The sequence below is a fragment of the Duganella qianjiadongensis genome, from assembly GCF_009857915.1.
GTDB lineage: Bacteria > Pseudomonadota > Gammaproteobacteria > Burkholderiales > Burkholderiaceae_D > Rugamonas > Rugamonas qianjiadongensis.
Genome location: NZ_WWCM01000002.1, coordinates 1 through 115,343 on the forward strand (window position 1 = coordinate 1; position 115,343 = coordinate 115,343).

The following is a 115,343-nucleotide window of genomic DNA, read 5'->3' on the forward strand; positions in this document are numbered from 1 at the left end:
GTCCGCGTTCAATGGCTGGTTGAAAATTTGTGTCCATAATTAAATTTGTGGGCACAACTGCTGTGCCAAAATTCGATCATGGCTGGGGGCGGTTTCTACGTCCAGACGGTGCTGGCTTTACGCTTACCCCGAAAAAGTCTAAATTGGTCTAGAAATTTGTCCTGCGAGCCATTTTTAGACTCGTATAGACTCATTTAGACCGAATTAGACCGAAGCCCATTTTTTGCATCCCTCTATCAAGCCGCTCTCCAGTTGGTAAATTTATTTCGCTCAAAGCAACAAATCCCCTTGCATTTACCGCCACACTGTACAAAAATACAGACTGTCTATATACACAGGCCAAATGCACTCTCTATGATCAAGCTCACCGCACGGCAGGAACAGATCCTTAATCTGATCAAGGATGCCATCGAGAACACGGGTTTCCCGCCGACCCGCGCCGAAATCGCCCAGGAACTAGGCTTCAAATCGGCCAACGCAGCGGAAGAACATTTGCAGGCACTGGCGCGCAAGGGCGCCATCGAAATCGCCGCCGGCACTTCGCGCGGCATCCGCCTGCTGGGCAGCCATGCCGAAGCGGCCCTGCCGAAAGTACCGGCCGCGCTGATGATGTCGCTGCCCCTGATCGGCCGCGTGGCCGCCGGTTCGCCCATCCTCGCACAGGAAAATCTGGAAACCAGCTACAGCGTCGATCCTGCCATGTTTGCGTCCAAGCCCGACTACCTGCTCAAGGTACGGGGCGAATCGATGCGCGATGCCGGCATCATGGATGGCGACCTGCTGGCCGTGAAAAAAGTCGATAGCGCCAAGAATGGCCAGATCGTCGTGGCCCGCATCGGCAACGAAGTCACCGTCAAGCGCTACCGCAAGACAGGCAGCAGTATCGAACTGCTGCCGGAAAATCCCGACTTCAAGATCATCAAGGTCGATCCCGAGGCAGACGAATTCGCCCTCGAAGGTCTGGCAGTAGGCCTGATGCGCACCTGGCACTAAGCCCCCCGGCACAAACAAATCGGGGAGGTGGCACCAGCCTGCTGGTGCCACCTCCCCTTTTTTATGTGCGGATGGTCTGCTTAGCTGGCGTTGAGCGCGCTGGCAAAATCCGCCAGCAAATCGTCCGTATCCTCGATGCCGACGGAAACCCGGATCAGCGATTCGGCAATGCCCATCGTGGCACGGCGCTCGGCGCCCATCTCGTAGAAAATGGTATGCGCCACCGGAATAATCAGGGTGCGGGTATCGCCCAGATTCGACGCCGGTATCGCCAGCTGCAAGCGATTCAGGAAGTCGAAACAATCGATACCGTCTTTCAGCTCGAAGCTCAGCAGCGAGCCATAGCTGCGGAACAGTTCACCGGCCAGCGCGTGCTGCGGGTGCGAGGCCAGCCCCGGATAGTAGACGGCCGCCACGCGCTGGTCCGCCTCCAGCAGCCGCGCCAGCGCCAGCGCGTTGGCGCAGGTGCGTTCCATGCGCAGCGCCAGCGTTTCCGCCCCCACGGCGATGTGGTGCGCCGCTTCCGGCGCCAGCGATGCGCCGAAGTCGCGCAAGCCCTTGGCACGGATCTGCGCCAGCCCCCACTGCCTGGCTGCCGCCTTCTTGTAGTTCTCGTAGATATTCGGGAAGCGGGTCCAGTCGTATGCGCCCGTATCGGTCAGGCTGCCGCCCAGCGCGATGCCGTGGCCGCCGATGGATTTGGTCAGTGCATTGACCACCAGACCGGCGCCCACGTCTTTCGGACGGAACAGATATGGCGTGGTCATGGTGTTATCGACGACGTAAAGAATGCCGCGCGCGCGGCACAGCTCACCGATGCGGGCCAGATCGGCGATCTGGGTACGCGGGTTGGCAATGGTTTCGACAAACACCAGGCGGGTGTTGTCATTGATCGCCGCCGCTACCGCCTCCACGCTGGTGGCATCGACGAACGACACGCCCACGCCTTGCGCCATGGTGGTCTGCCACAGGCTGTTGGTATTGCCGAACAGGAAGGAGGACGACACCACATGGTCGCCCGCCCGCAGCAGCGCCTGGAACACGGCGCCGATGGCGCCCATGCCGGTAGCGAAGCACAGCGTACCGACGCCCTGCTCCATCTGGTTGATCTTGTCTTCCAGCGCAGAGACGGTAGGGTTGCCCTGACGGCCGTAGCGGAAGCCCGGCTCCTTCCCCTGAAACACGGAAGCCAGCTGGCGTGCATCGGCATAGCCGAAAGCCACCGAGGTATGCACCGGCTTGTGCAGGGAACCATGCTCTATGCCCTTGCGGCGGTCGTTATGCAGGATGGTGGTGGTAAAGCCGTAATTCTTTTTGTCGTTCATGAGTACAGATTCAAAAAAAAAAGCCCGGTGCAACACTGCACCGGGCGATCATCAGCCTTCCGTGGCTGCGAGATTCAAATTGAGCTGGGTACGGGCCGCATCCTCAGGCTTGCCCGCCTTGGGGTTGTGACGCGCATATTCCAGCTTGTCCAGATAGTCCTTGGAAATGTCACCGGTGACATACACGCCGTCGAAGCACGAAGCTTCGAAGTTCTGCAGGGCGGGATTCACATCCGAAATCGCCCGTTTCAGCGCATCGATGTCCTGATACACCAGCGCATCGGCAGTGATCTCGCGGCATACTTCCTCGTTGGTGCGGCCAAAGGCGATCAGCTCGTCGCGGGTAGGCATGTCGATGCCGTACACGTTAGGGTAGATCACCGGTGGCGCGGCCGACGCGAAAATCACCTTCTTGGCGCCGGCTTCACGCGCCATCTGCACGATCTCGCGGCTGGTGGTGCCGCGCACGATGGAGTCATCCACCAGCAGTACCACTTTGTCCTTGAATTCGCTGGCAATCGCGTTCAGCTTCTGGCGCACGGATTTTTTGCGTGCCGCCTGGCCCGGCATGATGAAAGTACGGCCGATGTAGCGGTTCTTGATGAAGCCTTCGCGGTATTCCACGTTCAGCGCCAGCGCCAGCTGGATCGCCGCAGGACGCGAGGAATCGGGAATCGGCATGACGACATCGATCTCGCCATCCTTGAATTCGCGCTTGATTTTCTCGGCCAGATACTCGCCCATTTTCAGACGGGTGGCGTACACGGAAGCGCCGTCGATCACGGAATCGGGACGGGCCAGGTACACGAACTCGAACACGCAAGGGTTCAGGGTAGGATGATCGGCGCACTGGCGGGTGTGCACATTCATTTCCAGATCGATGAACACGGCTTCGCCCGGCGCGATGTCGCGCACGAAGCGGAAGCCCATGCCTTCCAGCGCCACCGATTCGGAAGCGACCATGTATTCGGTGCCTTGCGGCGTCTCGTTCTTGCCCAGGCACAGAGGACGGATGCCGAACGGATCACGGAAGGCCAGCAGGCCCACGTCGGCGATCTGCGCCACGGCAGCGTAGCCGCCACGCACACGGCGGTGCAGCACGGCGACGGCCTGGAAGATGGTGTCCGCATCGATCGAAATGCCGGTGGTGGCTTTCTGGATCTCGTGCGCCAGCACGTTGAGCAGCACTTCCGAATCGGAATCCGTGTTGATGTGGCGGCGGTCGATCTTGAACATATCCTGTTTCAGCTGTTCCCAGTTGGTCAGGTTGCCGTTGTGCGCCAGCGTGATGCCGTACGGGGCATTGACGTAGAACGGTTGCGCTTCTTCTTCGCTCGACGAGCCGGCCGTTGGGTAGCGGCAGTGGCCGATACCCGAGTTACCTTGCAGCGTACGCATATTACGGGTACGGAAGACGTCACGCACCAGACCATTGGCCTTGTGCATGGCGAACATGCTGCTGTGATTGGTCGCAATACCCGCCGCATCCTGACCGCGGTGCTGCAGCAGCAGCAAGGCGTCATACAGCAATTGATTGACAGGTTGATGGGAAACGACGCCGACGATGCCACACATGATGTTGCTCCTGGACAGGTACTACAGATTTAAAGACTTCAAAAATTCACATGCTGCGCGAGCGCAGCGGGTAACAGGGGTTTGACGTGGTGCGCGAGAGCTTCCGCATACGGGCTCAATCGCGCCTCACGCCAGAAAGGCTGCTGCGGCATAGCCGTCATGCCGCACAAAATCACCACCGTCAGCACGATCAGCAGACCGCGCAGCAGGCCAAACGCCACGCCCAGCAGGCGGTCAGCCCAGCTCAGGCCACCTGCTTCCAGCAAGGCGCCAAGCGCCATGGCCAGCAGCCCCGTCAGAATACGGGCGCCGATGAACAGAGCGATGAACGCCAGAATCAGCCGCAGTATTTCGCCCGGCACTGCCGGCGGCAGCATCTGCGCCAGCGCTGCCGCATAGGCATTCGCCACCACAAACGCCAGCACCCAGCCGGCCAGCGACAGCACTTCCTTGACCAGGCCGCGCATCAGGCTGATCACCACCGAGGCGCCCAGCACAAACAGCAGCAGATAGTCGAACACCGTCACGCCCGGCGCTACCTTATTGCGCTTCCACGCGGCCGCTCAGGCCCATGGACGCCAGCTTGGTGCGGACTTTTTCTGCTTCATCCTTGTTGCTGAACGGGCCTACGCGCACGCGCGTCCGGTCGCCGGACGGGGTCTTTTCAGTGAAAGAACTGATGCCCGCTTTTTTCAGTTTATCGCGCAGTTCTTCCACTTTGTCGTGATCGGCCAGCGCCGCCACTTGCAGCACAAATTTCTGATTGCCGTCGACGGCCGCGGCAGCCGGTTTGGCCGCCGGTTTGCCTTCCAGAATGGCCAGCGCGCGGGCATCTTCCGTAGCCTTGGCTTCGCCACCGGGTTTGGCGCTTTCACCGGCCTGCTTGGCCGCTGCGGCGCGCGCCTTGGCATCGGCGGCCGCTTTCACCTCGGCCGTCTTGCGCTCCACTTCCAGCTTGTAATCGGCATCCTGACGGGCCTGTGCTTCGGCCCGCGCCTCGCGCTCCTGCCGGGCACGGATGATGGCTTCGGAACGGGCCTTCGAATCGGAGCGCAGTTCCGGTTCGGCTTGCGTGCTTTCCACCCGTGCCGGCGCCGCTTTGGCCGGCGCAGCCGCCGCTGTGGTGTCCGTTGCGGCAGCGCCAGCAGCCGGTGCAGAGATGGTCGCATCCGCCTTAAGCGACAGCGCACCACGCCCGCCCTTGCCCGGATCAATGATTTCTTCCTTGGCATCGAGCGCAGCGCTTTGCGCCACCACCGGCGTCATGCCGGATACATCGCCACGGTCTTTGGGAGGTATCTTGATTTCGATATCGGAGGCCAGCGGTTTGGGCTCGGAATCGAGCACCATGGGCAGGCCGATGGCGACGCCCAGCGCCAGCGCTACGGCGCCCACCAGACGGCGGCGCGCACGCTTTTTTTCCGGCAGCATAGGATCGTCGGCGTCGCGTTCGCGGCCGCCGCGTCCCTTGCTATTGGCCGACGAGGCGCGCTTGGAGCGGGCGCGTTCCGTCATCGTCTGCTCGTCGGCGCTGCTGTAATAGCCGCTATCCTGACCAGCAGTATCTTGCTTGTTTTTACCGAGTTTCGAGAACAAGCCCATGCGTGATTTCAGTCCTGTGCGTTCAGTGTAGAGCGGATTTTCGCGCCGCCATGACACCGGCGACGGTAAGGAAAGATCCAAAGACCACAATTCTATCATTCTCCCCGGCCCGGCTGATGGCATTTGCATAGGCCGCGCCCGGATCGTCGAAGCTCTGGATGGTGCGTTCGTCCCGTTCCGGCTGCACTGCCTGTACTTTGGCCGCCAGTTCGGCCGCCGTGGCCGAGCGTGGCGACGGCAGCGTGGCCAGACACCAGTGATCGACATGTTCGGACATGGCAGCGATCACGCCGTCGATATCCTTGTCGTGCATGGAACCGAACACGGCATAGGTGTAAGGGTGGTAGCCCATGTTGCCGAGGTTCTGGTTCAGGGCCGCCGCCGCGTGCGGATTATGCGCCACATCGAGAATCACGCTAGGACGGCCCGGCAGCACCTGGAAGCGGCCCGGCAGCTCCACCGTCACCAGCCCCGTACGCACTTCCTGCGCGCCCACGGGCAGCTCCAGCTTGAGCGCCTCCAGCGCAGCCAGCGCAGCGCAGGCATTCAGTATCTGATTGGCGCCGCGCAGGCTAGGATAGGCCAGTGCATTGCGGCGCTGGCCACGGCCACCGTAGTTCCACTGCTGCTTGTCGCCCGAGTAATTGAAATCGCGCCCCATCAGCCACAGATCGGCGCCGATCGCTTCGGCATGGTCGATCAGGGACTGCGGCGGCACCGGATCGGAGCAGATCGCCGTTTTACCGGCGCGGAAAATACCGGCTTTTTCGAAACCGATGGCTACACGCGTATCGCCAAGGTAGTCGGTATGGTCGATATCCACGCTGGTGACGATGGCCACATCGGCATCGACGATATTGACCGCGTCCAGACGCCCCCCCAAGCCCACTTCCAGTATCACCACATCCATGCCGGCAGCAGACAGCAGGTGCATGATGGCCAGCGTGGTGAATTCGAAATACGTCAGCGGGGTATCGCCGCGCACCGCTTCGACGGCATTGAAGGCCGCTACCAGCGCGGCGTCGCTGGCCAGATCGCCATTCACGCGGGCGCGCTCGTTAAAGTCGAGGAAGTGCGGCTTGATGTACAGGCCCACCTTGTAACCGGCGCGCAGCAGCACCGATTCCAGCATGGCGCAGGTCGAGCCTTTGCCGTTGGTGCCGGCCACCATGATGACGGGGCAGCTAAATTGCAGCTGCAAACGTTGTTTGACAGCGAGAACGCGGTCCAGCCCCATGTTGATGACGGTTTCGGCGTGGCGCGACTCCAGCAGCGCTAGCCAGTCAGACAGCTTATCGGGGGTGGATGCAGGGGGCGAAACAGGGGTAGTTGGGGAGCTAGACATGATGTTGACTCGGAATGTAAAACGGCGCGCAGGCCGGATGATACCGGATTGCGCGCCGTTGCGTGGCAAAGCCAGCGAATTTTAGGCGAGGACTTCGGCGGCCTGATTCTGCAGCAGAGCCAGCAGGCGGGCGATTTCTTCGCGCATCTTGCGGCGGTCTACGATCATGTCCACGGCACCCTTGGTGACGAGGAACTCGGCACGCTGGAAGCCTTCCGGCAGTTTTTCCCGCACCGTGTTTTCGATCACGCGCGGACCGGCGAAGCCGATCAGGGCTTTCGGCTCGGCGATCACCACGTCGCCCATGAAGGCAAACGAGGCCGACACGCCACCCATGGTCGGGTCGGTCAGCACGCTGATGAATGGCAGTTTCTTGTCCGACAACTTGGTCAGCATGGCCGTGGTTTTGGCCATCTGCATCAGCGACATCAGGCCTTCCTGCATACGCGCACCTCCGGTGGCCGTGATGCAGACGAAAGGCACTTTCTGTTCCAGCGCTACCTGCGCGCCACGGACGAAACGCTCGCCCACCACGGAACCCATGGAACCGCCCATGAATTCGAACTCGAAGCAGGCCACCACCACTGGCAGGCTCATGATGGAGCCGCCCATGACGATCAGCGCATCGGTCTCGCCGGTGGCTTCCATGGCCTGTTTCAGGCGGTCAGGGTATTTTTTGCTGTCTTTGAATTTCAGGCTATCGACTGGCAGGGTGTCCATGCCGATTTCATAGCGGCCACCGGCGTCGAACAGGCTGTCCAGACGTTCGCGCGCACGGATACGCATGTGATGGTCGCATTTAGGGCAAACATGCAGGTTCGATTCCAGATCGGTGCGGTACAGCACGGCTTCGCAGGATGGGCATTTGACCCACAGACCTTCGGGCATGGTCTTGCGCGCGCCAGCATCGGAACGCTGGATTCGTGGGGGCAGCAGTTTTTCCAACCAACTCATAAATTCTCCTTACAGCAAACTTGTGGCCGAAGTGTAGCCGTTTCTTGCCCCCCTGTCGAACATTGCGATACATTAATTTTTCGATTTCGTCATGTTCCCGCCCCCGTTTTAGAGTAAATCCCCTACTGTTTTGCTGACAAAAACTCCTTGATACTGGTCAGTTCCAGTGGAATCCGGTAACCGGATCGAGCAATGTTTCTTAAATACAATTCCATAATTCTTTCCGCTGGCCAGCCAGCATCGGCACCGATACTTGCGAAATAGGCAATTACATCTTTGTGCAACCGCAGTCTCAGTTCGCCCCCGCCGGCTGCAAACGGATTGGCGATCGGCACCCAGCATCCAGCCTCGCGCGGCCCTTCTTCCATCGGCTCCTGCCCCTCGTGATTAATATTATTCATATACGCCTCCAGTAATGGCGTTTTTCCCACCCAAAGGCAAGACGCGCCGAAATAATTCTGACAATGTCACCAAGCTGACAACTATAAGTCACAATCAACAACCGACCGCGTTGACTCAGGCCCAATATCTGATAGCGCTGCTCAGTGCCTGAATGGTCGACATCGGCCCAGTGACAAGCAAGAACATCGTCGAACACCGTAGACGCCTCGTCAAAGCTGACGCGGTGCTTGAGTAAATTCAGGCGGGCTTTATTGGGATCGGAGAGAAAACGCACCACGGCTCCCTTTCACCATAGTCAGTGTCCGACTATGGAGCAAGGTGAGCCGCGGAATTTGATGTGCGCCAAACGGGCGCACAAAGGGGAACTAAACTGGGGAATTAAGCGTCGAGCACGCTGCGTATGCCGGCCACGAAACTTTCAACGGCGGCCACGGCTTTCTCCGCGCCCACGTTTTCGATTTCCTGAATGATGCGGCTGCCGATCACGACGGCATCCGCCACTTCGGCCACAGCGCGCGCCGTCGCACCATCACGGATGCCGAAGCCGACGCCTATCGGCAGCGGCACGTGCTGGCGGATCGCCTTCAGACGCTCGGCCACTTCCACCGTATCGATATTGCCCGCCCCCGTGACGCCCTTGAGCGAGACGTAGTAGCTGAAGCCGCCGCCCACCTTGGCCACCTGGGCAATGCGCTGCTCGGTGGAAGTGGGCGCCAGCAGGAAGATCAGATCGAGCCCGCCAGCACGCATGGCTGCCGAAAATTCCTCGCACTCTTCCGGCGGATAATCGACCACGATGGCGCCATCGGCACCGGCTTGCTGCGATTCGGCAATGAAACGTGCCGCGCCGATACGCTCGATAGGATTGGCATAGCCCATCAGCACGACGGGCGTGTGCTGATTGGTCTGGCGGAACTCTGCCACCATGGCGAAGACATCCATGATGCCCACGCCCTGCGCCAGCGCCCGCTCGCAGGCGCGCTGGATCACGGGGCCTTCCGCCATCGGGTCGGAAAACGGCACACCGAGTTCGAGAATGTTGGCGCCACCGGCCACCATGGCATGCATCAGCGCCACGGTCAGGCCGGGCGCCGGATCACCGGCCGTGATGAAAGTAATCAGGGCCGTCCTGTTCTGAGCCTTCAGTTCGGCAAAAGTTTGTGCGATGAGGGACATGCCGGCTCCTTAATTGAAATTCAAACCCATACGTTCAGCCACCGTATGCATGTCCTTGTCGCCCCGGCCCGACAGGTTAGCCAGAATAATCTGGTCGGCTGGCAGCGTGGCCGCCAGCTTGAAGGCATAGGCCAGCGCGTGCGACGACTCCAGCGCCGGAATGATGCCTTCGATATGGCAGCAGTCATGGAAAGCTGCCAGTGCCTCTTCATCCGTGATGGAAACGTACTGGGCCCGGCCGCTATCCTTCAGATAAGCGTGCTCCGGCCCTACCCCCGGATAATCGAGCCCCGCCGAAACGGAATGGGTTTCGATGATCTGGCCGTTTTCATCCTGCAGCAGATAGGTGCGATTGCCGTGCAACACGCCCGGATAGCCCTTGCTCAGCGAAGCGGCGTGCTTGTCGCCATTCAGCCCTTCACCGGCCGCTTCCACCCCCACCAGACGGACCTGCTTCTCGTCGATATAAGGGTAGAAAATCCCCATGGCATTCGAGCCGCCACCGATGCAGGCCACCACGTAGTCGGGCTGACGGCCCGTCATTTCCGGCATCTGCACCAGGCACTCCTCGCCGATCACGGACTGGAAGTCGCGCACCAGCATAGGATAAGGATGGGGACCGGCCACCGTGCCGATGATGTAGAAGGTATTTTCGATATTCGTTACCCAGTCGCGCATGGCTTCGTTGAGCGCATCCTTGAGGGTTTTCGAACCCGATTCCACCGGCACCACGGTAGCGCCCAGCAGCTTCATGCGGTACACATTCTGGGCCTGACGCTTGACGTCTTCGCTGCCCATATAGACCACGCATTCGAGGCCGAAGCGGGCGCAGATGGTGGCCGTGGCCACGCCGTGCTGGCCGGCGCCCGTCTCGGCGATGATGCGGCGCTTGCCCATGCGTCTAGCCAGCAGGGCCTGACCGATCACATTGTTGATCTTGTGCGCGCCCGTATGGTTGAGGTCTTCGCGCTTGAAGAACACTTGCGCGCCGCCCATCTGCTGCGACCAGCGCTTGGCGTGGTAGACGGGCGAAGGACGGCCGACAAAGTGCTTGAGTTCGTAACGGAATTCTTCGAGGAATTCGGCGTCTTTGCTGAATTTCTCGTAAGCCTGATTCAGCTCGGCCAGAGCGTAGGTCAGGGTTTCGGCGACGAAGGAGCCGCCGTAAGGGCCGAAGTGGCCGCGGTTATCGGGTAAATCGTAATCTTTAGCGTGGAACAGGGGCTGCGCTGGCGCATTCATGATGGGTGGCTCTCTCGATTAAGTCATCTCCGGCACGCACGGCTGCAACAAATGCAGCGATCTTGCGGCCATCCTTGATCCCCTTGGACGCTTCGACACCACTGCTGATATCGACCGCGTAGGGGCGTACCTCGCGCACTGCGTCAGTGGCGTTGTGTACGCTCAAGCCACCACTCAAAACGACCCGAGGCGCGAGCTCTTTTGGAATGAGAGACCAATCAAAACCCTTCCCAGCGCCACCGTAGGCGTCCACATAAGTATCCAGCAACAGACTGGTGAACCAGGGACCGGCAGCGCGGCATTGTTGCTCATATTCTAGCAAATCAGCGGGCGCTGTGTCAGGTTTGACGCGAAACACGCGCACATAGGGGCGTGCGGCCGCAGCGGCAATGGCCGCCGACTCGGCCACCGTCTCGTCGCCGTGCAGCTGGATCAGGGCGATAGGCGCGATGGCCACGGTGGCCGCCACTTCTGCCGGGCTGGCATTGACGAACAGCCCCGTACAGGTGACGAAGGGCGGCACGCAAGCAATCAGGGCCGCTGCCTGCTCGGGCGTGACATAGCGCGGACTTTTAGGATAGAACACAAAACCGATGGCATCGGCCCCGGCCGCCACAGCCGCCTGTACATCTTCTACGCGGGTCAGACCGCAAATCTTGATACGGGTGCGTGCCATGCTTATCCTTTAAAAGCCTTTAAAACCAGACCAGGGGGCTATCCGCTTCCTGCGGCAGCTGCCATTTCAGGTCATAGCCCACACGGGCCAGATACAGGCCATCGGGCATGAAAGTGGGCGCGGCCAGCGTGCGGTCTTTACTTTCCAACAACTGCCCCAGCCATTCGGGCTTTTCCCGCCCGCTGCCGATATACACCAGCGAGCCAACCAGATTGCGCACCATGTGGTGCAGGAAGGCGCTGGCGGTAATGGTAAACACGATCAGTTCGCCCTGCTGGCGGATCTTGATCTCGTGCATCAGTTTCATCGGCGATTTGGCCTGACACTGGGCCGCGCGGAAGGCGCTGAAATCGTGCCAGCCCACTAAAGGCTGCACGGCCTGCTGCATCAGTTCCACGTCCAGCGGGCGGAAGAAGAAACCGGCCCGGCCGGCCAGCAGCGCACTGCGCACCGGATGGTTGTGCAGCACGTAGTGATAAGTGCGGGAATGGGCGCTAAAACGGGCGTGGAAGAAATCCTGCGCCGCCGGATCGCCTTCGAGCTGTCTGGCCCAGCGTACGCTGATCGAGGGCGGCAGAAAGGCGTTGGCGGCGCGTACCCAGGCGTGCTCGTCGCGCTCCAGTTCGGTATCGAAGTGCACCACCTGCTCCAGCGCGTGCACACCGGCGTCGGTGCGTCCCGCGCAGGTGGTGGCCAGTTTTACCGTGGCAAATTTTTCCAGTGCCTCTTCCAGCTTGTCCTGCACGGTCAGGCCACTGGGCTGCTTCTGGTAGCCCTGCCATGCATTGCCGTCGTACTGGACGCCGATTACTATCCGTTTCAATTGCTGCCCGATCTGTTCTCTGAGTCAGCCATTATATACGGGCACATGCAAGGACACCGGCTGGCGCCGTGCCCAGGCAGCGGCGCCGGATGCAACATACTTAGCCCAGCTGGGCCAGCATGGTGTTGGCCTTGGCGATCTGGCTGCCGTTACCGCCGCGCAGTACTTCTTCCAGCAGTTCGCGCGCACCTTCCTTGTCACCGATCTCCTGATAGGCCACGGCCAGATCGAGCTTGGTGTCCATTTCCATGTGCTGGGCCGACATCGGCTCGTCGGCGCTGGCATCGGCCGGCGCCGCTGCGGCACTAGCCACTTCCGGCAGGTCGAGATCGATGCTCGACAGATCGAATTCCTGCGCGGCCGGAGCCGGTGCCGGCGTGACTTCTTCGGCACTCCTGAGCAGATCGGCCAGATCGTCTTCCGCAGTGGCGGCAGCGGCAGCCGCTTCGGCCGCTGGTGCAAGCGTCGCCTGCAGATCGAAGCCGGCCAGATCGAGGTCGAGTGCATCGCTGGCGCTTTCTGCGGCAGGCGCAGTGTCGCCCGGCAGATCGAGCGTGAAGTCCAGATCGGCAACCGCCGCGGGAGAAGCAGCAGCATCCGTCGCAGCTGAGGCTGCGCTGGCAGGCAGCTCGATCGCGGCAGGCGCATCGTCTACCGGCTCGAAACTGAGGCCGCCCAGATCGAAGTCCATCAGATTGCTATTCTCGGCGGCTACCGACGCCGGCGAAATGGCTGCATCGGCCGCTTGCGGCAGCGCGGTTTCCATGCCGGCGTCAAAGTTACTCATGTCGGCTGCGGGCGCAAAGGGATCAGCCGCATCAGCGACGCTTTCCGCAGCCGCTGGCGCCGAGGTATCAGGGCCACGTGTGTAGAGCGGATTGGCCGGATCCAGCGCCTGCCCCATGGCAGCGGCCTGGGTCCAGTCCTCGCCCTGACCGCGGGTCAGGCCATACAGTTCCTCGGCCTGCTCCTCGAAGGCGCGCAGATCTTTACGGGCCGTGTAAATTTCCAGCAGCTTCAGGCGGGCCGGATGACGCTCCGGATGCACGCGCAATGCTTCCTTGAGGATCTCTTCGGCCTGGGCGTCGCGGCCATAGGCTATGTACACATCGGCTTCCGCCACCGGATCGACTTCATTGGTATCGAGCTGGCTGGCCGACGGCGCAAAGTTGGAATTGAAAACACTGTTGCTGGTATCGACACTCTGGCCGCCCGTTTCTTCGATCAGGGACTGCGCCGTCAATGCCGGATCTTCCACGGCGATGGTTTCTTCCTTCGGCACTTCGAACTTGCGACGGCGCCGTGCCGCAAACAGCGCACCGCCGCCGGCCAGCAAGGTGGCAGCGGCAATGCCGACATATTGCAGGTTGTCCATCAGGATTTCGAAGATGCTAGGCTCTGCTGCTTTCTTCGGCGGCAGCACCAGCGTACGCTTGGGCTTGGCCGGAGCCGATGCTTCCGCCGAAGCGGAAGCCGAGGCGGAAGCGGAAGCAGCAGCGGAAGCGGAAGCTGAAGCGGAGGCCGAGGCCTTGGCCGCAGCCTTGCTCTTCATCGCCATCAGGTTTTCCAGATCGCGTACATTCTTTTCCAGTTCCTTGGTACGGGCGTCGGCCTCTTCCAGTTCCTTCTGTTTGGCGATCTTGTCTTCCACCGCCAGCCCGGTCTTGCCCTGCTCGGGCGTGCCGCTGGTGGCTTTCGACAGGGTCAGCTTGTCCTTGGCCGCATTCACGGCATTCGGCTTTTCTTCCACTTTGGCGGTGATTTTGCCCGTCACATTCTGGGCCGGATCGGCTTCCTTGGCCGGCGTGCTGTTGGCGACCTGCCCGGCCAGTTTGGCGCGATAGGCTGCAAAGTCGGCAGCATGGGCTACGACCACGCCGCGTGCCTCGCCTTCCGGCGCACTGGCGCGGATATCGTCGCTGCCCGGCACGGCCAGAATCTGGCCCGACTTCAGGCGGTTCATATTGTTACCGGCAAAAGCTTCCGGATTGGCGCGGTAGAGTGCCACCAGCATCATGTCGAGCGAGACATCCTGCGGCTTGACCTGGCTGGCAATGCGGCTCAGATTGTCGCCGTTCTTGACCGTGTATTCGCTGGCTGCCTGTGACGATGGCGGCGCAGTGGGCGCAGCAGCAGGTGCAGCTGGCGCTTGTGCCGCCGTTGCGGGCGCTGGCGCAGGCGTTGGCGTCGGCGCGGCAGCACTGGCTGGTGCCGCTGCGGGGGCCGGTGTGCCGGGCGCTGCCGGCAGCGGACGGCCCAGATCTACCGGCGCAGCCACTTGCGGCGCCTGCGTGGCGCGCATTTCGGCCGGATCGAGCAGGAAGGTGTATTCGCGCACGATGCGGCCACCATTCCAGTTCAGCTCCATCAGCATATCGACAAAGGGCTCGTTAATCGGCTGGCTGGAACTGACCTTGATCACCTGACGGCCGGCGCGCTGCTCGACGTCGAAGCGCAGCGACAGCAAGGCGGGATTGAAATCGATATTGGCCACGCGGTAGGCATCGGCCGGGGCCAGTTTGGCCACCAGCGCCGCCGCTTCGTCCGCCGACACGGCAGTCAGCTCGATTTCGGCGCGCAGCGGCTGGCCCAGCGAGGACAGCACCGTCAGCTTGCCCAGTCCGGCCGCATGGGCCGAGGCCATCAGCACCGCACTGGCCACCGCACCAGTGAGAGTTTTCAACGCAAACGAGGCAAAGCGGGAACGATTCGGTACGGGCATAGTGGGCAGCATTAGGTTGTCAGAGGGAAAATGTTACTTTCCCAGATATCCCAACATATCATCATGCTTTCAGGCACGCAAGCTTTGCACGACGTATGACGGGCCAGTTGTCACGTCTACGCCCACTTTAGACGAAAAAAAGGGGTTTTCCCTATGAGAACACAGAGAGAAAACCCCTTCAACTCGGGCGATCAAACGCCCGCCTGAAACGCAGATAAAGTAAGCGCTAGCTTAGTTGTCCAGCACAATACGCAGCATACGGCGCAGCGGTTCGGCCGCGCCCCACAGCAGCTGGTCGCCCACGGTGAAGGCCGACAGGTAGTCCGGCCCCATTTCCAGTTTGCGCAGACGGCCCACAGGGATGGTCAGGCCGCCGGTCACGGCGGCTGGCGACAGGTCTTTCATCGACGCTTCGCGGGTGTTAGGCACCACTTTGGCCCACTGGTTGGCGGAAGCGATGATGTCGGTGATCTCGTCCAGCGGCACATCTTTTTTCAGCTTGATGGTCAGTGCCTGCGAGTGGCAGCGCATGGCGCCGATCCGTACGCACAGGCCGTCGACGGGGATAGGCTTGGAACCGAAATCGGCGCCCAGACCCAGAATCTTGTTGGTTTCCGCGCCGGCTTTCCACTCTTCTTTCGACTGGCCGTTGCCCAGATCCTTGTCGATCCATGGAATCAGGTTGCCTGCCAGCGGCACGCCGAACTGCTTGGTTTCGTCCGCCGTCAGGCCGTGCTGGGTAGCCAGCACCTGACGGTCGATTTCCAGAATCGCCGAAGCAGGATTGTCCAGCAGCGGCTTGATGGCGCTGTTGATGGTGCCGAACTGGGTCAGCAGTTCGCGCATGTGCTGGGCACCGCCGCCCGAAGCGGCCTGATAGGTCATGGAAGTCATCCACTCCACCAGATTGTGCTGGAACAGGCCACCCAGACCGATCAGCATGCACGATACCGTGCAGTTACCGCCGATGAAGTTCTTCACGCCCTTGCCCAGCGCGTCCTTGATCACGTGCATATTTACCGGATCGAGTACGATCACGGCATCTTTTTCGATCCGCAGCGTGGACGCTGCGTCGATCCAGTAGCCGTTCCAGCCTGCTGCGCGCAGCTTCGGGAACACTTCGGTGGTGTAATCGCCGCCCTGGCACGAAATGATGATTTCGCACTTTTTCAGTTCGTCGATATCGGTGGCGCTTTTCAGTTTGGTTTCATTCTTCGCCATCTTCGGGGCATCGCCGCCGGGATTCGAAGTAGTGAAGAACACTGGCTCGATGTGGGCGAAATCGCCCTCTTCCTGCATACGCTGCATCAGCACCGAACCGACCATACCACGCCAACCTACCAAGCCTACCAGTTTCATAATTATTCCTTGAGTTTCAGTTTCTTCCCGAGCGGGACTGCTGTAGCTTGGCTTTCCCCAGCTGTTGCGGCAGTCAGTCCCTGTGCGTACTTCTTTACACCAGCGCTTTCACCACGGCGTTACCCATTTCTTCCGTGCCCACCTTGGTGGTGCCGGCTTCGTAGATATCGGCAGTGCGCAGACCTTGCGCCAGCACGGCCTTGACGGCGTTCTCGATACGGTCCGCCTGTTCCGGCTTGTTCAGCGAGAAGCGCAGCATCATGGCGGCCGACAGTATGGTCGCCAGCGGATTGGCGATGCCTTTGCCGGCGATGTCCGGCGCCGAGCCGTGCGAGGGTTCGTACAGGCCCTTGTTGCTGGCGTCGAGCGAGGCCGATGGCAGCATGCCGATCGAACCGGTCAGCATGGCCGCTGCATCGCTGAGGATGTCGCCGAACATATTGCCGGTCACGATCACATCGAACTTTTTCGGTGCGCGCACCAGCTGCATGGCAGCGTTATCGACATACATGTGTTCGAGCGCGACGTCCGGATATTCCTTGTGCACGTCGATCACGATGTCTTTCCAGAACTGGAAGGTTTCCAGCACATTGGCCTTGTCCACGCTGGTCAGGCGCTTGTCGCGCTTCTGCGCAGCCTGGAAGGCCACGTGGGCGATGCGGCGGATTTCGCCTTCCGCATAGCGCATGGTGTCGTAACCTTCGCGCTGGCCTTTGAACGGGCCGTCCGGGCACTCGCGCACGCCGCGCGGCTGGCCGAAGTAGATGTCACCGGTCAGTTCGCGGATGATCAGGATGTCCAGCCCGGACACCACTTCCGGCTTCAGCGTCGACGCGCCGGCCAGTTCCGGATACAGGATGGCCGGACGCAGGTTGGCGAACAGACCCAGTTGCTTGCGCAGGCCCAGAATAGCCTGCTCGGGACGCAGCGAGCGTTCCAGATTGTCGTACTGGTAGTCGCCGACGGCGCCGAACAGCACGGCGTCAGCCGCTTTGGCCAGTGCCAGCGTGCCTTCCGGCAGCGGATGGCCATGGGCCGCGTAGCCGGCGCCGCCGACCGGTGCCGTTTCCAGTTCGAACGGTTCACCGAGGACGTTCAGCACCTTGACGGCCTGGGCCACGATTTCCGGGCCGATACCGTCGCCCGGGAGAATTGCGATTTTCATGTTGTGATCTTGGTTAGCGTTTAGATGACATTGGCCAGCCAGGGCTGGCTAGCCAGATGGCGCTCTTCGAAAGCACGGATAGTGTCGGCATGACGCAGGGTCAGGCCGATATCGTCGAGCCCGTTCATCAGGCAGTATTTGCGGAAGGCGTCGATCTCGAATGGGTAGGAGACGCTGCCATTGCTGGTGGAAATGCGCTGCTGTTCAAGGTCCACCACCAGACGGTAACCGGGGAAGGCCTTGACTTCATTGAACAGATGATCGATCTGCGTTTCGGATAAAACGATGGGCAGCAAGCCGCTCTTGTAGCAGTTGTTGAAGAAGATGTCGGCAAACGAGGGCGCGATGATGGCGCGGAAGCCATACTGGTCGAGCGCCCATGGGGCGTGCTCGCGCGAGGAGCCGCAGCCGAAGTTCTTGCGCGCCAGCAGGATCGAAGCGCCCTGATAGCGCGGCTGGTTCAGCACGAAATCGGGATTGAGCGGACGCTTGCTGTTGTCCATGCCCGGTTCGCCGTGGTCCAGATAGCGCCATTCGTCGAACAGGTTGGGACCGAAGCCGGTGCGGTGGATGGACTTGAGGAATTGCTTGGGAATGATGGCGTCCGTATCGACGTTGGCGCGATCGAGCGGTGCTACCAGCCCTTCATAAATCGTAAATTTATCCATGATGCTCTATAAGTGGACGGCAGCGCAGAACGTACTGCGCGCCGTCATGGGGGTCCGTTTTAATGGCCCGCGGCGCCCTGCACCGCCTGGCCGGCTTTCTGCACATCCTTGCCGATACCGGCGACGGTGTTGCAGCCGGTCAGGAACAGGGTAGTCATGGCAAGAATAGTCAGTGCGATCAGTTTTTTCATAATGGGGCCTCGTGGGTCGTAAGAGTTCAATTAACGCAGACTGCGTACGTCAACGAAGTGGCCGGCGATACCGGCTGCCGCAGCCATCGCGGGCGACACCAGATGGGTGCGACCGCCCTGACCCTGGCGTCCTTCGAAATTGCGGTTGGAAGTGGAAGCGCAGCGCTCGCCCGGGTCCAGACGGTCGGCATTCATGGCCAGACACATCGAGCAGCCCGGATCGCGCCATTCGAAACCGGCATCGCGGAAGATGCGGTCCAGACCTTCGCGTTCGGCCTGCTCTTTTACCAGACCGGAGCCCGGCACCACCATCGCCAGCTTGACGTTGGAGGCGCGCTGCTTGCCGCGCACCACTTCGGCGGCGGCGCGCAGGTCTTCGATGCGCGAGTTGGTGCAGGAACCGATGAACACCTTGTCGATGCGGATATCGCTGATGGCGGTATTCGGCTTCAGGTCCATGTAGACCAGCGCTTTTTCGATGGCGCTGCGTTTGACCTCGTCTTTTTCATGGTCCGGATCAGGGATGCGGCCATCGATGGCCAGCACCATTTCCGGCGACGTGCCCCAGGTGACCTGCGGCTTGATCTCGGCCGCATTCAGCGTCACCACCAGATCGAAGCGCGCGCCCGCATCCGAGTGCAGGGTGCGCCAGTATTCGACCGCGCGGTCCCAGTGCGGACCGACCGGCGAGAACGGGCGGCCTTTGACGTAGTTGATGGTGGTGTCGTCCACGCCGATGATGCCGGCGCGCGCGCCCGCTTCGATCGCCATATTGCACACCGTCATACGGCCTTCCATCGACAGCGCGCGGATGGTGGAACCGCCGAATTCGATGCAGTAGCCGGTACCGCCGGCCGTGCCGATCTTGCCGATGATGGCCAGCACAATGTCCTTGGCCGTCACGCCGGCCGGCAGCGCACCATCCACCTGCACCAGCATGGCTTTGGATTTTTTCTGCAGCAGGGTCTGGGTCGCCAGCACGTGCTCCACTTCCGAAGTGCCGATGCCGTGCGCCAGAGCGCCGAACGCGCCGTGGGTAGACGTGTGCGAGTCGCCGCACACCACCGTCATGCCCGGCAGGGTCGCGCCCTGTTCAGGCCCGATCACGTGGACGATGCCCTGACGCTTGTCGTTCATATTGAAATAGGTCAGGCCGTAGGACTTGGCGTTGCTGTCCAGCGTCTCGACCTGCAGCCGCGAGACGGGATCGGCGATGCCCTGATCGCGCCCGGTGGTCGGCACATTGTGGTCGGCCACGGCCAGATTGGCCGATACCCGCCATGGCGCGCGCTGGGCGGCGCGCAGGCCGTCAAAGGCCTGCGGACTGGTGACTTCGTGCACCAGATGGCGGTCGATATACAAGATCGTGGTGCCGTCGTCTTCGGCCTTGACCACGTGGGATTCCCAGAGTTTGTCGTAAAGCGTCTTCATCATATTTGTTGAGTACTGCTACTGCCTGTGTGAGTGATCCACATCGATTATGCCATATTGTGCAACGCAATAGCGGTCGCTGCGGTCGGCCTCGTGAGCTGATGCAGTTCCGCTGATTTGATACACTTTTTATGACTCCTTTTAAAAAATTCTGTGCTGCAATGAAAAAAAAGCCTGCGAGGTCGCAGGCTTAGTGTCTTACTGGCCCGGCGAATTGCTAGGCTGCCATGCGCACATTGCCTCGACATCCATCCATCAGGAAGGATAGGCCTACCACTAGCACTAGTTCGCCTTCGGCCGAACGTGCTGTACCGGTAATGCCCTCGACCGCAATCGCCGTCATCGGTTTGATCACGAGGTCGGCAGTGCCGTCCACCGCGGCCACGGCCAGAATATACGGCTGTGGCGCTGCAACAACAATACCCACTTTCTCGCGGCAGCCTTCATAACCGAGCGCACCGGCCAGCGAACGCACCGGCAGCGGCCGGCCCTGATCTTTCAGCACGGGCGCACCGCCCACTTCCATGAACTCTTCCGGCAGTTCCACCACGCGCTGCACCACGGCCATCGGCAGCGCCAGCGCGGCGCCCGAGGTCGAGACCAGCATGGTCGGCACGATCGACAGCTCGATCGGCAGACGGATGGCGAACTTGGTCCCTTTGCCCAGTTCCGATTCGATGTGGATGGCGCCGCGGTTTTTCTCCACGGCGGTTTTCACCACGTCCATGCCGACGCCGCGGCCGGACACGCTGGAAGCCACTTCCTTGGTCGAGAAACCGGGCAGGAACACCAGCTGGAAGCAATCGTCGGCGCTCAGCTGGGCCGATTCGGAAATCAGGCCCTTCTGCAGCGCCTTGGCACGCAGCTTGACCGGGTCCATACCCTTGCCGTCATCCTGCAGCACGATCATCACGCTATTGGCTTCCTGCCATGCCTTGAGCGAGATATACGACTTGATCGATTTGCCGGCCACAGCGCGTTCTTCCGGCGTTTCCACCCCGTGATCGAGCGCGTTGCGCAGCATGTGCACGAGCGGATCGTACAGGCTGTCCACCACCACGCGGTCAACTTCCGTTTCCGCACCCTCGATGGTCAGTTCCACGTCCTTGCCCAGATCCTTGGCCAGTTCGCGTACCAGCCGGGGGAATTTCTGGAACAGACGGCCTACCGGCTGCATCCGGGTGGCCAGCGTGGCGCGCTGCAGTTCGGTCGAATAGCGCGAAGCGCGTTCCAGCGTTTCCGCCAGCGTGGCCATCAGCGTCTGGGCCTGGCCTTCGAACTTGAATTGCAGCAGACGTTCCAGCAGCACGGCAGCCTGATTGGCAGCCTGCACGGATTCACCGGCCACTTCCAGCAGTGCATCGAGCTTGACGGCATCGACGCGGATCGATTCTTCCTTGGCCGGTGCCGCATGCGGACGCTCCTCGCGCTTCTCGGCGGCTTCGCGTTTGACGGCGGTTGCGGCCGGATTTGCGCCGCTGGCGGCTGGCGCAGCAAGCGCTGCAGCGACAACCGGTGCGGCAGCAGGCGCGGCAACGGGCGTTGCCACGGCGGCGGGAGCAGCGGCCGCAGCAGGTGCCGGCGCAGCAGCCGCGGCCGGGCGCGTGTAGCTACCGGGCGGCATCACCGCCTCGTACATGGCATCCCAGTCCAGACCGTTTGCCGTCATGGTCGAGGCATTGCCGTCAACCGGCGCGGCAGCCACGGGGGCCGCTGCGGCAACTAAGGGAGCAACTGCTGGAGCAACTGCGGGGGCAGCGGCCGGTGCAGGGGCCGGTGCAGCGGGCGCCGAGTCGGTCTTGCCGTCGATGGCGTCCTTCAGAATGATTTCCAGATCATGCGGCATGGCCGGCAGCGTATCCGGCTCGACCCCGTTATTCAGTTCGGCCAGCTGGTCGGCCACGAAGCCGGAGGCCTGCAGCGCCGCTTCGATCGCCAGCGGCGTCACCGGCGCGGCGCCGGTACGCAGCGCATCGAACAGATTTTCGGTCAGGTGGCAGGCTGCCACCAGCGCAGGCAGGCCCATGAAACCGGCGCCACCTTTGATGGTGTGGAAGGAGCGAAACACTGCATTCAGTGTTTCCTTGTTGTCGGGGTCGCGTTCAAGCTTGAGCAGATGCTCTTCTACGTTGACCGCAAGATCCATCGCCTCGACGACGAAATCCTTGAGCATATCGTCCATTAGAATCCCAGATCAGCAAGCAAGTCGTCAACACTATCCTGGCTCAGCGCAACGGTCGGGGTCGACGGGCCTTGCATCAGGGTCACTTCTTTTGCCGCAATTTTCTCGCGCAGGGCTGGCGGTGCGTTATCACGCAGCAGCATGGCCAGTTCCTGTTCCACGGTCTTGGTGATGATCACGACTTTCTTGATCAGCTGGCCGGTAATATCCTGGAAGTCCTGCGCCATCATGATTTCCAGCAGACGGGCTTTTTCCGCTTCCGTCGCGGCCGAGACAGCGGCGGCGAAGGCCTGCGAATCGCCGGCCAGCTGCTTGAACTGTTCCTGACTGAGCTTGCCTGCAAACAGGTCGGCCCAGCGGTCTTCCATGTTCTTGGATTTCTTCGACAGGGCATCCTGTTCCGGCATGCCTTCGTCCAGCGTGTTGAGTACCTTGTTGGCCGCCTGCTCGGTCAGCGTGGCCACGTATTCGAGACGGTCCTGCGCATCATTGATCTGCGAGGACGCTTCCGTCAGTGCTTTGTCGTAGCCCAGTTCGCGCAGCGAATCGTGCAGCAGGCGCACGATGCCGCCCAGGCGTTCGAACATCGGCTTTTCTTCATCCGCGCCAGCAGCCGGCGCGGCATCGGCCGCAGGAGCCGGCGCCGGTGCCGGCGCAGCCACCGCAGTAGCGGGACGCGCAGCAGCGACTTCTTCGAACAGGCTCTCTAGATCGTCCTCGGCAGCGGCCGGTGCAGGAGCAGGCGCTGGAGCTGAAGTCTTGCTCTGCGCAGACACTTCATCAAATAATGCGTCGAAATCGTCAGCGGCGTTGGTCATAATCCCTGCTTCTCCATAATTTGTAAAAATGCTGCCCTAACTTGCTTTACGGGTGATGACTTTCGGCAATATAGCGCACCTGCCTGAGTGTAGCAGGGCACAGCCAGATTATTCAATCCCGTCACAGGGTGGCCTACCCTGCGCCACGGGTCCAGCTTAAGTTTCGTTGTATTTGGTGATACTAACATCGCTTACGGCGACAAAACATGGTTCATGACACAAAAGTAGTGCCCGGATGCAAAAAAAGCCGCGTCTCGCTAGCAAAACCACATCGCGCCACAAGGAAATCCAGCATTCACTTGATAATCATCAACTCTTTACATAGTAGCAATAATGTAAATCGGGACTAGAATGAAATATCCTGTAGCTAGTCACTGATGGGAGGCTGATCATGTACCGCAAAATCCTGATTACCACGGACGGCTCGGCCGTCTCCAGCAAAACTGCCTGCGCCGGCGTGGCATTCGCCGCCCAGATGCAGGCCGAAGTACTGGTGCTGTTCGTCGCCCAGGAGTACCAGTATCCGATCTACGTGGAAATCGTCCCGCCCAGCTACCCCAGCGAGGACGACTACCGTGCCGCCATGCTGCAGGCCGGCGAGGAGCACACCCGCACCGTGGTACAGGCCTGCCAGCAGCACAGCCTGCCCTGCCGCGCCATGACAGCCTTTGCCGAACATACGGCGCTGAAAATCGTCGAGGTGGCGGAACAACAACAGTGCGATCTGATCTTCATGGGCTCGCACGGCCGTAGCGGCTGGGGACAATTACTGCTAGGCAGCGTTACCAACAAGGTGTTGTCCCACACGCGCATTCCGGTTCTCGTACACAGGCTCATCAAGGAACCCGATAGCAAATAAAAAACCACTAGTCGATTTTTATAGTAAGATGATAAGATTGACTCAAACACAATAAATCTTATTAAATATTTCCTTCATGATTAGAATTGTCATCGCGGACGACCACACCATCATGCGCGAGGGTCTCAAGCGCATCCTCGACGGCGCACCGGATATCGACATCGTGGGGGAAGCCATCGACGGCTTCGAGGTGCTCGGCCATGTACGCCAGGGCGGCTTCGATCTGTTGCTGCTGGATCTCTCCATGCCCGGCCGCAGCGGCGTGGACCTGATCCGCCAGATCCGCTCGGAGGCCCCCAAGCTGGCCATCCTGATACTCACCATGCACGAGGAGGAACAGTATGCGGTGCGCGCCATCCGCGCCGGCGCACAGGGCTACCTGACCAAGGAGAGTGCCGGCACCCAGCTGGTCGGCGCCATCCGCAAGGTAGCCTCGGGCCGCCCCTACATCAGCACCGGCGTGGCTGAACAGCTGGCCCTGAATATCATGGCGCCCAACGAAAGCCTGCTGCACAAGCAGCTGTCGGACCGCGAATTCGAAGTGTTCTCGCTGCTGGTGGCGGGCAAGTCCATCACGGAAATCGCCAACAGTCTGCATCTGAGCGTGAAAACTGTCAGCACGCACAAGACCCGCATCATGCAGAAGATGGGCATGAGCTCGCTCTCGGAAATGGTGCAGTATGCCGTTGCCCACCGTTTGCTATCCCCGTTCAAGACCTGAACTCTCTTTTTGCATTAGGAAAACTCCTACAAGACGGCGCGTTCTCCTACGGCCAGATTCAGCCGTTGCCGATATATCCAGATTGCTTCTGTTGGCATACTGAAATCACTAAGGGCTATGCCTTACCACAGGAGATGATTATGCAGTCCACACCTTTCCCCGAACTACGCCCCGCCGGCAGCACCAGCCCCCAATCGGGCGCGATGGAAGCCGGCCGCCAGCGTCAGGGGCGCCTCTGGTCGAATCTGAAAGAAGTGTGCGACCTGCTGCACATACCGGCTGCCTGCAGCGTGAATTCGGAAGAACTGCTGTTCCAGCATGTGCAGTTCAAAACAGGCCAGCGCATCCACACCATAGGCCAGATCTTCGATACGCTGTACATCGTCAATTCCGGCTTCCTGAAAACCGTGCTGATCGACGAGTTCGGCAACGAGCAGGTACTGAGCTTCCCCATGAAAGGCGACATGCTGGGTGTCGACGGCATCCATACGCGCCACTATTCGTCGGAAGCAGTCGCCCTGTCCGATTGCGATGTGATCCTGCTGCCGTTCAAGAAGCTGACAGCGCTGGGCCGCGTCCATCCGGAACTGGAGCACCTGATGTACGGCGTGATGAGCCGCGAACTGGTGCGCGAACAGGCCATGATAGGCATGCTGGGCGCGCTCAGTGCCGAAGCGCGGGTAGCACGCTTCCTGATGTCACTGGCCGAACGCTTTGCCCAGATGGGCTATTCCTCCAAGCTGTTCAACCTGCGCATGACGCGCCACGAAATCGGCAGCTATCTGGGCCTGACGCTGGAAACCGTCAGCCGCACCCTGTCGGCCTTCAATGAAATCGGCCTCATCAGCGTAGACCAGCGCACCATCGGCATCAAGGATCCCGAAGCGCTGAAAAACCTGCGCCGCCTGCCGCCTTCGCGCACGCGCGCCAAGCAGCAGGCAGCGGCCAAAGTGCGCAACAGCGAAACCGCTCTGGCCACGCTGTAAGGAGCACCCCCGCGGGCGTATTGCATCAATTTCCCCCAGCCTTGAGCCCGGACTACCCGGGCTCTTTTTTTGTCCCGCCCGGCAAGCCGTTTGTCATTCGGCGCCCGCATTATCCGCCGCGACCCTGCGCCCTACGATTACGCTTGCATTCCGTCGCGCTATCCTCAATAATGAACGCAAATGCGAATCATTCTTATTTAAGGACTCCCCAACCATGAGCCATACTCTGCCAGCATGCACTCTTCAGCAAGCTGTTTCCGCCGCGCCCCAGCCCCGCGCCTGCCCCACTACAACGGCCAGCAACGCACCACGTCGCGTCAGCAGCGCCACGCTGATGGGCGACGGCCGCTCGATCGAAATCGAACACGGTGGCCGCATCTACCAGTTGCGCATTACCCAGCTCAACAAGCTGATACTGACGGCCTAGTGCCGCCAGCCAGTACTTTTATGCCTCGCCGCCAGCCTATCTTGCCAGCCAGAGTACCCAACTTTCCACTGGAGCGATACATGGCCTACGATCGTCACAATCCTATCTTCATGGCGCCGCCTGCCGGCCCCAATCCGGAACTGATGCTGTCAGCGGTACTGCATCTGATGTCGCACTACACAGCCCAGCACAGTGCCGAGGGCGGCTGCCTGAAACTGGCCTCGGTGATCGAGCGCCACCTCAAGGCGCTGGCCAGCCTGCCGGAACTGGCGCCAGTGCTCAGCGCCACCTGCCAGCAGCTGTCGGAACAGTGGGCCGGCGTGGTGGAGCGCCAGCTGCCCGTACCTGAACGCAGCAGCTTTCTCTCCCGCATCATGACGCGCACCCGCCACGCGGGCAGCGCGGCCTAGGGGCAGCCATGTGCGAACCTCGCGAGCACGCGGCGCCTACGCCCGCCCCCCCCGTTTCATCGCGCCGGCGCCGCCTGTGGCAGCTGGACCAGAGCAGCCATTGTCCGCTGATCGGAGTGGGACTGCCCCTGCCCGTACTGCGCAAACTGGTGGAAAAACTCAGCGGCGGAAAAACCATCGCCGACGACTACGAAATCCACGTCGGTGCGGTGAGCGAATGCAGCAGCCGCAACCGTTTATCCGAAGCACTGCAGAAAGAACTCGACCAGCGCTACGCCACCGTGCTGCTGCGCTACCGCGCCGTGCGCGACCCCGGACAACTATTTGCCCTGTGGCGCGCCGCCATCGCTGCGGGCGATGTGGCCGGCGCCTTCTGGGCGGCGCTGACCCATCCGCGTTGCACCGGCGCGCTGGAACAGCAGCTATGCCGCGACCTGCACATGGTGCAGCATCAGGCTGGCGCCTGTGTGCGCGCCGATCTGGGCAAGTTCAATGCGCTGGTCGGCGCCCATGCCCGTCTGACGCTGGACCTGGGCAAGGCCCAGCAGCGCGTGCTGGCGCTGCTGGCCGAGAAAAGTGCGCTGGCCATCCAGCAGGAGAACCGCATGATGCAGATGCAGGCTAGCCTGATCGGCAAAGATAGTCTGATTGCGTCGCTGCAGCAGCAGGTGGAACAGCTAAGCCACAGCCAGCCGGGCCTCGATAGCCGCCTGCGCCTGACGGCACGGCTGGAGCAGATGGAACAGCACAAGCGCGCCTTGCGCCAGCAGGTGGCCGACCTGCAACTGCAACTGGCACAGAGCGCGCAGCCGGCCGCTCAGGACCACCTGCCCACGGCAGGCCAGCGCGACGCAACTGCCAGCAGCAGCGCTACGCCAGCGACAGCAGCGGCACCCGTATGTCTGCAGCAGCGTGCCGTGCTGTGCGTCGGTGGCCGCAGCGGCAACGTCGCCACCTACCGCAGCCTGATCGAACGCGAAGGCGCCCGCTTCAGCCATCACGACGGCGGGCTGGAAGATAACGCCAGCCGGCTCGATGCCAGTCTCGCCGCGGCCGATCTGGTGATCTGCCAGACCGGCTGCATCAGCCACAGCGCTTACTGGCGCGTCAAAGATCATTGCAAACGCCACGGCAAACGCTGCGTCTTCATCGACAACCCCAGCATCTCCAGTCTGGCGCGCGGCTTGCAGCTAGGCGAGAGCGAAGCAAACAACTAGGCCGCACAAGGCACCGGCGTCGCGCACTGACCGTGACGCCGGCGCCAGTACTAGTACACGTCGCGCCGGTAGCGTCCGGCAGCCTGCAACTGTTCCAGAATTTCCGCTCCGAGCGCCGCCAGCAGCGCCGCATGCACTCCGGCCGCCATGCCTTCCAGACTGCCGCAGACATAAATCGCCGCACCATCGTGCACCCAGTCGCGCAGCCGCTGCGCCTGTTCGGCCAGCACGTGCTGCACATAGCGGCGCTCGGCCTGATCGCGCGAATACACCAGATCGAGCTGCTGCAGCACACCCTGTGCCTGCCAGTGCGCCAGCTCGGCGCCATACTGCCCATCGAAGGCAGCATTGCGTTCGCCGAACAGCAGCCAGTTGCGCGTCTGTCCGGCCAGTGCGCGCGCCTTCAGGTGCGCGCGCAGACCGGCGATGCCGCTGCCGTTACCGATCAAAATCAGCGGCAGCGCATGATTGTCTTCCAGCCGGAAGCGCCGGTGCGCGCGCACGCGCAGGGCAATGGCCTGCCCCGCCTGCGCTTGCTGCGTCAGCCAGCCGGACGCCACGCCATGGCTGCCGTCGGCATGACTGTGCAGACGCACCAGCAGATGCAGGCTGCCATCCGCCGGAATCGAAGCAATCGAATATTCGCGCGGCTGCTCCGGCGCGGCCGGTGCCGCGATCTGCACCAGATCGCCGGATTCCCATAGCGGCAAAGCGCCCTGCTGCGGTACCAGTTCGAGATGATAAAGCGGCGCACCGGCGCTGCCGGGATTGACGCAGACGCGACGCGCCAGCTGCCACGCTTCGAACGCGGGCGCACTCCAGTCTGGCGCGTCGCTGGTGCCGGCCAGATGGCTGAGCTGCTGGCGCCATGCCGCCAGCGCAGCCGGCGCCATGCGGTCCACTTCGATACGGGCGAACAGCGGCTGGGCGGCGCGCTGCTGCAGCCATACATCGATGGCGCGGCCAAAGCCGCAATACTGGCGGTAGCTGGTGTCGCCCAGCGCCAGCACGGCGTAATGCAGACGCTCCAGCGCCGCTGCAACACCAGCGCTACTGGCCGGTGCCGGATCAGCCGTGGCAGCAGGCAGCGCGCTCATCACCCGTGCCACAAAGCCGGCCGCCGCATCGGGCGCGTCGCCTTCGCCATAGGTGCTGACGATGAACAGCGCGCGCTCGGCCTGCTGCAAAGTGGCGGCATCGAGTTCCGCCAGCTCCAGCACCTGCGTCGCGATACCGGCCAGCTGCAGCGTGGCGGCAGTCTGCTGCGCCAGCAGTTCGGCATTCCCCGTCTGGCTGGCATGCGCCACGATCCAGCCGCTAGCGCCGGCCGCCTGCGCTGCGGCACGGGCCAGCCGTGCCTGCTGGCGCTTGCGCCTTCCCGGTAAATAGGCGCGCCAGCACAGCAGCGCGTACAGCAGGCCCAGCGTGGCCACCATCAGCCAGCGGACCGGTTCCAGAGTCCAGATCATCGGTCTAACATACTGCGGAAAGCAGAGCTCAGAGTTTCAGTGTAAGTACCATCGCCGTTGCGGCACAGCAGGCGCGCGGCCAGCCCCTGCCGCTCGGCCAGATGCAGGCCGGCCTCAGGTCCCAGCACGGTCAGTGCCGTGGACCATGCGTCGGCCGCCATGCATTGCGGATGGATGACGGTAACCGAGGCCAGCGCATTGCTGATCGGCCAGCCGGTACGGGGATCAATGGTGTGCGAATAGCGCTGACCATCATGTTCGAAATAGCGCCGGTAGTCGCCCGAGGTGGCCACCGCCAAGCCATGCAGCGCCAGCACGATGGACTCCGGCACGCCGGACGCATTGCGCTCGGGCGGCTGCTCCAGCACCACCCACCATGGCTGGCCATCGGGCTTGGTGCCGGCGCCGCGCAATTCGCCGCCCACTTCCACCAGATAGTGCTGATAACCTTGCGCCTGCAGATAAAAAGCCAGCCGGTCCACGCCATAGCCCTTGGCCACAGCCGACAGATCGAGCTGCACGGCGCCGGGCTGGCACACGCTGCGTGTGGCGGCATCGGGCGCCAGCGTCTGCGGCGCGATGCCCGCGCAGGCCTGCACCAGCTGGGCCGGCGTGGGCGCCGTGTAGCCTGGCTGATCGTAGCGCTCCGATGGGCCGAAGCCCCATAGATTGACCAGCGCGCCGGCACAGGGGTTGTAAGCCGCACCCGAAGCACAGGCTACGTCCAGCGCAAAGCTCAGCACATCGAAAAACGCTGGCGGCAGCACCTGCCGCGTGCCGGCAGGTGCGCGGTTGTAGCGGCCCAGATGGGAACCGGCTTCCCAGTGGCTCATCTGCGCCACCACATCATCGAGCTGCTGCTGCAAGCCCTGCTGCAAGCCGGCCAGATCCACCGCCAGCGGCGCAGCCAGCCGCACCGACCAGCTGGTGCCCATGCTCAGACCACGCAAATCATGCAGCACCGCGTGTTCGGGCGGCACGGCATCGCTGATGTAGTGTGGCAGTAGTACGCGGCGCATGCAGCTTTACTGCGGCAGAATTTCCACCGTAGCAGCGTAGCTGGCACGGCGCGCCGGCATCTGCGGCGGCTGGCCCGGCACGGCGGCTGCCGCCGCTGGCCACGAAGTACTGAGCAGATACATGCCGGCTGCCGGCAGCTCGAAACTCACTTCGCCTTGCGCATCCGTAGTCTTGCGGATTTCGCCCAGCGTGCCGCGATAGCGCACGCCACCCGGTATCAGGCTGACACCCTGATTGGCTGCAGGCTTGCCATCGAGCAGAAAACGCCAGGTCGCTTTTTCACCGCTGCGCAAATCATTCGGATGCGTCACCGGCACCAGCTCCAGCCCCACGCCGCTAGGTTTGAACACCGCCATGTCAGGCGTGCCGGCGCTGACATAGGTTTCCAGCCGGCTGTGCGAGCGCGTCAGCTTGACTTCGCTAGCGTCTGCCGGCACATCCTGCGCCAGCGTGGCTTCGCTGCCGCGGAAACGTTTCAGCTCGCCCGCCTTATCCTTGTAGCTGCCCATCACGCCTTGCGATACCAGTGCAATGCGATAGGTGCCGGGCTTGGCCAGTCTGACATCGAAGGTGTTGCGCAGCTTGCCGTTGCCGATATTTTCCATTGCCGCCGTACTACCGTCCGGTGCCGTAATCACGATGCCATCGAGCTTGAGGGGCTGATGGTCGATATCGAACAGGCCTTCGGAAATCGCGGCATCCACCGTTACCCACGGTTCCTTGCCCTCCACCACAGTCGACGATGGCAGCAGCCACGGTTTATGCGCCTGCGCCTGCACGGCCAGCAGCGCCAGACCCAGCGCTGCGACAGCGCGCAGCGAGGTTTTCAGTTTCAGCATGATCTATCCTCAGGGTTTCAGTTGTACCACGATGGCGCCCAGCTCTTCCTTGCCTTGCGCGCTCACGTTCTGCGCCGTTTTCGGCGGCCACTGCAAGGGCACTTTGACGGCTTCGCGGCCACCGGCCTCGCGTGCTGCTTCCACCACCAGCGTGTACTGGCCGGCCGGCAGCTTATCCAGCGTGGCCCTGGCTGCCGGGAAGGTCAGCGTATGCTCGCCCGGCGCGCGGGTCGCGCCGGAAACGCCGTCGAGCGGCAACTCCACTTCGCGTCCCGCCTTACGCCACCACTGGCGCAAATCCTTGGCCCACTTGGCGCCGCCGTTGTCTTTCTTGCGCGTGTCATACAGCACGCTGAGAGTGGTCACCACTTTCTGCTCCGAATTCTCCAGCCATGCGGCCAGATAGGGGCGGTGGTACTCGGCCACGTTCAGCTGCGGCAGTTCCAGTTTGAGTGCCAGATCGGCGCCCATGGCCGAGGCACTGGCCAGCGGCAGGCCCAGCGCGATGGAATACTTTAATTTCATGGATAACCCGTGTAAGAAAGATGGAACAGATTAGTGGATAAACAGCAAAGCTATAACAAACGGTATCAGTACGCCCAGCCCGACGATCGGCCAGGTGGACGGACGGTTGGCCGCATGGAATTTCAGGATCAGCAGCCCGGTCAGGCAGAACACCAGACAGGCCACGGCAAACAGGTCGATAAACCAGTTCCACACCGTACCCGTGTTGCGCCCTTTGTGCACATCATTGAGCCATGAAATCCAGCCGCGCTCCGTATTTTCGAATTCGGCACTGCCCTCTTCCAGCGCAAAGCGTACCCACGCATCGCCACCGGCCTTGGGCAGCGCCAGATAGACTTCATCGGCCGCCCATTCGGCCGCACGGTCACCCGCCTGCACTTTCCATGTATCACCCAGCCATTGCTGGGCAGCGGCAGGCAGCGCCAGCTTGGCGCCGTCATGCTGCTCGGCATAGCGGCGTAATTGATCTAGCAACGCTGGCGGCAAGCTGGCTTGCTGACGCTGTATCACCGGTTTGGCTTCGATCTGGCTAGCATGGTTCAGGGTAATGCCAGTGATACTGAACAGTAACATCGCCAGCAGGCAAAGCGCGGAGCTAATCCAGTGCCATTGGTGCAGATGTTTTAGCCAGAAGGCTCGGCTAGCGTTGCGGTTCGGGGCGGTGCTCAATCTCGGTTCTCCTGATTACCGTACAAATGATAATGATTATCATTTGCAATGTCAAACTATGCATTTATGAAACTTTACCATTGTGACTATGCCTAAGGCGGCAGGCTGTCGACGCCGGACGAAAAAAAGGCTATGCAATGGCCAAGTGTTGAACCGTTCGCGCCTCCATCGGTCTAATTGAGTAATTAGACCGATGGGAGGTTGTGATGAAAAAGACTGACTTTCAGAGACTGACTGATCAACTTGAGACTCTGTCACCCGAGCAGCGTACGGCGCTAAAGGGCATGTTGAGCCGCTTGTCTGAGCAAGACAGTGTATCGGTGCTGACGGAGTTTTTTAGCGCCAAGTGTTCGACTTGCCCGCATTGTGGGTCTGCTAAACTATACCGGCACGGCCAGGCGCATGGTCTGCCTCGATATCGTTGCCGAGCATGCCACAAGACGTTTAATCCTCTGACAGGCACACCACTGGCGCGCTTGCGACTGCGTCACAAGTGGCTGTCCTACCACCAGTGCCTGCTCGATTCCCTCACCATTCGTAAAGCCGCAATGGCCGTTGGCATCAGCCGCGATACCAGTTTCCGTTGGCGGCATCGTTTCCTTGCACGGGTAAAAGATGACCACCCCAAAAGTCTCCACGGTATTGCCGAAGCAGATGAAATGTATTTGCTAGAGTCAGAAAAGGGAGCACGGCATCTCGCACGTGCGCCACGCAAACGGGGTGAGGCTGCGAGCCAGCGAGGCACATCCAAAGAGCAAGTTTGCGTGTTGGTTGCACGCGACCGTACTGGTCAGACGCTGAATTTGTGACGGGGCGAGGACCTGTCAGCAAGGCACAATTACATCGCTGTCTGAGGCCGGTGCTCGATAGCGATGTGTTACTCGTAACCGATTCCAACGCGGTATATCGTTACTTCGCGCGCGAGGCGGAAATCAGCTATGAGTCGATCAACTTACGGGCCAAGCAGCGTGTGCGCGGAGCCATCCATGTCCAAAACGTCAACGCTTACCATAGCCGATGTCGTCAATGGCTACAGCGCTTCCATGGTGTCGCAACCCACTACCTACCTAATTATTTGGGATGGCGATGGGCACTCGACGCCCATCGCATTGGTACGCCCATCGATCTGCTAAAGGCATCGGCTGGAGTATTTCAACACTTTGCCGCAACATAGCCAAAAAAACCCCGACGGCACGACCGTCGGGGTTTTTAGCGGGGTGCTAGCTAGCTAGCACCAGCAATCAGGTTTTATTGCCGCTGCGTCCGCCCGTAGAGCTGCCGGAACCACCGGCAGAGCCGCTGCCGGCACCGCCTTTGCTGCTACGGCTAGATTCCTCGTCGCTGCTGCCACGGCTGCCGCCGCTGCCGCTCTGGGACGAACCACCCGGGCTGTTCTGGCTGCTGCGGCCATCATTCTTGTGGCTCATGCTGCCAGCCCGGCGGGCTTCTTCCGAGGTGAATTCGTGCGCCGTGCCTTTTTCGTGCGCGGCCCGGCCCCCTTCGGCAGCAATTTCGCGCTGCTGTTCGGGGTCCATGGAAGCGAAACCGCGTTTGCTGGTATCGCTCTGCTGGCCAGCGGACTTGTTATCGCTCTGCTGGCCACCGGACTTGTTATCGCTTTGCTTGCTAGCGGATTCGTTGTTCTGATTCGAGCTTGCCATGATGATCTCCTTTGGAACTGTTGTGCTGCCAGACCCTGCTTGCGACACAGGAGCAGTCATCGTAGTTCAGGGCGACATCGCACAGAATAGGACTCGACCATAACGCACTGTAGGAGTAGTCCCGCGCTAGCTGTCGGGCTCGATTAATGCGGACATAAATGTGGGCCGGTCGTCCTGCTGGACAATAAGGACTAGTCGCTCCTTGCCCACGCGCAGCAAGGGCTCCAGCAAAGGCGGCAAAGGCGGGATAACGCCCTGCACCTTGCGTGCCGGAGGTACGGGCGGCAGCGGTAGCAGCAGGGCGTCGAGTGGCAATATGGTTCTACTTTTTCTGGCGGGCATGTGGACTCCTGCAGGACCGGCCAGACCCGGACCGGTCTGACTATACCTACCAGCCTAGCGCGCAGATCGCGCGCAGGCTATCGGAAGGCGCTGAGTCGCGGGGTAGGAAGAAGCCCAAGGCACCTCGGGCAAACCCTGATTACTCGCAAGGCGGCTGCGACTGCTGCATGGCAGCCAGCATTTCTTCCTGCGACATATCACGGATGTGCTGGGCCAGCGCCCAGTGGTGGCCGAACGGGTCCGTCACCTGCGCATAACGGTCGCCCCAGAACATGTCGGCCGGTTCCATGCGCGATTGTGCACCGGCCGCCAGCGCCTGCGCATAGGAAGCATCCACATTGGCTACTTTCAGATGCAGGGTCACCGGGCTGCCCTTGAGCGCTTTCGGGCCCAGCCCGCCATACTCGGGAAAATCATCGGCCAGCATCACCACCGAATCGCCGATCTGCATGGCGGCGTGCATCAGACGCCCTTCCTTGCCCGGCATACGCATGATTTCGCTAGCATTAAACGCCTTGCCGTAAAACTCCAGCGCAGCGGCGGCACCTTCGCACACCAGATGGGGCGTGACACTATGCAGTTCTGCTTGTTCCATAGCAAACTCCTTGCAGTCAGTGGATGGGAGCCGCTACTGTACACCTGCGCTACAGCGCCACGTTAGGCCGCAGCCAAAAAAAAATCCGGCGTGCAGCCACACGCCGGATCTGTCAGCCCTTAGCGGCCGGAGGACGGACTCACACCTTGCGGCGCCGCAGTGCAGCCAGTCCCATCAGACCAACTCCCAGCATCAGATAGGTGTCCGGTTCAGGCACTGCCGTCACCACGGTCTGCGCCGCCCACTGCGGCGCCACCTCATTGCTGGCCGAATCGAGGAACAGCACATCGGCAAAGCTCAGCGTGCTGCTACCGGCGCCCAGCACATTGAATTTGAAGTGGGCCAGACTACCGCTGCCGTTCACACCCGGCACAGCACCGAGCATGGTATTGGCCACGTAGTCCACCTTGCCATTGGCATTATCCGTTGTGCCTTCAAAGAAGTAAGTCTCACCGGCAGCAGACATGAACGAGCCTTCCTTGACTGCATAGATCTGCAGCAGGGCCGGATCGAACAGCAGCGAGAAGTTGTAGGCATACAGATCGTTTACATCTGCAATGCGCACATCCACATCGACCATATTCCCCACCACACCGGTAGCCGGCGTCACCACAAAACTCAGTGCCGGCGCGGCTGCATACGCTGCAGGCGCTACCACTGCTACTGCCAGCAGCGCCGCCTGCAGGCTTTTTTGCATCGTTTTCATATTCAGCATATCAATTTTCCTTTTGCCCTCAGGGCTACATAGAATTACAGAGGTTTGCAGCTGACTGTAACGCGCTGGGCCACCAGCGCCAGATCACGTGCATCAACCACGCCGTCCTTGTTCACATCCGCTGCCGCGCTATAACCGGGCTGGCCAGTGCGCTTGCCCAGTGCCACTTTGACGGCATTCAGGTCGTCGCAGTTGATCGCGCCATCGCCCGTGATATCGCCCACCAGACGGATGGTGAAGTTGGCATCGGAAACGTCGAAGTACACATTGCCCACCGCCGCCACCTTGATCCGCGCCGTGCTGCTGGCCACCTGCGGCAGGGTCACCGTTGCGCTGCCGTTATTCGGCGTACTGGCAGCCAGCACGTGCGGATAGGTATAGCCGCCGTCCAGCGACAGCGTGATCTGCACATAGTCCGTGCTCACCGGCGCCAGATTGGTGTTGGCCACATTCCAGCTCACCGGCACTTTGCTGCCGGCATCCAGCGTAACGGCCGTGTTGGGTGCAGTGACCAGGAAAGGACCGGCATTCGGCGCCAGCACCAGACGGGTGGCGGCACTACCGACACCGCCACGGCCGTCACGCGCCGTCAGGCGGAAGTTCAGCGCCGCCGGATTGGCGTTGCTGCCATAACCCACATAGGCTGCCGTCGGCAGGAACTCCGAGAAACACTCGATATCGGCGGCGCTAGGCGTGGCCGCTGCAGTCGGGCAGCTGCCCGATGCCGCATTGGTGTTATTCGCCAGAATCTGCGCCATGTCCGGGAACACCCGGGTCGGATTGCTGCTGACGTGGTTCTCGCCCGGAGAGTTGTAGGTGATGGTATCGCTGGCGCTCACCACGGCACGAACGCCGAACTGGCGGAACAGCGGACCGTTGGTCTTGGTGTTGCTGATCAGGCCAGTGCCGGTAGTACCTGCGCGGTCATTCTGTTCCCACAGATAGGTCAGACTATCGGCTTCGCCATCGACTGCGGAACCGGTCAGTTCGAACGGCGTACGCAGCGGGATGGTGTAGCTGGCGGCCGTGGTGACCACCGGCGTGGTATTGCCCGTGTAGGACAGCGCACCACGGCGGGTGGTTGCGCCGCCGGTAGTGATCTCGCCCACATAGCCGCTGCACGAAGTGCTGCACTCGACCAGTTGCAGCAGGCCTGCCGGCTGGCCGGCCAGCGTGCCGCCAAAGGTGATGGTAGCGGCCGAATTCGACAGCGACGACACCGTCACCGTGGCGCCGCTAGGCCAGCCCGGAATGGCTTCGATGGCCGCCTTGACGCCAGCCGTGGTGTAGTTAGTGCCATTGATGATGGCAGCCGAGGTGGCGCCGTTGTAGCGCAGCTTGAAACGCTGGCCGCTGGTGTAGTTGGTCAGGGCCAGCATCTGGACGGAGCTCAGCGCCGATTCGGCGCCCGAAGTGTAGGCCACGATTTCATCGAAGCTGCGCTGCGACCAGTAGGCGTCGCTGTGGGTCTGCAGATTGTCGGTGCCGCAAATGCCGGCGTAGGCCATGATGGAGGAACCGCTGCCCGGCTCGATCGACGTGCCGGCGTTACGGTTGGCGCCACTGCAGCTGCCTATCACGCCATTAAAGGTGTGGTTGCCGGCAAACTGGTGCCCCAGTTCGTGTGCCACGTAATCCACTGCATAGAAGTCGCCCACCGGGGTAGGAATGCCGGTGCAGCCTTGCGCTTTATTGGTGCCGCCAACGACGCCCAGACCGGCAATACCGCCGCCATCGACACCCAGCGCAATGTGGCCCACATCGAATTTGCTGGCGCCTACCAGCAGACCGGCCACCACACGGTTGCGGCTCAGGGTGGAGCTCGAGCAGTTCGCTGCCTGCGTGGTGGTGTAGCAGGCCGTGGCGCCGCACGGACCGTTCGCGCCCGTCATCTGGGCCGCCGTGTTCAGATTCAGCTTGTCGGTATCGTTAATCAGCACCAGACGGATCGACGTTTCGTCTTCATATACCTGGGTCACGCGATTGATCAGCGTAACTTTGGCAGCCGTCACATTGGCCGCGCCAAAATAGGTGGCATACGAAGGATCGGTCACCAGCGCCAGACGGTAGGTGCGCAGCAGATTACCCGATGCCGGCGTGGTGGTCACTTCAGGCTCCACCACATGGTAGGCGGCGCTGCTACTGGTGCGGCCGTCACTGGCGGTCACTTCGAAAGCACCGCTGTTGCGCGCAGGATCAGCCACCAGCGTGGTATTGATCACGCCTTCCGCATCAGCATTGACCACCACGCTCTGACGCTCGCCGTTATCCCCTTCGGCACGTACCGACACGGTCACCGAAGCACCCGGCGTGTAGCCCACGCCGCGTACTTCCACCGTATCTTCCGCATGGTAGAAACCGCGCGACAGCGCCAGCTGGGCTTCGGTCAGCGGCGCTTCACGCATGGCGCCGTGCGGATTGGCCAGATCGCGGCTGTGATAGCTGTTGTAGGCGCTGTCGTCCAGCGGCGCCTGCGGATCGACATACCAGTTGCCTTGCGGCGTACGCACGGAAGCGTGCAGGCCGAGCGGCGTCAGGTCCATGCGCAGGCTGGCTTTGGGATCATCCACGCCACGGCCGGCAAAGGTCTTGATTTCCGGATGCTTGGCCGCCAGTTCCGCTTCCATGATGGGCGAATCCACAATTGCAAAGCGCTGATAGCCGCCGTCAGGGTGAGGCAGGGAGATAATCATCGGGCTGACCGTAGCCTCGGCACTGCGTTCCAGCGGCGCATTGGCCACCAGCGCGCGCAAGCCGGACTTGTTCAGGCGGGCGGCATGGAAGCGGCTAGGCGCGGTAGCCGACGCGGCGCTCTTGCCTGCGCCCGGCGTCACGCCGACGTCCTGCCAGAAGTCGCCCGTGGTCTGGCCGCTGGCCGCGCTGGCCGCCATCCCCCAGCTCATCAGTACCGAAGCAATAATCAAGCGTCCGGTGCTGGGACGCAACGTCGAGCCGGCCTTTGTGAGGCCGGCTTTGAATGACGATTTTTTCGTGTTTTTCATTCCTGCTCTACCCTGTTTGTTATGGTTTATTAAAAAAAGCAGCACTTTGATAAAAACAAATTATTTGTAAATTTGCATGCAAATAATTCAAGCAAAGTATTGCTGATTTAACTTTTTGTTACAACAATGAAAATAGAAAAATGTTGTGGTAAATACACACATTGAAAAAGTGGTATTAGCCTGCGCCGCCCCGGCAGGCTGGCCGTGCAGGTGATGGAGCGGCACCGCCGCCGCCGCATCCAAGGCCAGCGCTTTCCCGTATAATCCGACCTCCCGCAATAACTTGTGCGGCCCCGAATAACAGCAGAAAACAGCAGAACAGAACTGGCCAGATGAGCATTAAACCCACCGAAAAAATCACCCCCATGATGCAGCAGTACCTGAGCATCAAAGCGCAATATCCGGATATGCTGGTGTTCTACCGCATGGGCGATTTCTACGAACTGTTCCATGCTGACGCGGAAAAAGCCGCCCGCGTACTGGGCATTACGCTGACGGCGCGTGGCACCTCGGGCGGCCAGCCCATCAAGATGTGCGGCGTGCCCTTCCACTCGCTGGAAGGCTATCTGGCCAAGCTGGTCAAGATCGGCGAATCGTGCGCCATCTGCGAGCAGATTGGCGACCCGGCCACCAGCAAAGGGCCGGTGGAACGCAAGGTGATGCGCGTGGTCACGCCCGGTACGCTGACCGATGCCGACCTGCTGCCGGAAAAAGCCGAACGCCCGCTGCTGGCCATGTGCATCGTCAGCCAGCGCAAGGTGGCTACCGCCGGTCTGGCCTGGCTATCGCTCGCTAGCGGCGCACTGCGCCTGATGGAGTTCTCCGGCGACAGCCACACCGTAGCCAGCCGCATGCAGCAGGAACTGGAACGTATCGCGCCGGCCGAAGTGCTGCGCGGCGACAGTGCCGACCTGTTCGAAAACCAGCTGCCCTGCCACGTCAACCGCGTGCCGGACTGGCACTTCGATATCGTCAGCGGCCAGAAAGCGCTGCTCGACCAGCTGGGCGTTGCCACCCTGACGGCCTTCGGCGCCGACGGCCTCGGTGCCGCACTCGGTGCTGCCGGTGCGCTGCTGCGCTACGCCCAGTCGACCCAGGGCCGCGGCCTGCAGCACGTGCGCAGCCTGAGCACCGAAACGGAAAACGAATTCATCGGCCTCGACGCAGCCACCCGGCGCAATCTGGAACTGACCGAAACCATACGCGGACAGGAATCGCCTACCCTGTTCTCGCTGCTCGACCACTGCCGCACGGCCATGGGTTCGCGCCTGCTGCGCCACTGGCTGCACCATGCGCGGCGCGATCAGGCCATCGCGCGCGCGCGCCAGCAAGCCATCGCCGCGCTGGCCCAGGCCGATGTCACGGGCGCACTGGCGCACACGCTGGCACAGGTGCCCGATATCGAACGCATCACCACCCGTATCGCCCTGCTGTCGGCCCGCCCGCGCGATCTGGCCAGCCTGCGCGACGGCGTGCAGCAGCTGCCCGAGCTGCGCCACAGCATGCAGCGCGCACTGGGCGACAGTCAAAGCCTGCTGGCCGCGATAGCCGCTGATCTGGCTACACCGGACGCCTGCCTCGATCTGCTGCAGCGGGCCATCGCCCAAGAACCGGCCGCCATGGTGCGTGACGGCGGCGTGTTCGCACGCGGCTACGATGCCGAACTCGACGAACTGCGCGCCCTGTCGGAAAATGCCGGCCAGTTCCTGATCGATCTGGAAACCCGCGAGCGGGCCCGCACCGGCATTGCCAATCTGCGGGTGGAATACAACAAGGTGCACGGCTTCTACATCGAAGTCACGCACGGCCAGGCCACCAAGGTGCCGGACGATTACCGCCGCCGCCAGACCCTGAAGAACGCCGAGCGCTACATCACGCCCGAACTCAAGGCCTTCGAAGACAAAGCCCTGTCGGCACAGGACCGCGCGCTGGCGCGCGAGAAAATGCTGTACGACCAGCTGCTGGCCGAGCTGGCGCCCTATATCGGCACGCTGCAGAGTATCGCCCGCGCGCTGGCGCAGATCGATACCCTCAACGCCCTGACCACGCACGCGCTGCGCCACAACTGGTGCGCACCGCAGCTGGTGGAAACGCCCTGCCTGAACATCATCGAGGGGCGCCATCCGGTGGTGGAAAACCAGATCGAACGCTTCATCGCCAACGACTGCCGCTTCAGCGACGAACGCCGCTTGCTGCTGATTACCGGCCCTAACATGGGCGGTAAGTCGACCTTCATGCGTCAGGTGGCCCTGATCACGCTGCTGGCCTATGTAGGCAGCTACGTGCCGGCCGCCAGTGCCACCATCGGCCCGATCGACCGCATCTTCACCCGTATCGGCGCCACCGACGATCTGGCCGGCGGGCGTTCCACCTTCATGGTGGAGATGACGGAATCGGCGGCGATACTCAACGGCGCCACGGCGCAGTCGCTGGTGCTGATGGATGAAGTAGGCCGTGGCACTTCCACCTTCGACGGTCTGGCGCTGGCCTGGGCGATTGCGCGTCACCTGATCGATACCAGCCGCAGCTTCTCGCTGTTCGCCACCCACTACTTCGAGCTGACCCAGCTGCCGGAAAGCCATCCGTCCGCCGCCAACGTGCACCTCTCCGCCGTCGAACACAAGGACAGCATCGTGTTCCTGCACGCGGTGCAGGAAGGCCCGGCCTCGCAGAGCTACGGTTTGCAGGTAGCCCAGCTGGCCGGGGTGCCGCAACCCGTCATCAAGGCGGCGCGCAAGCATCTGGCGCGGCTGGAAGCGCAGGCGCTGGACGCCACGCCGCAGCTCGATCTGTTCGCCGCACCGCAGAACGATGCCGATGACGAGGAAATCGCGCCTGCCGCCGCTGATCCGGCAGCACAGGCCCTGCTCGACGCGGTCGAGGCGCTCGATCCCGATGCGCTCACCCCGCGCGAAGCACTGGAGCAGCTGTACCAGCTCAAACGCCTGTCGGCAGCGGCGCAGGCATGACCACGCGGCGCGGCCCATCACGCCTGGCGCCAGCGCTGCTGGCTGCACTGGCGGCGTTCGCGCTGGCCTCGCCGCGTTTCGCGGCAGCAGCACCGGCGGCCGCCTTCCAGTTCGGCGTGATCGGCCATAGCTTCAAAAGCAGTGCCGACGAAGCGCCGCTACGTCAGGCCATTGCCGGCGCCAGCCAGCAAGCGCCCGCCTTCATCGTGGCCACCGGCATCAAGTCCACCAGCGAACCGTGCAGCGACCGTCTGTATGCGCAGCGGCGCGCCCTGTTCAACGACAGCAGCGTACCGCTGATCCTGTCGCTCGCCGGCAGCGACTGGAGCGCCTGCCAGAACTCGGCCGGACGCTCGGCCGCCATCGAACGCCTGAACCGCATACGCGAACTGTTTTACGGCGATGCCGAATCACTGGGCCTGCGCCACCTGCTGCTCACGCGCCAGTCCGGCACGGCCAAGTTCCGCAGCTACGCCGAGAACGCCCACTGGCAGGTAGGCAAGGTGCTGTTCGCCACCATCAATCTGCCCGCCAATAACAACCACTACCGCGCCGAGGCAGGCCGCAACAGCGAATACGAAGACCGCCTGGTGGCCAACCGCGCGTGGCTGAACCGCCTGTTCTCGCTGGCGCAGCGGCAGAAGCTGCAGGGACTGGTACTGTTTTCCGATGGCGCCGTCACACTGCCGGAATCAGGCCTGCTGTCGCTGCTGCCCAGCTTCCGCAACAAGCAGGATGGCTTTGCCGAACCACGGCGCCAGATACACGCGCTGGCCGAAAAGTTCAGCGGACAGGTCTTGCTGATCGATGCGCAGGGCAGCGCTGGCGGCGACACCGTCATCAACTGGCATGGCAATGTAGGGTATCTGAGTCTGGCCGCGTCGTGGGCCGAGATCGGGGTGAACAGTGCTGCAGCACCGTTATTCAGCTTGCGCGCTAGCAGCGCCGATGTGACGCCGTAGACGGGGCTGAAATAAGCGCAGCCAGATCAAGTCTCTCCGATCTGGCTGGCTGGCGAGCGCCTGCTGCAGGCGCCCGTTTAGCAACGACTAAACGATTAAGCGATTAGTGGATAGGATGGATGGCGACGTGATCGCCCTCTTCGCCTGCCTCATCGTCGTCATCGTGGTGGTGGCCGTGGGCGCCGTGCACGTGACCGTGGGCGATTTCTTCGTCCGACGCGGCACGTACATCGACCACGCTCAGGCTGAAACGCAGGGCGATGCCAGCCAGCGGGTGATTTCCATCAAGTACCACTTTGTCATCAGCGATGTCGGTCACGGTGAAGATCATCGGTTCTGCATCTTCATCGCCATCGGGCATACCTTCGAACTGCATGCCGACTTCCAGCGGCTCAGGCAGGCGGTTGCGCTCTTCCACTTTCACCAGCGCGGCATCGTAGTCGCCGAAAGCATCGTCCGGTTCGATCTGGATGATGGAGCTATAGCCCACATCCTTGCCGTCGAGTTCTTCTTCGATCTTGGGCAGGGTGTTTTCATAGCCGCCGTGCAGGTAGACCATAGGCTGACTGCCATCTTCGATCAGGTTGTCCTGGGCATCGGTCAGTTTGTAGTTCACAGTCACGACCGTATTCTTGGCAATCTTCATGGGGTTTCCTTTCTTAATTAACCGCGTGATTATACCCTGTCTCACCGGCGCAACCGCCGTTAGCAGCCTTTCGTCGCAGCGCATGGGTATAATGCCGTATGAAAAAATTACCTCTCCTGGGCGACATCTCGCCTGCGCAGTTCCTGCGCGAATACTGGCACAAGAAACCTCTGCTGATCCGTAACGCAGTGCCCGGCTTCAAGCCGTTGCTGAGCGTGGAAGCACTGGGCAAACTGGCCGCCACCAACCATGCCGAATCGCGTCTGGTCACCAATGTGGACGGCAACTGGAACCTGCAGCACGGCCCGCTGGAGTCGCTGCCGCCTATGAGCCAGAAGGAATGGACCGTACTGGTGCAAGGCGTCAACCTGTTCGACGACAAGGCCGATGCGCTGCTACGTCAATTCCGCTTCATTCCCGATGCCCGTCTGGACGACCTGATGGTCAGTTTTGCCACCGATGGCGGCGGCGTCGGCCCGCACTTCGATTCGTATGACGTGTTCCTGCTGCAAGCCCAGGGCCAGCGCCGCTGGCGCATCGGCGCGCAGAAAGACCTGACGCTGGTGGAAGGCCTGCCGCTCAAGATTCTGGCCAACTTCGTGCCGGACGAAGAACTGGTGCTCAATCCGGGCGACATGCTCTATCTGCCGCCGCACTGGGCCCACGACGGCATCGCCATCGGCGACTGCCAGACTTATTCCATCGGTTTCCGCCAGCCCTGCTATCAGGAACTGGGCGAAGCCTTCCTGCAGTTCATGGCCGATTCCATCGACCTGCCGGGCCGCTACAGCGATCCCGACCTGAAACCGCAGAACAAGCCGGCCGAAATTCCGCGCCCCATGCTCGACACCCTGATCGACGAGATCAAGAAGGTGCAATTCACTGACGAAGACATCACCATCTTCCTCGGCGAATACATGTCCGAGCCCAAGCACAATGTCTTTTTCACGGCTCCGGCCAAGCCGCTCACCTTCGGCAAGTTCAGCGACAAAGCCAGCCAGAAGGGGCTGAAGCTGTCACGTAAGACGCAGATGCTGTATCGCGGCAAGCACGTCTTCATCAACGGCGAATCCTTTGGTGTGGGCAAGGCCGACCGTGTCACGCTGGAACTGCTGGCCAATGAGCGCCGCCTTGATGGTGCCGCCTACTCGGCTGCCTCCGACGACGTGCTGGAAGCGCTGTACACCTGGTATCAGGACGGCTGGATAGAACTGCTGTAAGGAGGCCCCATGGATGCACTGCACACCCCGTTTGACACGCGCAGTGCCTTCCAGCAGCATCTGGCCAGCTGCATAGGCGCGGCACAGCACAGGCTGTGCCTGTTCGACCCCGATTTTTCCAGCTGGGAGCTGGGCAGCAGCAACATGGATGCTGCCCTGCGCCGCTTCCTTCATGGCGGCGGCCAGTTGCAACTGCTAGCCCATCAGGGGCAGGCGCTGGAGCGCCATGCGCCGCGCCTGCTGCGCCTGCTGCAGAGCTACCAGCACCGCGTTGCCTTGCGGCGTACCCATCCCGCACTGCGCCAATTAAGCGACTCGTTCTGCCTTGCCGACCAGAGCCATCTGGTACGACGTTTTCATTCTGATCACATGCGCGGCGAATACAGCGTGAATGACGCTGCCGAAGTGAAAATCTATCAGGATCGCTTCATTACAATTTGGTTAGACTCGGGCGAGGGGCTACTGCTAAATCAGGCTGAAATTTGAGCATTTTCAGCGCAGAATAAGGCAGTTCGAAGCGGATACCGCGCAAGTTAGCGAAACTAGCCTTTCGGTCATAATTTGTAATGTTGCAGTATCGCAAATTTATTGCCGAAACGTCCGTGCGTCCTATTGCGACGCAGTAAAAATCGCTATAATATTTCGTTAGGAAGTTTCCGTTGTCTGGTAGGCACCTTACGAGGTACGCAAGCCTTCGAAGACGACCTAAAATAGAGCGATAATTACCGGTAATTATTAATCGCAACATTGTGTTTAATTTGAATTAACTAAGGAAAACCCATGAAAAAGTCCCTGCTGATCGTTTCCCTGCTGGCTGTTGCTCTGGCTGCTTGCTCGAAAAAAGAAGAAGCTCCTGCTGCTCCAGCTCCAGTAGCTGCTCCTGAAGCTGCTGCTCCAGCCGCTGCTCCAGCTGCTGCTCCTGCTGCTTCGGACGCTGCTGCTCCAGCTGCTGCTCCAGCCGCTTCGGACGCTGCTGCTGCTCCAGCCGCTGCTGCTCCTGCTGCTTCGAAGTAATCAGCTCGATAGAAAAACCGGCCTGCGGGCCGGTTTTTTTTACGTCTGTCACTTTTATAATCCGCTAAAACTCCAGCGCTAAGCCTGCCGATATTATCGGAAGCAGTTTTATCTCTGCAGTTTTAAATAAAAAAAAGCCGGCAATTGCCGGCTTCTCTATTAGCGCGCCAGTGATACACTGGCGCTGCAATTACTTCAGCTGTTCCTGCAGCAGCGTCAGAATCTTCTCGCCTACTGCGCCAGTATCGGCCTGACCGGCATTATTGGCCACCGTCACCACGCTGGTATTGCCAGCGCCGGCTTTCACCAGAATACGGTAGCGCTGGGCTTCCTTGTCAGCCTCGGACGAACCCCAGCTGAACAGCTTGGCGAAGAAGCCTTTGCCTTCCACGCTGTCATCCACATAGCGGACAAAGTAAGTACCCTGGGTACGGTCACGGTCTTCCACCGTGAAGCCGGCACGGTCCAGCGCCAGACCTACACGGCGCCATGCGCGGTCAAAGCCTTCATCCACCTGTACGGTACCCGCTACCAGCGTGGCGTGCTGGGCTTGCGCTGGTGCATTCTCGACCGTCGTGCGGGCCTCAGCCACTTCGCTGACATTGCCCAGCTTGGTCATCAGGCGGGCCAGGAATTCTGCTTCCAGACCGGGATCATTGGCGCGCGGCGTCCACGACGTGGTTTCGTTCTGCGGTCCCGTCACCACTTCCTTGGCGCCACGGTGGCTGATGTAGATTTCGCTGCTGCCGTCGGCGCGGCGCTCGATACGGGTACGGAACTTATCGCGTTCGCCGCTCGAATACAGCGAATCGAACACCTTGCCCAGCGTGTTGCGGATAAAGTCCTGGGGAATCTTGGCGCGGTTTTCGTTCCAGTCGGTTTCCATCAGGCCAGCCGTTGGCATTTCCTTGGCCAGCACGAAGCCCGAATCCTCCCAGAACTGCTTGAGCTGCGGCCACAGCTGCTCTGGCGTCTGCTTGACCACCAGCCAGCGCTGGTTGCCATCGCGCTCCACCTTGATATCGCCCACACCGGTCACCGCCACCGAACCGGCGGATGGCGTGCCCGGCACGATGGCCGCAGCATTGCCGCCGTTGCCGCGCGTAGCATTGTAGCCGGAAGCGGTAGCGATGCCGTTGTTCGAATCCGGCAGCGAATAGCGGTTATCTTTCTGTAACTGGGTCAGATCTGGCGGCACGTCCAGCGTGCTGGCCTTTTTCGCGGACTTGTAATCGACCTTGTCCGTACCGACCACGGAACCAATCATGCCGCAACCGGTCAAACTGGCCATCAGGGCGCCCACCAGCACAGCGCGTTGCGAGGAAATAGAAACTGTCTTGCGATTAGTCATGTGGTAACTATTTAAAAAGCTGAATAGCAGCAAATCAAAAACGATCCGAACCGTAGTCGGGGCTAGTGTAGTGATATAAATTACAGAACGCCGGATTCTTTCAGCGCAGCCCGCACGGCAGCGTGGCAGTCTTCCGCCAGCGGTACCAGTGGCAGACGTATGCCGGCTGGCATCTTGCCCATTTCCGCCAGCGCCCATTTTACCGGTACAGGGTTAGGCTCGATGAACAGCTTCTGGTGCAGCGGGAACAGCTTGTTATTCCATTCCAGCGCCTTGGCAATATCGCCGGCGATGGCAGCTTTGCACATCTCGGCCATGCCGCGTGGCGCCACATTGGCCGTCACGGAAATGTTACCGGCACCGCCAGCGAGCATCAGCGCCATGGCAGTCGGATCATCGCCCGAGTACACGGCGAACGATTTCGGCGCCAGACGCAGCAGGTCGTAGCCGCGGCCGATGTTGCCGGTCGCATCCTTGACGCCGACGATGTTAGGAATCTGGGCCAGACGCAGGATGGTTTCGTTGCTCATGTCGGCCACGGTACGGCCCGGCACGTTGTACAGTATCACCGGCAGGTCCACCGCTTCGGCGATGGCCTTGAAGTGCTGGTACATGCCTTCCTGGGTAGGACGGTTGTAGTAAGGAACTACTTGCAGGGTTGCATCAGCGCCCGCCTCTTTGGCGTAACGGGTCAGCTTGATCGCTTCCGCCGTCGAATTGGCGCCGGCGCCGGCGATGATAGGAATGCGGCCGCGCGCATGGGCCACGGTGGCCTTGATCAGCGCGCAGTGCTCTTCCACGCTGACGGTGGCCGATTCACCGGTGGTGCCGGCGATAACGATGCTGTCCGTACCTTCGGCGATATGCCAGTCGATCAGCTGATTCAAACCCGCGAAATCCAGACTACCGTCTGCGTGCATCGGGGTGACGATTGCTACGATGCTGCCCTTAATCATAGGTAACCACTGCGTAAAGAATTAAAACAACGATTGTAGTCGATAGGTCGCTGCCGTGGTGCATTCGCGGCGACAAATCAACCGTCAAAATGGGGGCAATAAGGCCGCCATACGGGGGAATTCCGGCTGCACGGCACATAGTCGTTGCACCATGGCAGCTTTTGGCGTATCGATCACGCCTTCTTCATAGGCAACGACCTGCAAACCGTGGCGCTGCGCCCAGCCCAGCAGCTCGCCAGACTGTAACAGAAACGCAGGATTCGAGGGCTTGCCAAACTGCTCATTTCCTACCGCAAAAGTCTCGTAGATCAGCACGCCATTAGGCGCCAGACTGGCCAGCATGGCCGGCACCAGCGGCCGGTGCAGGTAGTTGGTCACTACGATGCCGGCAAAGCGCTGGGCGCCGAACGGCCATGGCGCGCCCGCTTGCTCCAGATCGATTTCCGTGGTGGTAATGCCAGCGCCCGCAGCGGCGGCCAGCGCCGCCGGATCGCGGTCCACCGCCACCACGGCATGGCCGAGCGCAGCCAGATGGCGCGCATGGCGGCCATGGCCGCAGGCCAGATCGAGCACGGCGCCGCTGGGTATCAGCGGCGCATAGCGCTGCACCCACGGCGAGATCAATTCGCTGCTGTGGCTCATGTATAGGCCAGCCCCATGGCTTCGCGCACATCGCGCATGGTTTCCAGCGCCAGCTTGCGGGCCGCATCATTGCCGTCGGCCACGATGGCACGCACCAGCGAGGGATCGTCCAGATACTGCTGGGCGCGCTCGTGCATAGGTTCCTGTTCCTTGATGATGGCGTCTATCACGGGCTGTTTGCACTCGATGCAGCCGATACCGGCAGATTTACATCCTTTTACCACCCATTCCTGCGTCGCCGCGTCGGAATACACCTGGTGGAACTGCCAGACGGGGCAACGGGCCGGATCGCCCACATCGGTACGGCGCACGCGCGCCGGGTCGGTCGGCATGGTGCGGATTTTCTTTTCCACCGACGCTTTGTCTTCGCGCAGGGCGATGGAATTGCCGTAGCTCTTGGACATCTTGCGGCCATCCAGACCGGGCAGGCGCGAAGCGGCCGTCAGGCGGGCTTGCGGCTCCACCAGTATCAGCTTGCGGCTGCCTTCCAGATAGCCGAACAGGCGTTCGCGGTCGCCCATGGACAGACTTTGCGCATCGTCCAGCATGGCTTTGGCCTGTTCCAGCGCCTCCTCCTTGCCATCCTGCTGGTATTCGGTACGCAGTTCGTTGTACAGCTTGGCACGCTTGCTGCCCAGCTTTTTCACGGCTTCCTGCGCTTTTTCCTCGAAACCCTTCTCTTTGCCGTACATATGGTTAAAACGACGGGCAATTTCGCGCATCATTTCAATGTGCGGCACCTGATCGTCGCCCACCGGCACCTGACTCGCGCGATAGATCAGCACATCGGCCGCCTGTAGCAGCGGATAGCCGAGGAAGCCATAGGTTGCCAGATCTTTGTTGGACAGATTCTCGATCTGGTCCTTGTAGGTGGGCACCCGTTCCAGCCAGCCCAGCGGCGTGGCCATGGACAGCAGCAGATGCAGTTCGGCGTGTTCTGGCACGCGCGACTGGATGAACAGCGTGGCCTGGGAAGGGTCGATGCCGGCGGCCAGCCAGTCGATCAGCATGTCCCAGGTGCTGCGTTCTATCACGCTAGGGTCATCGTAGTGCGTGGTCAGGGCATGCCAGTCGGCCACAAAAAACAGGCAAGGCAGTTCGGACTGCATCTTGATCCAGTTTTTCAAAGCGCCGTGGTAGTGGCCCAGATGCATGGAACCAGTGGGACGCATGCCGGAAACTACACGATCGGGGTACATAGAGGGCTCAGCTAAGTAAGAAAATCAGGGGTGTCAGCAGAATGCGGAAGATGCTCTGCAGAATATGCATGCCGCCGACCAGGAAGTCGGTCAGCAGGCCGAACTGCATCATCAGTATCAGCGCAATGAACACATACATGCCGTAACGTTCGATCTGGGCATACTGACGTGCCAGCGGCAGCGGCAATATGCCCGTCACGATGCGGCCGCCATCGAGCGGCGGCAGCGGAATCAGGTTAAACACGCACATGGCGGAATTAACGCCATAGCCGGCCATGCTCATGGCCACAAAAAAATTATTCAGGTCGAGGTTGAGGCCGTGCACCAGCACGACCCACAGCGTCATCCAGCCCAGCCCCATGGCAAAATTGGCGGCCGGACCGGCGGCGGCCACCAACGCCATCTGCTTTTTAGGATTGCGCAAGCGGCCATAATCGACCGGCACCGGCTTGGCATAGCCGAGCGCGGGCAGATGCAGCAGACTGAGGATGAGCGGCAGCGCGATGGTGCCGAACGGATCGATATGGCGCAGGGGATTGAGGCTCAAACGCCCCTCGTTGGCTGCCGTCGGGTCGCCGAAATAGCGGGCCACATAGCCGTGTGCGGCTTCGTGCAGGGAAATGGCAAACAGCACGGGGATCAGATACACCGTGATGGTTTGGATCAGACTGTCAGTTTCGTTCATGAGGGGGATTCTACCAGAGGGCGGACTCAGCCCAAGCAGTGCCGTCAGGGGCCGGCACAGATACCCAGTTAATCACCAGACCATGCCAGTACCAGCTTAGTTCTTGCTTAGAAAAGGCCAGCCTGTCACAGACCGAACATCGAGGCGTCGCCGCGGCCCTGCCGCACCAGCTCGGCCTGCGCCCCCGTCAGATCGATCACCGTGGTCGGTTCCATACTGCAGGCGCCGCCGTCGATCACCAGATCGACCTGCTTGCCCAGCCGTTCGACGATGGTATCGGCGTCGTTCAGTGCATCCGCTTCGCCCGGCATGATCAGGGTGGTGCCCAGCAGCGGCTGCTGCAGCACTTCCAGCAGCGCATGGACGATGGCGTCTTCCGGCACCCGCAAGCCTATGGTCTTGCGCGACGGGTGGCTGAGGCGGCGCGGCACGCACTTGGTCGCCTCCAGAATAAAGGTGAACGGCCCCGGCGTGGCCGCTTTGAGCAGACGGAACTGCTGGTTATCGACGCGCGCATACACGCCGATTTCGCTGAGGTCGCGGCACAGCAGGGTCAGGTGGTGTTTTTCATCGACGCCCCGGATGCGGCGCAGCCGTTCCACCGCCGCCTTGTCATCAAGGTGGCATACCAGCGCATAGCAGGAATCCGTCGGCACGGCGACGATACCGCCATCGTGCACGATCTGCGCCGCCTGTTTGATCAGGCGCGGCTGCGGATTAACGGGATGGACCTGAAAAAACTGACTCATGGTTGCACTGGCTGAGGCCGCTGTAAAGTAAGCTTAAGATTGTACGCTACGCAAGGCCGCAATACGCTGTTCGAACGGCGGATGGGTGGAAAACAATGCGCTCCAGCCGGGCGAATTGCTGATCCCGGCGGCGGCGATGGATTGCGGCAGTTCGCCCGGCGTCACGCCGTTCAGGCGGGCCAGCGCATGCTGCATGGGCACGGAACTCCCCAGCAGACGGGCCGAACCGGCGTCAGCACGGAATTCGCGCTGGCGCGAGAACCACGCCACGATCAGCGAGGCCGCCAGACCAAAGATGATTTCGCACACAAATACGGTAATGGTGTAGCCGATGCCGGGGCCACGGCGCTCGCTATCGTCGTTCTTCAGCAGCATCTTGTCGACAAAGAAGCCCACCACACGGGCGAGGAACACCACAAAGGTATTCACCACGCCCTGTATCAGGGTCATGGTCACCATGTCGCCGTTGGCGATGTGGGCCACTTCATGACCGAGCACCGCTTCCACTTCCTCCCGGTTCATGCTTTCCAGCAGGCCAGTGGAAACCGCTACCAGCGCGGAATTTTTGAAGGCCCCAGTAGCAAAGGCATTCGCTTCGCCTTCATAAACCGCCACTTCCGGCGTGGCGATACCGGCCCGCTGTGCCAGACCGGCCACGGTATTGACCAGCCACAGCTCCGTCGAGCTAGCCGGCGAGCTAATCACCCGCGCACCGGTCGACCACTTGGCCATCGGTTTGCTGATCAGCAGGGAGATTATGGCGCCGGTAAAGCCCACCACCAGCGAAAACGCCAGCAGGCTGCCCAGTTGCAGAGTATTGCCACTGCCGGGACGGCCAATACCCAGCAGCGACAGCACGATGGACAGCACCAGCATCACCGCCAGATTGGTCAGAATAAACAGGACAATACGTTTCATTGCTTGGTCTCCCACGGAATTAAGGAAGGTCTCGCAGAGACTGCAGACCCGCGCGGCAGATAGATGCGTCTCGTTACGCCGATTTTCAAGTGGTTCAAGTGGCTGTAGCGCCCCGGCTAGAACCAGTCATGCCAGACCGGCGTCACACCGGCAGGCAGTGGCGGCAGCAGGGCGAAATCCACCCGCGCCTCGCCCGGCGCATGGAAATCCGTACCGCGCGAGGCGAGGAAACCGTAACGCCGGGCCAGCTCGGCATACTCGGGATACTGATCCGGCGTATGGCTGCCTGTCACCACCTCGATGGCCGTTCCGCCCAGCTGTTTGAATTCGTCGAACAGCACGCCCTGCGCCATGTCGTTGAATTTATAGCGGCCCGGGTGGGCAATCACGGCGATGCCGCCGGCCGCCCGTATCCAGCCCACCGCGTCTTCCAGCGTGGCCCAGCGGTGCGGCACATAGCCGGGTTTGCCTTCCGACAGGTATTTCTTGAACACGTCAGGTATGCTGGCGCACACGCCCTGCTCCACCAGATAGCGGGCAAAGTGGGTGCGCGACATCAGATCGGGATTGCCGACAAACTTCAGTGCGCCTTCATAGGCATCGGCGATGCCCACCTTGGCCAGCTCGGCAGCGATCTGGCGGCCACGGTTGTCGCGGCCGGCGCGGGTGGCGGCCAGACCGGCGCACAGGCCGGCATGGGTTTCATCGATCTGCAGGCCGACGATATGCACGGTTTCCTTAGCCCAGGTGATCGAAATTTCCACGCCGCTCACAAACTGCATGCCCAGCGCCTGCGCGGCGGCACGGGCTTCGGCCACGCCATCGACTTCGTCGTGATCGGTCAGCGCCCAGACATCGACACCGGCCTTGCGCGCCGTCTGCGCCACGGCAGCGGGCGCCAGTACGCCATCAGAAACATTGGAATGACAGTGCAGATCGACTTTTAAGGCATTAGGCATACGGGGACATAAAACGCAGCAATGAAGCTTGCATTGTACGCCTCTTGCACAAAATTCACTTAGCCCCGGTCATGGCGCTTACCGCTGCAGAAATTGCTCGATCAGGCGGGCCAGCGCTTCCGGCTGGTCATGGTGCAGCATATGGCCGGCATCAGGCAGGATGTGGCGTTCAACGTCGCGCAAATGACCAAGCCGGAAGTCCAGTTCCGTACGTCCTTCGGCTTCGCCGCCCATCCAGCTCCACATATCGGTCTGGGCTGCTTCCACCCACAGCACGGGCGCCGTGATGGCGCTCCAGCAGGCCAGCACATCTTCCGAGTGATACGGTAGCGGGCCATGCTGCTTGTGGGCTGGATCGCCCAGCACTTCCCAGCGTCCCGGCGCCGTCTGTGCCGACCAGTGCCGGGCCAGAAAGGCAGCCCGTTCATTGCTCAGGCGCGGGTTGGTTTTCTGCAAGCGCGCTGCCACGGCAGCCTCGCTGGTATAGGTACGCAGTTCCGGCGGCGACTGCAGGCCGTCCAGCCAGGCAGCATAGCGGCGCGGTGTCTGTTCCGGCTTGCTGGACTTCAGGCCGCCCCCTTCCAGATTGATCAGCTTGCGGATGCGTTCAGGCCGTGCCCCCGCATACAGGCTGACCACATTGCCCCCCATGCTGTGGCCGAGCAGGTTGATGGCCTCGCCCGGCGCGTAATGATCGAGGATGGCATCGAGATCGGCCAGATAATCGGGGAACCAGTAGGTATCGCTGCCATTGCGCTGGGACAGGCCGAAACCGCGCCAGTCCGGTGCGATCACGTGCCAGTCCCCCTGCAGGGCGTCCACCACGAACTGGAACGACGCCCCCACATCCATCCAGCCATGCAGCATGAACAGTTTGGGCGCCCCTACGCGCCCCCAGTGCCGCACGTGGCTACGCAGACCGCGTATGGTGAGAAATTCGGAGCGGGATGGCTTGTAAGTCATGACAGTCCTTGAAAAGGCGTAAATTGACGCAATATCAGCCTGCAAGCACGACAACTCAGCTAGCAGACGGCGCTGCAAAATAATAGCACGACCGTTCGATAGCTGCACAAGCGTAAAATAGCGACATTCTGGCGCGCAAGTCTCAGGTCATCTACACACAGCCCCGGGGCTGGCGCGGCGTCCTTCCGTATCCACAACGCCACAAAGGTTTCCAATGTCTATATATCAACTGGGCGAACACGCGCCCGAGATCGATGCATCGTCATTTGTTGCTGACACCGCCACCGTGATCGGCAAAGTCACGCTGCATGCCAACACTTCGGTGTGGTTCGGCGCCACCATCCGCGGCGATAACGAACGTATTACCGTCGGTGCGGGCAGCAATGTGCAGGAAGGCACGGTGATGCACACGGACATGGGCTACCCGCTGACGGTGGGCGAAAACGTCACCATCGGCCATCAGGCCATGCTGCACGGCTGCACCATCGGCGATGGCGCCCTGATAGGCATACAGGCTGTGATCCTGAACGGCGCCAGGATAGGCAAGGGCTGTCTGGTCGGCGCCGGTGCGCTGGTCACGGAAGGCAAGGAATTCCCTGACAACAGCCTGATCATCGGTTCGCCGGCCAAGGCCGTGCGCACCCTGACGGAACAGGATGCCGCCAATCTGCGCGCCAATGCAGACAATTATGTACAACGCGGCCAGCTCTTCAAGTCGCAACTGAAAAAGATAGGAACTCCATGAGCAACACCACCCTGCCCGGGCAGGACACCCTGCAAAAATTCATTTTCGAAAACGCTGCCGTGCGTGGCGAGCTGATCGACATTTCCGCTACCTGGCGCGAAGTGCAGGCACGCCAGCACTACCCTGCCCCCGTGCGCAAGCTGCTGGGCGAAATGGTGGCCGCAGCGGCACTGCTGTCGGCCAATCTGAAATTCAACGGTTCCATCATCATGCAGATCCATGGCGATGGCCCCGTGCGCCTGCTGGTGGTCGAGTGCGATGCGGAACTGCGCCTGCGCGCTACCGCCAAACTGGCGCCCGATGCCGTGATTGCCGACGACGCTACCCTGACCGGGCTGCTGCATGCGCACGGCAAAGGCCGCTTCATCATTACGCTCGATCCGGCCGACAAGCTGCCGGGCCAGCAACCGTATCAGGGCATCGTGCCACTCGATGGCGGCGACGTCGCCACCGTGATCGAAAACTATATGCTGCGTTCGGAACAGCTGGACACCAAGCTGTGGCTGGCGGCTGACGAGCATAGCTCGCGCGGCCTGCTGCTGCAGAAGCTGCCGCTGCATGGCGGCACGGCGGAAGCGGCACCTATCACTGCCGACGAAGCGCTGGAAACGTGGAATCGTGCCGTGATACTGGGCTCCACGCTGAAGCAGGAAGAACTGCTCGATACCGGCATCGACGTGCTGATGCAGCGCCTGTTCTGGGAAGAGACCATCCGCGTGTTCGATCCCGTCCATCCGAGCTTCCACTGCACCTGCAGCCGCGAAAAAGTCGGCAATATGCTGCAGATGCTGGGGCGCGATGAAGTGGAAAGCGTGCTGGCGGAACAGGGCCAGGTCGCCATCAACTGCGACTTCTGCGGCCAGCACTACGCCTACGACGCCGTCGATTGCGCCCAGCTGTTCATCACCGCTAGCGAAGCGCTGCTGCCTGCCAGCGACGCCAAACACTAAGGCTTACGGCCCGGCCTCAGCGCCGGGGCCGGCGCGCCCGCTCGTGGCGCACCGCTAATTCCACAGCTTGGCACAGCGCGTCTCCAGCGCGTCCACTTTGCCAACCAGCTTAGGCGCGTTCACGCTGCGCACCAGATCCACCCGCTCCACGCAATCCGTGCGCAGCATGCGCTCGAACGGCCGGGTGCACACGGTCACGCTGCCGGCCGTGCTGGCATTGCAGCTGAAGCCCTCGGCGCGCATACGCACCAGCGCCTCGTCCAGCGCCATGCCCGGCTGCACAGTCTGCGCCACATAGTTATTGAACGCGCCCTGATTCACCGTGCTACACGCACCCAGTGCCAGCAACGCAGCCAGTGCGCCCAGTCGCCATACAATTTTTCCCATCCTGCTTCCTTCCCTGTTCTTGGCCGTAGCGATCCGGCAGTGTAGCGCAATCGCGTCACGCTCCGGTAATAGTTGGTCACTATCATTGCCGACGTTACAAATTCCACCAACTTGTCTTGAAGGCATATCATGAATCGACCATTTTCCACTCTGGCACTGAGCATACCGCTGCTGGCCATGGCAGCCAACGTGGCTGCTGCCGTTGCCGAATTCTCCGGCGAAGCCGCCGCTGCCAATGCCGTTGCTGCCGCAGCGCTGGCCGCCGACACTGCGGCCAGCGCCGCTGCCGATAGTGGCGCACAAAGCGCCGCCGATGCCAGCGTGGGCGCCATGGCTGCACCGATGGCCACGGTGGAAGTCTCGACCCGCAAAACCCGTTCCTCGGTAGCGCTGGGCAAAGCCGACATGCAGAAAATCCTGCCCGGCATTAATCCGCTGAAAGCCCTGCAGACCCTGCCCGGCGTAAGCTTCCAGACCGCCGATCCATGGGGCAATAACGAACAGAATCTGTCGCTGTTCGTGCACGGCTTCAGCGGCCAGCAACTGGGCTACACCATGGACGGCGTGCCGCTGGGCGACCAGCAGTACGGCAATTACAACGGCCTGTCGCCACAGCGTGCCGTGATCAGCGAAAACGTCGGCCGCGTGATCCTGTCGTCCGGTGCCGGTGATCTGGCCACCGCTTCGACCAGCAATCTGGGCGGCACCATCGAAACCTTCTCCAGCGATCCGGCACGCGAGCGTAATCTGGCCGTGCAGCAGACGGTAGGCAGTTACAAGACCTCGCGCACCTTCCTGCGCTACGACAGCGGCGACTTCGGCAACGGCAACAGCGCCTACCTGTCGGCCATCCACCACGAACAGAAAGCCTGGGACTTCAATGGCCGTCAGGGCGGCAATCAGGTCAACGCCAAATTCATCCACAATGACGATGCCGGCAAGCTGACCCTGTACTTCAACTATTCGGACAAGATCGAGCCGAACGAAGACGCCACCGTGCACTCGGCCACGGAGAAATTCCAGCCCTACACCCGTCCCTTCATGTATCCGGACTTCGCCACGGCGCTGGCCTACCTGTCGCCTGCCGGCGCCACGCCTGCCGCTGAAGGCAACAACTACCACAACTACTACAGCGACGCGCAGCGTACCGACTACCTGACCTACGCCAAGTACGACATGGCACTGGGCGAGAACACCACCTGGTCCAACCAGATCTACTACCACAACGATGACGGCGTGGGCGTGGTGGCCGGCCCTATCGGCGTGGCTGGTCTGCCCGGCCTGTTCGCGGTGTACTACCCTAACCAGAATCTGAAGCAGGTGTTCGGCAATTCCGGCTACGCCACCCGCACCACGGAATACGCCATCAACCGCAACGGCTGGCTGTCTACCGTGCGCAGCGAATTCGGCAAGCACACCGTGCAGGGCGGCCTGTGGTTCGAACATAACCGCTCCTCGGCCTACCGCCGCTGGTATGCGCTGGACGTGAACAATCCTAGCTCGCCCTACAGCCGCCCTAGCAATCCGCTGATCACCCAGTACGGCAGCGAGATCGACAACAAGGTAGTGCAGCTGCACCTGCAGGATGAATGGCGCATGCAGCCGAATCTGGCGCTGCAGGCCGGCTTCAAATCCAGCCTGCAGTTCGCTGACGGCCAGTTCCCTGTACAACCAGCCAAGGGCGCCATCGCCAACGGCTCGCTGGCTCTGCCTGTGGGCAAAATCGACACCAAAAAATGGCTGCTGCCGCAGGTCGGTGCACGATGGGATATCAGCGCGCAGGATCAGGCCTTCGTCAACGTGCAGAAGAATATGCGCCAGTTCGTTACCTACGGCGGCGGCGGTGCTTCGCCATGGAGTCTGGCCAGCCAGGCGGCGTTCGACCTGTTCAAGAGCACGGCCAAACCGGAAACGTCGATCACCTACGAACTGGGCCTGCGCACCAGCCACAATCTCGATCTGGGTGCCATCAGCGCCTTCGACGGCCAGATCAGCCTGTACCATGTGGACTTCAAAGACCGTCTGCTGACCATCAGCCCGACGCCAGTGATTACCTCCATCATCGGCGGCAACCCTGTGCTGGCCAACGTTGGCAGCGTCAAGACCAACGGCATCGACCTGTCCGGCACCGTCCACATGGGCCGCAGCTTCTCGCTCTACAACGCAGTGTCGTTCAACCGTTCGACCTACTCGGACAACTACAACAACGGCAAGGATCTGGTGCCGACGGCCGGCAAGTCCGTGCCGGGCAGCCCGGAGTGGATGAACAAGACCGTGGCCACGCTGAACATCGCCGACACCGAGTTCCAGCTGATCGGCGACTACGTGGGCAAACGCTACGCCACCTACACCAACGATCTCGATGTACCGAGCTACTTCCTGATGAGCCTCGGCGTTTCGGGCAAGCTGCCTTTCCTGAACAGCAATGTGCTGAAGAATGCGCGCTACCGCCTCAACGTCAGCAATCTGGCCAACCGCGAAGGTCCGCTCAACGTGGTAGTGGGCGCCGCCAGCGGCACGTACAATACCTATCCGATAGCTCCACGTCAGGGCTTCCTGACTTTGATGGCGGATTTCTGATGCGTGATATGACATTGCAAGCGCGCCTGTCGCGGCGCGGTTTTCTCGGTACTGCGGCAGCTGCAGCCCTGCTGCCTGCCCAGGCCATGGCACAGGCCAGCACTGCGCTGGCCGGCAGCACGGCGAATGGCAGCGGCAGCATGCTGCCGGTAGCGGCACCGGCCACGCCGGACCTATCCGGTCTGCCCGGCGTGGCCGCCATGGGCAAAGGTTCGGGCAAGCCGCTGGTGTTCGGCCACCGCGGCGCCAGCGCGCTGCGTCCCGAACACACGCTGGCCTCGTACGCCCGCGCCATCGCCGATGGTGCCGACTACATCGAACCTGATCTGGTCAGCACCCGTGATGGCGTGCTGGTGGCACGCCACGACGCCTTCGTCAACGAAACCACGGACGTGGCCACAAGGCCGGAATTCGCCAGCCGCAAAACCCGCAAAACCATAGACGGCGAAACCCATGAAGGCTGGTTCGTCGACGATTTCACGCTGGCCGAACTGAAGACCCTGCGCGCCATCGAGCGCCTGCCGCAACTGCGTCCCGGCAGCGCCGCTTACAACGGCATGTTCCAGATCGCCACCTTCGAAGAGATCATCGACTTCGTCGCGGCCGAAGCGGCTGCACGCGGGCGCCTGATCGGCATCGTGCCGGAACTGAAAAGTTCGACCTATTTCAGCAGCGTGGGGCTGCCGCTGGAAGACCGTTTCCTCGCCATTCTCGCCGCGCACGACTACACGCGCCGCAATCCGGTGGAGATACAGTCGTTCGAGGTAAGCAATCTGAAATACATGCGCGGCAAACTGGGCCAGCGCGCCAATCTGCGTCTGATGCAGCTGGTGGTGAACGAGCCGGTGCGGCCTATGGATGTGGCCAAGGCTGGCGGCACGCTGACCTACCAGCAGATGTGCACACCGGCCGGACTGCGCGACATCGCCGCCTATGCCGATGTGGTGGCGCCGCCTACCCGCGCCATCATCCCGCTAAACAAGGATGGCACGCTGGGCCAGCCCACCGCGCTGGTGGAGGATGCCCACCGCGCCGGCCTGCGGGTGGAACCGTGGACTTTCCGTCCAGAGAACTACTTCCTCGCGGCGGATTTCCGCAGTAATGGCGGCCCGGCTGCGCGCCATGAGGCGGGTTCGATTGCGGAGATGCAGCGCTACATCGCCACCGGCATCGACGGCTTCTTCACCGACGATCCGGCGCTGGGACGGGCGGCAATCGGCAGCTAGTCCGCAACCCTGCTGGGCCAATACACAGCAGATCCTCAGCCGGCGGTGGAGCGTATGCCCACCGCCTTTTTTTTCACCATGACTCCAGCCCGTCACTTCGCTGGACTACGCCAAGGCCACAGATCGATAGCTTGATGTCAGAAACTATGCTATAGTTCTGACAAAAGTCACGACCATGAAAAGCTTGCCCGAATCCATATTGCTGCACGCACAGTCCCTTCCAGAGGGAGGCGTGTTGTCGCCCAAAGAGTTTTTACATCTTGGCAACCGAGCCGCTGTCGATCAGGCGCTGTCCCGATTCGCCAGAGAGGGCAAGTTGCTACGCGTTGCACGAGGGACTTATGTCAAGCCGGCATCCAGCCGGTTCGGCACGCGCGCACCAGCGTCCGAGAAGGTCGTACAGGCCTTGGCCGCACAAAATGGCGAGGTCGTGACACCCCACGGCGCCAATGCAGCTAACGCCCTGGGCCTAACACAGCAAGTACCGATTCGCGAGGTCTACCTGACGTCGGGGCGTACCCGCAAGCTCAAGCTAGGGAAATCCGAAGTTACCGTCAAGCACGCACCGAGCTGGATGCTTGCGCTAGGAGCTAGCCAAGCGGGGGCTGCCGTGCGAGCACTGGCTTGGATGGGGCCCACTCACGTGCGCGCATCGTTAGCTACCCTGCGCCGGACGCTGCCATCGGCCGAATGGCGGACTTTGACGTTGGCGCGTGCCGCTTTGCCTTCGTGGATGGCAAGAGCCATCGGCGAGGAAACGCTTCGTGGTTGAACATTTCTTCGCACTCAGCAAGGAGGACCAGGGCGAAGTGCTGGAACAAGCCCGGGAAAGCACTGGTCGGCCCACCCACCTTCTCGAAAAAGATGCGTGGGTGGCCTGGACACTCGGCGCACTGTTCGAATCGCAGTTTGCTGAGGACCTCACCTTCAAGGGCGGTACGTCTCTCTCGAAGGTTTACAAGATCATCGACCGATTCTCTGAAGACATCGACCTCACCTACGACATCCGCAAACTGATAGCGGATCTGACGGGCGGCGAGGAATTCTTACCCGTCAATCGCAGTCAGGCAAGCAAATGGACGAAAGCCGTGCGCGATCGCCTGCCTGACTGGATCGTCACCAGCGTGCTACCGGTTATTCAAACGGCGCTGGAACATGCCAAGATGGAAGCCAAGCTTGAACTTGCCGGCGCCGAGCGCGACAAGCTCCTGGTGCACTACCCAGCCATCAAACAAGGTAGCGGCTATGTTGCCCCGATCGTCACGCTGGAGTTTGGTGGCCGCGCGACCGGAGAGCCGCACCAAGTGTTGCCAGTGACATGCGACATGGAGGGGCAAGTAAACGGCGTGACCTTTCCAACAGCGTCACCTCTGGTAATGAGTATTGCGCGCACCTTCTGGGAAAAGGCGACTGCCACCCATGTCTACTGTGCCCAAGGACGGATTCGAGGCGAACGCTACGCGCGACACTGGCACGACTTGGCTGCAATCATGCGCAGCCCACACTTTGACAGCGTTGTCGGCGACCGCGCAGTTGCCCGTGCCGTTGCCGAGCACAAATCCTGCTTCTTTAATGAAAAGGATGCTGCCGGAAATGTCATCGACTATTCCGTCGCAGTGGAAGGCGCGCTGCAAATCGTCCCCGAAGGTGCTGCGCGAGAAGCGCTTGCATCCGACTATGCCAAGATGCTTGAAGACCAAATCATGATCGGAGACGCATTGCGCTTCGACGAGTTAATGGACGCGTGCGCAGAAGTGGCAGAGCGAGCCAACGCAGTAGTCTAAGCCCCGGAAGAAAACCAAGAGCCATAATCGATTTGCCGCGTGCCATGTGGTAGATCAACGAGACGAAGAAATAAGCGGCATACCACGCACTGAAGTTCCCACGAAATTTCGTCTTCCATGGGTGACGTAAAATTGACGCTATACAGAACGAGGCAAAAATGAAAAAATTAGCCGGCCTGGCTTTTACGCCGAGTTCAAGCAGCAAATTCTCGGAGACTGGATTATCAAGAATCAGCAGTTGAACGCCGCCTAGTTGTCGCCGGATGGAATGCGAAAACGGAGGGAAGCTTATTTTTTATTCCTGCTGCGTCGGCGTGGCCAGATAGTTGTTCTTCACCCGCACATAGTGCTCGGCCGAATAGCGCAGATAGGCGATTTCCGGCGCCGTCAGCGCGCGCACCTTGGCCGCCGGACGGCCTACATACAGGTGGCCGCTTTGCAGCACCTTGCCGGGCGAAACCAGACTGCCCGCGCCCACCATCACGTGGTCTTCGATCACCACATCGTCCATGATGATGGAGCCCATGCCGATCAGGCATTCGTTGCCGATGCGGCAGCCGTGCAGCAGTACCGAATGGCCGATCGTCACATAGTCGCCGATGATCAGCGGCGAGCCCTCCGGCTTGTCCGGCCGGCGGTGCGACACGTGGCACATGCTGAAGTCCTGAATATTCGAGCCCTCGCCCACCACGATGCGGTTCACGTCGCCGCGCAGCACGGCGTTGCACCATACCGAGCTATTAGCGCCCAGCTGCACATCGCCTATCACCTGCGCAGTGGCATGCAGATACACGTCGGCAGCCAGCTCGGGCGCCGTATCAAGGTAAGGCTGCAACGGCATGCTCAGGCTCCTGCCGTAACGGGATAAGTGCCGTCGCCATAGGGCGCGGCGCTAAACGCAGGCAGCGCTTCGGCCTGCTGCGAAAACGCCTGCAGCAGCGGGTAGCGGCTCGCCACCACCACATCGCCCAGCATCTGCTGGGTAAAGTACCAGGTCACCGCCGTCATCACGCTGGCATGATCGGGCTTGTGCAATTCCAGCGGCTGTTTCGCCAGCTCGGCCTCCAGCGCATCAAACGCTTCCAGCAGCTGGCTGGTCACCCGCGCCACCCACGGCTGGTGCAGCTTTTCCAGCGGACGCACTTTGTGTTCGTACACCAGCTGCACCGCCTTGTCGCAGGCCGCCAGCGCTACGCCCAGCACGCGCAGGGAGCGCAGCAGCTCGGTGGGCATCGATGGCGTCATGCGGCAGGCCGGCATGGCCAGCGCTTCGGCGTACTGGATAATCAGGGTGGAATCCATCAGCACCGTACCGTCATCGGCCACCAGCGTAGGCGCTTTGACGACGGGATTGATGGCGCGGAACTGGTCATAGGTGCTGAACACGGACAGCGACTGGTGCTCGAATTTCAGGCCCATCAGCTGCAGCGTTACCGCCACGCGGCGGACATAGGGCGAATCGAGCATGCCGATCAGTTTCATAGTAGCTCCGTTAGTAGGTCGATGAGGGAGGATACAGGCTCTGCGGCGCGCCTGCCAGTGGGCTGCACGTAGCATGCAGCGCGGTCACTGGGTTTTTTTGTATTTGTTGATGTAGTCGCCCAGATGCAGGCGATTGGTATCGAGCCAGGTCCACAGCGCTTCCACCTGTTCCGGGTGAGCGCGATAGTAGCCGGCATTGAAGGCCATCCACAGGCGGGTGTTAATCAGCGGCTGCTGCAACTGCACGATGCTGCCGCCATAGCGCTTGAGCGTAGCATCGAGGTGGCCCGGCTTGACCAGATTGGTCACTACGGCATCGACCCGCCCCAGTTTGAGCTTGGCCAGATTGCGGTCCAGATCACGCGCGCCATCGTCGACCACCAGGCCCATTTCGCGCAGGCGCGCATTGATAGGACTGCCCTGCGATGCGCCCACCGTTTTACCGCGCAGGTAGTCCTGCGGATTGCTGTTGGGCGGCACATGGTCCTTGGCGCGCACCAGAACCACCATGGTGTTGGGCATGGCACGGTTGCGGTCCACATTGCCGTCGCGGTCGCGCGGCAGGGCAATCTCGGGCGAGTAGCTAGGCTGTTCGCCGATCGGCGTCATGTCGATGTCACCGGCTTCCAGCGCCATCTTCAGGCGTGCCGCCGGCAGGCGGATCAGGGTGGGCGGGCAATTGAAGCCGCTGCCCTGCACGGCAGCGCGGATCAGATCAACGGAAGCACCGGCCGGCTCCGGCACCACTTCGCCCTCGCCCAGCCAGTAGGGCGGGCGGTGCTGGTCGATATAGCCGACGCGCACAGGCACGCAACCGCCGCCACTGTAAGCCAGCGGTGCCTGCAGCACCAGCAACAACAGGAAGGCGTAGCGCATCATCATCGCGGCCTCAGCGTGTTTCGGGACGTGGCGCCAGCGGTGGCGGCGGAGTAGCCTGCCCTTTGCCGACGATCTGGATGAAAATCTCGTTCTGTTTAATCATGCTCAACTCGTAGCGGGCCCGTTCTTCCACGGCCCCTGTACCATCTTTCAGGTCCATCACTTCGGAGTTGAGTTTAGCATTGCGGGCGATCAGCTCCGCGTTCTTCTTGTGCGCGGCGTTCACCTGCGCTTCGAAATCGGCTACGCGCAGCCAGCCGCCCTTCCCCAGCCAGAGCGGGTACTGGATCAACAGCAGCAAGGCTGTCAGGGCGATGGTAATTAAGCGCATAACTTGAAAGCGGCCGGCGGGGAGCCGGCCGCACTATCTGAATTACTTCAGATTATAGAACGCATCGCGGCCAGGGTAGGAAGCGATGTCGCCCAGATCTTCTTCGATACGCAGCAGCTGGTTGTACTTGGCCATGCGGTCCGAACGCGACATCGAGCCGGTCTTGATCTGCAGGGCATTCAGGCCAACGGCGATATCGGCGATGGTCGAATCTTCGGTTTCGCCGGAACGGTGCGAGATCACGGCGGTGTAGCCGGCGCGCTTGGCCATTTCGATGGCAGCGAAGGTTTCGGTCAGGGTGCCGATCTGGTTAATCTTGATCAGGATGGAGTTGGCGATGCCTTTGGCAATGCCTTCTTTCAGGATCTTGGTGTTGGTGACGTACAGATCGTCGCCTACCAGCTGGACTTTCTTGCCCAGAGCAGCCGTCAGAATCGCCCAGCCGTCCCAGTCGCCTTCGTGCATCGCGTCTTCGATCGAGATGATCGGATACTTGTCGCACCAGGTAGCCAGCAGGTTGGTGAACTCGGTGGCGGTCAGCGACAGGCCTTCGCCTTCCAGCTCGTACTTGCCGTCCTTGTAGAACTCGGAAGCAGCGCAGTCCAGACCGATAGCGATCTGGGTGCCCGGCTCGTAGCCGGCTTCTTCGATCGCCTGGATGATCAGCTTGATGGCTTCTTCGTGGTTAGCCAGCGAAGGAGCAAAGCCGCCTTCGTCGCCCACGGCGGTGTTCAGGCCCTTCTTGTGCAGGATCTTTTTCAGGGTGTGGAACACTTCCGCGCCATAACGCACGGCTTCCTTGAACGACGGTGCGCCCACGGGAATGATCATGAATTCCTGGATGTCCAGGTTGTTGTCGGCGTGTGCGCCGCCGTTGATCACGTTCATCATCGGCACTGGCAGCTGCATCGCGCCCGAACCGCCGAAGTAGCGGTACAGCGGCAGGCCGGCTTCTTCAGCAGCAGCTTTGGCCACGGCCATCGACACGGCCAGCATGGCGTTGGCGCCCAGACGGCTCTTGTTCTCGGTGCCATCCAGATCGATCAGGGTGCGGTCGAGGAAGGCCTGTTCGTTGGCGTCCAGGCCCATGATGGCTTCGGAGATTTCGGTGTTGATGTTCTCGCAGGCTTGCAGTACGCCTTTGCCGAAGTAGCGCTTGGCGTCGCCGTCGCGCAGTTCGATGGCTTCGCGCGAACCGGTCGATGCACCCGACGGTACGGCAGCACGGCCCATCACGCCCGATTCCAGCAGCACGTCGCATTCGACGGTAGGATTGCCGCGCGAATCGATGATTTCACGGCCGATAATGTCAACAATAGCACTCATGTCATTCTCCAAAGTTAGGCGATACGATGTCGCACCCGATGCTAGCGCATCTTGTGCGAGTCAGGATAACGGGAATTTCCCGCACACCCGACCTGCCTGGTGTGCGGGCTTGTTGCTTTTAGTTGAAGCTGTTCTCCAGGAAGCCAGCTTTCTTGGTGATGCGATCCAGTTCGATCAGGGTGGACAGCAGCTCGCGCATGCGGCCCAGCGGTACGGCGTTCGGACCATCCGACAGCGCTTGGGCCGGATTCGGGTGGGTTTCCATGAACAGACCGGCCACGCCCACCGCTACGGCAGCGCGCGACAGCACCGGCACCATCTCGCGCATGCCGCCCGAGGAAGTACCGTTACCGCCCGGCAGCTGCACCGAGTGGGTCGCATCGAATACCACCGGGCAGTTCGATTCGCGCATGATGGCGAGCGAACGCATGTCCGACACCAGATTGTTGTAGCCGAACGAAGCACCGCGCTCGCAGGCCATGAAGTTGTCTTCGTTAAGGCCTTTGGCACGGGCGGCCAGACGGGCTTTCTCGATCACGTTCTTCATGTCGCCGGGCGCGAGGAACTGGCCCTTCTTGATATTCACCGGCAGACCGGACTGGGCGCAGGCGGTGATGAAATCCGTCTGACGGCACAGGAAGGCCGGGGTTTGCAGCACGTCGACGACGGCTGCCACTTCGGCGATTTCTTCCACATCGTGCACGTCGGTCAGCACCGGCACACCCAGTTCGCGTTTGACGTCACCCAGTATCTCCAGACCTTTTTCGCGGCCCGGACCACGGTAGGAAGTACCGGAAGAACGGTTGGCCTTGTCGAAGGACGATTTGTAGATGAAGGGGATGCCCAGTTCGCCCGTCATTTCCTTCAGGGCGCCTGCCGTATCGAAAGCCATCTGGCGCGATTCGATGACACAGGTGCCGGCGATCAGGAAGAAGGGCTGATCCAGACCGACGTCAAATCCGCACAGTTTCATGCTGCATCTCCTTGTACGGCGCCAGCGGCCTTGTGAGCCAGTGCAGCCTTGATGTAGGACGTGAACAGCGGATGGCCGTCACGCGGGGTCGATTTAAATTCAGGGTGATACTGCACACCCATATACCACGGGTGAGCGTTGTCTCCGCTGCGTGGCAATTCCATAATTTCGCACAGGTCTTCGGTCGGCGTACGCGCTGCCACGATCAGGCCAGCCGCTTCCACGCGGGGCAGATAGTGGTTGTTGGCTTCGTAGCGGTGACGGTGACGCTCGGTCACCACGGCGCCGTAGATTTCCGCAGCCAGCGTGCCCGGCTTGATGGCGCAAGTCTGCGCGCCCAGACGCATGGTGCCGCCCAGATCGGAGTTCTCGTCGCGCTTCTCGACCTTGCCGTCGGCGCCCTGCCATTCGTCGATCAGGGCCACCACTGGCTGTGGCGTTTCCAGATCAAACTCGGTGGAGTTGGCGCTGGTCAGGCCGGCCTTGTGACGCGCATATTCGATCAGCGCTACCTGCATGCCGAGGCAGATGCCGAGGTAAGGGATCTTGTTTTCACGGGCGAACTGGGCCGCCATGATCTTGCCTTCCACGCCGCGCTTGCCGAAGCCGCCCGGTACCAGTATCGCGTCGTACTTGGACAGTTCGGCGCAGCCGGTGGTTTCGATCTCTTCCGAGTCGATGTACTCGATGTTGACCTTGCATTCGTTGTGGATGCCGGCGTGACGCAGCGCTTCCGTCAGCGATTTGTACGACTCGGTCAGTTCCACGTATTTGCCCACCATACCGATCGACACTTCCGCCTTCGGATGTTCGAGGGTGTAGATCAGTTTGCTCCACACGGACAGATCGGCCGGTGCCGGGTTCAGGTCGAGCGCATCGCAGATGATCGCATCCAGACCCTGGTCGTGCAGCATCTGCGGCACTTTGTAGATGGTGTCCACGTCCCATACGGAGATCACGGCCTGCTCTTCGATGTTGGAGAACAGCGAGATCTTGGCGCGTTCGTCTTCCGGAATGCGGCGGTCGGCGCGGCACAGCAGCGCATTCGGCGAAATACCGATTTCGCGCAGTTTCTGCACCGAGTGCTGGGTCGGTTTGGTTTTCAGTTCGCCGGCGGAGGCGATGTAGGGCACCAGCGTCAGGTGCACAAACGCCGAATTCTTGCGGCCAGCGCGCAGGCTCAGCTGACGTGCCGCTTCCAGGAAGGGCAGCGATTCGATATCGCCCACGGTACCGCCGATTTCGCACAGCGCGACATCGTAGCCTTCCGCGCCACGGCGGATGTAATCCTGGATTTCGTTGGTGATGTGCGGGATGACCTGCACGGTCTTGCCCAGATACTCGCCACGGCGTTCCTTGCGGATCACCGATTCGTAGATCTGGCCGGTGGTGAAGTTATTCACCTTTTTCATGCGGGTGGAGATGAAACGCTCGTAGTGGCCGAGGTCGAGGTCGGTTTCCGCCCCGTCGTCGGTGACGAACACTTCACCGTGTTGCATAGGACTCATCGTGCCCGGATCGACGTTGATATACGGATCGAGTTTGAGCATGGTGACTTTGAGGCCGCGCGATTCAAGGATCGCAGCGAGAGAGGCGGCGGCTATCCCTTTACCAAGGGAAGACACGACGCCACCAGTGACGAAGACAAATTTGGTCATTGCAGAGGGTGCCGAACGGCACATGCGGGAAATTGAAATTATAGCCTAAAACGCGCAAATCTTCAGCATCCGCCCCTGAAAAAACCGCCATTGCCTCCCAATTAACTACTGGTGACCGATCTTTTTTTGACCAAAATTCAGTTGTGCGTGCGGCGAATATATAGGATTTGATAGAATCGTCTGCGAGGTGAACATGCGTGACAAACCTATAGTTTGGATAGGCACTTCCCTCAAGGATTTGACCGATGACGCCTTGTTCCCCGCTGAGGCGAGACAATATGCAGGAGTACAGTTACGCAAGATTCAACGCGGATACGAGCCCGATAACTGGAAGCCATTCGAAGAACTTGGCGACGGAGTGCGGGAAATTCGCATCCTACGGTATGGCGGTGCTTATAGAGTCATGTTTGTGGCCAAATTTGCTGAAGCGGTCTATGTATTGCATTCCTTTAAGAAGAAGACGCAAAAGACCAGCGAGTACGACAAGGAAATTACCAGACAGCGTTACAAGGCTGTCATCAGGGCAAGGAGGACACCATGAATCCTGAACCAGTCATCACCCACGTCACTCCCGCTGACGGCAATGTCTTCGCCGATCTCGGGTTTGAAGCCACAGAAGCCCGCAGGCTGCTCGCCGAGACTGACGCTATCATTTCCGCAAAGTTAGCGATCAAACACTCCCTGATGAGCGAGTTGGCAGAATGTATACAGCGAAAGAACCTGAAACCAGCTGATGCGGCAGACATGCTCGGAATTACCCATGCAAGCGTCTCGGACCTCATGAACAGGAATAGCGTCAGATTCACCATCGATGCGCTAGTCGATATGCTGGCCAGAACCGGAAAAGAGGTCAAAATATCGATTCGCTAAGTTTGCTGTACCTGCATCTCTGTCCTGTGGTGCTCACCTTCTGACGGCAACGGCCACGCCGGGATCAATGAAAATCACGGCTGACTGACTGTAGTCGCCCCATCAGGTGGGACATATCCACTAACCGTTTGGCCACCAGATGGCAGACCATGCCTTCGCGCTGCCACACGCCGTAGACGCCAAGCAGGGCCGAGCCGAGTGCTTCGCGGCGCTGCTGTTCGAGCAGCGCGGGCCAGACAATGACGTTGATATTGCCCGTCTCATCCTCCAGCGTGACAAACAGCACGCCCTTGGCCGTGCCGGGCCGCTGGCGCACTGTCACCATGCCGCAGGCGCGCGCCAGCATGCCGTTAGTGTACTGGTTCAGTGTACTGGCCGGCAGGAAGCGCTGCGCCAGCAACCGTTCGCGTAGCAGCGCCAGCGGGTGGCGCCCCAGCGTCAGGCCATGCGAACGGTAATCGCCAACGATGTTCTCGCCTTCCGAGGGCGCGGCCAGTTGCGGCAGCGCTTCGTCCGGCGCGGTGGGACGCAGGATATCCTTGTCCGGCACCGCGCCCACGGCCTGCCACAGCGCCTGCCGCCGGTGTCCGGCCAGCCCCGCCAGCGCATTGCCCGCCGCTAGCACCTGCAGATCATGCCGCTCCAGATCTGCCTGCCGCGCCAGTTCGGCCACGCCAGGCCAGCCTCCTGCCGTACGCGCCTGCACGATGCGCCGCGCTGCTGCCTCGCGCATCCCCTTCAGCATCAGCAGGCCCAGCCGCACTGCCGGCTGCTGGCGTTTGCCCGCTGGTTCTTCCAGCGTGCACTCCCAGTCGCTACAGGCCACATCCACGGGGCGCACCACCACGCCGTGGCGGCGCGCATCCTGCACCAGTTGCGATGGACTGTAGAAACCCATAGGCTGGCTATTCAACAGTGCACACAGAAACGCTGCCGGCTCGTGGCATTTGAGCCATGAACTGGCGTAGGTCAGCAAAGCAAAACTGGCCGCATGCGACTCGGGAAAACCGTACTCGCCAAAGCCCTGTATCTGGCTGCAGATAGCCGCTGCAAACGCCTCGTCATAGCCATTCTTGCGCATGCCATCCATGATGCGCTGCTGATAGCGATCAACCCCGCCCTTGCGCTTCCACGCGGCCATGGCACGCCGCAACTGATCGGCATCGCCCTCAGTAAAATCAGCTGCGATCATGGCGATCTGCATGACCTGCTCCTGAAAAATCGGCACGCCCAGTGTGCGCTCCAGCGCTGCCTCTAGTCGCGGGGGAAATTTTATCGGCGCCTGCTGAGTTCGCCGCTGCAGATACGGATGCACCATCCCCCCCTGTATCGGCCCCGGCCGCACCAGCGCCACCTCGATCACCAGATCGTAAAATACCCGTGGCTGCAAGCGCGGCAGCATGCTCATCTGCGCACGCGATTCGATCTGGAACACGCCCACCGTATCGGCAACACACATCATGTCGTAGGTGGCGCTATCCTCGGCCGGAATATCCTGCATGCGGAAGGGCTGGCCACGCTGCTGGCTCACCATATCGAGCGCGCGGCGCAAGGCCGTCAGCATCCCCAGCGCCAGCACATCGACCTTCATCAGCCCCAGTTCTTCCAGATCATCCTTATCCCACTGGATCACGCTACGCCCTTCCATCGTCGCCTTCTCGATCGGCACGAGGCGCGACAGCTTGCCCTGCGCGATGACGAAACCGCCCGGGTGCTGCGACAGATGGCGGGGAAAACCCAGCAGAGTCGTAGCCAGCGTGGCCCACTGCTGCGCCAGCATGGAATCGGGCGCCAGCCCTACTTCGGCCAGCCGTCCCAGCAGATCGGCCTTGCCATCGAACCAGTGATGGGCCTTGGCTACCTGCTCGACGATGGCCAGATCCACCCCCAGCGCCTTGCCGCTGTCGCGCAGCGCACTGCGCGGACGGTAGCTGATCACCACCGCTGCCAGCGCGGCCCGCTCGCGGCCATATTTATCGTAGATGTACTGGATCACCTCCTCGCGCCGCTGGTGCTCGAAATCCACATCGATGTCGGGCGGCTCGTTACGCTCGCGCGACATGAAACGTCCCATCAACAGATGGCCCCGCTCCGGATCGACCTCCGTCACGCCCAGGCAGTAGCACACTACCGAATTAGCTGCCGAACCACGGCCCTGACACAGAATGTTCCGCGCACGGGCAAAGCACACGATGTCATACACAGTGAGGAAATAGGGCTCGTACTTCAGTTCGGCGATCAGCTCCAGCTCCAGTTCGATCTGCTTGAGCACCTTGGCCGGCACACCCTGCGGATAACGTCCGCGCGCACCGCACTCCACCTCCTGCCGCAGATAGCTGGCCGGGGTATGCCCGTGCGGCACCACCTCGTGCGGATATTCGTAGCGCAGCTCATCCAGACTGAATTTACACAGCGACAGGATGCGCAAAGTCTCCTGCAAAGCCGGCAAGGGATACAGATTGGCCAGCCGCAAACGGGGCCGCAAATGCTGCTCGGCATTCTGCGCCAGCGCATAGCCGCATTCGGCCACGGATTTACCCATGCGCACGGCACACAGGGTATCGAGCAGCGGCTTGCGCGAGCGCACGTGCATGCACACGTGGCCCAGCGCCACCACGGCCATACCATGCTGCAGCGCCACCTCGGCAATGCTCTCGCGGTGCGCCTCATCAAGCGCGCGCTGCAGCAGATTAAGCCCCATCCACGCCCGCCCCGGAAACGTGCGCTCCATCCATGCCGCCTGCACGTGCAGCGCATCCACATCTTCCGGCTGGAACACGGGATATTGCGGCAACAGAATCAGCAGACAATCGGGCAGCCCTTGCAAATGAGCATACTGGGCAGGCGGTGCCGCCAGGTCCGCCGGGGTGAGCAGATAACTGCCTTTCGCCACCCGGTTGCGCGCAAGGGTAATCAGTTCGCACAGATTGCCGTAGCCATTGCGGTTCTGCGCCAGCGCGATCAGCGACAGCGCCACCCGCCCGTCCGCTTCACGCAAATGGAAATGGCTGCCTATCACCAGCGGCAAGTCATGCTGCTTGGCCTGTGCGTGAGCGCGCACTACGCCGGCCAGCGAGCATTCATCGGTAATCGCCAGTCCCGCATAATCGAGCTGCACGGCGCGCGCCACCAGTTCCTCGGCATCGGAGGCGCCCTGCAGAAAGGAGAAATTAGTCAGGCAGAACAGCTCCGCATAGGCGGGCAGGCTCTGGGCCGACGCTGGAGGCAGGCTGGACATTTTTAATAAAATACTGTGTTTATATACAGTATTTTACACCTTACGCCGCCATACTCAAGACTGGAACTGCGCCGGTTATTTGCGCTGCGCCACCATCAGCTCTTTGATGGCCTGAATCACCACCTCGGGCGACGCCGTCTGCATCTGGTGATCCGAATCCACTACCACGGTTTTCGCCTGCGGATACATGGCGCGCACGGCAGCCATGGTCTGCGCATCATTATTGATAACGCCCAGATCGATCGGTATCGCCGTGGCCCCCTTGGGCTGGTTCACCAGCCGGATCATGGGCAGCTTATCGATATTCCCCTGCGCCAGCACCTGCTGGCCGGTCTGGTCGATGGCGTTGATTTCGCGCCGCACACTGCTCGAGAAAAACAGCACGGCCCCTAGGCGCGTCAACACAGGAAAATCTTCCGGCTTCTTGATCACGCCGGGATAAAGCGCATCAACCAGCACGATGCCGGCCACCTCCTCCGGATAGCGCTTGGCAAACAACTGGACATACAAGCCGCCCAGCGAGTGCCCCACCAGAATATACGGCGGCTTCAGGCCTTCGTGCTGCAGGTTGTGGCGCAGTTCTTCGACGATGCTCAAACCATCGCGCGCGGCCGGCGTACTGTCGCTCTTGCCGTAGCCGGGACGGTTATACGCAAACACGGAGGCCTGGGGCGCAACGCCTTCGATCACCTTGTCCCATTTATCGAGCGTCACGCGCGAGCCATTTTCAAACACCACCGTGTAAGGGGCAGCGGCTTGCCTGAGCGTCATGCACTCCACCTGACGGCCATCGATCAGCGTGGTGGCCACCAGCGCCGCCATGGCAGGTGCGGCAGCCAACAGGCTCAGCACAGGCAGGACTTTACGCATTATGATATTCCTCCAGATTTAATCTGTAGACATTCTTGCATTAACAACCGGGCACAGCCGCAAGGATGCGATGAAGTGCCCAATCCGGGGACCAGAATGCTAAAAACCAGCGTGCAGCAACTATTGTGCTTCGGCATACAGGCAGGAACGGGCAATCCCGCACTGGTCGTCCAGCACGACCATCAGGACGTAGCGCAGCGCCAGCAATTTGCACGGCACCGCAAGCTGCCCGCCTGCGTCTTCATCGACCGCAGCGCCGACGGCGCCATCGCGCTCGACTATTACTACCCCCATGCGCGCAGCCCGCTGTGCCTGCACGCCACGCTGGCGGCAGCACGGCTGCTGCTTTCGCCCGCTCAGCCACAGCTAAAAGTCCGCACGGCCATGCATGGCCAGGCCCTCACGCTCATCCTGCGCGGCGATCAGCTGTATATCCGGCTGGCGCCGCAGCAGCTGACCCAGCCGGCCATTGCGCCCGATCTGCCCGCGCGTCTGCTGGCCATGCCCGCCATCGCGCTGCGCTCGGCCCCTGTGGTGGCGTCCGTCGGCAGCCCCAAACTGCTGCTGCAGGTAGCCGACAGTAAGACGCTGCAGGCACTTGCTCCCGATCTGGCGGCCATCCGCGCATGGGGCAAGGCACAGGGTGTGAACGGCTGTTATGTTTGGTGCGAGCGCGCCGACGGCATGCTGGAGGGACGCAACTTCAACCATCTCGAGCCAGCCATGGAAGATCAGGCTACCGGCGTCGCTGCGGGCGCCCTGAGCCTGCATCTAGGCCGGCCTATCGCCCTGTTTCAGGGGGCGGCGCTAGGCCAGCCCTGCCTGATCCGCACTGAACTCGACGATAACGCCGTACTGGTAGGCGGCAGGGCAGAAATTCTGGCAGAAAGCTGACGTAACGATTGCTTACATCTCGCTAACGGCAGAAAACAGCGCTGCGCCCTACACTGGCTCCATCTTAGGCACAGGAGCACATCATGCGCCGCGCACTGTTACTCATGCTTTTTCTTTCCGTACTGCAAGGTGCACTCGCCTATGCAGCGCTGGGCAGTTCGCCCTCCTCGTTCGACCAGAACGGCATCCAGATGGCGGCCCGCAGCATCATGCCGCGCAGCGCCGACAGCATCGCCGTCTACACGGTGAGCCAGAACCGGCTGGCCAGCGGCACCGTGGTGCGCGAATATGCCAACCTGCAGGGCGCAGTGTTTGCCGTCAGCTGGAATGGCCCCACCCTGCCCGACCTGCAGAACCTGATGGGCCAGCAGTTCACCATGCTCAGCAACCACAGCACGCCCGCTAGCGCGCAGGTGGGCGCACCGCAGCGCCAGCTGGCACTATCGCCGTCCGACATGATGATGGTGGCCAGCAGCCATCAGCGCAATTTTGTCGGCCGGGCGTGGATACCGGCCGCCCTGCCGCCGGGCTTCAATACCGCCGTGATCGAATAACTGCACGATTAGTAGAAAACATTTATATTCTGTCACGATGCTGTCATAGCGCAGCGCTAGAGTCGCTACCTTAAATTTCCCCCATTTGAGGTAACGATGAAATTCAATGTGGTGCTTTTCGCTGCCATGGCAGCTGCTGGTCTGGTTGGCTGCGGTGCAGACTATAAAAACGGCCCCTCGATACCCGAGGGCACGACGGTGACGCTGGCACTGCTGGAAACCACCGACCTGCACGCCAACGTGATGAGCTACAACTACTACTCGCTGGCCGAAGACACCAGCCTCGGTATGGAGCGCACGGCCACGCTGGTGGCGGCCGCCCGCGCTGAAAATCCGAACAATCTGCTGCTTGACGACGGTGACGTCATCCAGGGCACCCTGCTGGGCGATCTGCAGGCCGTGACCAAGCCCGTTACCTGCGCCGACACCATGGCCATCCACAAAGCCATGAACGCCATGAAGTACGACGGCGGCGGCTTCGGCAACCACGAATTCAACTACGGTCTGCCGCTGCTGAGCCAGATCACCAATACCGACTTCGGCATTCCCGGCGTGAGCAAGCCAGCCGGCACCTGCGGCGGCCCCAACTTCCCGCTGGTACTGAGCAACGTCACCGGCGTAGCCAGCGGCAAGCCTATCGTCCAGCCATACAGCCTGCTGCCGCGCACTTTCTCGGCCGTGACACCGGACGGTAACAAGCTCGATGTGAAAATCAATGTCGGCATCATGAGCTTCGTGCCGCCGCAGATACTGGACTGGGACCAGAAAAATCTGGCCGGTAAGGTCGCCGTCACGGGCGTGCAGGAAGCGGCCAAGCAGTATGTACCGGAACTGCGCAGCAAAGGCGCCGATCTGGTGGTGGCACTGTCGCACGGCGGTCTGGACCCCAGCGCCTACAGCCCGAAAATGGAAAACGGCAGCTACCATCTGACCAGCACCGGCATCGATGCCCTGCTGGTCGGCCACTCGCACCTGATCTTCCCGAAAGGTAAAGAGACGGGCGCACCGGCGCTCGACCCGTCGTTCGCCGCCTTCCCTGCCAGCGCCAAGATCGATGCCATCAACGGCTTCGTCAACGGCGTACCGACCGTGATGGCGCAGAGCTGGGGCCGCCGTCTGGGCATTATCAAAATGACGCTGGCCTACACGGGCGGCAAATGGGTGGTGCAGCCTGCCAAGACCACGGTGGAATCGCGTGGCTTCAAATATACCGACGGCGTGACCAATGCCAAGGCCGATCCTGGCATCGCCCCGCTGGTGGCCACCGAACATGCGGCCACCATCGCCTACGCCAAGCAGCCGCTGGGCGTAGCCACCGATTTCGAAATGTCGGCCTACTTTGCACTGGTGGGCGATGTCAGCGCCATCCAGCTGGTCAATCAGGCCCAGCTCGACTACGTGAAAAAATTCATCGCCAGCAGCACCGACGCTACCATCGCCAGCTACAAGAACATCCCCGTGATCTCGTGCAGCGCGCCGTTCAAGGCGGGCCGCAACGGTCCTTCCGACTTCACCGACGTAGCGCCGGGCGCCAGCCCAGCCGCACCGGTAGGTCTGCAAGTGCGCAATCCCGGTGACCTCTACCTGTACAGCAACAACAATCTGCAGGCCGTGAAGATCAAAGGTTCCGACCTCAAGGCATGGCTGGAAACGGCAGCCAAGCAGTTCGCCCAGATCAATCCTGCCCTCGCCAGCGAGCAGGATCTGGTACCGAGCTACGGCACCATCTACAACTACGACGTGTTCTACGCCGAGAACAACGCGCTGACCTACCAGATCGATGTGACCAAACCAGCCGGCAGCCGCATCGTCAACCTCAGCTATCTGGGCAAGGCCGTGGCGGATACTGACGACTTCATCGTCGCCACCAATGACTACCGCGCAGGCGGCGGCGGTTCGGTGCCGGGCATCGATGGCAGCAAGACCATCATCAAGTCGCCCGATGCCAATCAGACCGTGGTGAGCAACTACCTGACGGCTCTGGGCAGCAGCAGCGGCAAGGTCACGCTGGCTGGCAACGGCAGCGCGCGCAGCTGGAGCTTCGTCAAAGTGTCCACCGCCGGTCCGGTGATACTGCGTTCGGCGCCGGGCCATCTGGCTCTGGCACAGAACAGCGGCATCAGCAGCATCACGGCAGAAGGCCCGCTCGATGCCAGCGGCTATGCCAAGTACAGCGTCGATCTGAGCAAGTAAGCCGCGTCTGATCGTTCGCAGCACAGGGAGCCGCTACGCCGGCTCCCTGTACAGCGATACAGCCGATACACAATCATCAAGAGGTGCCGCCCATGTCTCTGTCGAAATCCGCCTTTGCGCTCGCCAGTTCCATCCTGATTGCCGCCATGCTGCCAGCCTGCCAGATGCAGCAGGAGAAGCCCACTTCGGCGCAGATCGAAACGGTCAGCATGAAGGCCGCGCAGCAGGCCGATGCGGCCGCCGAACGCAAGCTGATGGCATGGGCCACACAGGGCCTGCCGGTAGCCCAGCGCGAACTGGGCTTGCTGTATCAGGCCCGCAGCACCCAGCGCGCGCAGGCCGTATCTCTGTTCGAGCAGGCCGCGCAGGCAGGAGATACGGAGGCGGCGTTCCGGCTGGCCGAATTGCTACGCAACGGTGCAGCGCAGATAGCGCCCGCACCGGCAGCGGCAGCCCACTGGTACGGTCAGGCTGCCAGCGCACAACATGCACGCGCGGCACTGATGCTGGGCCTGCTGTACAAGAATGGCGAAGGCATCGAACGCAACGAGCAGCAAGCCGCGCACTGGCTAGGCGTCGCCAGCGAACTGGGTAACCCCCATGCGATGTTCCTGCTGTCCTACATTTATCAGGAAGGGCGTGGCGTGACCGTCGATCAAGCCCGCGCCCGCGCGCTGCTGGAACAAGCCGCCGAACATGAATATCCGCCGGCCATACAGGAGCTGGCAATGACAGTGCAGATCGGCGATGGTCTGAGTCCGAAAGACGAACTGCGCGCCAGCCACCTGCTCAAGGAAGCGGCCGAGCACCGCCACAACAACTGGAACCGCTTTTAACGGCAGGCCTGCGCGGCAAACTGGCAGGCTGGCTTAGCCCGCCAGCTGGGCCATTTCGCGCTGCATATTCTCGATGGCGCGTTCGTTATACTGCTCGGCAAAATAGGCATTGCCGAACAGCTGCCCCGTCTCCGCTTTGCGGCACATATGGGCCAGCGCAGCGCGCCGCTCCTGGCGGTATTTCACATCGGGCAGATGGATGTACTCCTGCCGGATAGCGCGCGCATAGTTGCCATACACCTCGTCGTCCTGCCCGAGAATGGCCAGATCCACACCCAGCAGCACATCTTTCAGGCGGTGCTCGATATGGGCTTCCTGGAAATGGTCGGTGGCGCGGATCAGCGCGGCGGCATCTTCACGCTCCTGCCCCAGATGGCAGTCCAGCCACAGACGGGCGCTGGCTTCTTCGCTGGTGATGTCTATGCCCAGCCCCGCCGGCCCGTACTCGGCATCATGGAACCAGAAGGCCTGCTTGACGATGGCCACATCGGCCGGATCGGGACGGGTATTGGCAGCCCACACGCGGATCTCGCACAGGCCATGCACCAGATGGTCGAGGTTGTGATAATGGCGCTGCGGCCCGCCATACATGGTGGCGCCGGTCAGGCGGATAAACCAGTCGTCGGCATGGGCGATGGCGGTGGCGTCGATGGCTTCGTAGTCCCACAGCGCCTCCCACTCGCGCCGCAGCCAGCTCAGCACCCACGCGTGGTAGGCCGGACCGGGCACAAATTTCTTCATGATCCAGTTCCAGCCTATCGGCCCTTCCAGCGCCTTGACGAAGCTGGAGCTGACGGAACCGAGGTCGCGCGGCGGCATCACGAAGATGGTCTTGGCACCCTGCAGCACATCGACGTTGGTCTGCTGGATCAGGTTCTCGTAATCGAAATCGGCCGTGGTACGGATACCACGGATCAGGCAGTGCACCCCCTGCTTTTTGGCCGCCCGTGCCGTGTAATCGCCCTTGACGATCACCACCTGCACATTGTCCCAGCCCTGCTGGGCGCAGCTCAGGGCGATGATGCTTTTACGCTCTTCAGCGCTGAAACGGGGCTTCTTGGCCGGATTCTCGGACAGGAATACCACCACTTGGTCCGCCAGCGAACGGGCTTCGTTGATCACCCACATATGCCCATTGGTGATGGGATCGAAGGTGCCCGAAAAGCCGATTTTTTCCATGAACCGCTCCAACGCCTGATAAAACTGGCATTTTAGACTGGAGTGGCCTTCATGGTGTCAGGAAAATCGACCTTGATCTTCAGCCCGCCCAGCCGTTCGGAGCTATCAAGACTGAGCACCGCCTGATGGCGCTCGGCGATGGAACGGATAATCGCCAGCCCCAGACCGCTGCCGCCGGCGGGGCTGCCCGGTACACGGTAGAAGCGGCTGAACACCCGTTCGCGCTCTTCCGGCGCAATGCCGGGGCCGGAATCTTCCACGCACAGCAGTATGCGGCCCGGCTTGCCGCCTGCGCCTGCCGTGCGGCGCAGATCGATATCGACCGTGCCGCCCGAGGGCGTGTATTTGATGGCGTTATCCACCAGATTGCGCAGCAGGATCAGCAGCGCATCGCTCTGCCCTGCCACCGTCACATCGTCCGCATGGTGCACGCCGAGATCGATCTGGCGCGCCTGCGCCAGCCCGCTCATGTCGCCCAGCGTCCGCTTTATCAGCTCGGTCAGATTGACCGGCTCCAGCGTCACCTCATGCTGGACGCCTTCCTGCCGCGCCAGCACCAGCAACTGTTCCACCAGCCGCGTCGCCCGTTCGATCCCGGCGGTGACGCGTGCCACCGCCACGCTGCGCGCGGCATCGTCCTGTGCCCGCTCCAGACTGAGCACCTGCAGTTTCAGTGCCGCCAGCGGGGTGCGCAGTTCATGCGCGGCATCAGCCACAAAATGCTGCTGCGCCTCGAACGCCGTGCGTACACGGCCAAACAGCAGATTGAGTTCCTGAACCAGCGGCAGCACTTCATCAGGCAGATCGTTTTCCGACACCGGCGACAGATCATCGGCCTGCCTTGCCGCCACTTGCCGCTTGACGCGCGACACCGGCGCCAGCGAACCGCTCACTACCCACCACACCACCAGCATCAGCACCGGCGCCATCACGGCAATCGGCCCCACCGTACGCAATGCCAGCGTACCGGCCATGCGCTGGCGCACCGCCATATCCTGCGCCACCTGCACCGTCTGGTTACTGGTCTGTACGGAGAAAATCCGGTAAGTGGTGTTATTGGCTTTCACGTTGGAGAAGCCCAGCACGGCGCGCTGGGGCAGCGCGGCACGCGACAGGGAACGGAACACCTGCGCTCCGTCCGGCGTCCAGACCTGCACCACCAGATCGTCGTTCTCCGGATCGGCTGCCGTATCGGCCGCCTTGTTGGTCAGCGTGGCGCTGGAACGCAAGGCCATCGCCATCTGCTGCATGTGGTAATCGAAAATTTGATCGGCGTCATTCAGCGCACTGCGATAGGCCACCATGGCCTGCGCTATCGCCGCCATGGTAATGGCCGCCAGCAGGAACCACAGCAGACGCCCGCGCAGCGAGTGCGTTACCACCGGCACCTTGGGCAGCGGCGGCATGCGCACCTTGACCTTCATGCTCTTCATAGTTTGGGAACCATGTAGCCCAGACCACGCACGTTCTGTATCAGTTCTGCGCCCAGCTTCTTGCGCAGGCCGTGGATGTATACTTCCACCGCATTGCTGTTGACTTCATCCTTCCAGCTGTACAGCTTCTCTTCCAGCTGCTGGCGCGACAGCACGATGCCGGGACGGGCGATCAATGCTTCCAGCACGGCCCATTCGCGTGCCGACAGATTGACCTGCTTGCCATCGGCCAGCACTTCGCGCGTCTGCGGATTGACGCTCACATTGCCATGCTCGAACACCGGCTCGGCACGGCCGGCCGAACGGCGCAGCAGCGCACGGATGCGCGCCAGCAGTTCGTCCAGATCATAGGGTTTCAGCACGTAGTCGTCGGCACCGGCATCGAGGCCGGCGATGCGCTGCTCCTTGGCGTCGCGCGCAGTGGCGATCAGTACCGGCGTGAGCTCCTTGCGCGCACGCATGGAACGCAGCACTTCCAGACCATCCTTGCGCGGCAGGCCCAGATCGAGCAGCACCAGATCATAGGTCTGGGTCTGCAGGGCCGTATCGGCCATGGCGCCATCCTTGACCCAGTCTACCGCGTAGTGCTCGGCCCTGAGCAGGTCGAGCACTACTTCGCCTATCATCGTATCGTCTTCTACCAGCAGAAGTCGCATCTTGTTATTTCCTTTCTATTTTTGTGTCGCGTTCTGCCGGCCAGACTATGGCCTGCGGAATCCGGCTAAAGCATACGGCTCATTAACCGAGACGCACCGGAATGAAGATTCTATCGTCGCCCCGCTGGATCAGCAATGCCACCGATTTACCGGACTTGTCCACCACTTCGCGCACCTGCTCCACGCTCTGTACGGGACGGCCATTCACCGATAGCAGTACATCACCGGGCTGCACGCCTGCGGCTGCAGCGGCGCCACGGGCATCCTCGATCACCAAACCGGAACTGATGCCGGACTGGCGCTTCTCGATGTTTTCCAGCGGCCGCAACGACAGGCCCAGGCGCACTTTGCCGGTAGCCTGTTCCTCGCGGTCCGTATCGGCCAGCTGCGCCTTGTCATTGGCATTGCCCAGCGTCGCCTTGATAGCCTCCATCTTACCCTGACGCCAGACTTCCAGCGTCACTTTGTCGCCCGGCGTCGCAAGGCTGACCATGGCCGGCAGGTCGCCCGAACTGACGATTTTCTGGCCGTTGATGGTGCGGATCACATCGCCCGGTTTCAGGCCGGCCTTGTCGGCAGGGCCGCCTTTATCCACTTTCGAAATCAGCGCGCCTTCCGGCGTGGCCAGATCGAAGGAATCGGCAAAGCCCTGATTAACTTCCTGCACCGTCACACCGAGCTTGGCATGGGTGACCTTACCGGTAGCGATAATCTGGTCCTTGATCTTGCTGGCCACATCGATAGGGATGGCGAACGACAGGCCCTGATAGCCGCCCGTCTGGCTGTAGATCTGCGAGTTAATGCCGACCACTTCGCCGCGGGTGTTAAACAGCGGGCCGCCCGAGTTGCCGGGGTTGACTGCCACGTCGGTCTGGATGAAGGGCACGTTCCCATCCGGCAGCGAGCGGCCTTTGGCGCTGACGACGCCTGCCGTGACGGTGTTTTCCAGTCCGAACGGCGAGCCTATGGCCAGTACCCACTGGCCTACTTTCAGATCATTCGATTTGGCCAGCGGCACTACCGGCAGGTTTTTCGCGTCGATCTTCAGCACCGCCACATCGCTCTTCGGATCGGAGCCCAGCACCTTGGCGCGGAATTCGCGGCGGTCGGTCAGTTTCACCGTCACTTCGCTGGCGTCACGCACCACGTGGGCATTGGTCAGTATCACGCCGTCGCTGCTGACGATGAACCCCGAACCCATGCCATGGGTAGGCACGCGCTGGCCGCCACGCTGCTGCGGCATCTGGAAGCGGCGGAAGAATTCGAAGAAGGGATCGTCCGCAAACGGGTCGCCGCGCCCGGCCGGTTCGTTATAGGACGCGCGGGTGCTGCCGGTCACGCTGATGTTGACCACTGCGGGACCGTTGTGATCAACGATCACGCTGAAATCGGGCAAAGTGATGCCGGGTGCTGGCACGGCTACCGGCGCGGCGGCGGGCGCGGAAGCGGCCTGCACCACGGTTGGAGCGGCGGCAACAGCATTCCCTTGCTGCACTGCGACAGCGCCACCCACGCCGATCACGCCCAGGACGGCCACTGCCAGGGCTGCACGTTTGAGAGTAGATTGAGACATAGTGAAACTCCTGCAATGAAGGTTGCGATTAAGCTGACAACTAAGGTTGAACAACACTGCCAATATGCGGCAGCAAACTTAGACGCGTCTTAACTTTTTGCAGGTCGGCCGCAGTGCGGGAACAGCACTCGCCACGCGCCCGCAGGCCGACGCAGCACTGGCCGTGCCGGAAGAAACCGGCCGGCCAGACAGACGTAGAACTGGCCGGAAAGCTCAACTACGCTCCGGCCAGTCGGGATCATTCTAGACTACCGCGCTGCGGTAGTTAATATGCAACTCAAGCCGGCATTAAGCGGCCTGACGCTGCTCCAGTGCCGTCACATTAGGACCGCCGTCGATGACGATCTTGCGTGGCTTGAGGGCTTCCGGCACTTCGCGTACCAGCTCGATGGTCAGCATGCCGTTATCGAACGTGGCGCCGGTCACCTTGACGTGGTTGGCCAGCTGGAAGCGCTGCTCGAAATCCCGCGCTGCGATACCGCGGTGCAGATAGGTGCGCGCGCTAGTGTCCTTTTCCTTGCGGCCTACTACCTGCAGCGAATCACGCTCGAAGGTGATGTCGATTTCCGAACGGTTGAAGCCGGCCAGCGCCATGACGATGCGGTACTGATCGTCGCTCACCAGTTCGATGTTGTAAGGGGGATAGCTAGGGGTGGCATCGCCGCGTTGGGCGTCGTTGAGCATTTGGGCCAGACGGTCGAAACCGATAGCGGAACGATACAGTGGGGTCAGGTCGAAGTTACGCATGATAGATATCCTTTTCAAGTTAAGCGATATGGTCAGGTGGCCCCCATCTGGGCGACCACTGACTCCGATATAGGATGGTTTTTGCCTGTTTCAAGGCCTTGAAAAATGCTCTGCGCGTCCCCAGCCGGCCAGTTTTTTCACTTTTTTTTGAAAATTTTTTCGATTTTTCCCAAAAAATTTTCGCCGCGCGGACCCCGGCCGCCGCCACCGGCAGATACGCTTTGCAACATTTGCCATGTTTCCTACGTGCTACACTCGGTTTTTCCGTTTTTTTGACCTGAGACCATGTTCCTGCCTCGCGCCATCCTCGCTACCCTGCTCGCCTGTGCCTATCCTGCCCATGCCAGCAGCATTTCCGACCAGCCCTATCCGGGCACCATCGTACTGAAAGTGGACGCCACCAATACGGCCCAGCAGATTTTCCGCGTACGGGAAAGCATTCCGGCCCAGCCCGGCAAGCTCACCCTGCTGTATCCGCAATGGGTGGTCGGCAATCACGGCCCTAGCGGCACGCTGAGCCAGTTTGCTGGTCTGAAAGTATTCGCCAACGGCAAGCAGATCGACTGGGTGCGCGACACCGTCAACGTGTATGCCTTCCATATCGACGTGCCGCAGGGTGCCAGCAGCGTGGACGTAGAGTTCCAGTACCTGTCGCCCACCGAGGCCGCACAGGGCCGCACCACCATGACCAATGACATTCTGGGCGTGCAGTGGCAGTCCGTCACGCTGTATCCGGCTGGCTACGACAGCCGCAAGATCACCATGCAGGCCAACCTGACCGTACCGAAAGACTGGCAGTACGGCACGGCGCTGGAAACCGCCCAGCGCAGCGGCGACGAGATCGCCTTCAAACCGCTCGATCTGGAAGCCATGATGGATTCGCCCCTGTTCGCTGGACGCTACTTCCGCCGCATCGACCTCGATCCGGGCGCGCGCATCCCCGTGCACCTGAATGTGGTAGCCGACTCGGCCGACCAGCTGGAAGCCACGCCGGAACAGATCGCGCCGCACCGTGCCATGGTCCAGCAAGCGTATAAACTGTTTAACTCGCAGCACTACAAACACTACGACTTCCTGTTCGCCATCAGCGACGAATTCGGCGGCATCGGCCGCGAACACCACCAGTCCAGCGAAAACGGCGTCAAGCTCGGCTACTTCACCGAGTGGTCCAAGCACGAAGCGCGGCGCGAACTGCTGCCGCATGAATTCACTCACTCGTGGAACGGCAAGTTCCGCCGTCCGGCCGACCAGAATGTACCGAACTTCAACACCCCGCTGCAGAACTCGCTGCTGTGGGTGTACGAAGGCCAGACCCAGTACTGGGGCGCCGTGCTGGCGGCCCGCTCCGGTCTGATCAAGGCCGAACACACGCGCGATCTGCTGGCCGCCACCGCGGCCCGCTACGACAACGTCAAAGGCCGCGAATGGCGCGCCGTGCAGGACACCACCAATGACCCTATCGTCAATGGCCGCCGTCCGCAGGGCTGGAACAACTGGCAGCGCGCCGAGGACTACTACTCGGAAGGTGAGCTGATCTGGCTCGATGCCGATACCCTGATCCGCGAGCTGTCGGGCGATAAGCGCTCGCTCAACGATTTCGCCCGCCGCTTCTTCGGCGTCGATGACGGCGTCAACGTAGCCAAACACTACACCTTCGAGGACGTGGTGCGCGAACTGAACGCCATCCAGCCGTATGACTGGGCGACTTTCCTGCGCAGCCGCCTGGACGGCCATGGCCCGCGCGCGCCGCTAGCTGGTCTGGCCCGCGCCGGCTGGAAACTGGTGTACACGGAGAAGCCGACTGATTTCCTCAAAGCCCAGGAAGAGCAGAGCAAATCGGCCAACTTCCAGTACTCGCTGGGTTTCTCGGTGGGAGCCGAGGGCAAGCTGGAAGCCTTCCAGTGGGATGGTCTGGGCTTCAAAGCAGGTCTGTCGGGCGGTAGCACGCTGCTGGCCGTGAATGGCCGCGCCTACAAAGCGGAAGTGCTGCGTGCCGCCATTACGGCTGCCAAGACCAGCAAAGACCCGATCAAGCTGCTGGTAAAAAAAGGCAATCTGTACCAGACCTATGAGTTCGATTACCACGAAGGGCTCAAGTATCCGCGTCTGGAACGTATCAGCGGTACGCCGGACCGCCTGGAAGCCATACTGCAGCCGATGAAGTAAGGCTGGAACGCCCGCCACAGTCCGCCAACGGGCGGCTGTGGCGCCAGCGGGCGCCAATCTGGTGTATGCTGGCGCCATGAACCAAGACACCGACATCCATCTCAGCGGCCCGTTCGAGGCCATCGACGGCAGCGGCCGTACCCACAAAGTCAAAGCCATCCGCATTTTCGATGAAGGCTATGGCGCCATCGACGTGTACGTCGATTTTGCCAGCCCTATCAGTGGCCTGCATAAAGACGCCGGCCTGATCGGCGCCGTGCAGGCACAATTGCGCAAGCTCGGCTACAACGGCCCCAGCGTGCAGGCAGGCGATAGCGTACTGCAGGAAAACCGCCTGCTGGTGCTGGAAGCGCCCGATGCGTTCAATGCCTACGCTGCCAGCAAAGGCTGGAAAGACCTGTCCGAAGAATACGGCGACTGATCCTCTGCCCTGCCAGCCCGGCTGATGCGCATGTAGCCGCCGTGCTGGCTGCCGCTCAGGCGAAAAACCCGTGCAGATACCAGCGCGCCTCGGCCGGATCGCCGCCGCTGGGACGCTCGCGGTACAGCCAGTAATGGGCGTGGTCCGCCCCTTCCGCCATAAAATAATCGCGCGTCTGCAAAGACTGCCACCATCCTGCTTCTATCCGCTCGCCCGCTGAAATGATTTTCAGCGGCGAGCCATAGTAAGGCCGGTGCTCGCGCATCAGCAGCGCAATCGGCTGCGCCAGCAGCCATGCGGGACGGGGCAAGGCCGGTACATCAGGCGGCAGTTGCGGACGCGCTGCCGGCGCACGGATTTTCTGCTGCACGCTGACCCACTGGTTGGCATGCTCGGGCCGGTAATCGGCCAGCGGTGCCGCCTGCAGCACATTCTCCGCGCCCAGCCGCGCCGTCAGCACTTCCAGCAGGCGTTGCCAGTCCTCCTTGCTGCCGCCCGGTTCAGGGAACAACGAGTCGCTCGGCGGCGCCATAGGCTGCACCTGCGGCGCTTCCAGACATAGGCCAATTACGGGCGCATCGAGTTCCTGCCGCCCCAGCCGCTCTTTCAGCAGCCGCAGCAGATGCGCATCGCGCCACGTGGGTTCGGCCAGCACAATCTCGATCACCGTCGGCGGGCCTGCCTGCCGCCCCCGCTCATGTTCGAGCAGCAGGCGCACGCGCTGCACGGCAAACTGGTGCGCCGTCAGCCAGCCCGTCAGTTGCTGCAGCAGACACTGCACGCCGAACAGCAAGGCCGCAGTCTGCTCCACCCGGTCGAACAGTTCGATGCGGGCGCGGAAGCTGGCCGGTGGCTGCAGCCACTGGTAGAGCTCGGGGCGCATGCCGGCGGCGTCATCTAGCATATCGAGCAAGGCGCGGCCGCAACGGCGCTGCAAGCCGGGGCGCGGCAGCTGGCGCAACTGCCCCAGGGTCAGACAGCCTATGCCTTCCAGCCATGCCAGATAAGGCCGCGCTGGCGGCAGCACGCTCACATGCAGGCCATCGATCCGGCGCAGCAAGGTGGCCATTTTCAGCGCCCGTCCGCCGCCGCTGCGCGCCAGCAGCCACGCCCCGCGCGCCGTCGGTGCACAGCCCAGCGTGGCACTGTAACCCAGTGTGCGCAAGCAGGCGCGCACGCGCCGGCACAGCGCCAGCGGGCCGCCGAACAGACGCAGGCTGGCGCCCACATCGAGCAGCAGCGACGCTTCCTCCACCTGCGCCAGCTGCGGGGTAAATTGCAGCAGCGCCAGCGCCACCGCCTGCTGCGCTTCCAGCTCCAGTTGCGGCGCGCGCTGCTGGAACTGAGCGTGTGGCAGCAGCATCAGCGCACCGCCGCGCCGCATGCCCATCTGCACCCCGGCCTGCTGCGCCAGCGCCGACAGGGCCACCACTCCTTCCTGCTCCAGCACCACCGTGTACTGGTCAGCTGACCAGCGCGGACAGAAGACTTCGAGCGGCAAGCGCGGCAGGTGTAGAGCGATCCAGAGACGCATGGCGTTGAAACAGAGTAGGTGTCAGGGGTAAAAACAGCGGAGCATCGCGTTGCGGCCCGCGTCGTTTGACGAAACCGATGTCGATGCCGCCCGGCGCAGTGTGCAGCGCCAGCCTGAGCGGCGCCGGCGAAGCATCCTGCGCCGCCGCCAGCGGCCTAAGCAGGCAGAACAGCGTATCCCCGCTCTGCGCGGCCAGATGCAAGCGGCGCAGGGTTTCGCCACGGGCATGGTTCTGCCACAGCAGCAGCGCGCCGCAGCAGCCGCTGCGCAGCACCTGCTCGGCCGCCCACAGGGCATCGGCGCTGCGCGCACCGCTGCGTATCCACACCAGCTGCGACGGTTCCAGCCCCAGCGCCGCCAGCGCCAGCGCCTGCGGTGCATGGGGCGGCTGCAGCAGCACGATGGGGCGCCGCCCCAGCGCCTGTAAAGCCGGCCGCAGGAGGCGCAATTCGCCCATGCCGTGCTGTTGCAGCAACAGGTCGATCAGCACGCCCTGCGGCCAGCCGCCACCGGGCAGCTGGCTGGACAGGGCGGCAAAGCCGGTATCGATGCAGCGCCCGCTGCTGCGCGCCAGCTGTGACGCCAGCCAGAGCGAGGGATGGACTGTTTCCGGCGCGACAAGTGATGCGGAGCGGCTCATGAAGTGGGGATAAAAAAGCAAAATACTGTATGCACATACAGTACATTTTCCGCTCAGCTTAGTCAATGACTATCTTCCCAGCAAGACTTAAAGGAAACCGTACGCGGCTTGCTGTAACATGCCTATCTAGCCATTTATATCTTTCGACAAGGATCAACTTTGCAAACTGTACAACTGCTGGGCGCCATCCTGTTTGGTCTGGCACTACTGCATACTTTTGCCGCCAAATCCATCGAACAACTGGCCCACCGCCACCCGCGCCACGCAGGCCTGTTCCATCTGCTGGGTGAGGTGGAAGTGGTGTTCGGTTTCTGGGCCATCGTACTCATCATCAGCATGGCCGTGGTGGGCGGCGGCGAGAACGCCATCCGCTACGCCGAGTCGCGCCAGTACACCGAACCGCTATTCGTCTTCACCGTGATGGTGGTGGCCGCCTCGCGCCCCGTGCTGGCCGTGGTGCAAAGCCTGCTCGGGGGTCTGGCCCGGCTGCTGCCCATGCGCACGGAACTGGCGCTGGTCTGGTTCGGCATGGCGCTGGTGCCGCTCTCCGGCTCGCTGATTACCGAACCCGCCGCCATGACGCTGGCCGCGCTGATGCTGGCGCCGCTGGTGTTCCGCGACGAGCTGCCGGAATGGCTCAAGTACGCTGCGCTGGGCGTGCTGTTCGTGAACGTCTCGATAGGCGGCACCCTCACTGCCTATGCCGCCCCGCCGGTACTGATGGTGGCCAGCACATGGCACTGGGATAGCGCCTACATGGCCCAGCATTTCGGCTGGCGCGCGGCGCTGGCCGTGCTGTTCAACGCCAGCGTGATCACGGCCGTACTGGCGCGCCACCTGCGCCCGCACACCAATAGCGACAGCGACAGCGCACCGGTGCCGCTGCTGGTGAGTGCCGTGCATCTGGCGTTTCTGGCCTTGGTCGTGGTGTTCAGCCACCACCCGGTGCTGTTCCTCGGCCTGTTCATGCTGTTCCTCGGCTTCACCATTGCCTACCAGCGCTACCAGCAGCCGCTGATCATCAAGGAAGGCCTGCTGGTGGGCTTTTTCCTCGCTGGTCTGGTGGTACTGGGCGGGATGCAGCAATGGTGGCTGCAACCCATCGTGGAAAGTCTGGCGCCCACGGCGCTGTTCTTCAGCGCGCTGGGACTGACGGCGATTACCGACAACGCAGCCCTGACCTATCTGGGTTCGCTGATACAGGGCATCAGTCCGCAATCGCAATATATGCTGGTGGCCGGTGCCGTCGCCGGCGGCGGCCTGACGGTGATCGCCAACGCGCCCAATCCGGCCGGTGCCGCCCTGCTGCGCCATGGCTTCCGCGATGCGTCGATAGGCGCCATCGGCCTGCTGCTGGGGGCACTGCCCCCTACCGCAGTGGCCGTGCTGGCCTTCCTGCTCTGAGTTGATACTTAGCGCTGCATCGATTCCCAGACTTTCTGCAGGCGCTTGACCGACACCGGCATGGGCGTGCGCAGCTCCTGGGCAAACAGCGAGACGCGCAGTTCTTCCAGCATCCAGCGGAATTCCACCAGCTTGGGGTCGGTATTCCGCCCCGCCGATTTGTCACGGGCAGCGCGCTGGTACAGCTGCGCGGCCTGCTGCCACTCCGCCATCTGTTTGGCGTCACGGGCAGGATCGCCGCGCAGCTTTTCCAGCCGCACATTCATCGCCTTCAGGTAACGCGGGAAGTGGGCCAGCTGGCTGTACTCGTTATCCATCAGGAAGCGCTTGTTCACCAGCCCCTGCAACTGCGCCTGCATGTCGCTGGCCACCGCCGCAGGCAGCCCTTGCAGACGCTTGGGCATGCCGTGGAACTCGGTCAGCACCTGCGACAGCAGGCGCGCGATCTCGTTCACCAGCAGCACCAGCCGCGACTTGCCTTCGTCCTTGCGCTTGGCAAAGCTGTCGGCATCGAGCGGCAGCGGGTCCTGCAGACAGGCGATATCGAGCGCCTTCTGGATGATCTGCTCGCGCAGCTCTTCCTGCGTGCCCATGCTCATGAACTGCATGCCCATCTGCTGCAGATTGGGGATGCTCTTTTCGATGAACTTGATCTGGTCCTTCATCTGCAAGGCGAACAGCCGGCGCAGGCCGGCACGATGGGTGCGCGCTGCCACGGTGGGATCGTCGAACACTTCCAGATCGCAGTGCGTGCCCTTGTCCACCAGCGCAGGGAAGCCGATCAGCGTCAGCTTGCCCTGCACGATTTCCAGCAGCTCCGGCAGCTCGCCGAAAGTCCAGCTGGTCAGGCCATTGAGGGTGATGCCACTGGCGGTGCTGCTGCCGCTGGCAGCAGCATTGCCCGCAGGCTGGGCCTGAGCGGCTTTGCCGCCAGCAGCGGCGCCGCCCTTGGCGTTCGCCTGTGCCGCTGCCCCGCCATGCTGTGACTGTGCCTGCCCCTTGCCGCCGCTGGTACTGAGCGCACGCAGGCTGACACCCTGCCCGCCATTGGCCTCGGCCATCTTCTGGAAACTCTCACGCGCCTGCGTGCCGAATTCGGCCTGCAGGGTGGCCAGATTGCGTCCCATATCGAGCTGGCGGCCATGCTCGTCGATCACCTTGAAGTTCATGAAGTGGTGCGCAGGCAGCGTCTCCGGCTTGAAGTCACTGGTCAGCACCGAGATAGTGATCTGGGCCCGGATGTCGGCAATGATGGCGTCGATCAGATCGCCGCGGCCAAAGCTGCCCGCTTCCTGCACGCGCTCGCAGAAGCGCGCTGCATAGTCGGGCAGCGGCACGCAGTGGCGGCGCAGCTTCTGCGGCAGAGACTTCAGCAGCAGATGCACTTTTTCCTTCAGCATGCCCGGCACCAGCCATTCGCAGCGCTCGCGCGGCAGCTGGTTCAATGCATACAGCGGCACGGCCATGGTCACGCCATCGCGCACGCTGCCCGGCTCGAAGTGATAGGTCAGCTGCAGTTCCAGCCCCGTCACCGCCATGGTTTTCGGGAACAGGTCGGTGGTCACGCCAGCTGCCTCGTGGCGCATCAGCTCATCGCGGTTCAGATACAGCAGCTTGGGATTTTCCAGCGTCGCCTGCTTGTGCCACTTCTCGAAACCGGCGCCGTTGACGATATCGGCCGGCAGCAGCTGGTCGTAGAAAGCCGCAATCAGTTCATCGTCCACCAGCACGTCCAGACGGCGCGACTTGTGTTCGAGGTTCTCGATTTCCTTGACCAGCTTGTGGTTGTGGGCAAAGAACGGCGCACGGGTATCGTAATCGCCGCCGACCAGCGCATCGCGGATGAAAATTTCGCGTGCTTCGCCCGGGTTGAACTGGCCGTAATTGATGCGGCGCTGGCTGTACACCACCAATCCGTACAGAGTAGCGCGTTCGGACGCGGTGACCTGTGCGGCGCGCTTTTCCCAGCGCGGCTCGCCCCACGATTTTTTCAGCAGATGACCGCCCACTTTTTCCAGCCACTCGGGCTGGATCTGTGCCACGCAGCGCGCATACAGACGGGTGGTATCCACCAGCTCTGCCGCCATCACCCACTTGCCGGGCTTTTTCAGCAGCGAGGAACCGGGCCAGATATTAAATTTGATGCCGCGTGCACCGAGGTAGCCGGCGCCCGGTTCGTCGTCGCTCTTGAAGCCTATATTACCGAGCAAGCCAGTCAGCAGCGCCAGATGCAGGTTTTCGTACGTAGCCGGTGCCTCGTTGAGGCGCCAGCCCTGCTCTTTCACGATCGTCAGCAGCTGCGAATGCACATCGCGCCACTCGCGCAGGCGCAGTTGCGACAGGAAGTTGCTGCGGCAGTTATCCATCAGCTGGCGATTGGTCTTCTTGTGTTCGATGGCGCTCTCGAACCACTTCCAGATTTTCAGATAGCTGAGGAATTCCGATTTTTCGTCGGCGAACTTCTTGTGCGCCTCGTCGGCAGCCTGCTGGTGCTCCATCGGCCGGTCACGCGGGTCCTGCACCGACAGCGCCGAAGCGATGATCAGCATTTCATCGAGACAGACGTTATCCTGCGCCGCCAGTATCATCCGGCCCACACGCGGATCAAGCGGCAGCTTGGCCAGCTTTTTGCCCAGCGGCGTGATCTGGTTGTATTCGTCCACCGCGCCCAGCTCCTGCAGCAGCTGGTAGCCGTCGGCAATCGCGCGCGCCAGCGGCGGTTCGATGAAGGGGAAAGTCTCCACATCGGCCAGATGCAGCGTCTTCATGCGCAGGATGACGGAGGCCAGCGAAGAACGCAGGATTTCCGGTTCGGTGAACTTGGGCCGCTGCAGGAACTCCTGCTCGTCGTACAGGCGGATACACACGCCATCGGCCACCCGGCCGCAACGGCCGGCACGCTGGTTGGCCGCCGATTGCGCAATCGGCTCGATCTGCAACTGCTCGACCTTGTTGCGGTAGCTGTAGCGCTTGACCCGCGCCAGACCGGCATCGACCACGTAGCGTATGCCCGGCACCGTCAGCGAGGTTTCCGCCACGTTAGTAGCGAGCACAATGCGGCGCGCATTAGTTACCTTGAACACGCGCTCCTGTTCTTCTGCCGACAGGCGCGCGAACAGGGGCAGTATCTCCACGTGAGGCGGGTGATGCTTGCGCAGCGCTTCGGCCACGTCGCGGATTTCGCGTTCGCCGGGCAGGAACACCAGCACATCGCCGCTGCCGATACGGGCTACTTCATCGACGCCATCGACCACGGCATCGATCAGATCGCGCTTCTCGCGCGCTGCCGCCGTGCGCTGGCCTTTGCCTTCGGCATTGGCCACGGCTGGATTGGGCACATCGCTATCGATAGGACGGTAGCGCACTTCCACCTTGTACAGACGGCCCGACACCTCGATCACGGGCGCAGGCTTTTCCGCCGTACCGAAGTGGCGCGCAAAACGCTCGGCATCGATGGTCGCCGAAGTGATAATCACCTTCAGGTCCGGCCGGCGCGGCAGCAGCTGCTTCAGATAGCCGAGCAGGAAATCGATGTTCAGGCTGCGCTCGTGCGCCTCGTCGATGATGATGGTGTCGTAATTCTTCAGCAGCGGGTCGGTCTGGGTTTCGGCCAGCAATATGCCGTCCGTCATCAGCTTGACGGAGGCGCCACGGGTCAGCGTATCGGCAAAGCGCACCTTGAAACCCACGTGCACGCCCAGCGGCGCCCCCAGTTCCTGCGCAATCCGCTTGGCAGTGGAGGATGCCGCGATACGGCGCGGCTGGGTGTGGCCGATCAGCCCCTTCTGGCCGCGCCCCAGCTCCAGACAGATTTTCGGCAGCTGGGTAGTCTTGCCGGAACCCGTTTCACCGCTGACGATAATCACCTGATGGCCTTGCAAAGCCTCGGCGATCTCGTGGCGGCGGCCCGACACCGGCAAATCCTCGGGGTAGCTAATCTCCGGCAGCGGGTTGCGGAACATGCGCTCGGCTTCGCGCGCGGCCAGCTCCTCCGGCGTCAGCCTGGGGCGCTGCTCGCGCTCCTTACGCTCGCCCTGCGGCCGGCGTGCGCCACCCTGCCCTGCGGGCTGGGCAGGCTGGTGGCGCGGTGGCTGATCCGGCTTACGGCCTTGCGGGGAACGTTCTGCGGGGCGATTCTGCGGGTTTTTGGGCTGATTACGGACGTCTGACATTGTTTTTTACAAAGGTTTTGGCGCGGAAGTCGCGCACCGAATTATAATGCGCCTAATGGAAAACCCTACCCAATTCGTCCAATGGCTGCGCTCTGTCGCGCCCTACATCCACGCTTTCCGTGGCAAGACCTTCGTGGTCGCCTTCCCCGGTGAACTGGTCAGCGCCGGCGCCCTGCAGGTGCTGGCGCATGATCTGTCGCTGCTGCACGCGCTCGACATCAACGTCACCGTGGTCTACGGCTCGCGCCCGCAGGTAGCCGAACAGCTGGCCTTGCGTCAGGTAGAAGGCCGTTTCCACAACGGCGTGCGCATCACCGACGCTGCCGCACTGGAGTGCGCCAAAGAGGCCGCCGGTGAACTGCGCCTCGACATCGAGGCGGCGTTCAGCCAGGGCCTGCCCAACACGCCGATGTCGCATGCAGCGATCCGTATCATTTCTGGCAACTTCATCACCGCCCGTCCGCTGGGCGTGATCGACGGCGTCGATTTCGAGCTGACCGGCATTACCCGTAAGGTCGATGCCGAAACCATCCATTCCATCCTCGGTTCGGACGGTCTGGTGCTGCTCTCGCCGCTGGGCTTCTCGCCCACCGGCGAAGCCTTCAACCTGACCATGGAAGATGTGGCCTGCAGCGCGGCGATTGCCCTGCATGCCGATAAGCTGATCTTCATTACCGAAACCCCGATGATGACGGATGCGGGCGGCACCGAAATCCGCGAGCTGTCCTCGCATCAGGCCGAAGCCGTGCTGATGGCCGGTTTCCTGCCCGATTCGACCGCGTTCTACCTCAAGCACTGCGTCAAAGCCTGCCACAACGGCGTGGAGCGTTCGCACATCGTCCCGTTCGAGATGGATGGCTCGGCCCTGCTGGAGCTGTTCACCCACGATGGCGTGGGTACCATGATTTCGCATGACAATCTGGAATCGCTGCGCCAGGCCACCATCGAAGACGTGGGCGGCATCATCAAACTGATCGAGCCGCTGGAAGCCGACGGCACGCTGGTGAAACGGGGCCGCGAACTGATCGAACGCGAAATCGACTACTTCTCCGTGATCGACCACGACGGCGTGATCTTCGGCTGCGCCGCGCTGTATCCCTTCCCCGAGCAGAAAATGGCGGAAATGGCCTGCCTCACCGTCAATCCGGAAGTGCAGGCACAGGGCGACGGCGAGCGTATCCTCAAGCACATGGAGAACCGCGCCCGCGCCATCGGCATTACCAAGCTGTTCGTGCTGACCACCCGCACCGCCCACTGGTTCCAGAAACGCGGCTTTGTGCCGGCCACCGTGGATGCCCTGCCTAAAGACCGGCAGCGCATGTACAACTGGCAGCGCAAATCCCAGGTTCTGATTAAAACCTTATAATGGCGTTTTACGTTCAGCTTTAGGAGTGTCGCAAATGGCCCGCACCGTCCAATGTATCAAACTTAACAAGGAAGCCGAAGGCATGGACTTCCCGCCTTACCCGGGCGAACTCGGCAAAAAGATCTACGAGTCGGTGTCGAAAGAAGCGTGGGCTGCATGGCTCAAGCATCAGACCATGCTGGTCAACGAAAACCGTCTGAATCTGGCCGATCAGCGCGCCCGTAAATATCTGGCGCAGCAAATGGAAAAGCACTTCTTCGGCGACGGTGCCGATGCGGCAGTCGGCTACGTGCCGCCTAGCGCCTAAGCCAGCGCACAGTAGCGACTGCGTCCGCCCTTGCAGCGGACGCCTTCCTGCTTAGAACTTCAGAGTTTTCACGCCTTCGGCCATGCCCAGCAGGCAGACGTTGGCGCCACGGGCAGCGAACAGGCCCACGGCGATCACGCCGACGATCTGGTTGATCTGCGCTTCCAGCGCCACCGGATCGGTAATCGACAGGCCGGCCACGTCCAGGATATTGCCGCCGTTATCGGTCACGAAGGCTTCATCGCTGCCGGCTTTCAGGCGCAGCTTGGGCGTGCCGCCCAGTTTGGCCAGTTCGCGCGCCACGGCATTGCGTGCCATCGGCAGCACTTCCACCGGCAGCGGGAACTTGCCCAGTACGTCCACCAGCTTGGAACCGTCAGCGATGCAGACGAACTGGCCGGACACGGAAGCGACGATCTTCTCGCGCGTCAGCGCGGCGCCGCCGCCCTTGATCATGGCGCCGGCAGCGTTGATTTCATCCGCGCCGTCAATATACACGGCAATCGACGGCACCTCATTGAGGTCATACACTTCGATGCCATGGCCGCGCAGACGGGCTGCCGTGGCTTCCGACGAGGCTACTGCGCCCTTGATGCGGTGCTTGATCAGCGCCAGTTCGTCGATGAAGAAATTGGCAGTGGAGCCGGTGCCCACGCCGATGATTTCGTTGTCTACCACGTAGGCAATGGCGGCACGGGCTACCGCTTGTTTCAGTTCGTCCTGAGTCATAGTCTATCTATTCGAAGAGATGGGTGAAAGGGGATGGGCGCTATTTTAACGGATCACACCCGGCCTACCCGAATTACCAGTAGGAAATCAATTTCGTATTGCGCAAAAGTAACGTGGCGCGCCTGCCGCATCCGGCCAACGATCTTGCCATTCATATACGTGAATGTGCGAGAATCACAACTTGTCGACCCGCCCGCCGAGGATAGCGCCATGACGTCGCCCAAGACCATATTGATCGTCGATGACAGCCGGGTTTCGCGCATGATGGCGCGCAATTACATCGGCTTGCTGCACGCTGACTGGAACATCGAAGAAGCCGGCAGCGGCGAAGAAGCCCTGCTCAAGGCGCGCAGCTTGTCGCCCGATCTGATCCTGATGGATGTAAATATGCCCGGCATGGGCGGCATGGCCGCCGCCGAACAGTTGCGCCAGGAATGGCCGGCCGTGCCGATCTCGCTGCTGACAGCCAATGTGCAGACCGCCACGCGCGAACGCGCCGCGGCGCTGGGGCTGGGCTTTGTGGAAAAGCCCATCACCGAAGCCCGTATTGCCACTCTGCTTGCCACGCTGACTGCGGCCTGACCATGTTTGCCCTGTCCGAACTGGAAAACGACGCGCTGATCGAAATCTTCAATATCGGCGTGGGTCAGGCTGCGGCCTCGATGAGCGCCATCGTGGATGAACCGGTGGCCATGTCGGTACCGTCGATCAGCTTTGTGGACCGGCGCGAAGCCGCGCGCCTGCTCGACAACAAGGACCCGGAAGCGGAGCGCATCTGCGGCGTCAGCCAGCATTTCGAAGGCGCCTTCGATACCCAGGCCATCCTCATGTTCCCCGAAGATAAAAGTCTGGAGATCGTGCGCCTGATGGTGGGCGAAGCCGTGCCGCTCAAGGAGCTGACGGAGATGGAACAGGAGGCCATGTGCGAGATCGGCAACATCATCCTCAATTCCTGCGTGGGCACGCTGGCCAATATCTTCCGCCACGAGCTGCATGGCTCGCTGCCGCAATACCATGTGGGCACCAGCGATGAAATCATGAGCGCCTCGGGCAGCGGGCCCGATACCGTGGTACTGATGCTGCATATCGATTTTGTGCTGGAGCGTCACCAGATACGCGGCTATGTCGCCTTTGTGCTCGACGTCACCGCACTGCACGATCTGACGGAACAGATCAACCGCTACATCGCCCGCGCGATGGGGCAGGAGTGAGGGCCGGACCATGCCGAACTCGCCGCCCGAACTCCGCCTGCGACTGCTGCAAAGCGTGTTCTCGTCCATCAGCATGGGCGCCATCGTGCTCAATCCCGTGCGCCGCATCGTGCTATGGAATAGCTGGATGGCCCAGTATTCGGGCATCAGCACCGAACGGGCGCTGGGCCAGCCATTTCTGGCGATCTGCCCCGAACTGCAGGGCGGGCGGGTGGAGATGGCCATCACCCAGGCGCTCAGCAACAACTTCCCGTCGCTGCTGTCGCAGAGCCTGAACAAGGCCCCCTTCCCTCTCTACGCCAGCGCGCTGGCAGTGGAACGGCAGGAACGCATCCAGCAGGCGATCGAAGTAACGCCGATCGCCGTGGCCGGCGCCGAACGCCACTGCCTGATCCAGATTAACGACGTCAGCATCGCGGTGGGACGCGAGAAGCTGCTGCGCGAACAGGCGCTGGTACTGCGCTCGCAGACCTTTGCCGACGGCCTGACCGGCATCGCCAACCGGCGCCACTTCGATGTGGCTATCGACCGCGAGCACCGGCGCGCGCGCCGCAGCGGCCAGCCGCTGTCGCTGCTGATGATAGACATCGACCACTTCAAACCCTATAACGACCACTACGGCCACCAGAAAGGTGACCAGTGCCTGATCCGCGTGGCAGCCGCCATGGCCGCCATTCTGAAACGGCCGTGTGACCTGATGGCGCGCTACGGCGGCGAGGAATTCGGCATCATCCTGCCCGATACCGATCTGCCGCAGGCGCAGCGCATGGCCGAAGCCATACGCGCCGCCGTGCAGGAACTGGCCATCCCGCACGGACGCCATAGCAACTCGCAGCATGTTACCGTCAGCATCGGCATCGCCACGCTGGACGTGGATGCGCAGCACGATATCGAAATGCTGATCGGCGCGGCGGACCGCGCGCTGTATCAGGCCAAACACGCAGGCCGCAACCGCAGCGTCAGCTGCAGCACCTAGGACGGTACATGATCGAACAGGCAATCGGCAGCACTCCTATCTTACGCAGCATCGACCAGTTATCAGGCCCGCGGCCATGGCCAGTGGCCGGCAATCTGGGACAGATCCGTCCGGAACGTATCCATCGGCATGTAGAACGCTGGAGCCAGCAGTACGGCCCGATTTTCCGCATGCAGTTCGGCTCCACCCCCATCGTAGTACTGGCCGGGCATGAACTGGTCAATGCAGCCCTGCGCGACCGTCCCGACGGTTTCCGCCGTCCCGCCGTCACGGCGCAGGTATCGAACGAAATGGGCGGCCGCCCCGGCGTGTTTCTGGCCGAGGGCAGCGTCTGGCGCGACCAGCGCCGCATGGTGATGACGGCGCTGGCACCGCACGCCATCAAGGCCTATTTCCCGTCGCTGGTAAAAGTCGGACTGCGTCTGCGCAAGCACTGGCAGCAGGCGGCGCAGCAAGCCCGCGTGATCGATCTGTGCGAAGACCTGAAGCGCTACAGCGTCGACATCATTGCCGGCCTGGCCTTCGGCACCGAGGTCAACACCATCGATGGCGGCGAGGATGTGATCCAGCGCCACATGGATGTGATACTGCCCGAGGTAGCACGCCGCTCCGTCGCCCTGTTCCCCTACTGGCGCTACGTCAGACTGCCGCGCGACCGCCATCTCGACCGCAGCGTACAGGCCCTGAGCAGCGCCGTCGATGCGCTAATCGCCACGGCGCGCCAGCGTCTGCAGGACCAGCCGCAACGGCGCGAGCGCCCTGCCAATCTGCTCGAAGCCATGATCTGCGCCGCCGACGAAGGCGGCAGCGGGGTCGATGATATTGCCGTGGCGGGCAATGTGACCACCATGCTGCTGGCTGGCGAGGACACCACCAGCAATACGCTGGCGTGGATGCTGTACCTGCTGCAGCAGCATCCGGCGGCACTGGAACGGGCCCGTGCCGAAGTGCTGCGGGTGGCCCCCGATCCTGCCGCCTTCAGCATCGAGCAGATGGATGGCCTCGATTACCTCGATGCCTGCGCACAGGAAGCCATGCGGCTAAAACCTGTGGCGCCCTTCATTCCGCTCGAAGCGCTGCGCGACAGCGTGATCGGCGATGTGCAGATACCTAAAGGTGGCCTGATCTGGTGCGTGATGCGGCATGACAGCGTGAGCGAACAGCACGTCGCGCAGGCAGCCGCATTCGATCCCGAACGCTGGCTGCAGCAAGGCAGCGGCGCCATGAACAAGCAGCTGGCCATGCCGTTTGGTGCAGGTCTGCGCACCTGCCCCGGACGCTATCTGGCACTGCTCGAGATCAAGCTGGCCAGCGCCATGTTGCTAAGTAGTTTCGATATCACCATGCTGGGCACGGAAAACGGTGCCGAACCGGAGGAGCGCATGGCGTTCACCATGTCGCCCATCGGCCTGCGCATGACACTTCAGGCGCGCAGCGTATAGAATGACGCCCACTACGCATAGAAGTTGAGGAAGTCATGAAAATGTTGTCCCGCGCTGAAGCCAGCGTGACTGAAGAAATCCAGCGCCAGTTCCCGCAGTTGCAGCAGATTCGCGAACTGGCCGGCGATGGCGGCCTGCACGGCATGGCCATTTCCGTATTCGACCACTGGCTGGAAGATGAAAGCGAATGGCATCTGCTGGACTGCTACGAAGGCGCCGAGCGCGAACGGCGCAACCGTCTGTTCGAACGCCACTGGGCCGCGCTGTACGACCTCACGCCGCTCTATACGCTGCGCTACCGGGGCCGCTGGCCGGCCAAGGCCAAACTGGTCATCAAGCGCTACAACGACAAAGCGGGCTACCTGCGCCAGTGCCGCTACAGCGACTACGGCGTGCCCGCCCAGTTCATCATCATGCCGGAACTGGGCTGCATCTATGCCGCCGGCTGGGACGATACCAACATCCTGTACTACCGCGATGCCGCCCTCGCAGCACCGGTACTCAAACTCGCCACCGAAGCAGGCCTGCACTGCCTGCCGCAGCAGGCAATCTAAGCACCCATAAAAAAACGTGGTGTGCCGCCATAGCGGTCACACCACGTCCAAGGGAGACGGTACTTAGAGCGAACGCAGGCCGCTGGCAGCTTTGGCCAGATCGGTAATGCGCTGCCAGTCGCCAGCGGCGATGGCGTCTTTCGGCGTGAGCCACGAGCCGCCTACGCAAGCAACGTTTTTCAGCGCGAGGAATTGCGAGGCAGTGTCCTGCGAAATACCGCCGGTCGGGCAGAAGGTCACGTCTGGCAACGGGCCGCCGATGGCGTTGAGCATGCCTACACCGCCAGCCGGTACGGCCGGGAACAGTTTCAGCTGGCGGAAGCCCTGCTCGCGCGCTGCCATGATTTCCGAAGGCGTCATCACGCCCGGCAGCAGCGCCAGGCCGCTGCTCTTGGCTGCAGCGATCAGCGCTGGGGTCAGGCCCGGCGACACACCGAACACGGCACCGGCGTCACGCGCCGCAGCGAATTCGTCCGGCTGGGTCAGCGTGCCGACGCCAACGATGGCGCCTTCCACTGCCGACATGGCCTTGATGGCACCCAGGCCGTGCTTGGTACGCAGCGTTACTTCCAGCACGCGGATGCCGCCAGCGACCAGCGCACGTGCCAGCGGCACGGCGTGTTCAGGTTCGTCGATCGCGATCACGGGGATCACGGCGGAAGTGCGCATAATGTCGAGCAGAGTCATGGTCATGATCAGGCTTCTTTCTTCATCGAGAAATCTTCGTCGGAACCCGGTACGGTATTACCCACCGGATCTTGGTCGTGCAGGCCTACCGTGGTAGGAATCGGCGATGGCAGCGGGAAGGTGGTAGCACCCTTCTCGGCTTCGCATACGCTGTTGCGGAACATGGCGAACAGTTCGCGGCCCATGCCCACCTGATTCGGCGACAGATCAGCCGTGGCCATGGAGCGGGCATGCCAGACGGCGCTGTCGACCAGCGCTTCCAGCGTGCCGGTGCTGGCGCACAGGCGGATGATGTCGCCATCGCGCACCAGACCGAGCGGACCACCGGCCAGAATTTCCGGCGATACGTGTATCGCCGCCGGCACTTTGCCCGAAGCGCCGGACATCCGGCCGTCGGTCACCAGCGCCACATGGCGGCCGGCATCCTGCAGGTTGGCCAGTGCGGGCGTCAGCGCGTGCAGCTCCGGCATGCCATTGGCGCGCGGCCCCTGGAAGCGGATCACGGCCACAAAGTCGCGATCGAGTTTGCCGGCCTTGTAATCGGCCATAAAAGCTTCCTGCGAATTGAACACCAGTGCAGGCGCTTCTACCGTGCGGTGCTCCGGCTTCACTGCCGAGACTTTCATCACGGCGCGGCCCAGATTGCCCTTTACCAGTACCATGCCGCCGTCGGCCGAGAATGGCGCGCCAGCTTTGCGCAGCACTTTTTCGTCGCCCGATTCCAGCGGCGCGTCTTTCCACACCACGCCCTGGCCGTTCTCTCCGAGGAAAGGCTCGGCCGCGTGCGCGCGCAGGCCTTTGCCCAGTATGGTGGTAACGTCGTCATGCAGCAGACCAGCATCGAGCAGCTCGCGGATCACGAAGCCGGTACCGCCGGCGGCGTGGAAGTGGTTCACATCGGCGTCGCCGTTCGGGTAGATGCGGGTCAAGAGCGGCACCACGCGCGACAGCTCGTCGAAATCATTCCAGTCGATCACGATGCCGGCCGCCTTGGCAATGGCAACCAGGTGCAGCGTGTGGTTGGTGGAACCGCCCGTGGTCAGCAGAGCGACGATGGCGTTGACGATAGATTTTTCATCGACCACGTGGCCGACCGGCAGATATTCATCCGACTGCGCGGTGATGACGGCAGCGCGGCGCGCAGCGGCCTTGGTCAGTTCGTCGCGCAACGGGGTGTTGGGAGTAATGAAGGCGGCGCCCGGCAAATGCAGTCCCATCACTTCCATCAGCATCTGGTTGCTGTTGGCAGTGCCGTAGAAGGTGCAGGTACCGGCACCGTGGTAGGACTTGGCCTCGCCTTCGAGCAGCTCTTCGCGGCCCACTTTGCCTTGTGCGTACAACTGGCGCACTTTGGCTTTTTCCGAATTCGACAAGCCGGTGGTCATCGGGCCGGCCGGCACGAACACGGCTGGCAGGTGGCCGAAGTGCAGCGCGCCGATCAGCAGGCCCGGTACGATCTTGTCGCATACGCCCAGATACACAGCAGAGTCGAACATATTGTGCGACAGCGCGACGGCAGCGGCCATGGCAATGGCGTCGCGCGAGAACAGCGACAGTTCCATGCCGGGCTGGCCCTGCGTCACGCCGTCGCACATGGCCGGTGCGCCACCGGCAAACTGGGCCACCGCGCCCACTTCGCGCACGGCTTGCTTGATCAGTTGCGGATAGCCTTCGAACGGCTGGTGCGCCGACAGCATATCGTTGTAGGAAGAGATGATGGCGACAGAAGGCTTCTTCACTTCCTTCAGCACCAGCTTGTCGTTAGCAGGAAAAGCGGCAAAGCCGTGCGCCAGATTGGTACACGACAGCGCGCCGCGCTGTACGCCTTTGATACGGGCTGCTTCGAGGTGGGCCAGATACGCGCCACGCGACGGTTTGCTGCGTTCGATGATGCGCGCGGTGACGCTTTCCAGGACTGGATGCAAGGCCATGATCGTTCCTTATGAATTAACTGCGTGAAATTTTACTACAAATTTCCGTATCAGCCAGCCTTTTATTTACCCTATCGGTGCGCCAGCAGGCCAAAAAGCGACGTTTTATCACGCTAGTGGTGACCGGCGCGGACTAAAACACCCCTGCTCCGGCAGGAAAATCGCAAGCCAGACAAGTAAACGTAGTGAATTTACCTGTTTTTCCTGTATGATATTCCGCATCCCCTCCATCAGCACTCACAACGCCGACTATTATGCGCCTGCCAGCTCTGACCTCTACCGCCAATTTTCTAGCCCTCGCCAGCCACGCCACTACCGCCCGCACATGGCAGATGCGCCAGCTGTTTGCCGCTGACGCCCAGCGCTTCCCGAAACTGACGGTGGATGCCGCCGGCCTGTTCCTCGACTACTCCAAGAACCGCCTCGATAGCCGCACGGTCGGGCTGCTGCTAGATCTGGCACGCGAGCGCGGCGTGGAAAGCCTGCGCGACGCCATGTTCGCCGGCGAGAAAATCAATCTTACCGAACAACGCGCCGTGCTGCACACGGCCCTGCGTATGCCGCGCGGCAAAGCGCTGGTGGTGGACGGCCAGGATATCGGCCATGACGTGCACGCCGTACTGGACCAGATCAAGGACTTTACCGACCGCGTACGCAGCGGCGCCTGGCTGGGCTACACGGGCAAACCGATTACCGACGTGGTAAATATCGGCATCGGCGGTTCCGACCTGGGCCCGAAAATGGCCGTGCTGGCACTGCGCTCCTACAGCCACCCGCGCCTGAAAATGCACTTCGTCTCCAATGTCGACGGTCACGATATGGATGCAGCACTGGCGCAGGTGAATCCGGAAACCACGCTGTTCATCGTCGCCTCGAAGACCTTTACTACCGCCGAGACCATGCTCAATGCAGGCACGGCACGCCACTGGTTCCTGCAGTCGGCCACAGAAGCGGATCTGCCGCGCCACTTCGTGGCTGTCTCCACCAATCAGCAGGCGGTGGCTGCCTTCGGCATCGACACCGCCAATATGTTCCCGTTCTGGGACTGGGTGGGCGGCCGCTATTCGGTGTGGTCGGCCATCGGCCTGTCGCTGGCACTGGCCGTGGGCTTCGGCTACTTCACCGACTTCCTCGCTGGCGCGCACGCCATGGACGAGCATTTCCGCACCGCCCCGCTGGAGCAGAACATGCCGGTACTGCTGGCCATGGTGGGCTTCTGGAACCGCCAGTTCCTCGACGCCGGCTCGCTTTCCATCGCGCCCTATCATCAGGATCTGAGCCGCTTCCCGGCCTACCTGCAGCAGCTCGACATGGAGAGCAACGGCAAGCGCGTCACCCGTAGCGGCGCCGTGGTCGATACGCCTACCTGCCCGGTAGTCTGGGGCGAGTGCGGCACCAACGCGCAGCACGCCTACTTCCAGCTGCTGCATCAGGGTACCGACGTCACGCCTATCGACTTCATCGCCACCCTGCGCGCCACCCACGATCTGGCCGGCCACCATGACGCCCTGCTGGCCAATTGCTTCGCCCAGTCGGAAGCCTTTATGAAAGGTAAAACCGAAGAGGAAGCACGGGCCGATCTGCAGGCGCTCAAACTGAGCGAAGAGGAAATCGCTACCCTGCTGCCGCACAAGATCTTCCCCGGCAACCGCCCGTCCAACACCATCCTGATGGACCAGCTCAATCCGTCCGCACTGGGTGCACTGATCGCCCTGTACGAGCACAAAACCTTGGTGCAAGGCGCCATCTGGGACGTCAACAGCTTCGACCAGTGGGGTGTAGAACTGGGCAAGGTACTGGCCAAAAATATTCAGGCCGAACTGACCGGCAGCGTACAACCGGAGCGTCACGACAGCTCCACCAACGGCCTGATCGTCATGGCCAAGGCAGCACAGCACCTATGATGACTAGCGAAATCAGCGTCGCCTACGACGCCGTCATGCAGACCGGCGAGTGCCCGCTGTGGCACCCGCAGGAACAGGCCGTGTACTGGGTCGACATTCCCGCCTTCACCGTGCACCGGCTCGATCCTGCTACGGGCGCGCACCGCGCATGGAAGCTCGACAGCGAACCGGCCACGCTGGCGCTGTGCCAGCGTGGCGGCCTGATCGTGGCCATGCGCAGCGGCTTTGCCCACCTCGACACAGCCAGCGCCGAAGTGCGCCTGACGCCGATTGCAGCAGCGCCTTACGACACCCGCATCGCCCGCTTCAACGACGGCCATGTCGATGGCGCGGGCCGCTTCTGGGTAGGCACCATCTACGAGCCGCGCGACAAGCCGGCCGCGGAAATGTATGTGCTGGAAAAAGGCGCGCTACGTCTGGCATGGTCGGGCGGCGTAACCAATTCCAACGGCCTCGGTTTCAGCCCCGACTACCGCAGCCTGTACCACGCCGATACCAGCGCCCACCGCGTATCGCGCTACGACTTCAATCTGCAAAGCGGCACCGTGAGCAACCAGCGCACGCTGATGCAGTTCTCGGCCGATAAAGCCAATAATTACGGCGGCCGCCCCGATGGTGCGGCGGTCGATAGCGCAGGCAATTACTGGGTTGCCATGTTCGAAGGCGCGCGTCTGGTCAAACTGTCGCCGGAAGGTACGCTGCTAGGCGAACTGGCGCTGCCGGTGCGCTGCCCCACCATGCTGGCTTTCGGCGATGCCGACCTGCGCACGCTGTACATCACCAGCGCCGGCGCCCGCCCTGCGGACGAACTGGCGGCCTATCCGCTCAGCGGCAAACTGCTGCGCGTACGGGTGGATGTGGCAGGCCGCACGGAAGTACCGTATTTGGAATAAACTTTGTCATCCTGACCGACGGTAGCAGCCGGGCGTGGGCCATAAGCCTCAGCTCCGGCACTTTGTAGTAAATTTTCTTGCAACTCAACAATTCGTGTAGTAAATTTACACCTGCAGTCCTTTCTTTGCACTCTACTTACTGCGAATTCACACTATTATGGCTCTTACCGATTTTGACCTGGTTCTGTTTGGCGGCAGCGGCGATCTGGCGATGCGCAAATTGCTGCCTGCGATGTTTGCCCGCGATGTGGCCAACGATCTGCCGGCTTCGGCCCGGATTATCTGCGTGGGCCGCGCCGACGCCAGTCAGGAAGAATTCCTGCACACCATAGAAACCACGTCGAAACCCCATATCAAGGCGAGCACGGTGTCGGCTGCGGCATGGGCCAAGTTCACCGCGCGCATTACCTACGTGTCGCTCAACGCCACCGATGCCGGCACCTACCACACGCTGGTGGAAGCGCTGCGCAAGGACGACGCGATCACCAAGGTCTATTATCTGGCTACGCCGCCGGCGATCTTCTCGCAGATTTGCGAGAACCTGAAGTCCAACGGTCTGGTCACGCAGAATTCGCGCGTGGTACTGGAAAAACCGCTGGGTCGCGATCTGGCTTCGGCCAAACAGATCAACGCCGAAGTGGGCAAGGTGTTCGAAGAATCGCAGATCTACCGTATCGACCACTATCTGGGCAAAGAAACGGTACAGAATCTGCTGGCTCTGCGCTTCGGTAACATCCTGTTCGAGCCGCTGTGGCGCCGTGAATGGATTTCCGACGTGCAGATCACCATCGCCGAAAAACTCGGCGTAGGCAACCGCCTCGGCTACTACGACACCTCGGGCGCGCTGCGCGACATGCTGCAGAACCACCTGCTGCAGCTGCTGTGTATCGTGGCGATGGAACCGCCTACCTCGATCGCGCCGGACGCCGTGCGCGACGCCAAGCTGCACGTGCTGCGCTCGCTGAAAAAATTCACCCCCACCACGCTGGCCCAGAACATCGTGCGCGGCCAGTACCGCGCCGGCCATGTGGATGGCAAGGCTGTGCCGAGCTACCGCGACGAACCGGATGCGCCGGAACACTCGCGCACCGAGACCTTCGTCGCCATGAAGGCAGAAATCGATACGTGGCGCTGGGCCGGTGTGCCGTTCTACCTGCGTACCGGTAAGCGCATGGCCGACAGTCTGGCCGAAATCGTGGTGCGTTTCAAACAGATTCCTCACTCGATCTTCGCTCAGCCCACCAACAGCTTCCAGCCCAATTCGCTGGTGATCCGCCTGCAGCCGGACGAAGGCCTGCGCATGAACCTGATGGCCAAGACACCGGGCGACGGCATGCGTCTGAAACAGGCCGAACTGGAACTGGACTTCCGCGAATCGTTCAAATCCCCGCGTATGGATGCTTACGAGCGCCTGCTGCTGGACGTGCTGCGCGGCCAGCTGACCCTGTTCATGCGCGGCGACGAACTGGAAGCGGCATGGGAATGGGTCGAGCCTATTCTCAACAACTGGGAATCGGACGACAGCTTCCCGCTGCCCTATGCTTCCGGTACCTGGGGCCCTGCGGCCGCTTCGGCCCTGATCGGCCGCGACGGCCTGCAATGGCGCGAAGAAGTTCTGCCGGAAGATTAAGGTTCTATGCTGCTCGATTCGATCCGCACCCAGCTCGACTCGCTCTCCAAATCGGAGCGCAAGGTGGCGCTGGCCGTGCTTGACAACCCCGGCCAGACGGTCAGCCAGAACATCACTGCGCTGGCCAAAAGCGCGCAGGTGTCGGAACCCACCGTGGTGCGCTTCTGCCGCACTCTGGGTTACGACGGCTGGCACGAGTTCAAGCTGAAACTGGCGCAGGGGCTGGCACTGGCCCTGCCCGGACTGAACGAGCAGCCGACCCAGGATGATCTGGCGGCTGATCTGGTCAACAAGATCTGCAGCCGCTCCATCAACACCCTGCTCGATCTGCGCAACAACCTCGATCCGGAAGCGATCCAGAAGGCGCTCGACATTCTGTCCAAAGCCAACAAGATCGAATTCTACGGTCAGGGTACCTCCGGCATCGTGGCCACCGACGCCCAGCACAAGTTCTTCCGCTCGGGCGTGCCGACGGTGGCCTATGCCGACCCGCACATCCACAGTATCGCGGCCGCGCTGTTGCGCACTGGCGACGCGGTAGTGGCGATCTCCCAGCGCGGCAACAGCCCGTCGCTGGTGCGCTCCATCAAACTGGCGCGCCGTGGCGGCGCCGATGTGATCGTGCTGGCCCCTTCGGGCACGCCGCTGGCCGATCTGGCCACGGTGCTGATTCCTATCGATCTGATTTTCAACATCGACCCCTACACGCCGATTTCGGCCCGTCTGGCCTATCTGGTGGTGATCGACGTGCTGGCCGTTGGACTGGCGCTGCAGCGCGGACCGGACTTCCGCAAAAAAATGCAGAACGCCCAGAAAGCCTTGCAGGAATTCGACCTGCAGTTCGACTCCTTCATCCGCTGACGTTGCAAGAACGGCAAACTGGCGTTTATTGTATGGCGATATAGCGACTATATCGCCATGCTTGCTTTGCGCAAGCTGTTAGCTTGAGTACAATAAGACGACTTATTGTCCTTACACTGAATGGCAGCGCACATGAACCAGCTCGAACAGCTCAAGAAATTCACCACCGTGGTAGCCGATACGGGCGACTTCCAGTCGATACAGGCTTACACCCCGCGCGACGCCACCACCAATCCGTCGCTGATCCTGAAGGCGGTGCAGAAAGAAGAGTATCAGCCACTGCTGGAAAAAGCCGTGCGCGACAACCTCGATAACTCCATCACCACCACCATCGATCACCTGCTCATCGCTTTCGGCAAGCAGATACTGCGTACCATACCGGGCCGCGTGTCGACCGAAATCGATGCCCGCCTGTCGTTCGACACGGAAGGCTCGGTAGCCAAGGCGCGTGAACTGATCGAACTGTATCGCCAGGCCGGCATCGACCGCGAGCGCGTGCTGATCAAGATGGCTGCCACCTGGGAAGGCATACGCGCTGCCGAGATTCTGGAAAAAGAAGGCATACGCTGCAACATGACGCTGCTGTTCTCGCTCACTCAGGCGATTGCCTGCGCCGAAGCGGGCGCCCAGCTGATTTCGCCATTCGTCGGCCGCATCTACGACTGGTACAAGAAATCCACCGGCATCGAATATATCGCAGCGGAAGATCCGGGCGTGGCTTCCGTCAAGCGCATCTTCAACTACTACCGCAAGTTCGGCTACAAGACCGAAGTGATGGGCGCCAGCTTCCGCAACGTAGGCCAGATTCTGGAACTGGCCGGCTGCGACCTGCTCACCATCAGCCCTGAACTGCTGCAGCAGCTGCAGGACAGCGAAGGTCTGGTCGAGCGCAAGCTGAGCAGCGAAGCCGCCTCCACCACCGGCATGATGAAACTGGCGCAGGATGAAAAAACCTTCCGCTTCCAGCTCAACGAAGACGCCATGGCGACGGAAAAACTGGCCGAAGGTATCCGTGCCTTCTGCGCCGATTCCGGCAAGCTGAAACAGATCATTTCGGGCATGCGTTAAGCCGCCGCAGCGGAACCACTGCTCGGCACATGGGAGGCGGGCAACAGCACATGCTGTTGCCCGCCTCTTTTTTAATATTGCCATATACAAAACGTTACATAAACGTCTGTATTACAATGCAGCGATCCTCGCCAGCTGCCCAGTCTGGCGGAGCACTTCATCTACTTTCAGTTTCGACTACGAGAACCACATATGCGACCTGCGTCCCGTTACTTCCTGCTTGCCGGCAGCGCTATCAGCCTGTCGCTGCTGGCCGCCTGCGGCGAAAAAGCTGCAGCCCCTGCCGCCCCGCCGCCTGCCAGCGTGGCTGTTATCACTGTCGCCCCGGGCAGCGTCACCATCAGCAGCGAGCTGCCGGGCCGCACCGAAGCCTCGCGCGTAGCGCAGGTACGAGCCCGTACTGCCGGCATTGTGCTGCAGCGCGTGTATAAGGAAGGCAGCGAAGTCAAAGCCGGCGATGTGCTGTTCCGTATCGATCCGGCCCAGTTCCAGGCCAGCTTCGACAGCACGCAGGCCGCCGTCGCCAAGGCCGAAGCCAATCTGGCGCAGGCCGAACTCAAAGTAAAGCGCTACAAGCCGCTGCTGGCCGCACAGGCCGTGAGCCAGCAGGAATACGATGACGCCGTGACGGCACAGAAGCAGGCCAGCGCCGATCTGGCCACCGCCAAGGCAGCCCGCACCAACGCCAGCCTGACGCTGGGCTATTCCACCGTTACGGCGCCGATTGCGGGCCGCATCAGCCGCGCACTGGTCACCGAAGGGGCGCTGGTGGGTCAGGGGGAAGCCACGCCTATGGCCACCGTGCAGACGCTCGATCCTATCTACGTCACCATCACCCAGTCCTCGGCCGAACTGCTGGCGCTGCAAAAGGCACTGGCCAGCGGCCAGCTGAAAAGCGCCGGCAGCGGTGCGGCCCGCGTCACCCTGCTGACGGAAGATGGCCAGCCCTACCCGCAGGCAGGCAAGCTGCTGTTCTCCGATGTGTCGGTGGATGAAAGCACCGGCACCGTGGCCATGCGCGCCGAGTTCCCCAATCCGCAGCGTACCTTGCTGCCGGGCATGTATGTGCGCGCCCGCCTCGAACAGGGCGTCAACGGCGCTGCCATCAGTGTGCCGCAGCAGGCCGTGATACGGGGACCGGAAGGTTCCTCCGTGCTGGTAGTCGGTGCCGACAACAAGGTACAGTCGCAGCCGGTAACGGCCAGTGCTGCCGATGGCCAGAACTGGGTGGTCAGCAGCGGCCTGAAAGGGGGCGAGCGCATCATCGTGGAGGGCTTCCAGAAAGCCAAGCCGGGCGCCACCGTCAAGCCATCGCCATGGCAGGGCGCAGCGCCCAGCGGCACGAATGCCGGCGCGCCTGCCGCTGCCGCCGCAACTGCCAGCGCAGCGAAATAAGCGGGAGTCCTGATGGCCAAGTTCTTCATCGACCGGCCCGTGTTTGCATGGGTCATCGCACTGTTCATCCTGCTGGGCGGGATGCTGGCGATTACCGTGCTGCCCGTGTCGCAATACCCGACGATCGCTCCGCCTTCCATCGTCATCACCGCCAACTATCCGGGCGCCACGGCGCAGGTGCTGGACGACGCTGTCACCAGCGTGATCGAGCAGGAAATGAACGGCGCCGATGGCATGCAGTACATCGAGTCCTCCAGCGAAGCCAGCGGTGCTGTCACCATCACCGTGACTTTCCAGCCCGGCACCAATCCCGAGCTGGCCGCAGTGGATGTGCAGAACCGCATCAAGCGGGTGGAATCGCGCCTGCCAGCGGCCGTGACGCAGCAGGGTGTGCAGGTCAACAAGGCCCGTTCCAACATTCTGATGTTCGTCGGCCTGACCTCCACCGATGGCCGGCTCGATCCGACCGCGCTGGGCGACTACATGGCGCGTAACGTGGTCAATGAAATCAAGCGCATCCCTGGCGTCGGTCAGGCCCAGCTGTTCGGCACCGAACGGGCCATGCGCATCTGGATCGATCCCGCCAAGCTGGTAGGGCTGAAGCTGACCATGGCCGATGTCACGGCAGCCATCCGCGCCCAGAATGCGCAGGTCACCTCCGGCACGCTGGGCGACCTGCCCAGCCCCGCTGCGCAGACCATCTCCGCCCCCATCGTCGTCTCCGGCCAGCTCACCTCCGCCGCCGAATTCGGCCAGATCGTGCTGCGCTCCCAGTCCAATGGCGCGCTGGTGCGCTTGAAAGATGTGGCCCGTATCGAAATGGGCGGCGCCAGCTTCAGCATCAACGCCCGCCTGAGCGGCGCGCCGTTCTCGGCCATCGCCGTACAGCTCTCGCTGACGGGTAACGCGCTGCAGACCGCCACCGCCGTGCGCGCCAAGATGGAAGAACTGTCGAAGTACTTCCCGCCCGGCGTGAAGTATGCAGTTCCTTACGATACCTCGCTGTTCGTCAAGATCTCCATCGAGGAAGTGGTCAAGACTCTGCTCGAGGCCGTGGTGCTGGTGTTCCTCGTGATGTATCTGTTCCTGCAGAACTTCCGCTACACCCTGATCCCCACCATCGTGGTGCCGGTGGCGCTGATGGGTACTTTCGCTGCCATGCAGCTGTTCGGTTTCTCCATCAACGTGCTGACCATGTTCGGCATGGTGCTGGCCATCGGTATTCTGGTCGATGATGCCATCGTCGTGGTGGAAAACGTCGAACGCATCATGAGCGAGGAAGGCCTGTCGCCGCGCGATGCGACGCGCAAAGCCATGGGCCAGATTACCGGCGCCATCATCGGCATTACGCTGGTGCTGATCGCCGTGTTCATACCCATGGCCTTCTTCGGCGGCGCCGTGGGTGCGATCTACCGCCAGTTCTCGCTGGCCATGGTGTCGGCCATGCTGTTCTCGGCGCTGATGGCGCTGACGCTAACGCCAGCCCTGTGCGCCACCATCCTCAAGCCGGTACAGGCTGGCCACCATCACGAGAAGCGCGGCTTCTTCGGCTGGTTCAACCGCCTGTTTGCCCGCAGCGCCACACGCTATCAGGGCGTGATCGCGCACATGCTGCAACGTACCGGCCGCTACCTGATCATCTTCGCCCTGCTGTGCGGCGTAGTGGGCTGGCTGTACGCGCGCCTGCCTTCATCCTTCCTGCCCAACGAAGATCAGGGCTATCTGATCGCCAACGTGCAGCTGCCGCCGGGCGCGTCCACCAGCCGCACCCAGGCCGTGCTGGCCAAAGTGGATAGCTACTTCCGCCAGCAGCCGGGCGTGGCGCGCACCATCGCCGTCGCCGGTTTCAGCTTCTCCGGCAACGGCCAGAATGCCGGTCTGGTATTCGTGCCGCTCAAGGACTGGAGCGAGCGCGGTCCGGATCAGTCGGCGCAGGCCATCGCCCAGCGCGCCTTCGGCGCACTGTCCGGCATTGCCGATGCCGTGGTCTTCCCGCTCAGCCCGCCGCCTATCCGCGAACTGGGCAACGCCACCGGCATTACCGCGCGCCTGCAGGATCGCAGCGCGCAAGGCCACGCTGCCCTGCTGGCGGCACGCAACCAGCTGCTTGGTCTGGCCGCCAAAAGCCCGATACTGAAAGGCTTGCGCCCCGAAGGTCTGGAAGATGCGCCCCAGCTGCAGGTCGACATCGACCGCGAAAAAGCCTATGCGCTGGGCGTCAGCTTCGCCGATATCAACAGCATGCTATCCGGCGCGCTGGGTTCGTCCTACGTCAACGACTTTGCCAGCAGCGGCCGCCAGCAGCGCGTGATCGTGCAGGCCGACGCGCCGCGCCGCCTGCAGCCGCAGGACATCCTGCAGCTGCATGTACGTAGTGCCAGCGGCACCATGGTGCCCTTCGCCTCGTTCGCTACCTCGCACTGGATACAGGGACCGGTACAGCTGGTGCGCTACAACGGCTATCCGGCCATCAAGCTGACGGGCGATGCCGCACCGGGCCGCTCGACCGGCGAAGCCATGGATGAACTGCTGCGCCTGGCCGACCAGCTGCCGCCGGGCTTCAGCATCGAGTGGACCGGCCAGTCGCTGGAAGAGAAAACGTCCGGCTCGCAGGCACCGGCGCTATTCGCCCTGTCGCTGCTGGCGGCCTTCCTCGTACTGGCAGCGCTGTATGAAAGCGAAACCATACCCGTGGCCGTACTGCTGGTAGTGCCGCTGGGCGTACTCGGAGCGCTGCTGGGTGCTACGCTGCGCGGCCTGCCCAACGATGTGTATTTCAAGGTCGGCCTGATTGCGATTATCGGCCTGTCGGCCAAGAACGCGATTCTGATTATCGAATTCGCCAAAGACCTGCAAGCGCAGGGCAAAGGCCTGCTTGAAGCCACGCTGGAAGCGGTGCACCTGCGCTTCCGCCCCATCATCATGACCTCGCTGGCCTTTATCCTCGGCGTGCTGCCGCTGGTAATCGCCAGTGGCGCCGGCTCCGCCAGCCAGCGTGCCATCGGCACCGGCGTCATGGGCGGGATGATTACCGCCACCGTGCTGGCCGTATTCCTCGTGCCGGTATTCTTCGTGGTGATCCGCCGTATCTTCAAGGGCAGCGAACGCCAGCGCAAACTGGCCGCACATGAACTGAACGACAAGAACCATGAAACCATTGATTAAAACGGCTCCTACCCTGCTGGCGGCAACGCTGCTGTCGGCCTGCTCGCTGGCGCCCACCTATCAGCGCCCCGCCGCACCCATCGCCGCGGCCTATGCGCAGGATACGGCCGGCAGCGCCGCGCGCACCAGCGTAGCGCTGGCGGCTGGCGGCGCCGCTGTCGTCGATACCGGCTGGCGCAGCTTCTTCACCGACACCCAGCTGCAGCAGCTGATCGCCGCTGCACTGGAAAACAACCGCGACCTGCGCACCGCCGTGCTGCGCATCGACGAAGCGCGCGCTCTGTACGATGTGCAGTCGGCCGATCGCTTGCCTAATCTGAGTGCCAGCGCCAGCGTGGCGCGCGCCAAGACACCGGCCTTCCTGTCCTCCAGCGGCCACAGCACCATAGGCAAACGCTACGATGCGGGACTGGCGATTTCAGCTTTCGAGCTGGACTTCTTTGGCCGCGTAAAAAGCCTGAGCGATGCGGCGCTGGCCAGCTATCTGGCCACAGAAGAAGCCCGTCAGGCTGCGCAAATCAGTCTGGTGGCGCAGGTGGCGCAGGCCTATTACACGGAACGCGCCTATGCCGAACAACTGGCGCTGGCGCAGCAGACCTATGCGGCGCGCAACCGCACCTACCAGCTCACCCAGCAGCGCGCCGAAGTTGGCGCTTCGTCGCGGCTCGATCTGCGCTCGGCTGAGACGCTGATGGAAACGGCGCGCGCGGCCGCCCTGTCGCTGGCACGCCAGCGCGCGCAGGCGGAAAACGCGCTGACACTGCTGGTGGGCCAGAGCCTGCCCGCCAGCAGCGGTGCCCTGCCCGACCAGCGCCAGCTCGACGCCATGAGCGCGCTGCCGGCCGGCCTGCCATCCGAACTGCTGACGCGCCGTCCCGATATCCGCGCGGCCGAACAGCGCCTGAAAGCGGCCACCGCCAGCATCGGTGCAGCGCGCGCAGCCTTCTTCCCCCGCATCAGCCTGACCACCACGCTGGGCGCCAGCAGTCCCACGCTGGGCGGGCTGTTCGATAGCGGCTCCGGCAGCTGGTCGTTTGCGCCGCAGTTGTCGCTGCCCATCTTCGATGCGGGCCGCAACCGCGCCAATCTGAGTCTGGCCGAAACGCGCCAGAATATCGCCGTGGCCGACTACGAAAAAACCATCCAGACGGCCTTCCGCGAAGTGGCCGATGCGCTGGCAGCACGCGACTATCTGGGCGAACAGGTGCAGGCGCAGAGCAGCATCGTCGAGGCCCAGGCCGACCGCCTCAAGCTGCTGCAATTGCGCTTCGAGCAGGGCATCGCCAGCAGCCTTGATGTGCTTGACGCCCAGCGTGAACTGTTCAGCGCCCAGCAGACGCTGGTGCAGGTGCGCCAGCAGCGCAGCGGCAACGCGGTAGACCTGTATCGTGCACTGGGTGGCGGCTTGCAGCCATGACCTCGTCGATTACCATCCGCCTTGGCAAGCGGGCCCGCGCCCGCATTGCCGCCGAAGGCATGCAGGCAGCCGATATCGCCATCATTCCTGCCGCGGCGGGCGGCCCCAAAGGGCTGATCCTCAATGGCCTCGACATCTGGGCCTTTGGCGAATGGCTGAAAAATGCGCCGCGCCAGCGCCGTCTGATCGGCGCTTCGATAGGCGCCTGGCGCATGGCCGCAGCGGCATTCGAGGATCCGGTGGCCGCCCACAAGCGGCTGGCGCAGCTGTACTCGGCCCAGCAATATCCCGACAAAGTGCAAGCAGCGCAGGTAACGGCCACCTGCCGCACCCTGCTCGACGAACTGCTCGATGGCAAAGGCGCCGAGGTGCTCAACCATCCCCGGCACCATCTGTCCGTGCTCACCGTGCGCGGCGTGGGTGCGCTGGGCCGCAGCGACGGCCAGCGCTGGCGCGAAATGGCGGGCTTTATCGGCGCCGCTGCCGGCAATCTGCTGGCGCGCAGCCAACTGGCCCGAGCCATGGAGCGGGTGGTGTTTCACCATGCCGATGATCAGGCGGCGTGGCTGCGCACCGGCTTCGACGCCTTCAATGCCCACTTCGTCGGCCTGAGCGAGGCCAATCTGCGCGATGCCCTGCTGGCTTCGGGTTCTATCCCGCTGGTGCTACAGGCCGTCAACGATATCGCCGGTGCGCCGCAGGGCCCGTACTGGGATGGCGGCCTGATCGACTACCACCTGCACCTGCCTTACCAGCGCGACGAAGGA

Annotated in this window: 103 protein-coding genes and 1 pseudogene (1 of these 104 running past the window's edge); 44 read left to right on the forward strand and 60 right to left on the reverse strand. The window is 61.9% G+C overall.

What is annotated here, in order from left to right; translation table 11 throughout:
- The first annotated feature begins 354 nt into the window (after positions 1-354).
- Complete coding sequence (gene lexA / locus GTP27_RS02990; protein WP_161037714.1) at positions 355-993, forward strand: transcriptional repressor LexA; 639 nt, start codon at positions 355-357, stop codon at positions 991-993.
- An 80-nt stretch (positions 994-1,073) separates the two neighbouring features.
- On the opposite strand, the gene GTP27_RS02995 is transcribed toward lexA, so the two are convergent.
- From GTP27_RS02995 to GTP27_RS03090, 20 genes are all read right to left on the reverse strand, one after another.
- Positions 1,074-2,318, reverse strand: a complete 1,245-nt coding sequence (locus GTP27_RS02995) for a cystathionine gamma-synthase family protein (RefSeq protein ID WP_161037715.1) — start codon at positions 2,316-2,318, stop codon at positions 1,074-1,076.
- A 51-nt stretch (positions 2,319-2,369) separates the two neighbouring features.
- The gene (gene purF, locus GTP27_RS03000; RefSeq protein WP_161037716.1) at positions 2,370-3,893 is read right to left on the reverse strand and encodes an amidophosphoribosyltransferase; all 1,524 of its coding nucleotides are present in this window, start codon (positions 3,891-3,893) and stop codon (positions 2,370-2,372) included.
- 38 nt (positions 3,894-3,931) lie between these two features.
- Entirely contained in the window at positions 3,932-4,420 is a 489-nt protein-coding gene (locus GTP27_RS03005) for a CvpA family protein (protein ID WP_161037717.1), read from the reverse strand.
- A 13-nt stretch (positions 4,421-4,433) separates the two neighbouring features.
- The gene (locus GTP27_RS03010) at positions 4,434-5,495 is read right to left on the reverse strand and encodes an SPOR domain-containing protein (protein WP_161037718.1); all 1,062 of its coding nucleotides are present in this window, start codon (positions 5,493-5,495) and stop codon (positions 4,434-4,436) included.
- Positions 5,496-5,517: 22 nt separating this feature from the next.
- Complete coding sequence (gene folC, locus GTP27_RS03015) at positions 5,518-6,840, reverse strand: bifunctional tetrahydrofolate synthase/dihydrofolate synthase (RefSeq protein WP_161037719.1); 1,323 nt, start codon at positions 6,838-6,840, stop codon at positions 5,518-5,520.
- Positions 6,841-6,921: 81 nt separating this feature from the next.
- Positions 6,922-7,794, reverse strand: coding sequence for an acetyl-CoA carboxylase, carboxyltransferase subunit beta (gene accD, locus GTP27_RS03020; RefSeq protein WP_155433388.1), 873 nt, complete (start codon positions 7,792-7,794; stop codon positions 6,922-6,924).
- Positions 7,795-7,916: 122 nt separating this feature from the next.
- The gene (locus GTP27_RS03025; protein WP_161037720.1) at positions 7,917-8,195 is read right to left on the reverse strand and encodes a hypothetical protein; all 279 of its coding nucleotides are present in this window, start codon (positions 8,193-8,195) and stop codon (positions 7,917-7,919) included.
- Positions 8,192-8,470: a BrnT family toxin gene (locus GTP27_RS03030; RefSeq protein WP_161037721.1), complete on the reverse strand. Its 279-nt coding sequence runs from the start codon at positions 8,468-8,470 to the stop codon at positions 8,192-8,194. The genes GTP27_RS03025 and GTP27_RS03030 overlap by 4 nt, the downstream gene beginning before the upstream one ends.
- Before the next feature lie 104 nt (positions 8,471-8,574).
- Positions 8,575-9,372 (reverse strand): tryptophan synthase subunit alpha, encoded by a 798-nt coding sequence (gene trpA, locus GTP27_RS03035; RefSeq protein WP_161037722.1) that lies wholly within the window; start codon positions 9,370-9,372, stop codon positions 8,575-8,577.
- 9 nt (positions 9,373-9,381) lie between these two features.
- Positions 9,382-10,614 (reverse strand): tryptophan synthase subunit beta, encoded by a 1,233-nt coding sequence (gene trpB, locus GTP27_RS03040; protein ID WP_161037723.1) that lies wholly within the window; start codon positions 10,612-10,614, stop codon positions 9,382-9,384.
- Entirely contained in the window at positions 10,580-11,290 is a 711-nt protein-coding gene (locus GTP27_RS03045) for a phosphoribosylanthranilate isomerase (RefSeq protein WP_161037724.1), read from the reverse strand. Before GTP27_RS03045 ends, trpB begins: the two co-directional genes overlap by 35 nt.
- Positions 11,291-11,309: 19 nt before the next feature.
- A complete protein-coding gene (gene truA, locus GTP27_RS03050) occupies positions 11,310-12,113 on the reverse strand; it encodes a tRNA pseudouridine(38-40) synthase TruA (protein ID WP_161037725.1) in 804 nt (267 codons plus the stop codon).
- 100 nt (positions 12,114-12,213) lie between these two features.
- The gene (locus GTP27_RS03055) at positions 12,214-14,796 is read right to left on the reverse strand and encodes a motility hub landmark protein FimV (protein WP_286173105.1); all 2,583 of its coding nucleotides are present in this window, start codon (positions 14,794-14,796) and stop codon (positions 12,214-12,216) included.
- A gap of 270 nt (positions 14,797-15,066) precedes the next feature.
- Positions 15,067-16,194, reverse strand: a complete 1,128-nt coding sequence (gene asd, locus GTP27_RS03060; RefSeq protein WP_161037726.1) for an aspartate-semialdehyde dehydrogenase — start codon at positions 16,192-16,194, stop codon at positions 15,067-15,069.
- Between the two features lie 94 nt (positions 16,195-16,288).
- Entirely contained in the window at positions 16,289-17,359 is a 1,071-nt protein-coding gene (leuB, locus tag GTP27_RS03065) for a 3-isopropylmalate dehydrogenase (RefSeq protein WP_161037727.1), read from the reverse strand.
- Between the two features lie 20 nt (positions 17,360-17,379).
- The gene (leuD, locus tag GTP27_RS03070; protein ID WP_161037728.1) at positions 17,380-18,027 is read right to left on the reverse strand and encodes a 3-isopropylmalate dehydratase small subunit; all 648 of its coding nucleotides are present in this window, start codon (positions 18,025-18,027) and stop codon (positions 17,380-17,382) included.
- 59 nt (positions 18,028-18,086) lie between these two features.
- The gene (locus GTP27_RS03075; protein WP_161037729.1) at positions 18,087-18,218 is read right to left on the reverse strand and encodes an entericidin A/B family lipoprotein; all 132 of its coding nucleotides are present in this window, start codon (positions 18,216-18,218) and stop codon (positions 18,087-18,089) included.
- A gap of 30 nt (positions 18,219-18,248) precedes the next feature.
- Positions 18,249-19,652, reverse strand: a complete 1,404-nt coding sequence (leuC, locus tag GTP27_RS03080) for a 3-isopropylmalate dehydratase large subunit (protein WP_161037730.1) — start codon at positions 19,650-19,652, stop codon at positions 18,249-18,251.
- A 214-nt stretch (positions 19,653-19,866) separates the two neighbouring features.
- On the reverse strand, positions 19,867-21,831 hold the full coding sequence (locus GTP27_RS03085; protein WP_161037731.1) for a chemotaxis protein CheA: 1,965 nt from the start codon (positions 21,829-21,831) through the stop codon (positions 19,867-19,869).
- On the reverse strand, positions 21,831-22,649 hold the full coding sequence (locus GTP27_RS03090) for a protein phosphatase CheZ (RefSeq protein ID WP_161037732.1): 819 nt from the start codon (positions 22,647-22,649) through the stop codon (positions 21,831-21,833). The genes GTP27_RS03085 and GTP27_RS03090 overlap by 1 nt, the downstream gene beginning before the upstream one ends.
- 391 nt (positions 22,650-23,040) lie before the next feature.
- Between GTP27_RS03090 and GTP27_RS03095 the strand changes: the two genes are divergently transcribed.
- The 6 genes from GTP27_RS03095 (at position 23,041) to GTP27_RS03120 (ending at position 27,269) form a co-directional block, all read left to right on the forward strand.
- On the forward strand, positions 23,041-23,508 hold the full coding sequence (locus GTP27_RS03095) for a universal stress protein (protein WP_161037733.1): 468 nt from the start codon (positions 23,041-23,043) through the stop codon (positions 23,506-23,508).
- A gap of 76 nt (positions 23,509-23,584) precedes the next feature.
- Positions 23,585-24,229, forward strand: a complete 645-nt coding sequence (locus GTP27_RS03100; RefSeq protein ID WP_155433374.1) for a response regulator — start codon at positions 23,585-23,587, stop codon at positions 24,227-24,229.
- 203 nt (positions 24,230-24,432) lie between these two features.
- Positions 24,433-25,215: a Crp/Fnr family transcriptional regulator gene (locus GTP27_RS03105; RefSeq protein WP_161038177.1), complete on the forward strand. Its 783-nt coding sequence runs from the start codon at positions 24,433-24,435 to the stop codon at positions 25,213-25,215.
- Between the two features lie 214 nt (positions 25,216-25,429).
- Positions 25,430-25,642 (forward strand): hemin uptake protein HemP, encoded by a 213-nt coding sequence (gene hemP / locus GTP27_RS03110; protein ID WP_161037734.1) that lies wholly within the window; start codon positions 25,430-25,432, stop codon positions 25,640-25,642.
- Positions 25,643-25,722: 80 nt separating this feature from the next.
- Positions 25,723-26,052: a hypothetical protein gene (locus GTP27_RS03115; RefSeq protein WP_161037735.1), complete on the forward strand. Its 330-nt coding sequence runs from the start codon at positions 25,723-25,725 to the stop codon at positions 26,050-26,052.
- Between the two features lie 8 nt (positions 26,053-26,060).
- Positions 26,061-27,269 (forward strand): DUF2325 domain-containing protein, encoded by a 1,209-nt coding sequence (locus tag GTP27_RS03120; protein WP_161037736.1) that lies wholly within the window; start codon positions 26,061-26,063, stop codon positions 27,267-27,269.
- Between the two features lie 50 nt (positions 27,270-27,319).
- On the opposite strand, the gene GTP27_RS03125 is transcribed toward GTP27_RS03120, so the two are convergent.
- The 5 genes from GTP27_RS03125 to GTP27_RS03145 are packed head-to-tail and all read right to left on the reverse strand — an operon-like array spanning position 27,320 to position 31,791.
- On the reverse strand, positions 27,320-28,738 hold the full coding sequence (locus GTP27_RS03125; protein WP_161037737.1) for a sulfite reductase subunit alpha: 1,419 nt from the start codon (positions 28,736-28,738) through the stop codon (positions 27,320-27,322).
- The gene (locus GTP27_RS03130) at positions 28,735-29,757 is read right to left on the reverse strand and encodes an FAD:protein FMN transferase (RefSeq protein WP_161037738.1); all 1,023 of its coding nucleotides are present in this window, start codon (positions 29,755-29,757) and stop codon (positions 28,735-28,737) included. Before GTP27_RS03130 ends, GTP27_RS03125 begins: the two co-directional genes overlap by 4 nt.
- A 6-nt stretch (positions 29,758-29,763) precedes the next feature.
- The gene (locus GTP27_RS03135; RefSeq protein ID WP_202416529.1) at positions 29,764-30,597 is read right to left on the reverse strand and encodes a DUF4198 domain-containing protein; all 834 of its coding nucleotides are present in this window, start codon (positions 30,595-30,597) and stop codon (positions 29,764-29,766) included.
- A 9-nt stretch (positions 30,598-30,606) separates the two neighbouring features.
- Positions 30,607-31,122: a DUF2271 domain-containing protein gene (locus GTP27_RS03140; protein WP_161037739.1), complete on the reverse strand. Its 516-nt coding sequence runs from the start codon at positions 31,120-31,122 to the stop codon at positions 30,607-30,609.
- Positions 31,123-31,152: 30 nt separating this feature from the next.
- Positions 31,153-31,791, reverse strand: coding sequence for a PepSY-associated TM helix domain-containing protein (locus tag GTP27_RS03145; protein ID WP_161037740.1), 639 nt, complete (start codon positions 31,789-31,791; stop codon positions 31,153-31,155).
- Positions 31,792-31,997: 206 nt separating this feature from the next.
- Here GTP27_RS03145 and GTP27_RS03150 point away from each other — a divergent pair.
- Positions 31,998-32,965 (forward strand): annotated as a pseudogene (locus GTP27_RS03150) (IS1595 family transposase).
- 67 nt (positions 32,966-33,032) lie between these two features.
- On the opposite strand, the gene GTP27_RS03155 reads toward GTP27_RS03150, so the two are convergent.
- The 4 genes from GTP27_RS03155 to GTP27_RS03170 form a co-directional block, all read right to left on the reverse strand.
- On the reverse strand, positions 33,033-33,452 hold the full coding sequence (locus GTP27_RS03155; protein ID WP_161037741.1) for a KGG domain-containing protein: 420 nt from the start codon (positions 33,450-33,452) through the stop codon (positions 33,033-33,035).
- A 481-nt stretch (positions 33,453-33,933) separates the two neighbouring features.
- Positions 33,934-34,389 carry a VOC family protein gene (locus GTP27_RS03160; RefSeq protein ID WP_161037742.1) on the reverse strand — a complete coding sequence of 152 codons (456 nt, stop codon included), beginning with the start codon at positions 34,387-34,389 and terminating at the stop codon, positions 33,934-33,936.
- Between the two features lie 139 nt (positions 34,390-34,528).
- Positions 34,529-35,104 carry a cohesin domain-containing protein gene (locus GTP27_RS03165; RefSeq protein WP_161037743.1) on the reverse strand — a complete coding sequence of 192 codons (576 nt, stop codon included), beginning with the start codon at positions 35,102-35,104 and terminating at the stop codon, positions 34,529-34,531.
- 35 nt (positions 35,105-35,139) lie between these two features.
- Positions 35,140-38,106 (reverse strand): M12 family metallo-peptidase, encoded by a 2,967-nt coding sequence (locus GTP27_RS03170; protein ID WP_202416530.1) that lies wholly within the window; start codon positions 38,104-38,106, stop codon positions 35,140-35,142.
- 332 nt (positions 38,107-38,438) lie between these two features.
- Between GTP27_RS03170 and mutS the strand changes: the two genes are divergently transcribed.
- Together mutS and GTP27_RS03180 are read left to right on the forward strand one after the other, a co-directional pair.
- Positions 38,439-41,075 carry a DNA mismatch repair protein MutS gene (mutS, locus tag GTP27_RS03175; RefSeq protein ID WP_161037744.1) on the forward strand — a complete coding sequence of 879 codons (2,637 nt, stop codon included), beginning with the start codon at positions 38,439-38,441 and terminating at the stop codon, positions 41,073-41,075.
- Complete coding sequence (locus GTP27_RS03180) at positions 41,072-42,037, forward strand: hypothetical protein (RefSeq protein WP_161037745.1); 966 nt, start codon at positions 41,072-41,074, stop codon at positions 42,035-42,037. Before mutS ends, GTP27_RS03180 begins: the two co-directional genes overlap by 4 nt.
- 103 nt (positions 42,038-42,140) lie before the next feature.
- Here GTP27_RS03180 and GTP27_RS03185 read toward each other — a convergent pair whose 3' ends face one another.
- The gene (locus GTP27_RS03185) at positions 42,141-42,683 is read right to left on the reverse strand and encodes an FKBP-type peptidyl-prolyl cis-trans isomerase (RefSeq protein ID WP_161037746.1); all 543 of its coding nucleotides are present in this window, start codon (positions 42,681-42,683) and stop codon (positions 42,141-42,143) included.
- A gap of 98 nt (positions 42,684-42,781) precedes the next feature.
- Between GTP27_RS03185 and GTP27_RS03190 the strand changes: the two genes are divergently transcribed.
- The 3 genes from GTP27_RS03190 to GTP27_RS03200 all read left to right on the forward strand — a co-directional run bounded on the left by GTP27_RS03190 (position 42,782) and on the right by GTP27_RS03200 (position 44,917).
- Positions 42,782-43,903 (forward strand): cupin domain-containing protein, encoded by a 1,122-nt coding sequence (locus GTP27_RS03190; protein WP_161037747.1) that lies wholly within the window; start codon positions 42,782-42,784, stop codon positions 43,901-43,903.
- Between the two features lie 9 nt (positions 43,904-43,912).
- Complete coding sequence (locus tag GTP27_RS03195; RefSeq protein WP_161037748.1) at positions 43,913-44,389, forward strand: DUF7931 domain-containing protein; 477 nt, start codon at positions 43,913-43,915, stop codon at positions 44,387-44,389.
- A 294-nt stretch (positions 44,390-44,683) separates the two neighbouring features.
- Positions 44,684-44,917 (forward strand): hypothetical protein, encoded by a 234-nt coding sequence (locus GTP27_RS03200; protein WP_161037749.1) that lies wholly within the window; start codon positions 44,684-44,686, stop codon positions 44,915-44,917.
- A gap of 190 nt (positions 44,918-45,107) precedes the next feature.
- On the opposite strand, the gene bamC is transcribed toward GTP27_RS03200, so the two are convergent.
- From bamC to GTP27_RS03245, 9 genes are all read right to left on the reverse strand, one after another.
- On the reverse strand, positions 45,108-46,268 hold the full coding sequence (bamC, locus tag GTP27_RS03205; RefSeq protein WP_229633365.1) for an NlpB/DapX family lipoprotein: 1,161 nt from the start codon (positions 46,266-46,268) through the stop codon (positions 45,108-45,110).
- 80 nt (positions 46,269-46,348) lie between these two features.
- Positions 46,349-47,224, reverse strand: a complete 876-nt coding sequence (dapA, locus tag GTP27_RS03210) for a 4-hydroxy-tetrahydrodipicolinate synthase (protein ID WP_161037750.1) — start codon at positions 47,222-47,224, stop codon at positions 46,349-46,351.
- Positions 47,225-47,308: 84 nt separating this feature from the next.
- Positions 47,309-47,866 carry a class I SAM-dependent methyltransferase gene (locus tag GTP27_RS03215; RefSeq protein ID WP_161037751.1) on the reverse strand — a complete coding sequence of 186 codons (558 nt, stop codon included), beginning with the start codon at positions 47,864-47,866 and terminating at the stop codon, positions 47,309-47,311.
- The gene (locus GTP27_RS03220; protein WP_161037752.1) at positions 47,863-49,065 is read right to left on the reverse strand and encodes a tryptophan--tRNA ligase; all 1,203 of its coding nucleotides are present in this window, start codon (positions 49,063-49,065) and stop codon (positions 47,863-47,865) included. Before GTP27_RS03220 ends, GTP27_RS03215 begins: the two co-directional genes overlap by 4 nt.
- Positions 49,066-49,072: 7 nt before the next feature.
- Positions 49,073-49,750, reverse strand: coding sequence for a site-2 protease family protein (locus GTP27_RS03225; protein WP_161037753.1), 678 nt, complete (start codon positions 49,748-49,750; stop codon positions 49,073-49,075).
- Between the two features lie 125 nt (positions 49,751-49,875).
- Positions 49,876-50,499: an L-threonylcarbamoyladenylate synthase gene (locus tag GTP27_RS03230; RefSeq protein WP_161037754.1), complete on the reverse strand. Its 624-nt coding sequence runs from the start codon at positions 50,497-50,499 to the stop codon at positions 49,876-49,878.
- 33 nt (positions 50,500-50,532) lie between these two features.
- Positions 50,533-51,417 (reverse strand): protease HtpX, encoded by an 885-nt coding sequence (gene htpX / locus GTP27_RS03235; protein WP_161037755.1) that lies wholly within the window; start codon positions 51,415-51,417, stop codon positions 50,533-50,535.
- Between the two features lie 116 nt (positions 51,418-51,533).
- Complete coding sequence (locus tag GTP27_RS03240) at positions 51,534-52,376, reverse strand: 3',5'-nucleoside bisphosphate phosphatase (RefSeq protein ID WP_161037756.1); 843 nt, start codon at positions 52,374-52,376, stop codon at positions 51,534-51,536.
- A gap of 78 nt (positions 52,377-52,454) precedes the next feature.
- Positions 52,455-53,339 (reverse strand): alpha/beta fold hydrolase, encoded by an 885-nt coding sequence (locus GTP27_RS03245; RefSeq protein ID WP_161037757.1) that lies wholly within the window; start codon positions 53,337-53,339, stop codon positions 52,455-52,457.
- A gap of 214 nt (positions 53,340-53,553) precedes the next feature.
- On the opposite strand from GTP27_RS03245, the gene GTP27_RS03250 reads away from it, so the two are divergent.
- Together GTP27_RS03250 and hslO are read left to right on the forward strand one after the other, a co-directional pair.
- On the forward strand, positions 53,554-54,084 hold the full coding sequence (locus tag GTP27_RS03250) for a gamma carbonic anhydrase family protein (protein ID WP_161037758.1): 531 nt from the start codon (positions 53,554-53,556) through the stop codon (positions 54,082-54,084).
- Entirely contained in the window at positions 54,081-55,034 is a 954-nt protein-coding gene (hslO, locus tag GTP27_RS03255) for an Hsp33 family molecular chaperone HslO (protein ID WP_161037759.1), read from the forward strand. The genes GTP27_RS03250 and hslO overlap by 4 nt, the downstream gene beginning before the upstream one ends.
- Before the next feature lie 54 nt (positions 55,035-55,088).
- Here hslO and GTP27_RS03260 read toward each other — a convergent pair whose 3' ends face one another.
- The gene (locus tag GTP27_RS03260; protein WP_161037760.1) at positions 55,089-55,421 is read right to left on the reverse strand and encodes a hypothetical protein; all 333 of its coding nucleotides are present in this window, start codon (positions 55,419-55,421) and stop codon (positions 55,089-55,091) included.
- A 129-nt stretch (positions 55,422-55,550) separates the two neighbouring features.
- Here GTP27_RS03260 and GTP27_RS03265 point away from each other — a divergent pair, with 129 nt between their 5' ends.
- From GTP27_RS03265 to GTP27_RS03280, 4 genes are all read left to right on the forward strand, one after another.
- Positions 55,551-58,001 (forward strand): TonB-dependent receptor, encoded by a 2,451-nt coding sequence (locus tag GTP27_RS03265; RefSeq protein ID WP_161037761.1) that lies wholly within the window; start codon positions 55,551-55,553, stop codon positions 57,999-58,001.
- The gene (locus tag GTP27_RS03270; protein ID WP_161037762.1) at positions 58,001-59,227 is read left to right on the forward strand and encodes a glycerophosphodiester phosphodiesterase; all 1,227 of its coding nucleotides are present in this window, start codon (positions 58,001-58,003) and stop codon (positions 59,225-59,227) included. Before GTP27_RS03265 ends, GTP27_RS03270 begins: the two co-directional genes overlap by 1 nt.
- Positions 59,228-59,402: 175 nt before the next feature.
- The gene (locus GTP27_RS03275) at positions 59,403-59,999 is read left to right on the forward strand and encodes a DUF6088 family protein (protein ID WP_161037763.1); all 597 of its coding nucleotides are present in this window, start codon (positions 59,403-59,405) and stop codon (positions 59,997-59,999) included.
- On the forward strand, positions 59,992-61,011 hold the full coding sequence (locus GTP27_RS03280) for a nucleotidyl transferase AbiEii/AbiGii toxin family protein (RefSeq protein WP_161037764.1): 1,020 nt from the start codon (positions 59,992-59,994) through the stop codon (positions 61,009-61,011). Before GTP27_RS03275 ends, GTP27_RS03280 begins: the two co-directional genes overlap by 8 nt.
- 295 nt (positions 61,012-61,306) lie before the next feature.
- Here the strand turns inward: GTP27_RS03280 and GTP27_RS03285 are convergent, their stop codons facing one another.
- From GTP27_RS03285 to pyrG, 7 genes are all read right to left on the reverse strand, one after another.
- On the reverse strand, positions 61,307-61,852 hold the full coding sequence (locus GTP27_RS03285; protein WP_161037765.1) for a gamma carbonic anhydrase family protein: 546 nt from the start codon (positions 61,850-61,852) through the stop codon (positions 61,307-61,309).
- A gap of 2 nt (positions 61,853-61,854) precedes the next feature.
- Positions 61,855-62,493, reverse strand: a complete 639-nt coding sequence (locus GTP27_RS03290; protein WP_161037766.1) for a glutathione S-transferase — start codon at positions 62,491-62,493, stop codon at positions 61,855-61,857.
- Positions 62,494-62,577: 84 nt separating this feature from the next.
- Entirely contained in the window at positions 62,578-63,375 is a 798-nt protein-coding gene (locus GTP27_RS03295) for a substrate-binding periplasmic protein (protein WP_161037767.1), read from the reverse strand.
- Between the two features lie 7 nt (positions 63,376-63,382).
- The gene (ftsB, locus tag GTP27_RS03300) at positions 63,383-63,703 is read right to left on the reverse strand and encodes a cell division protein FtsB (RefSeq protein WP_161037768.1); all 321 of its coding nucleotides are present in this window, start codon (positions 63,701-63,703) and stop codon (positions 63,383-63,385) included.
- Positions 63,704-63,745: 42 nt separating this feature from the next.
- The gene (gene eno / locus GTP27_RS03305; RefSeq protein WP_161037769.1) at positions 63,746-65,029 is read right to left on the reverse strand and encodes a phosphopyruvate hydratase; all 1,284 of its coding nucleotides are present in this window, start codon (positions 65,027-65,029) and stop codon (positions 63,746-63,748) included.
- A gap of 118 nt (positions 65,030-65,147) precedes the next feature.
- On the reverse strand, positions 65,148-66,002 hold the full coding sequence (kdsA, locus tag GTP27_RS03310) for a 3-deoxy-8-phosphooctulonate synthase (protein ID WP_161037770.1): 855 nt from the start codon (positions 66,000-66,002) through the stop codon (positions 65,148-65,150).
- Positions 65,999-67,660: a CTP synthase gene (gene pyrG / locus GTP27_RS03315; RefSeq protein WP_161037771.1), complete on the reverse strand. Its 1,662-nt coding sequence runs from the start codon at positions 67,658-67,660 to the stop codon at positions 65,999-66,001. The genes kdsA and pyrG overlap by 4 nt, the downstream gene beginning before the upstream one ends.
- Positions 67,661-67,853: 193 nt before the next feature.
- Between pyrG and GTP27_RS03320 the strand changes: the two genes are divergently transcribed.
- Both GTP27_RS03320 and GTP27_RS03325 read left to right on the forward strand, forming a co-directional pair.
- The gene (locus tag GTP27_RS03320; RefSeq protein ID WP_161037772.1) at positions 67,854-68,201 is read left to right on the forward strand and encodes a type II toxin-antitoxin system RelE/ParE family toxin; all 348 of its coding nucleotides are present in this window, start codon (positions 67,854-67,856) and stop codon (positions 68,199-68,201) included.
- Positions 68,198-68,530 (forward strand): helix-turn-helix domain-containing protein, encoded by a 333-nt coding sequence (locus GTP27_RS03325; protein ID WP_161037773.1) that lies wholly within the window; start codon positions 68,198-68,200, stop codon positions 68,528-68,530. Before GTP27_RS03320 ends, GTP27_RS03325 begins: the two co-directional genes overlap by 4 nt.
- 64 nt (positions 68,531-68,594) lie before the next feature.
- Here GTP27_RS03325 and GTP27_RS03330 read toward each other — a convergent pair whose 3' ends face one another.
- Both GTP27_RS03330 and GTP27_RS03335 read right to left on the reverse strand, forming a co-directional pair.
- On the reverse strand, positions 68,595-71,768 hold the full coding sequence (locus tag GTP27_RS03330) for an error-prone DNA polymerase (protein WP_161037774.1): 3,174 nt from the start codon (positions 71,766-71,768) through the stop codon (positions 68,595-68,597).
- 75 nt (positions 71,769-71,843) lie between these two features.
- Entirely contained in the window at positions 71,844-72,638 is a 795-nt protein-coding gene (locus tag GTP27_RS03335) for an alpha/beta fold hydrolase (RefSeq protein WP_161037775.1), read from the reverse strand.
- Positions 72,639-72,734: 96 nt separating this feature from the next.
- On the opposite strand from GTP27_RS03335, the gene GTP27_RS03340 reads away from it, so the two are divergent.
- The 4 genes from GTP27_RS03340 (at position 72,735) to GTP27_RS03355 (ending at position 77,115) form a co-directional block, all read left to right on the forward strand.
- Positions 72,735-73,532, forward strand: coding sequence for a PhzF family phenazine biosynthesis protein (locus GTP27_RS03340; RefSeq protein WP_161037776.1), 798 nt, complete (start codon positions 72,735-72,737; stop codon positions 73,530-73,532).
- 104 nt (positions 73,533-73,636) lie between these two features.
- Complete coding sequence (locus tag GTP27_RS03345) at positions 73,637-74,086, forward strand: DUF2844 domain-containing protein (protein WP_229633366.1); 450 nt, start codon at positions 73,637-73,639, stop codon at positions 74,084-74,086.
- A 96-nt stretch (positions 74,087-74,182) separates the two neighbouring features.
- Positions 74,183-76,279 (forward strand): bifunctional 2',3'-cyclic-nucleotide 2'-phosphodiesterase/3'-nucleotidase, encoded by a 2,097-nt coding sequence (locus tag GTP27_RS03350; protein WP_161037778.1) that lies wholly within the window; start codon positions 74,183-74,185, stop codon positions 76,277-76,279.
- Positions 76,280-76,371: 92 nt separating this feature from the next.
- Positions 76,372-77,115, forward strand: coding sequence for a tetratricopeptide repeat protein (locus tag GTP27_RS03355; protein ID WP_161037779.1), 744 nt, complete (start codon positions 76,372-76,374; stop codon positions 77,113-77,115).
- Between the two features lie 33 nt (positions 77,116-77,148).
- On the opposite strand, the gene coaD is transcribed toward GTP27_RS03355, so the two are convergent.
- From coaD to GTP27_RS03380, 5 genes are all read right to left on the reverse strand, one after another.
- Complete coding sequence (gene coaD / locus GTP27_RS03360) at positions 77,149-78,294, reverse strand: pantetheine-phosphate adenylyltransferase (protein ID WP_161037780.1); 1,146 nt, start codon at positions 78,292-78,294, stop codon at positions 77,149-77,151.
- A 32-nt stretch (positions 78,295-78,326) separates the two neighbouring features.
- Complete coding sequence (locus GTP27_RS03365) at positions 78,327-79,727, reverse strand: ATP-binding protein (RefSeq protein WP_229633367.1); 1,401 nt, start codon at positions 79,725-79,727, stop codon at positions 78,327-78,329.
- Positions 79,724-80,383 (reverse strand): response regulator, encoded by a 660-nt coding sequence (locus tag GTP27_RS03370; protein WP_161037781.1) that lies wholly within the window; start codon positions 80,381-80,383, stop codon positions 79,724-79,726. Before GTP27_RS03370 ends, GTP27_RS03365 begins: the two co-directional genes overlap by 4 nt.
- 82 nt (positions 80,384-80,465) lie before the next feature.
- Positions 80,466-81,956 carry a DegQ family serine endoprotease gene (locus tag GTP27_RS03375; RefSeq protein ID WP_161037782.1) on the reverse strand — a complete coding sequence of 497 codons (1,491 nt, stop codon included), beginning with the start codon at positions 81,954-81,956 and terminating at the stop codon, positions 80,466-80,468.
- A gap of 288 nt (positions 81,957-82,244) precedes the next feature.
- Positions 82,245-82,703 (reverse strand): Hsp20 family protein, encoded by a 459-nt coding sequence (locus GTP27_RS03380; protein ID WP_161037783.1) that lies wholly within the window; start codon positions 82,701-82,703, stop codon positions 82,245-82,247.
- Positions 82,704-82,988: 285 nt separating this feature from the next.
- On the opposite strand from GTP27_RS03380, the gene GTP27_RS03385 reads away from it, so the two are divergent.
- Both GTP27_RS03385 and GTP27_RS03390 read left to right on the forward strand, forming a co-directional pair.
- On the forward strand, positions 82,989-84,869 hold the full coding sequence (locus GTP27_RS03385) for a M61 family metallopeptidase (RefSeq protein WP_161037784.1): 1,881 nt from the start codon (positions 82,989-82,991) through the stop codon (positions 84,867-84,869).
- 76 nt (positions 84,870-84,945) lie between these two features.
- A complete protein-coding gene (locus GTP27_RS03390; protein ID WP_161037785.1) occupies positions 84,946-85,290 on the forward strand; it encodes a hypothetical protein in 345 nt (114 codons plus the stop codon).
- Positions 85,291-85,345: 55 nt separating this feature from the next.
- Here the strand turns inward: GTP27_RS03390 and GTP27_RS03395 are convergent, their stop codons facing one another.
- Together GTP27_RS03395 and imuA are read right to left on the reverse strand one after the other, a co-directional pair.
- On the reverse strand, positions 85,346-86,824 hold the full coding sequence (locus GTP27_RS03395) for a Y-family DNA polymerase (RefSeq protein WP_161037786.1): 1,479 nt from the start codon (positions 86,822-86,824) through the stop codon (positions 85,346-85,348).
- On the reverse strand, positions 86,754-87,464 hold the full coding sequence (gene imuA, locus GTP27_RS03400; protein WP_161037787.1) for a translesion DNA synthesis-associated protein ImuA: 711 nt from the start codon (positions 87,462-87,464) through the stop codon (positions 86,754-86,756). Before imuA ends, GTP27_RS03395 begins: the two co-directional genes overlap by 71 nt.
- A 159-nt stretch (positions 87,465-87,623) precedes the next feature.
- Here imuA and GTP27_RS03405 point away from each other — a divergent pair, with 159 nt between their 5' ends.
- A complete protein-coding gene (locus GTP27_RS03405; RefSeq protein WP_161037788.1) occupies positions 87,624-88,868 on the forward strand; it encodes a putative Na+/H+ antiporter in 1,245 nt (414 codons plus the stop codon).
- An 8-nt stretch (positions 88,869-88,876) separates the two neighbouring features.
- Here GTP27_RS03405 and hrpA read toward each other — a convergent pair whose 3' ends face one another.
- Complete coding sequence (gene hrpA, locus GTP27_RS03410; RefSeq protein ID WP_161037789.1) at positions 88,877-93,040, reverse strand: ATP-dependent RNA helicase HrpA; 4,164 nt, start codon at positions 93,038-93,040, stop codon at positions 88,877-88,879.
- A gap of 55 nt (positions 93,041-93,095) precedes the next feature.
- On the opposite strand from hrpA, the gene argA reads away from it, so the two are divergent.
- Positions 93,096-94,406: an amino-acid N-acetyltransferase gene (argA, locus tag GTP27_RS03415; protein WP_161037790.1), complete on the forward strand. Its 1,311-nt coding sequence runs from the start codon at positions 93,096-93,098 to the stop codon at positions 94,404-94,406.
- A 34-nt stretch (positions 94,407-94,440) separates the two neighbouring features.
- Positions 94,441-94,713, forward strand: a complete 273-nt coding sequence (locus GTP27_RS03420; RefSeq protein ID WP_161037791.1) for an oxidative damage protection protein — start codon at positions 94,441-94,443, stop codon at positions 94,711-94,713.
- Between the two features lie 51 nt (positions 94,714-94,764).
- Here GTP27_RS03420 and rpiA read toward each other — a convergent pair whose 3' ends face one another.
- The gene (gene rpiA / locus GTP27_RS03425) at positions 94,765-95,442 is read right to left on the reverse strand and encodes a ribose-5-phosphate isomerase RpiA (RefSeq protein ID WP_161037792.1); all 678 of its coding nucleotides are present in this window, start codon (positions 95,440-95,442) and stop codon (positions 94,765-94,767) included.
- Positions 95,443-95,652: 210 nt separating this feature from the next.
- On the opposite strand from rpiA, the gene GTP27_RS03430 reads away from it, so the two are divergent.
- Genes GTP27_RS03430 through GTP27_RS03450 form a run of 5 tightly spaced genes read left to right on the forward strand, consistent with a single transcriptional unit; the run spans position 95,653 to position 99,625 of the window.
- Positions 95,653-96,024, forward strand: a complete 372-nt coding sequence (locus GTP27_RS03430; RefSeq protein ID WP_161037793.1) for a response regulator — start codon at positions 95,653-95,655, stop codon at positions 96,022-96,024.
- Positions 96,025-96,026: 2 nt separating this feature from the next.
- On the forward strand, positions 96,027-96,653 hold the full coding sequence (locus tag GTP27_RS03435; RefSeq protein ID WP_161037794.1) for a chemotaxis protein CheC: 627 nt from the start codon (positions 96,027-96,029) through the stop codon (positions 96,651-96,653).
- Between the two features lie 10 nt (positions 96,654-96,663).
- Positions 96,664-97,629, forward strand: a complete 966-nt coding sequence (locus tag GTP27_RS03440) for a sensor domain-containing diguanylate cyclase (protein ID WP_161037795.1) — start codon at positions 96,664-96,666, stop codon at positions 97,627-97,629.
- A gap of 8 nt (positions 97,630-97,637) precedes the next feature.
- Positions 97,638-99,071: a cytochrome P450 gene (locus tag GTP27_RS03445; RefSeq protein ID WP_161037796.1), complete on the forward strand. Its 1,434-nt coding sequence runs from the start codon at positions 97,638-97,640 to the stop codon at positions 99,069-99,071.
- 35 nt (positions 99,072-99,106) lie between these two features.
- Positions 99,107-99,625 (forward strand): hypothetical protein, encoded by a 519-nt coding sequence (locus GTP27_RS03450; protein ID WP_161037797.1) that lies wholly within the window; start codon positions 99,107-99,109, stop codon positions 99,623-99,625.
- A 63-nt stretch (positions 99,626-99,688) separates the two neighbouring features.
- Here GTP27_RS03450 and eda read toward each other — a convergent pair whose 3' ends face one another.
- On the reverse strand, positions 99,689-100,318 hold the full coding sequence (gene eda / locus GTP27_RS03455) for a bifunctional 4-hydroxy-2-oxoglutarate aldolase/2-dehydro-3-deoxy-phosphogluconate aldolase (protein ID WP_161037798.1): 630 nt from the start codon (positions 100,316-100,318) through the stop codon (positions 99,689-99,691).
- A gap of 2 nt (positions 100,319-100,320) precedes the next feature.
- Positions 100,321-102,243 carry a phosphogluconate dehydratase gene (edd, locus tag GTP27_RS03460; protein WP_161037799.1) on the reverse strand — a complete coding sequence of 641 codons (1,923 nt, stop codon included), beginning with the start codon at positions 102,241-102,243 and terminating at the stop codon, positions 100,321-100,323.
- Between the two features lie 254 nt (positions 102,244-102,497).
- Between edd and pgi the strand changes: the two genes are divergently transcribed.
- The 9 genes from pgi to GTP27_RS03505 all read left to right on the forward strand — a co-directional run.
- Positions 102,498-104,147, forward strand: a complete 1,650-nt coding sequence (gene pgi, locus GTP27_RS03465; protein ID WP_161037800.1) for a glucose-6-phosphate isomerase — start codon at positions 102,498-102,500, stop codon at positions 104,145-104,147.
- Complete coding sequence (locus GTP27_RS03470) at positions 104,144-105,040, forward strand: SMP-30/gluconolactonase/LRE family protein (protein ID WP_161037801.1); 897 nt, start codon at positions 104,144-104,146, stop codon at positions 105,038-105,040. Before pgi ends, GTP27_RS03470 begins: the two co-directional genes overlap by 4 nt.
- 157 nt (positions 105,041-105,197) lie before the next feature.
- Complete coding sequence (zwf, locus tag GTP27_RS03475) at positions 105,198-106,670, forward strand: glucose-6-phosphate dehydrogenase (RefSeq protein ID WP_161037802.1); 1,473 nt, start codon at positions 105,198-105,200, stop codon at positions 106,668-106,670.
- Positions 106,671-106,676: 6 nt separating this feature from the next.
- Complete coding sequence (locus GTP27_RS03480) at positions 106,677-107,531, forward strand: SIS domain-containing protein (RefSeq protein ID WP_155433302.1); 855 nt, start codon at positions 106,677-106,679, stop codon at positions 107,529-107,531.
- A gap of 132 nt (positions 107,532-107,663) precedes the next feature.
- The gene (gene tal, locus GTP27_RS03485) at positions 107,664-108,599 is read left to right on the forward strand and encodes a transaldolase (RefSeq protein WP_161037803.1); all 936 of its coding nucleotides are present in this window, start codon (positions 107,664-107,666) and stop codon (positions 108,597-108,599) included.
- A gap of 192 nt (positions 108,600-108,791) precedes the next feature.
- On the forward strand, positions 108,792-109,994 hold the full coding sequence (locus GTP27_RS03490) for an efflux RND transporter periplasmic adaptor subunit (RefSeq protein WP_161037804.1): 1,203 nt from the start codon (positions 108,792-108,794) through the stop codon (positions 109,992-109,994).
- A gap of 12 nt (positions 109,995-110,006) precedes the next feature.
- Complete coding sequence (locus tag GTP27_RS03495) at positions 110,007-113,159, forward strand: efflux RND transporter permease subunit (protein ID WP_161037805.1); 3,153 nt, start codon at positions 110,007-110,009, stop codon at positions 113,157-113,159.
- The gene (locus GTP27_RS03500) at positions 113,143-114,576 is read left to right on the forward strand and encodes an efflux transporter outer membrane subunit (RefSeq protein ID WP_161037806.1); all 1,434 of its coding nucleotides are present in this window, start codon (positions 113,143-113,145) and stop codon (positions 114,574-114,576) included. The genes GTP27_RS03495 and GTP27_RS03500 overlap by 17 nt, the downstream gene beginning before the upstream one ends.
- Positions 114,573-115,343, forward strand: the 5' portion of a protein-coding gene (locus GTP27_RS03505) for a patatin-like phospholipase family protein (protein WP_161037807.1). 306 nt of this gene lie beyond the right edge of the window; the window shows 771 of its 1,077 coding nt (coding positions 1-771); its start codon is at positions 114,573-114,575; its stop codon lies beyond the right edge, outside the window. Before GTP27_RS03500 ends, GTP27_RS03505 begins: the two co-directional genes overlap by 4 nt.

Coding starts and splice junctions, on each gene's coding strand:
- kdsA (WP_161037770.1), bottom strand. CDS start 66,002: ATGAAACTGTGCGGATTTGACGTCGGTCTGGATCAGCCCTTCTTCCTG.
- GTP27_RS03025 (WP_161037720.1), bottom strand. CDS start 8,195: ATGAATAATATTAATCACGAGGGGCAGGAGCCGATGGAAGAAGGGCCG.
- GTP27_RS03430 (WP_161037793.1), top strand. CDS start 95,653: ATGACGTCGCCCAAGACCATATTGATCGTCGATGACAGCCGGGTTTCG.
- GTP27_RS03170 (WP_202416530.1), bottom strand. CDS start 38,106: ATGAAAAACACGAAAAAATCGTCATTCAAAGCCGGCCTCACAAAGGCC.
- GTP27_RS02995 (WP_161037715.1), bottom strand. CDS start 2,318: ATGAACGACAAAAAGAATTACGGCTTTACCACCACCATCCTGCATAAC.
- edd (WP_161037799.1), bottom strand. CDS start 102,243: ATGGCCTTGCATCCAGTCCTGGAAAGCGTCACCGCGCGCATCATCGAA.
- GTP27_RS03225 (WP_161037753.1), bottom strand. CDS start 49,750: ATGAACGAAACTGACAGTCTGATCCAAACCATCACGGTGTATCTGATC.
- GTP27_RS03180 (WP_161037745.1), top strand. CDS start 41,072: ATGACCACGCGGCGCGGCCCATCACGCCTGGCGCCAGCGCTGCTGGCT.
- GTP27_RS03155 (WP_161037741.1), bottom strand. CDS start 33,452: ATGGCAAGCTCGAATCAGAACAACGAATCCGCTAGCAAGCAAAGCGAT.
- GTP27_RS03500 (WP_161037806.1), top strand. CDS start 113,143: ATGAAACCATTGATTAAAACGGCTCCTACCCTGCTGGCGGCAACGCTG.
- GTP27_RS03230 (WP_161037754.1), bottom strand. CDS start 50,499: ATGAGTCAGTTTTTTCAGGTCCATCCCGTTAATCCGCAGCCGCGCCTG.
- GTP27_RS03435 (WP_161037794.1), top strand. CDS start 96,027: ATGTTTGCCCTGTCCGAACTGGAAAACGACGCGCTGATCGAAATCTTC.
- GTP27_RS03250 (WP_161037758.1), top strand. CDS start 53,554: ATGTCTATATATCAACTGGGCGAACACGCGCCCGAGATCGATGCATCG.
- GTP27_RS03095 (WP_161037733.1), top strand. CDS start 23,041: ATGTACCGCAAAATCCTGATTACCACGGACGGCTCGGCCGTCTCCAGC.
- mutS (WP_161037744.1), top strand. CDS start 38,439: ATGAGCATTAAACCCACCGAAAAAATCACCCCCATGATGCAGCAGTAC.
- GTP27_RS03390 (WP_161037785.1), top strand. CDS start 84,946: ATGAACCAAGACACCGACATCCATCTCAGCGGCCCGTTCGAGGCCATC.
- bamC (WP_229633365.1), bottom strand. CDS start 46,268: ATGACTAATCGCAAGACAGTTTCTATTTCCTCGCAACGCGCTGTGCTG.
- GTP27_RS03075 (WP_161037729.1), bottom strand. CDS start 18,218: ATGAAAAAACTGATCGCACTGACTATTCTTGCCATGACTACCCTGTTC.
- GTP27_RS03345 (WP_229633366.1), top strand. CDS start 73,637: ATGCTTTTTCTTTCCGTACTGCAAGGTGCACTCGCCTATGCAGCGCTG.
- GTP27_RS03245 (WP_161037757.1), bottom strand. CDS start 53,339: ATGACTTACAAGCCATCCCGCTCCGAATTTCTCACCATACGCGGTCTG.
- zwf (WP_161037802.1), top strand. CDS start 105,198: ATGGCTCTTACCGATTTTGACCTGGTTCTGTTTGGCGGCAGCGGCGAT.
- GTP27_RS03135 (WP_202416529.1), bottom strand. CDS start 30,597: ATGCTGAAACTGAAAACCTCGCTGCGCGCTGTCGCAGCGCTGGGTCTG.
- GTP27_RS03385 (WP_161037784.1), top strand. CDS start 82,989: ATGTTCCTGCCTCGCGCCATCCTCGCTACCCTGCTCGCCTGTGCCTAT.
- GTP27_RS03420 (WP_161037791.1), top strand. CDS start 94,441: ATGGCCCGCACCGTCCAATGTATCAAACTTAACAAGGAAGCCGAAGGC.
- GTP27_RS03105 (WP_161038177.1), top strand. CDS start 24,433: ATGGAAGCCGGCCGCCAGCGTCAGGGGCGCCTCTGGTCGAATCTGAAA.
- GTP27_RS03120 (WP_161037736.1), top strand. CDS start 26,061: ATGTGCGAACCTCGCGAGCACGCGGCGCCTACGCCCGCCCCCCCCGTT.
- GTP27_RS03340 (WP_161037776.1), top strand. CDS start 72,735: ATGCTAAAAACCAGCGTGCAGCAACTATTGTGCTTCGGCATACAGGCA.
- leuD (WP_161037728.1), bottom strand. CDS start 18,027: ATGGATAAATTTACGATTTATGAAGGGCTGGTAGCACCGCTCGATCGC.
- leuC (WP_161037730.1), bottom strand. CDS start 19,652: ATGATGAAGACGCTTTACGACAAACTCTGGGAATCCCACGTGGTCAAG.
- GTP27_RS03350 (WP_161037778.1), top strand. CDS start 74,183: ATGAAATTCAATGTGGTGCTTTTCGCTGCCATGGCAGCTGCTGGTCTG.
- hrpA (WP_161037789.1), bottom strand. CDS start 93,040: ATGTCAGACGTCCGTAATCAGCCCAAAAACCCGCAGAATCGCCCCGCA.
- GTP27_RS03045 (WP_161037724.1), bottom strand. CDS start 11,290: ATGGCACGCACCCGTATCAAGATTTGCGGTCTGACCCGCGTAGAAGAT.
- GTP27_RS03290 (WP_161037766.1), bottom strand. CDS start 62,493: ATGAAACTGATCGGCATGCTCGATTCGCCCTATGTCCGCCGCGTGGCG.
- GTP27_RS03365 (WP_229633367.1), bottom strand. CDS start 79,727: ATGAAGAGCATGAAGGTCAAGGTGCGCATGCCGCCGCTGCCCAAGGTG.
- argA (WP_161037790.1), top strand. CDS start 93,096: ATGGAAAACCCTACCCAATTCGTCCAATGGCTGCGCTCTGTCGCGCCC.
- GTP27_RS03185 (WP_161037746.1), bottom strand. CDS start 42,683: ATGAAGATTGCCAAGAATACGGTCGTGACTGTGAACTACAAACTGACC.
- htpX (WP_161037755.1), bottom strand. CDS start 51,417: ATGAAACGTATTGTCCTGTTTATTCTGACCAATCTGGCGGTGATGCTG.
- GTP27_RS03490 (WP_161037804.1), top strand. CDS start 108,792: ATGCGACCTGCGTCCCGTTACTTCCTGCTTGCCGGCAGCGCTATCAGC.
- GTP27_RS03330 (WP_161037774.1), bottom strand. CDS start 71,768: ATGTCCAGCCTGCCTCCAGCGTCGGCCCAGAGCCTGCCCGCCTATGCG.
- coaD (WP_161037780.1), bottom strand. CDS start 78,294: ATGGAAAAAATCGGCTTTTCGGGCACCTTCGATCCCATCACCAATGGG.
- GTP27_RS03165 (WP_161037743.1), bottom strand. CDS start 35,104: ATGCTGAATATGAAAACGATGCAAAAAAGCCTGCAGGCGGCGCTGCTG.
- GTP27_RS03295 (WP_161037767.1), bottom strand. CDS start 63,375: ATGATGATGCGCTACGCCTTCCTGTTGTTGCTGGTGCTGCAGGCACCG.
- GTP27_RS03140 (WP_161037739.1), bottom strand. CDS start 31,122: ATGAAATTAAAGTATTCCATCGCGCTGGGCCTGCCGCTGGCCAGTGCC.
- tal (WP_161037803.1), top strand. CDS start 107,664: ATGAACCAGCTCGAACAGCTCAAGAAATTCACCACCGTGGTAGCCGAT.
- GTP27_RS03090 (WP_161037732.1), bottom strand. CDS start 22,649: ATGACCAACGCCGCTGACGATTTCGACGCATTATTTGATGAAGTGTCT.
- GTP27_RS03125 (WP_161037737.1), bottom strand. CDS start 28,738: ATGATCTGGACTCTGGAACCGGTCCGCTGGCTGATGGTGGCCACGCTG.
- GTP27_RS03445 (WP_161037796.1), top strand. CDS start 97,638: ATGATCGAACAGGCAATCGGCAGCACTCCTATCTTACGCAGCATCGAC.
- rpiA (WP_161037792.1), bottom strand. CDS start 95,442: ATGACTCAGGACGAACTGAAACAAGCGGTAGCCCGTGCCGCCATTGCC.
- trpA (WP_161037722.1), bottom strand. CDS start 9,372: ATGTCCCTCATCGCACAAACTTTTGCCGAACTGAAGGCTCAGAACAGG.
- GTP27_RS03085 (WP_161037731.1), bottom strand. CDS start 21,831: ATGGACGATATGCTCAAGGATTTCGTCGTCGAGGCGATGGATCTTGCG.
- GTP27_RS03495 (WP_161037805.1), top strand. CDS start 110,007: ATGGCCAAGTTCTTCATCGACCGGCCCGTGTTTGCATGGGTCATCGCA.
- GTP27_RS03100 (WP_155433374.1), top strand. CDS start 23,585: ATGATTAGAATTGTCATCGCGGACGACCACACCATCATGCGCGAGGGT.
- pgi (WP_161037800.1), top strand. CDS start 102,498: ATGCGCCTGCCAGCTCTGACCTCTACCGCCAATTTTCTAGCCCTCGCC.
- GTP27_RS03285 (WP_161037765.1), bottom strand. CDS start 61,852: ATGCCGTTGCAGCCTTACCTTGATACGGCGCCCGAGCTGGCTGCCGAC.
- GTP27_RS03440 (WP_161037795.1), top strand. CDS start 96,664: ATGCCGAACTCGCCGCCCGAACTCCGCCTGCGACTGCTGCAAAGCGTG.
- GTP27_RS03325 (WP_161037773.1), top strand. CDS start 68,198: ATGAATCCTGAACCAGTCATCACCCACGTCACTCCCGCTGACGGCAAT.
- GTP27_RS03370 (WP_161037781.1), bottom strand. CDS start 80,383: ATGCGACTTCTGCTGGTAGAAGACGATACGATGATAGGCGAAGTAGTG.
- GTP27_RS03470 (WP_161037801.1), top strand. CDS start 104,144: ATGATGACTAGCGAAATCAGCGTCGCCTACGACGCCGTCATGCAGACC.
- GTP27_RS03195 (WP_161037748.1), top strand. CDS start 43,913: ATGGATGCACTGCACACCCCGTTTGACACGCGCAGTGCCTTCCAGCAG.
- dapA (WP_161037750.1), bottom strand. CDS start 47,224: ATGATTAAGGGCAGCATCGTAGCAATCGTCACCCCGATGCACGCAGAC.
- trpB (WP_161037723.1), bottom strand. CDS start 10,614: ATGAATGCGCCAGCGCAGCCCCTGTTCCACGCTAAAGATTACGATTTA.
- pyrG (WP_161037771.1), bottom strand. CDS start 67,660: ATGACCAAATTTGTCTTCGTCACTGGTGGCGTCGTGTCTTCCCTTGGT.
- GTP27_RS03160 (WP_161037742.1), bottom strand. CDS start 34,389: ATGGAACAAGCAGAACTGCATAGTGTCACGCCCCATCTGGTGTGCGAA.
- GTP27_RS03130 (WP_161037738.1), bottom strand. CDS start 29,757: ATGCGCCGCGTACTACTGCCACACTACATCAGCGATGCCGTGCCGCCC.
- GTP27_RS03270 (WP_161037762.1), top strand. CDS start 58,001: ATGCGTGATATGACATTGCAAGCGCGCCTGTCGCGGCGCGGTTTTCTC.
- GTP27_RS03275 (WP_161037763.1), top strand. CDS start 59,403: ATGAAAAGCTTGCCCGAATCCATATTGCTGCACGCACAGTCCCTTCCA.
- GTP27_RS03265 (WP_161037761.1), top strand. CDS start 55,551: ATGAATCGACCATTTTCCACTCTGGCACTGAGCATACCGCTGCTGGCC.
- hemP (WP_161037734.1), top strand. CDS start 25,430: ATGAGCCATACTCTGCCAGCATGCACTCTTCAGCAAGCTGTTTCCGCC.
- GTP27_RS03335 (WP_161037775.1), bottom strand. CDS start 72,638: ATGCGTAAAGTCCTGCCTGTGCTGAGCCTGTTGGCTGCCGCACCTGCC.
- eda (WP_161037798.1), bottom strand. CDS start 100,318: ATGACCATGACTCTGCTCGACATTATGCGCACTTCCGCCGTGATCCCC.
- GTP27_RS03215 (WP_161037751.1), bottom strand. CDS start 47,866: ATGAGCCACAGCAGCGAATTGATCTCGCCGTGGGTGCAGCGCTATGCG.
- imuA (WP_161037787.1), bottom strand. CDS start 87,464: ATGAGCCGCTCCGCATCACTTGTCGCGCCGGAAACAGTCCATCCCTCG.
- GTP27_RS03355 (WP_161037779.1), top strand. CDS start 76,372: ATGTCTCTGTCGAAATCCGCCTTTGCGCTCGCCAGTTCCATCCTGATT.
- GTP27_RS03220 (WP_161037752.1), bottom strand. CDS start 49,065: ATGTACCCCGATCGTGTAGTTTCCGGCATGCGTCCCACTGGTTCCATG.
- asd (WP_161037726.1), bottom strand. CDS start 16,194: ATGAAACTGGTAGGCTTGGTAGGTTGGCGTGGTATGGTCGGTTCGGTG.
- lexA (WP_161037714.1), top strand. CDS start 355: ATGATCAAGCTCACCGCACGGCAGGAACAGATCCTTAATCTGATCAAG.
- GTP27_RS03260 (WP_161037760.1), bottom strand. CDS start 55,421: ATGGGAAAAATTGTATGGCGACTGGGCGCACTGGCTGCGTTGCTGGCA.
- GTP27_RS03190 (WP_161037747.1), top strand. CDS start 42,782: ATGAAAAAATTACCTCTCCTGGGCGACATCTCGCCTGCGCAGTTCCTG.
- GTP27_RS03240 (WP_161037756.1), bottom strand. CDS start 52,376: ATGCCTAATGCCTTAAAAGTCGATCTGCACTGTCATTCCAATGTTTCT.
- GTP27_RS03115 (WP_161037735.1), top strand. CDS start 25,723: ATGGCCTACGATCGTCACAATCCTATCTTCATGGCGCCGCCTGCCGGC.
- GTP27_RS03200 (WP_161037749.1), top strand. CDS start 44,684: ATGAAAAAGTCCCTGCTGATCGTTTCCCTGCTGGCTGTTGCTCTGGCT.
- GTP27_RS03395 (WP_161037786.1), bottom strand. CDS start 86,824: ATGCGTCTCTGGATCGCTCTACACCTGCCGCGCTTGCCGCTCGAAGTC.
- GTP27_RS03380 (WP_161037783.1), bottom strand. CDS start 82,703: ATGCGTAACTTCGACCTGACCCCACTGTATCGTTCCGCTATCGGTTTC.
- eno (WP_161037769.1), bottom strand. CDS start 65,029: ATGAGTGCTATTGTTGACATTATCGGCCGTGAAATCATCGATTCGCGC.
- accD (WP_155433388.1), bottom strand. CDS start 7,794: ATGAGTTGGTTGGAAAAACTGCTGCCCCCACGAATCCAGCGTTCCGAT.
- GTP27_RS03320 (WP_161037772.1), top strand. CDS start 67,854: ATGCGTGACAAACCTATAGTTTGGATAGGCACTTCCCTCAAGGATTTG.
- ftsB (WP_161037768.1), bottom strand. CDS start 63,703: ATGCGCTTAATTACCATCGCCCTGACAGCCTTGCTGCTGTTGATCCAG.
- GTP27_RS03010 (WP_161037718.1), bottom strand. CDS start 5,495: ATGGGCTTGTTCTCGAAACTCGGTAAAAACAAGCAAGATACTGCTGGT.
- folC (WP_161037719.1), bottom strand. CDS start 6,840: ATGTCTAGCTCCCCAACTACCCCTGTTTCGCCCCCTGCATCCACCCCC.
- GTP27_RS03450 (WP_161037797.1), top strand. CDS start 99,107: ATGAAAATGTTGTCCCGCGCTGAAGCCAGCGTGACTGAAGAAATCCAG.
- leuB (WP_161037727.1), bottom strand. CDS start 17,359: ATGAAAATCGCAATTCTCCCGGGCGACGGTATCGGCCCGGAAATCGTG.
- GTP27_RS03480 (WP_155433302.1), top strand. CDS start 106,677: ATGCTGCTCGATTCGATCCGCACCCAGCTCGACTCGCTCTCCAAATCG.
- hslO (WP_161037759.1), top strand. CDS start 54,081: ATGAGCAACACCACCCTGCCCGGGCAGGACACCCTGCAAAAATTCATT.
- GTP27_RS03375 (WP_161037782.1), bottom strand. CDS start 81,956: ATGTCTCAATCTACTCTCAAACGTGCAGCCCTGGCAGTGGCCGTCCTG.
- purF (WP_161037716.1), bottom strand. CDS start 3,893: ATGTGTGGCATCGTCGGCGTCGTTTCCCATCAACCTGTCAATCAATTG.